Source organism: Micromonospora sp. C28ISP2-4 (genome assembly GCF_030519385.1).
GTDB classification, from domain to species: domain Bacteria; phylum Actinomycetota; class Actinomycetes; order Mycobacteriales; family Micromonosporaceae; genus Micromonospora; species Micromonospora tulbaghiae.
In genome coordinates this window covers 445,176-556,446 of sequence record NZ_JAUMKG010000004.1, presented here as the reverse complement: position 1 = coordinate 556,446, position 111,271 = coordinate 445,176, and the positions used below count along the sequence as shown (strand labels likewise).

Sequence of the window (111,271 nt, the reverse complement as noted above, 5' to 3'; positions counted from 1 at the left end):
GCGTGGACCATGACCGGCTACACGCTCGCGCTCGCCACGGTGATCCCGCTCAGCGGCTGGGCCGCCGACCGGTTCGGCACGAAACGCCTCTACATGGTGGCGTTGGCGCTGTTCACCATCGGCTCCGGCCTGTGCGCCACGGCCGACTCGATCGGCGAGCTGATCGCCTGGCGGGTCATCCAGGGCCTCGGCGGCGGCATGCTCATGCCCCTCGGCATGACGATCATGACCCGGGCCGCCGGCCCGCACCGCATCGGCCGCCTGATGGCGGTGCTCGGCATCCCGATGCTGCTCGGCCCGATCACCGGCCCGATCCTCGGCGGCTGGCTGATCGACGTCGCGAGCTGGCACTGGATCTTCCTGATCAACCTGCCGATCGGCCTGGTCGCACTGGTCTACGCCCAGCTGGCGCTGCCCAAGGACAACGCCGAGCCGTCCGAGTCGTTCGACTTCCTCGGCATGCTCATGCTCTCGCCGGGTCTCGCGCTGTTCCTCTACGGCATCTCCACGCTGCCCGAGACCGGCACCGTCGCCGACACCAAGGTCTGGCTGCCGATGCTCGTCGGCGGCGCGCTCGTGGTCGCCTTCGTGCTCTACTCGTTCCGGCCCCGGCACCCGCTGCTCGACCTGCGGCTGTTCCGCAACCGCAACCTGACCATCGCCACCGTGACCATGTTCGTGTTCATCATCGCGTTCATGGGCGCGGGCCTGCTGTTCCCGAGCTACTTCCTCCAGGTGCGCGGCGAGTCGACGCTGACCGCGGGCCTGCTGATCGCACCGCAGGGCATCGGCGCGATGCTGACCATGCCGATCGCCGGCATGCTCGCCGACCGCGTGCCGGTCGGCCGGACGGTGCCGTTCGCGCTGGTGCTCATCGCGGCTGGGTTCTTCACCTTCACCCAGCTCGGCACCGACACGTCGTACTGGCTGCTCTGCGGCTCGCTGTTCGTGATGGGCCTCGGCATGGGCGGCACGATGATGCCGATCATGACCTCGGCACTGAAGACGCTCAGCGCGGCGGAGGTGGCGCGCGGATCCACGCTCGTCAACATCCTCCAGCAGATCGGCGGTTCGGTGGGCGCCGCGGTCATGTCGGTCATCCTCACCAGCGAGCTGAACGGCTCGCGGCCGATCCCCGGCGTCACCGACCCGGCCACCGGCGCCCCGCTGACCGAGGCCCAGCTCGCCATCGCCTCGCAGCAGCAGCCCGAGCTGACCCAGCAGTTCCCGGTGCCGCCGTCGCTGATCGAACGCGGGCTCGACTTCGCGGCGAACTCCTTCTCCACCACGTTCTGGGTGGCCTTCGGTCTGGTGCTGCTGACCTTCATCCCCGCGGCGTTCCTGCCCCGCCGCCGGGAGCCCTCGCACCTGCTCGACGGCGACGCGGGCGACGACAAGCGTCAGGTGCCGGTCCCGATCCACTGACCGCCGCCGTGACCCGGGGCCGGACGCATGTGCGTCCGGCCCCGGCTTCTTGATCCGCCACCCTGGCGACGGCCTGCGCCTAGGATCGGAACCGGAACCGGAGGAAGGCGGGCCAGCGTGAGCGCAGACGACGACGCGCAGCGGTCGGCGCGACGGCGTAACCGGCTGCTGCTGGCGGGCCTGCTCGCCGTCGTCGGGCTGATCCTGCTGTTGCTCGGCCTCACCGTCGCCACCGGCACCGTCGCCGGCGTCGAGGTGGTGCTCGCGCTGTTGCTGCTGGTGACCAGCTACGCGATCCAGCGGGTGGCCCGCCGCGAGACCGTCTACCGCGACGAGCGGCGCTGACCGGTCCGACGCTCCGGCGGGGCTAGGCTGCCAGTGTGGATCACGAAGACCGGATTGCGCTGTTCCTCGACTACGAGAACCTGGCCCTGGGCGTACGGGACCATCACGGCGGCCGGCCGTTCGACTTCCGGCCGATCGCCGACGCGCTCGCCGAGCGGGGCCGCGTGGTGGTGCGCCGGGCGTACGCGGACTGGTCGTACTTCGACGAGGACCGGCGGATGCTCACCCGCTCACACGTCGAGCTGATCGAGATCCCGCAGCGGATGGGTGCCTCCCGCAAGAACGCGGCCGACATCAAGATGGCGGTGGACGCGGTCGAGCTGGCGTTCGAGCGCGGCTACATCTCCACGTTCGTGATCTGCACCGGGGACAGCGACTTCACCCCGCTGGTGCACAAGCTGCGCGAACTCAACAAGCGGGTGATCGGCGTCGGGGTGGAGAAGTCCACCTCCGCGCTGCTGCCGCCGGCCTGCGACGAGTTCCTCTACTACGACCGCCTCGAAGGCGTCGACGTACCGCCACCGGCCGCCCGCCGGTCGCGCCCGGCCCGGCCCTCACCGGTGGAGCCGGCGCCCGAGCCGGTGGTGGAGACCGCGACCGAGGACGAGTCGGCGCGGGACGTCGACACACTCGCCGTGCAGCTCGTGCAGACGGTCGCCGGCATGCAGGGCAGCTCCAGCGGCGACGTGACCGCCTCCGCGCTCAAGCGCGCGCTGCTCCGCAAGGACCCCACGTTCAGCGAGTCCGACTACGGCTTCCGTACCTTCGGGGAGCTGCTGCGCCACCTCGCGGCGCACAACGTGGTCGAGCTGGCCGCCGGGCCCGCCAAGGGCGACCCGGAGGTGTCACTGCCCGAGCAGGGCGACCGGGAGGTCGCGTTCGGGCTGCTCCGCTCCGTGGTCGTGGACCTCGCCGCGGACGGCGGCGCGGTGGCGCTGTCCGGCCTGAAGGACCAGCTTCGGCGCGCGCGGCCCGACTTCAGCGAGAAGAAGCTCGGCTACCGCAGCTTCCTCCAGTTCTGCAAGGCCGCCGCGACCGGCGGAGCGGTGGAGCTGCGCTGGAGCCCCGAAGACGGCGACTACCTCCTGACCCCCCAAACCCCCTGACGCCCGCCCCCGCCCCCAAGCCCTCGCGATCTTGCACTTTCGGACCTCTGGAAGCGGGACGAATCACCGCATTCCGGGGACAGCAAGTGCAAGATCAACGGTAGGTGCCGGGGCTCGGAGGGTGTCGCGAGGGTGGGAGCGGACGGCCAGGCCGAGCCGCAGGCCCACCAGGTCCAGGAGGGTCTGCGGCTCGGACGAGGCGGTCGGGCTCGGCTCGCCCGTGGGGCCTGGCTCTCCGGTCGGACCCGGGTCGCCCGTCGGGCTCACGGTCGGCGCCGGGGTCACCGGGTCGGCGGGCGGAGCGGACGGCTCGACGGGTGCCGGCGGGCGGTCGCCGGCGTGCGGCGGCGGCGACCCGGCGACAGGTGGTGCGGTGATGCGGACTCGCCCGCCCGACCGGGTGACCGGATCCGGGTGACGCTCCGGTCGTGGCACGGACCGGGTCGGCCGGGGAATCGGGGGCGACGACGGGCCGGCCGGGGTCGCCACGGGCGGCGCCGAAGGAGCGGTCCGCGCGGCCGTCGTGGCGGGAAACGCGGCCGGTCGGCGCGCCGGATCGGTCTGCCCGGCGGTGGCCGCCCAGGTGCCGGCGGAGGTGACGCCGAGCAGTACGGCCACCACCGCGACGCCCGCCGCGGCCAGCCGCTGGGGGAGCGCCCGTTCGGCCGGGGCGTCCCACGGGCCGAGCGGCCGGGGTGGCCGGGGCCGGGCGGCCCGGTGGGCGGACCGCAGCGCCTCGACGTCCTCGACGACCGCCTGCCGCGCGGCGGTGGCGTCGGCGTGGGCCAGGGCGAGGTAGAACCGCGCGTTTGCCGCGCCCGGGGCCGGCACGCGCAGGCCCGCCGGTGTGCCGCCGTCGGTGCCGTGCAGCAGGGTGACCGGACGGTCCGGGTGATGTCCGAGGCCGTGCAGATCCCGCAGTGGCCAGTCCCGCCGGCCGTCGCGGCCGGCGAAGGCCACCCGCCGGTCGGTCACCACTGCGGCGCCGCTGTCGAGCACGCGCAGTCCCGCCGGTAGCGGCCCGTCGGCCGGGTCGAGGCAGCCGGCGAGCGTACGCCCCGGCGCCGGCAGTCCGGGCAGATGCCGGGCCGTGGCCTCGACCAGGTCGACGGTGGGCAGGATGCGGTAGACGACCTCGTCGTCGTCCAGCGGCACCGGAAGCGCGGTGCCGGGCAGCGCACAGCCACGGAAGCCCGTTGCCTCCATCGACAGCCGGTCCAGGTGTTCGGCGCGGCGCCGCCAGATCCGGGCCGCGGCCTCGTACGCCTGACGCCGGCGCTCGTTCTCGCGCCGCGCCCAGGCCAGCCGCCGCTGCGGATGAGCGCCGATCGCATCGGGTCGCCTCGCCGTCACACCTGGTACAACGGCCTGTGGACAGCGCGGATACGTGAGCGCGGCTATCGTCCGGTTTGGCGGTGTTATGCCCGCGATTAGACTTCGGGCATGCCGCGGATCGTCCAGTTGCTGGCCTCGCCCGTGCACCGGTACGTGGGCCGCCCGGCGGACGGACCCGCCCCCGCGCCACCGGGTGAGCTGGTCGACCGGGTGGAGCTGCGCGCCGGGCTCGGCATCGTCGGTGACCGCTACTTCGGCCGCCCCGCGCACCGGCAGGCGAGCGTCACGCTGATCGCGCGGGAGTCGCTGCCACCCGGCGCCGACCTCACCCAGCTGCGGCGCAACGTGCTGACCGACGGCATCCCGGTGGACGAACTGGTCGGCCGCGTGCTCACGCTCGACTCCGGCGACGGCCCGGTCCGGCTGCGGGTGCACCGGGCCGCGCCACCCTGCGCCTGGCTCGACGTGGTGGTCGCCCCCGGCACCTGGAAGGCGATGCGCCGCCGCGGCGGCGTGCGGTGCGCCCCGCTCACCGACGGCGTCCTGCGGGTCGGGCCGGTCACCGTGTCCGTAGACGATTGACCCGGTTCGGGAACTTTCCCCACCCGGGGGCCGACCAACCGGGGGTGACCGGCACTCCGGCGCCGGCAGGAGGGACGCCAGGAATGAACCGAGCGGGGCGCGCATCCGTACCGTCCGGCATGAGCATGCCGGACCGGCGGGCCGGCCGCGGATGAACCCGGACGCCGACGACGAGCAGGTGACCGGGTGGGCGCGCCGCGCCGCCCGGGGAGACCAGCTGGCCGCGGCCGCGTTCGTCCGGGCGCTCCAGGCGCCGGTGTGGCGGTTCCTCGCCCACCTCGCCGGGCCCGCCGAGGCCGACGACCTCGCCCAGGAGACGTTCCTGCGCGCGCTGCGCAGCCTGCCCGGCTTCGCGGGCCGGTCGTCGGCGCGTACCTGGATCTTCACCATCGCCCGCCGGGTCGCGGTGGACCACGTGCGCGCGGCGGCCGCCCGGCCCCGGGTCGCGGCGCTACCTGACTGGCAGGCCGCCGCCGAGGCGGCCGGCGCGGTGACCGGCGGCGGGGACGACGGGGTCGTGCTGCGCGGCCTCATCGCCACGCTGGCGCCGGACCGGCGCGAGGCCTTCGTGGCCACCCAGGTGCTCGGCCTGTCCTACGCCGAGGCGGCCGAGGTGTGCGGCTGCCCGGTGGGCACCATCCGCTCCCGCGTGGCCCGCGCCCGGGAGGACCTGGTCGCCGCCTGGTCCGGCGACGCCCGGGACCGCCGGGCCCGCTGAGCCCGCGACCGCAGGGGGCCCGGCCGACCCGCGACCGCCGGGACCAGCCGGGACCGTGACCGCAGGGGTTCGAGCGGGAGCGTGGTCGCCGGGCACGGCGGGGGACCGGGAAGGCCGCGCGGGCCGTCAGGCGGCGCGCCGGTCGCGGGCCTGTGCTGGGTACGGGCCGGGCGGCACCAGCCGCAGTGCCGGCGCGGCCGGTTCCTCGGTCCGCAGCGCCCAGCGGGAGCCCTCCGACCGGCGCTGGCCGGGCGGGGTGTCGCCGGGGCGCCGGCTGAGGCGGGACAGCACCAGCATCACGGCCCAGCCGACCAGCAGGAAGCCGTGGCTGACCAGCCGGGTCATCGCCACCTGCCCGGTGATCAGGTCGTTGACCGACAGCAGCACGAGCGTGGCGACGAACGCGCTGAGCATCGGCAGCAGGCCGGACGGGGCGGACCGGCGCGCCGCCACGTAGAGGAACCCGGCGCCGACTGCCACGTTCCAGGCCGCCGACTCGTGCCACAGGTGCTGGCCGGAGGCGTGTGCGTGCGTGACGACCGCCTCCCGGCCGATCTGGGCCAGGCCGAGTACGAGCTGCACCGCGCCGAGCAGGCCGAGCGCCGCCCGCAGCCCGAGCGTGATCCGGTGGCGGCGGCTGGGCCGGGGCGGGGGAGCGGCGGCGAGGACCGCGTCGACCAGGTCGGGCACCCGCGGGGCGAGCTGCGTACGGGCCCGCCGGGTCACCGACGCGGCCGAGTCGAACCAGCCGCGGCAGCCGGCGCAACCGGTCAGGTGCGCCTCGGCCGCCTCGATCTCCGACTCGGACGCCTCACCGTCCAGCTGTGCCGACAGGATCTCCCGCCACTGCTCACACACCATGTAGGGATAGTCGTCGGGACACCCCGCCTGGTTCCCGGCGGGGTGCGGGTCACGTCCGCGCGGCCGGTGACCGTTCCGCCCACGCGTGCAGCGCGTCCCGGTCGCCGGCGGAGTCGAGGTTCAGCGCCGCCTCGACGAGCGCCAGATGGGTGAACGCCTGCGGGAAGTTGCCCAGGGCGGTGCCGTCGGGCGCGCGTTCCTCCGGGTGCAGGCCGAGCGGGCCGGCCCGGCCGGCGAGCCGGTCGAAGATCTCCCGCGCCTCGCCGTGCCGGCCGGCCAGCACCAGCGCGGAGACCAGCTCGAAGGAGCAGAGCAGGAACGCGCCTTCGGTGCCGGGTAGCCCGTCGTCGACCCGGTAGCGCCGGATCAGGTCGGGCGCGACGGCGAGGTCGGCGCGGATCCGCTCGACGGTGGCGACCATCCGCGGGTCGTCGCCGGGCAGGAACCCGACCAGCGGCATCCGCAGCAGCGACGCGTCCGGCTCGGTGGCGCCGTACGCCATGACGAAGCTGCCGGCGCGCTCGTCGTACCCGCGGTCGAGCACCTCGGCGTGCAGCGCGTCACGTTCCCGGCGCCACCGGTCCACCGGGGCGGTGCGGTCGCCCAGCAGCCCGGCGAGGCGGATGCCCCGGTCCAGGCAGACCCAGGTCATCACCTTCGAGTTGACGTAGTGGCGGCACGGGCCGCGGATCTCCCACACCCCGTGGTCCGGTTCCCGCCAGCGCTGCGCCATGGTCTCGACGTGTCGCCGTAGCAGCGCCCACTGCGGGCCGGTCAGCTCGCCGGTGAGCAGCTGGTAGGCCAGCGCCGCGTCGAGGATGTGCCCGTACGTGTCGAACTGGATCTGGTGGGCCGCCTCGTTGCCGATCCGCACCGGCGCCGAGCCGGCGTAGCCGGACAGGTGCGGCAGCTCGCACTCCTCGGTGGGGTGGCCGTGGATGCCGACGAGCGGGGCGAGCGGATGCTGCCGGGCGCAGATGCCGAGCAGGAAGTGCAGGTAGCGGCGGCCCTCCTCGGCGTGGCCCAGGCGGAACAGCGCGAGCAGCAGCAGCGCCGCGTCGCGGTGCCAGGTGAAGCGGTAGTCCCAGTTGCGTACCCCGCCGATCTCCTCGGGCAGCGACGTGGTCGGGGCGGCCAGCAGCGCGCCTGTCTCGTCGTAGGACAGGCCGCGCAGCACCAGCGCGCTGTGCCGGACCGCGTCGGCCGCGAAGCCGCTGTAGTCGCCGCGCGCCGACCACGCCCGCCAGGTGCCGGCGGTCCGCTCGGTCAGTTCGCTGGCGTCGGCGAGCGCGGGCACCGGGTCGGCGTACCCGAGCAGCAGCGTGGCGTCCTGCCCGGCGCGCAGCTCCGCCTCGGCGACGAGCGTGCCGCCCTCGACGGTGACCGGCAGGTCGGTGCGCAGCCGCAGCGGCGTGCCGTCGGCGTGCCAGCCGGTACCGTCGCGCCGCCAGCGCACCGGACGTGCCCCGTACCCGGGGCGGGGCGTCAGCTCGGCGCGGACCCGCAGCACACCGTCGGTGGCCCGCAGCCGGCGCACCAGCACCCGCTCGGCGTGGATCGGCCGGTCGGCGGCGCCGGGCCGGACCGCGAGCAGGTCCTCGCCGGCCGCCGTGCCGGACGGGCCGGCCCAGTCGTTCTCCAGCACCAGCGTGTCCGGCCGGTAGCGGCGTCGCGGCGCCGGGCAGCCGGCGACGGTGAGCGTGAACCGGCCGCCCGCGTCCCGGTCGAGCAGCCTGGCCGCGACCGCGTCGCCCGCCGCGTCCGGTACGCAGAACCACTCGACCGCCCCGTCCGGTGCGACGAGCGCCGTGGTGTGCGTGTCGGACAGGAACGCGTACGCGTCGACCGGCGGGAACGACAGCGGCGGCTCGGGCACGGCGGTGACTACCCGGAGCGGGCACGGGTAAGCGGGCCGGGGAGGGGCCGCTGTGACACGCGAGTTCGTGAACTGGTCCGGCAGCCTCCGCTTCACGCCGGCGGAGCGGGCCGAGCCCGCCGACGAGGCCGAGGTGTGCGCGCTGGTACGCCGTGCCCGGGAGAGCGGCGCCACCGTCCGGCCGGTCGGCTCCGGGCACTCGTCCAGCCCGCTGGTGCGCACCGACGGGATCCTGCTGAGCCTGGACCGGCTGTCCGGCGTGATCTCCGACGACGGGCGCCTCGCGACCGCGTGGGCCGGCACCAAGCTCAGGGCGCTCGGCGAAGGGCTCTACGACGCCGGGCTGGCCATGGACAACCTGGGTGACGTCGACTACCAGTCGATCGCCGGGGCGACCGCCACCGGCACCCACGGCACCGGTCTGGGCTTCGGGAACCTGAGCACGCAGGTCACCGGCGTACGCCTGGTCAGCGGCACCGGCGACGTGCTGGACGTGGACGCGCGGCGCAACCCGGAGCTGCTGCCGGCCGTCCGCCTCTCCCTCGGCGCGCTCGGCGTGGTCACCCGGGTCACGCTCGACGTGCAGCCCACGTACCAGCTGCACCGCCGCTCCTGGTGCGCGCACCTGGACTGGACCCTCGACCACCTCGCCGAGCTGCAGCACACCAACCGCAACATGGACTTCTACTGGTATCCGCGCAGCGACCGGACGCAGATCCGGGTGATCAACCGCACCGACACGGACGCCGCGCCGGAGCGGGCGCAGACCCGGCTGCCGGCCGGCGAGCCCCGGCAGAGCCAGGTCGGGCCGACCCACCGCACCATCCCCCGGCACCGGGAGCTGCGCTTCGAGGAGATCGAGTACATGCTGCCGTCGGAGGCGTTCGCGGCCTGCTTCGCCGAGGTACGCCGCCGGGTGCGCGACCGGCACCGCCGGGTGGCCGCCTGGCGGGTCCTCGTGCGCACCGTCGCCGCCGACGACATCTGGCTCAGCAACGCCTACGGCCGTCCCACCACCACGATCGCCTGCCTGCAGAACACCTCGCTGCCGTACGAGGACTACTTCCGGGACGTGGAGGCGGTGTTCCGCCACTACGGCGGACGCCCGCACTGGGGCAAGAAGCACTGGCTCGGCGCGCGGGAACTGCGTCCCCTCTATCCCCGCTGGGACGACTTCCAGGCGGTGCGCCGCCGGCTCGACCCGGACGGGGTGTTCCTCACCCCGGACCTGTCCCGGCTGCTGGAGGAGTCGTGAGCGGGCCGGTCGGCGCCCGGGTCTGGGTGGTGCCCGGCGGGCACGTGCCGTTCCCCGCGCACGGCCCGGAACCGGCGTTCACCGCCTTCGACCAGCTCTGCGTGCTCAACGCCGCCGACGAGGACGCCGAGATGGAGCTGGACTTCTACTACCAGGACGCCGAACCGGTCGGCCCGTACCGGATACGGGTCGGTGCCCGCCGCATCCGGCACGTGCGGGTGAACGACCTGATCGACCCGGAGGCGGTGCGGCTGGACCGCCCGTACGGCTGCGTGCTGCGCTCCCCGGTGCCGGTGGTGGTGCAGTTCCTGCGGCAGGACACCCGGCTGCCCGGAGTGGTGGCGCTGACCGGGACGATGGCGTACCCGGGTTGAGGTTCGAGCGGGCGACCGCGGGTACCCGGGCGCATGCGGGATGCCGTCGACCGGGTACGCGACGCCGGGCGGTCGAGCCGCCGGAGGCTGCGCACGTACTTCCTCGTGGCGGTACAGGCCGGCCTGGCCGCCGCGCTGGCCTGGACGGTGGCCCGCGAGGTGCTCGGCAACCCCGACCCGACGTTCGCGCCCGCCGCGGCGGTGAGCGTCATCGCCGCCTCGCTCGGCAACCGCACCCGGCGGACCGTGGAGCTGGTGGTCGGGGTGGTCCTCGGCATCGTCGTCGGCGACCTGCTGGTGCGTCTCTTCGGCACCGGCCCGTGGCAGACCGGCGTGATCGTGTTCCTAGCGGTCTCCGCGGCGGTGCTGGTCCGCGGCACCGGCGCGCTCGTCACCCAGGCCGGCGGTACGGCGGTACTGGTCGCCACGCTGACCCCGGTGTCGCCCGACCTGGAGCTGCCCCGGACCGTCAACGCGCTCGTCGGCGGCGTCGTCGGCCTGCTCGTGGTGCTGGTGATCGCGCCGCTGAACCCGCTGCGCGCGGTCCGCCGCGTCGCCGACCCGGCGCTCGACACGTTCGCGTGCGAGATGACCGCCTCGGCGGAGGCGCTGGCGCACGCCGACGTACGCGCGGCCGACGAGGTGCTGGCCCGGATGCGCGCCGCCGAGACGGAACTGGACCGGATCGACGAGATGGTCGGCGCCGCCGACGAGGTGGTCCGGTTCTCCCCGGTGCGCTGGCGGCGACGGCGGGCCCTGGCCGCGTACCGGCACGGCGCCGAGCACCTGGACCGGGCGTTCCGCAACAGCCGGGGCATGGTCCGCCGGATCGGCACCGCGTTGCGGGACCGGGAGCCCGTGCCGCCGGAGCTGCCCGCCGCGCTGGAGCACTTCAGCGAGGCGATCCGGCTGCTGCACCGGGCGTTCCTGGCCGCCGACGAACCGGCCGCCGCCCGGGAGCGGGTGCTGCGCGCGGTCCGCGACGCGGGCGAGGCGTGCCGGCAGGAGATCGGCTTCTCCGGCACCATAGTGGTGTCGCAGGTGCGGACCGTCGCCAACGACCTGCTGCGTGCCACCGGCGTGCCGGCGGACGAGGCACGCCGCCAGGTCCGCCGCGCGGCTGCGGCCCGCTGAAACGGGCCGCTCACACCTCGGTCAGGCGGGACTTCTGCACCTTGCCCATCGCGTTGCGGGGCAGCGCGCCGACCAGCCGCACCTGCCGGGGCCGCTTGTGCGCGGACAGGTGCCGCGCCACGAAGTCGATCAGTTCCGCCTCGGCCACGCCGTCGCCGACCACGTACGCGGTCACCTGCTGCCCCAGGTCGGGGTGGGGCGTGCCGACCACAGCCGCCTCCCGGACCCCCGGGTGGGCCAGCAGCGCGTCCTCCACCTCGCCGGCCCCGATCCGGTACCCGCCACTTTTGATCAGGTCGGTGGCGGCCCGGCCGACGATCCGGTGGGCGCCGTCCGGGTCGACAGTCGCGACGTCACCGGTGCGGAACCAGCCGTCCGCCGTGCGGGTGGCCGCGTCGGCGTCCGGCCGGTTGAGGTAGCCGTCGAACAGCGTGCCGCCGCGCACCTGGAGTTCGCCCATCGCGTCGGCGGGCAGCGGGTCGCCGTGCTCGTCCACCACCCGCGTGTGCACGCCGGGCAGCGGCACGCCCACGGTGCCGGGCCGCCGGGGGCCGTCCGTCCGGACGCTCACCGTGACGAGCGTCTCGGTCATCCCGTACCGCTCCAGCGGCCGGTGCCCGGTCAGCCCGGCCAGCGCCGTGAAGACCGGCTCGGGCAGCGCAGCGCTGCCGGACACCAGCAGCCGGGCGCCGCGCAGCGCCCGCGCCGCCGCGGGTTGCGCCGCGATCCGCGACCAGATCGTGGGTACGCCGAAGTACATCGAGGCGCCCGCCGCCGCGTACCGCTCGGGGTGGGGCCGGCCGACGTGGTGCAGCCGGCTGCCGGCGCGCAGTGGGCCGAGCACGCCGAGCACCAGTCCGTGCACGTGGAACAGCGGCAGGCCGTGTGCCAGCACGTCGTCCGGGGTCCAGGCCCACGCGTCGGCGAGCCCGTCCAGGCAGGCGGCGACCGCGCGGCGGGACAGCACCGCGCCCTTGGGCGCGCCGGTGGTGCCGGAGGTGTAGAGGATCAGCGCGGTGGCCGCCGGGTCGGGCTCGGGATACGTGGTGTCCGAGCGCCGGGCCAGGTCCAGCGGCACGACCGGCGGCGAGTCGGTGTGCGGCGTGCCCGGCGCCGCCAGCAGCAGCTCCGCGCCGGAGTCGCGCAGGATGTGGTCGCGTTCCATCGGGCCCGCGTCGGGCGGCACCGGTACCACCGCCGCACCGGCGAGCAGCCCGCCGACCACGCCGACCACCGTCTCCAAGCTCGCCGTGGCGGGCACCGCCACCCGGGCCGCGCCGCGCAGGTCGTCGGCGACGGCGGTGGCCGCCCGGCGCAGCTCCACCCAGGACAGCGACCGGTCGCCCACCCGGACCGCCCCGGGACGGTCGTCGGTGGTCTCGGCGAGCCGGCTCAGCAGCGACACGGCATCCCTTCCCGGTCGATGTTCCCGATGTACCGCGACCGTAGCCGGACCGGACACCCCTGCCGGCGCGCCGTCGGGAATGTGTCATCGTGGTCGGCGGCGAGGGAGGGTGGCATGTCGGGTCCGTTGCGCGGGGTGCTGGTCGCCGACTTCTCCCGGATCCTCGCCGGGCCGTACGCGACCATGCTGCTGGCCGACCTGGGCGCGGACGTGGTCAAGGTGGAGGCGCCCGGCGGCGACGACACCCGCGGCTGGCGGCCCCCGGTGCGCGACGACGTCTCCACCTACTACCTCGCGGTGAACCGCAACAAGCGTTCGCTGGTGCTCGACCTGACCGATCCCGGCGATCTGACGCTGGCACACCGGCTGGCCGACCGGGCCGACGTGCTGATCCAGAACTTCCGCCCGGGCGCGCTGCGCCGCTTCGGCCTCGACCACGACACGGTCACCGCCCGCAACGCCCGCCTGGTGTACGCCTCGATCAGCGGCTTCGGCGACGCCGGGGGCGCCGACCTGCCCGGGTACGACCTCATGGTGCAGGCCGCGGCCGGGCTGATGAGCCTCACCGGGGACGCCGACGGCCCGCCCTACAAGGCCGGGGTGGCGGTGTTCGACGTGATCGCCGGGCTGCACGCGGCGGTCGGGATCCTGGCCGCGCTGCGGCACCGCGATGAGACCGGGCGGGGGCAGCACGTCACAGTGGACCTGCTCTCCTCGGCGCTGTCCGGGCTGGTCAACCACACGAGCGCGCACGTCGCCGGGGGAGCGGAGCCGCACCGGATGGGCAACGCGCACCCGAGCATCGTGCCGTACGAGCCGCTGCCCACCGCCGACGGTGAGCTGGTGGTGATCGCCGGGAACGACGGCCAGTTCCGTACTCTCTGCCGGGTGCTCGGCGTGCCGGAGCTGGCCGACGACGCGCGGTTCCGCCGCAACGCCGACCGCACAGCGCACCGCGACGAGCTGCGCCCGCTGCTGGTGGCGGCGCTGTCGCGGCGCGGCAGCGCGGAGTGGTTCGCCGAGCTGCGCGCCGCGGGCGTGCCGTGCAGCCCGATCAACTCGGTCGCCGAGGGGGTGGCGCTGGCGCAGGGGCTCGGCCTGGAGCCGGTGGTGACGGCCGGCGGGGTGCCGGGCATCCGCAATCCGATCGGCCTGTCCGGCACCCCACCCCGGTACGAGCTGCCGCCGCCGGACCTGGACGAGCACGGTGCGGCGCTGCGCGCCTGGCTCGCCGCCGAATGAGCCCGGGCCGGCAACGCGTCAGAGCGTCTCGACCAGCCGGAAGCGTTGCAGCACGGCCGGGGTGTCGTCGTCCACTGTGAACCCGGGATCGCCGAGCCAGCCCCGGTAGTCGTCGCCGTGCCAGAACTCCTCGTGGCCGGTCCGCCAGGCGGCGACCGTGTCGAACCCCTCGCCCTCGTCGCGCGCGTGGTCGAGGTCGACGTCGCCGAGGCGGGCGACGCGGACCTCGACCAGCTCGATCATCGCCACCGGCCGGCCGGCGGAGTCGATCACCGCCGAGCGGGTGCCGACGGCGGGCAGCGGCTCACCGTCGATCTCGTAGTCCTGGAGCAGCCCGGTGGTGGTGGTCTTGCTCCCGTCGAGCACCGCGGCGACGATCTGGTCGCGCAGCGGGCCGGGGAAGGCGAACTCGAACGTGGGCAGCTCGGCGTCCATGCGCGGCAGCGTAGCCCGGCCACGCGGGGCGGTCGATCGCCTTCCGCCGCGCCCGGCCACCCAGCCCGGCCACTCAGCCCGGCGGTGGCAGCGTCCGATCGAGCCAGTCGAGGAGCACCCGCTCGTACTGCGGGCTGACGCCGTCCAGATCCTCGCGCTCGCCGAGCGTCGGGGCGTGGTCGCAACCGGCCAGCCGGGCCACCGTCAGCTCGGCGTCGCGGGCCGCCCGCCGCCACACCGCGAGGCTCTCCTCGATCGGGATCCACGCGTCCGTCTTGCCGTGACAGAGCAGCACCGGGCCGGTCAGCCGCGCCAGGACCGGCGCCGGGTTAGTCCATGTCGGTCCAGGTGCCGGGCGTCGCGGGCAGCTCCTCGGGCAGAAAAGCCAGCGGGAACCACTGGCACCGCGCCGCCGCGTCGATCGCCGCCTGCGCCACCGCGCGGGGCACGTCGCCGCGCAGGTAGTCCTCGGCGAGCGCGCGCAGCCGGATCAGCTCGGCCACCTCGGCCGGGCCGTACCCGTTCCGGCGCAACTGCTCGGCGGTGCCGTAGCGCATCTGCCTCGCCGGGCTCACGCCGCTGCACCCGACCAGGACCAGGAAATCGACCGGACAGCGGGTGGCGGTGAGCGCCGCCGCCCACGCGCCCTGGCTGAAACCCCAGAGCCCGACCGGGACCGCCCCGACGTGCCGGCGCAGCTCGGTCACCGCGGCCGACGCGTCCTCGGCCTGGTCGGCCAGCGGCACGTCGTGCCCGTCCACGCGCGGACGGCGGTCGTAGCGCAGCACCGCGATCCCGGCCGGAGGCAGCAGCCGGGCCAGGTGCGCGTAGAGGAAGTGGGAGCGTTGCCCGGCGTGCGAGCCGTGCAGCACCACCATGCCCCCGCGTACCGGCCCGGCCGGCAGGTCGAGGACCGCGGGCAGGCCCGCCGCACCGACTGCCGTCTCCATGGCGGGCAGTGAACCACGAACCGTCCGCCACCGCTGGTCCCGGCTGCCGTCCGGGACCCCCGCGTGCGTACGCTGACCAGGTACGTCGCCGCGACCGTGGAGAACCGCCATGACCAGCCCCGCACCCCGTGCCGTCCGGGTCGCCCGCCCCGAGGACGTGGCCGCCCTCGTCGACCTGATCGAGTCGGCGTACCGGGGTGAGCGCAGCCGCCAGGGCTGGACCCACGAGGCGGACCTGCTGGCCGGGCAGCGCACCGACCCGGAGATGGTGACCGCGGCGGTCACCGGCCCGGACGGCGTGGTGCTGGTCGCCGAGCAGGACGGCGCCCTGGTGGCCTGCTGCCAGCTCGAACGCCGCGACGACCACGTCTACTTCGGCATGTTCGCTGTCGCCCCGGGCCGGCAGGGCGGCGGCGTGGGCCGGGAGCTGCTAGCCGAGGCCGAGCGCTACGCGGCCGAGCAGTGGCACGCCGGCGAGATGCGGATGACAGTGATCGTCCAGCGCGACGACCTGATCGCCTGGTACGAGCGGCGCGGCTACGTGCGCACCGGCGAGCTGAGCCCGTTCCCGTACGGCGACGAGCGGTTCGGTGTGCCGCTGCGGCCGGACCTGGCGTTCGAGACGCTGCGCAAGAAGCTGGGCTGACTCAGCCGGGCCGGTCGACCAGCGCGACCAGCTTCTTCGGGGCCAGCACGCAGTAGCTCTCGGTGAGCAGCTCGGCGACCTCGGTCCAGTCGGTGTCGGCGTCCAGCCGCAGCCCGACCACGTCGGCGGCCCAGTCCGGCTTGAAGAAGTGCGGCCCGGCCGCGAGCAGCCCGGCGATCTCGTCGCCGGGGGAGCGGAACGTCATCACGCAGACCGGCTCGTCGGTCGCCGCGGCCCGCGCGTACGCCGCCTGGTGGTCCGGGTCGACGGTGAGCACGTGGGCGAACGTCCGGCCGCGGACGCGCCATCGGACGCCCACCCAGGCCGCTTCCTCGTAGGTCTCCGGCAGGCCGAGGCAGACCGGCCGCAGGCGGTCGAGGTGCTCGGGTGGGACGTCTCCAGGGCCGGTCATGCGCGCAGGCTAGCGGCAGCCCCCGACAATCCGGCCGCACCGGCGTGGCGGCCCCGCCGCCGCGCGTCCGAGACGGAAATGTCGTAGCCGGGGAGTACGACAGCGATGAGTTTCGGTGAGCCGCACGGTCATTGCGGGGAGAACCCCTCGGACGAGAGGACGAGACATGAGCGGCGTACGAGTACTTGTCGGCACGCGCAAGGGCGCGTTCATCCTGACCTCGGACGGCAGGCGCGACGACTGGACCGTCGACGGGCCGCACTTCGGCGGCTGGGAGATCTACCACCTGACCGGATCACCTGTCGAACCGGACCGGCTGTACGCGTCCCAGTCCGGCGGCTGGTTCGGGCAGCTGATCCAGCGCTCGGACGACGGCGGCCGGACCTGGACGACAGTCGGCAACGACTTCGCCTACAGCGGCGAGGTGGGGCAGCACCTCTGGTACGACGGCACCCCACGGCCGTGGGAGTTCAAGCGGATCTGGCACCTGGAGCCGTCCCGCCACGACCCCGACACCGTGTACGCGGGCGGCGAGGACGCCGCCCTCTACCTGTCCACCGACGGCGGTCAGAAGTGGTCCGAGCTGACCGCGCTGCGGCAGCACCCGACCGGCCCGTCCTGGCAGCCCGGCGCGGGCGGGATGTGCCTGCACACGATCATCCTCGACGCGGCCGACCGGGACCGGATCTACGTCGCGATCTCGGCGGCGGGCGCGTTCCGCAGTGACGACGGCGGCGCGAGCTGGCTGCCGATCAACAAGGGCCTGCGTTCCGGCGAGATCCCCGACACCGACTCCGAGGTCGGGCACTGCGTGCACCGTCTCGCCCAGCACCCGTCCCGGCCGGACACGCTGTTCATGCAGAAGCACTGGGACGTCATGCGCACCGACGACGCGGGCGCCAACTGGCGGGAGGTCAGCGGCGACCTGCCGACGGACTTCGGCTTCCCGATCGCGGTGCACGCGCACGAGCCGGAGACGATCTACGTGGTGCCGATCACCAGCGACTCGCTGCACTACCCGCCGGAGGGCAAGCTGCGCGTCTACCGCAGCCGTACCGGCGGCGAGCACTGGGAGCCGCTGACCGAAGGGCTGCCGCAGTCGCACTGCTACGTCAACGTGCTGCGCGACGCGATGGCCGTCGACACGCTCGACCCGTGCGGCATCTACTTCGGCACCACCGGCGGTCAGGTCTACCACTCGGCCGACGGCGGCGACACGTGGGCGCCGATCGTGCGGGACCTGCCGGGCGTGCTCTCGGTCGAGGTCCAGGTGCTGCCGTGATCCGGGTGGTGCTGCCGGCGCACCTGAAGAACCTGGCGCACGTCACCGGCGAGGTACGCGTCGAGGTGGCCGGGCCGCCCACCCAGCGGGAGGTGCTCGACGCGCTGGAGGCCGCGTACCCGATGCTGCTCGGCACGATCCGTGACCGGCACAGCGGCAAGCGCCGGCCGTTCGTCCGCTTCTACGCCTGCGAGCTGGATCTCTCCAACGAGTCCCCGGACGACCCGTTGCCGGAGGAGGTGGTCGCCGGCAAGGAGCCGTTCATCGTGCTCGGCGCGATGGCGGGCGGTTGAGCGCCACGGCCGGCGGTCGAGCGGCACGATCGGGAACCGCGTTCGCCACCGCCGCGTCTGACCGGCATGACCCGTCACGGATACCGGACGCTCGGATGCACGCTGACCGTCACGCTGGCTCTCGCCGGCTGCACCGCGTCACCGCCGGCCGCCGGCCCGCCACCCACCGGGCGGGTCGCACCGGCCGGCGGCCTGCGGCTGGTGGCGTTCGACAGTTGCGACGAGGCGCTGCGGCAGCTCCGCACGGCCGCGAAGGCGGCGGTCGGGCCGTGGGGTTTCGGCCCGGACGTCATCCGGCAGTTCAGCGCGGAACGGGCGGCGGTCGGCGACGTCGCCAAGGACGCGAGTGCGGCGTCCGCGCCGGACTTCTCCGGCACCAACGTGCACGAGGCCGGCGTGGACGAACCGGACCTGGTCAAGACCGACGGAAAGCGGATCGTCACGGTCACCCGGGGCGTGCTGTCAGTGGTCGACCCGGCGAGCCGTCGCGTGACCGGCCGGCTGGCGCTCGATCCCGACGCCGAGCGGTTCTCCGGCGGCGAGGCGAGCCTGCTGCTGCACGGCGACCGGGCGCTCGTGCTGCTGCGCGCCGGCCGGACCGTCAAGGGCCCCGTACCGGGCAGGCAGACGCGCCCGGGCACGACCCCGCAGGCCCGGCTGGTCCTGCTGGACCTGGCCGGGTCGCCCCGCGTGGTCGGGGAGTACCGGATCGACGGCCTCCTGGTCGACGCCCGGCAGTCCGGCGCGACCGCCCGCGTGGTGATCCGGTCCGCGCCACGGCTCGACTTCCCCTACCGGTCCGATGGCAAGACGGACGCCCAGCGGATCGCCGCCAACCGCGCGGTCATCGACAAGGCCACGCTCGACGACTGGCTGCCCCGCTACGAGATCCGCGACAGCGTGCGGACCGTCGGCACCGGACGGGTCGGCTGCGACCGGGTCAGCCGGCCGGCCGGCTTCTCCGGCACGTCGATGGTGACGGTGCTCAGCTTCGACCTGGGCGCGTCCTCGCTCGGCGCCGGCGACCCGGTCACAGTGGCCGCCGACGGCGACACCGTCTACAGCACCGGCCAACGCCTCTACGTCGCCAACGACCACCGCTGGCGGACGTGGCGTGGCGGGCCGTCCGCGGCGCGCGACACCAGCACCGAGATCTACCAGTTCGACACCGCGGCGGGCACGCCACGCTTCGTCGCCGCCGGGTCGGTGCCCGGCTGGCTGATCGACCAGCACGCGTTGTCCGAGTGGGACGGTCACCTGCGGGTGGCGACCACGACGGGTGACACCTGGGGCCGAGGGACCGCCTCGCAGTCCGGCGTCTACGTGCTTCGCGCCGACGGCGCCACCCTGAAGCGGGTCGGCGCGGTCACCGGCCTCGGCAAGGGCGAGCGGATCTTCGCGGTGCGGTTCGTCGGCGGCACCGGATACGTGGTCACGTTCCGGCAGACCGACCCGCTGTACGGCGTGGACCTGCGTGACCCGGCCGCGCCCCGGGTCACCGGCGAGTTGAAGATCAACGGGTATTCGTCGTACCTGCACCCGGCCGGCGACGGCCGCCTGATCGGGGTCGGGCAGGACGCGACCGACCAGGGGCGGGTGACGGGCACGCAGGTGTCGCTGTTCGACGTGGCCGATCCGGCCCGGCCGGCGAGGATCGCCCAGCACCACGTCGCGGGCGGCTGGTCCGAGGCGGAGAACGACCCGCACGCGTTCCTGTACTGGGCGCCGGAGCGCCTGGTGGTGATCCCGGTGCAGCGGCCGGGTGTGGTGACCGACCGGGCCGAGAGCGTCAAGGGCACGCCTTCCGGCGGTGTGCTGGCGCTGCGCATGGGCGACAAGGGCTTCACGGTCGCCGGCGCCGTAGACCATCCGGGCGCGCTCACCGACGGCGGCGAGTGGACCCCGATCCGCCGCTCGCTGATGATCGGCGGTGTGCTGTGGACGGTCTCCGACGCCGGCCTCAAGGCGACCGCCCTGTCCGGCATGACCACCCTGGCCTGGGTGCCGCTGACCTGACGCCGACCGAAGGAAGCCACTGGTCTGACGCCGGCCGGGAAACCCGTCGCGGCGGCGGGCGGCGTCCCGGATGATCGGGCCGTGCGGATCCGGCTGCGACGACTGTGCATCGACGGGCGCACCTTCACCTGGCGGGCGGAGATCCGGGAGGTGCGGGGCGACACCGACTGCCACCGCTGCGTCCGGCTTCGGATCTGGGGCGGCGGGAAGACGAGCCAGGCGCTCCAGGCGGATCTGCTGTCGACCACGTGGGGCACACCATGGCCGCCCTGTGCCGTCGACGACGCCTACCCGACCTCGGCCGACGTACACGCCGTCATCGAGTACGCCCTGCGGCACGGATGGCAGCCCGATCGGCGCGGAGGCACGTACCCGCTCACGGAGCGGGAGCACGCCGCCCGGTTCCGGTTGCCCGGCTTCCTGCTCACCGACCGGCTGCGCGGACCGGAGGGCGGCGACCCGACGCGGCGTGTCGAGTCGGCGTGGACCGCCACGAACGGCGGCTGACCGGGCCTCGCCGCGCCCACGAGTGCGCCGAGGCCCGGTTCCCTCACTGTTCCAGTGCCGCCTCGGCCGCCGCGACCTGCGGCCCCACCCGCAGCGCGTACGCGGCCACCCCGCCGAGGAGGAACGTCGCGGCGGTGACCGCGGCGATCCGGTTGGCCGGTTCCTGCGCCATCCACAGCGCGGCCTGCCGCCATTCCGGCCCGCCCGGTGCGGCCAGGAACGCGCCCAGCGCGGCCCAGGCGGTCGGCACCTGCCAGGCGGCCCGCGCACCGGCCAGCGCGGCGCCGAGGCCGACCAGCCCGATCAGTCCGGCCGTGTTGCGGGCCAGTACGGACAGCGGTCCGAAGTCGGCGCCGAGAACGCGGGCGGCGGCCAGCATTCCGACCACCGCCGCGCCGTACGCGAGCAGGTGCCCGGCCCGGCGCGGCGGCCAGGCCCACGCGGCGGTCCCCTCCAGCGCCGGGTCGGTGCCGGCGAGCGTCGGCCCGAGCGGCGCCACCGCCAGCGCGGTGGTGAGCACGGCGAGGCCGGCGGGCACCTCGGGGCGGTCGGTGAAGGCGGACCAGGCGACTGCCATCACGGCGACCGCGACCGCGGATCCGGCCAGGGCGGCGGGTAGCCGGCGGGACCGCACGTACAGCGGCAACCAGCGGCTCACGGTGCGGCCCGCCCGGTGAGCGCCGGCATCAGGTCCGGCTCGCAGCGCGCGGCCGCGTCCCGCAGCGCGGTGACCCGCCGCAGCTGCTCCGGCTCGGGGAGCGCGCGCAGTTGCCGCACGCCGGCCCGGATCTCCTCCTGCTGCTCGTCGGCGTACCGGTATCCGGTCCAGGAGTCCCACAGCCGTACGGTCTCGGTGTCCAGCAGCCAGGCCGCGACGATCGCCGGGGCTATGTCGTCGCCGCTGCGCCCGCAGCCGGACCACATGGTGCCGCCGCCCAGGGCGATGCGCTCGGCCACGTCCGCGGCCCGGCCGGTGTCCGGGTCGACCTCGAGGAGGAACTGCACTGTGCCGGGTACGGGCTTCGGCCGGTGCCACTGCTCGCTGTCGCTGCTGCCGATGGTGTCCAGCCGCAGTTCCACCGCGCGGGCCGGCGCGTCCGGCAGCTTCGCCAGGGCGCGCAGCCCTCGGCGGGCCTCGGTGGTGACCTCGGGCAGCAGGTGCGCGTTCACGGCGGTGACGCACACCTGCGGCGCGCCGTCGGCGCAGACGTACCGGCGCGCTCCCGCGTCGAGCTGCCAGATCCCCGCCGGGCCGGGCACGCCGATCAGCACGAGACCCGCGACGCCGCCGGCGAGGCCCGCGAGCGCGCCGGCCCGGGTCGGCCACGACCGACCCGCCGCCAGCAGCAGGCCGGCGAGCACCAGCCCGGCGCCCAGCGCCACCCGGCTCAGCAGCAGCCGGTCCGACAGCGTCTCCCACGGCGTGTCCGGCGGCCAGCTGATCATGAGGGACACGTTCGCCAGCCGACTTCCCGCCCCGGCGACCAGGGACGTGCCCTCCTGCGCCACCAGCGCGGCGGCGGCCAGCAGCGGGGGCAGCAGCGGTGAGGACCACAGGCGGCCGACGGCCGTGCCGCACCAGGCCGCGCCGACGAGCACCAGCACGTCGACCAGGGGACCGGCGAGTCCGCGTACGCCGAGGTAGGCGCCACCGGCGGCGAGCAGGACCGCGCCGGCGGCGATCACCAGCAGGTGCGCGGCCGCGACGGCGACGCCGAGCGCTGTCATCGCCGGCAGCGCGCGCTGCCAGCGGGGCCGGCCGGTGCTGCTCATCAGCTCGTGGGCGCGGGTGCGCCGGTCCCGGCGGCCCAGCACCGCGCCGCCGGCCAGCGCGAGCGGCGTCAGGAGGAACATGGCGGAGGTGTGCACGTAGCCGAGCCGCAGCCACTGCCCCTGCCAGAAGCTGTACATGCTCGCGACGCCGAGGATCCCGATGGCGAGGAGCAGCACCGCCACCGCAGGCGCGTTGGAGCGGCGCAGTTCGATACGGACCTGTCGGATCATCACGCCCTCCGGTGCTGCTTGAGGAGGTACGAGTAGCCGCGCTCGGCGGCGCTGTCGCCGACACCGCCGGTCTCGCCGTGGCGGACCAGGTCGGCGGGCAGGCCCTGGAACACACGGGTGCCGTGGTCCATCAGGATGACGTCGGAACAGGCCGCCACCACGTCCTCCACCAGGTGTGTGGAGACCAGCACGCAGGCGTCCGCGCCGAGTTCGCGGATCAGCTCGCGGAACTCGACCCGTTGCTCCGGGTCCAGGCCGACTGTCGGTTCGTCGAGGAGCAGCAGCTCCGGTTCGTTCACGATCGCCTGGGCGATGCCGGCCCGGCGCAGCATGCCGCCGGACAGCGACTTGAGCTTGGCGTCGGCCCGGTCGGTGAGGCGTACCCGGTCGATGGCCCGCTGGGCGGCGGCCGGCACGGCCGACGCGGGCATCTCCCGCAGCCAGGCCACGTACTCGACGTACTCCCGGACGGTGAACCGGGGGTAGTAGCCGAACTGCTGTGGCAGGTAGCCGAGCCGGCGGCGCACCGGGCGCAGCTCACGGGTCGTGGCGGCGTCCGCGCCGAGCAGGCGCAGCACACCGGCGTGTGGCTTGACCACAGTGGCGAGCGCGCGCATCAGCGTGCTCTTGCCGGCGCCGTTCGGGCCGAGCAGCCCGTGCACGCCGGTGCCGAGCGTCAGGCCGAGGTTGTCGACTGCGAGGTGCCGCCCGGCTTTCACCGACAGTCCCACCGCCTCGATCCGCCAGGCGTGCCGGGTCGGCGCCACCTCGTCGGCGCTCACTGCGCGTACCAATGTCGTCTCCTTCTCGGGGCAGGGTGGTCCGCGGCGCCGCCGGGGCGCCGTGGCGTGGTTCCGGGGCCGGCGTCAGCCGGCGGGCCGCCGCAGGTGTTCGGCACGCAGCGCGGTCAGCACTGTGAGCACGACGGCGGCCGTCGCCCAGGCGGGCATGGTGGCGGGCCGGAGCAGGGCCTCGGTCGCGGCGGCGGCGCGGGCCGCGTCGGCGTCGCCGGTGAACGACACGGCCGCGACCGCCGCGAGCCAGCCGCCGCCGAGGACGGCGGCGGCCAGCGGCACGCCGACGCGGCTGCCGAGCAGCAGCGTCGCCGCGGTGAACGTCAGGCAGGGCAGCAGCCACAGCGCGGGGTTGCGGCCGACCGACAGCCCGGCCACCGCGAGCACGGGTGCCACCAGGAGCAGAACCGCGAGGGTACGGCGCAGCAGTAGTTCCAGCCCGGCGCGGGCGGTGCCGGCGACCACCTCCCAGTTCGGGTTGGCGCGGCGGGACCAGGCCACCGCGAGCCCGGCGAGCGGCGCCACCGGTGCCAGCAGCAGCACCGCCGAGGGCTGGTCGGGGTAGTTGCGGTCGAGCAGCACCGCGGCGAGTACCGCCGTGCAGGTCATGGCCGCCCAGGCCAGCAGTGACCAGTCGGTCCAGCGCAGCCACCACTGCCGAAGCGGGCGCCGGCGCACCGGTCGCGGCCCGGTGCGGGCCTGTTCGAGGATCGCCTCCCGGGTGTCGCCGAGCAGCGCCCGCAGCGGCGGGGCGGCCAGCTCGCCGAGCCGGTCGCGGCACTCGGCGCAGCCTTCGAGGTGCACCTCGATGGTCCAGGTGGTGGCGTCGTCGGGGCTGCCCGCGGCGTACGCGGTCAGGGCCGAGGGGGGAACGTGTGCGGTCATGCCAGTGCCTCCCGTAGCGCGTTGCGGGCACGCCGCGCCCGGCTCTTCACGGTGCCCTCCGGCACCCCCAGCAGGACGGAGGTCTCCCGGACGGTCAGCCCGTCCAGGACCATGGCGGCCAGCACCGCCCGCAGCTCCGGTGCGAGGGCGTCCAGCGCGGCGCCCACCTCCGAGCCGAACGACCCGGCGAGCGCCTCGTCCTCGGCGGCCGGGGCGCTGCGTACCGGCAGCACGTCGGTCGGCACCTCCTGTACGCGGGCGCGGCGGCGCAGCGCGTCGACCAGGCGTCGGGCCGCGATGGTCCAGATCCAGCCGGCGGCCGAGCCACCGGGCGCGTCCGCGCCACCGGAGGGCCGGAGTCCGCTGAACGAGCCGGCGGCCCGCCACACCGTCAGGTACGTGTCCTGGAGGACCTCGGCGACGATGCCGTCGTCGGCGCACCGCCGCCGCAGCCGGATCGCGAGCCACGGCGACGTACGCCGGTACAGCTCGTCGAACGCGTCCAGGTCGGCGCGTGCGACCCGCCGCAGCAGCCGCTCCTCGTCCTGTTGGCTTCCTCCCACGCCTAGATGGTCGTTCACGGCCCCTCCGACGGATCACGGCGTGGCGTGACCTGGGTCACACCACGCCGTGGGAGGCGATCAGTCACTCCGATGCGGCGAACGGTCCCTTCGGCCCGAACGCCAGCGCGGCGAACCGCTCGCCGATGCGACGGTCGGCGGCCGGGTCGGGGTGCAGCTCGTCCGGCAGCGGCAGTTCGGCGTAGTCGGCCTCGCCGTACAGCTCCAGCCCGTCGAGGTAGTGCAGGTTCGGGTCCGCGCCGGCCCGGGACGCCACGATCCGGGCCAGCTCGGCCCGGATGACGCGCAGCGTGAGCCGGCCGGTGGCCACCTCGGCGGGGTCGCCGGTGGCCCGGAACCGCACCCGCCCGTCGACGAACTCGACAGCGCCCGGCCCGGGTGTGTCCTCCTGGATGGGGCACAGGATCGACGACACGACCAGCAGCGGGGTTTCCGGATGCCCCTCCCGGATGGTGTCCAGGAAGCCGTGCACGGCGGGGCCGAACGCGCGTAGCCGCATCAGGTCGCTGTTCACCACGTTGATGCCGATCTTGACGCTGATCAGGTCGGCCGGGGTGTCGCGCATCGCCCGGGCGGTGAACGGGTCGAGCAGCGCGCTGCCGCTGAACCCGAGGTTGACCAGCTCCACGCCGGCGAGCGTGGCGGCCACCGCCGGCCAGGTGCCGGTGGGGCTCTCCGCGTCCGAGCCGTGGCTGATCGAGCTGCCGTGGTGCAGCCACACCCGGCGGCCACCCGTGCCGGCCGGCTCGACCGGCGCGTCCGTGCGCAGCGCCACCAGCTCGGTGATCTCCCGGTGCGGCAGCCAGATCACCACCTCCTTGTCGGTGGCGGGCAGGTCGGTGAAGCGCACCGTGCCGACCGGCCCCGGCTCGATGCCGGACGTGCCGGTGGCCAGGTCGATGGTGAGCACCTTGCCGCCGCCGGCGGTGGCCTGACCGGCCGGGCGGCCGTCGACGACCAGGTCGTAGCGGCCGTCGGGGCGCGGCCCGGTGCCCCGGTAGACCATCTTCGTGGGCAGCACGTCCAGCTCGACGACGGTGGCGCGGGTACGGAAGACCAGCCGTACGCCCGAGGGCATGGCCTCCGCCGTCGCCAGCTGCGGGTCGGTGTTCTGCGCCCGGGCCCACGCGGGCAGCCGGTGCGGCAGCACCCCGTCCGCCGTGTGTTCCAGGTCGAGCGCGCCGCGCAGCAGGTCGGAGGTGATCGGAGTGGTGATGAGCGGTGATGCCATGATCCCGATCCTGCCCCCGGAGCCGGGGGAGCGGCCACCTGATTCATCCGACAGGCCGGACTCGTCACGCTGGGTCAGTCGGCGAGCACCCGATCCACGTACCGGGCGGTCATGGTGGCGAGGACCCGGTCCGGGTCGGTGGCCCACACCTCGGCGTTGAAGATCTCCACCTCGACGTCGCCTGAGTACCCGGCGGCCTCCACCGCGCGGCGCAGCGGCGGGAAGTCGATGTGCCCGTCGCCCATCATGCCGCGGCCGAGCAGCACGTCGGCCGGCAGCGGGGTGAGGAAGTCGCACACCTGGAAGCTCGCGATCCGCGTTCCGGCGCGGGCGATCTGCCGCCACACGTCCGGATCCCACCAGACGTGGAACGTGTCCACCACGACGCCGACCTGCTCGGCCGGGAACGCCTCGGCCAGGTCGAGCGCCTGCCCGAGCGTGGACAGCACCGCCCGGTCGGCGCAGTACATCGGGTGCAGCGGCTCCAGCGCGAGCCGTACCCCGCGCTCGGCGGCGTACGGCGCCAGTTCGGCCAGCGCGTCGGCGACCCGCAGCCTCGCACCGGCCAGGTCGCGGGAGCCGGGTGGCAGGCCGCCGACGACCAGTACCAGGCAGGCGGCGTCCAGCGCGGCGGCCTCGTCGATCGCGCGGCGGTTGTCGGCCAGGGCCTCGGCCCGTCCGGCGTCGTCGTCGGCGGTGAGGAACCCGCCCCGGCACAGCGACGACACCCGCAGCCCGGCGTCGGCGACGAGCCGCGCGGCCGCCGGTACGCCGATCTCGGCCACCGGTTCGCGCCACAGCCCGATCGCCGGAATGCCGGCGCGGACGCACCCGTCGACCACCTCCGCCACCGACCAGCGCTGCGTGGTGCGCTGGTTGAGCGACAGCTTCGCCAGCCGGGGGTCGGCGGTCATCCGGCCACGCCCGCGACGTCCAGGTACGCGCGCATCCGCCGCGCCGCCAGCTCCGGGTCGCGCAGCAGCCCGGCGGCGTCGGCCAGCCGGAACGCCTCGACCAGGTGCGGGACGCCGCGACCGCCGTGCAGGCCGCCGACCATGGTGAAGCCGGGCTGCCGCCCGTTCAGCCAGGACAGGAACGCGATGCCGGTCTTGTAGTACGGCGTGGGCGGGGCGAACAGGTGCCGGGACAGCGGCACCGTCGGGTCGAGGATCGCCCGGAACCCGGCCCTGTCGTCCGCGTCGAGTCGTCCCAGCGCGGCCGACGCGGCCGGGGCGATGGCCGCGAACGCGCCGAGCAGGGCGTGGCTGAACCGCTTCCCGTCGCCCTCGATCAGCTCCGGGTAGTGGTAGTCGTCGCCGGTGTAGACCTTCACCGCGGATGGCAGCAGTTCCCGGAGCCGCACCTCCCGGCCGGCGTCCAGCAGCGACACCTTCACCCCGTCGACCAGATCGGCGTGGGCGTGCACCAGCGCGGCGAACGTCGCGGTGGCCTCGTCCAGGTCGGTCGAGCCCCAGTAGCCGGACAGCGCCGGGTCGAACATGTCGCCGAGCCAGTGCAGCACCACCGGCGCGCCGGCCTCCCGCAGCACCCGCTCGTAGACGCGCAGGTAGTCGTCGGGGCCGGTGGCGAGCGCGGCGAGGTGCCGGCTGGCCATCAGCACCGGCGTGGCGCCGTACTCCTGGACCGCCGCGACCTGCTCGGCGTACGCGGCGACGACCTCGTCGAGCGTGCCGGGCGCGCCGGTGAGCTGGTCGGTGCCGGCCCCGGCGACGATGCGTCCGCCGCAGGCGGCGGCCTCGGCGGCGCTGCGCAGGATCAGTTCGCGGGTGGCCGCCCAGTCCAGCCCCATCCCGCGCTGCGCGGTGTCCATCGCCTCGGCCACGCCCAGGCCCCACGACCACAGGTCACGCCGCACCGCGAGCGTCGCGTCCCAGTCCAGGCGCGCCGGGCGGCCGGGGGAGTTGTCGGCGTACGGGTCGGCGACGACGTGCGCCGCCGCGTACGCGATCCGGGTCGCCGGTGGCCCGGCCGGCCGGTGCCAGGCGGGGGGTTCGCGCAGCGTCAGCCGCTCGGTGCCGCCGCCCGGAACGGGCAGCGTGATGCGTGCGCTCACCGGGGGATCTCCTCGATCGTCACCCGCCGCCCCTCGCGGGCCGAGCGCAGACCGGCCTCGGCCAGTTGCACGCCGCGGGCGCCGGCGAGGAAGTCCCAGGGGAACGGCTCGTCGTCGACGACGTGGCGCAGGAACGCCTCCCACTGCACCTTGAACGCGTTGTCGTGGTCGCCGTTGTCCGGCACCGTCTGCCACTGCGCGCGGAACGGCTCGGTGGCCGGAAGGTCGGGGTTCCACACCGGCATCGGGGTGGCGCCCCGGTGCTGGATGCGGCAGTCGCGCAGCCCGGCCACAGCGCTGCCGTGCGTGCCGTCGACCTGGAACTCGACCAGCTCGTCCCGGTGCACGCGGACCGCCCAGGAGGAGTTGATCTGCGCGACGACGCCGCCGGCCAGCTCGAAGATGCCGTACGCGGCGTCGTCGGCGGTGGCCCGGTAGCGGGCGCCGGTCTCGTCGACGCGCTCGGGGATGTGCGTGGCGGTGACGGCGGTGACGGCGGTGACCGGGGCGATGATCTGCTCCAGCACGTAGTGCCAGTGCGGGAACATGTCCAGCGTGATGCCGCCGCCGTCCTCGGCGCGGTAGTTCCAGCTCGGACGCTGCGCGGCCTGCCAGTCGCCCTCGAACACCCAGTAGCCGAACTCGCCGCGCACCGACAGGATCCGGCCGAAGAAGCCGCCGTCGACGAGCCGCTTGAGCTTGCGCAGGCCGGGCAGGAACAACTTGTCCTGCACGACGCCGTTGCGGACGCCCTTGGCGGCGGCGAGCCGGGCCAGCTCCAGCGAGGCGAGGAACCCCTCGGCGAGCGGCTTCTCCGTGTAGACGTGCTTGCCGGCCTCGATCGCCGCCCGGATCGCCTTCTCCCGCTGCGTGGTCACCTGCGCGTCGAAGTAGATCTGGTGGGCGTCGTCGGCGAGCGCCGCGTCCAGGTCGGTGGTGTACGCCGACAGCCCGTGCCGGGCGGCGATCTCGGCGAGCCGGTTCTCGTCGCGGCCCACGAGGGTCAGCTCGGGCCAGATGCGGCTGCCGTCGCGGGCCGGCACGCCGCCCTGCTCGCGGATGGCGAGCAGGGACCGGACGAGGTGCTGCCGGTAGCCCATCCGGCCGGTGACGCCGTTGAGGATGATGCCGACGGACGTGCGTTCCACTGGGGCCTCCCCGCAGGTGAATGCGCTTTCAGTAAGCGCTTTCAGGGTGCTACCGTAGCCACGCCGGAACACCGGGTCAAGACGTTCCGCAGGGAGACGCATCGATGTCGCACGTGACGCTGGAAGACGTGGCCAGGGCGGCCGACGTATCCCTGGCCACCGCCTCCCGGGCGCTCAACGGGCGGCGCGTCACCCCGCACCTGCACGACCGCGTCCTGGCCGCCGCCGCACGCCTCGCGTACACCCCGAACGCCCACGCCCGCGCGCTGGCCGGCGCGTCCCGCCGCAGCGTCGGCGTGGTCTGCCACGACGTCACCGACCCCTACTTCGCCGCCGTCGCCGGCGGCGTCATGCGCGTCGCCGCCGACAACGACCTGCTGGTCATGCTGGCCAGCACGTTCCGCGACCCGGAACGCGAGATCGCGTACGTGTCGATGCTGCGCGCCGAACGCGCACCGGCGATCCTGCTCATCGGCTCCGGCTTCGAGGACCCCCGCTGGGAGCGGGCCATGGCCGCCGAGCTGGCGCCCTACCTCGACGGCGGCGGCCGGGTCGCCGTGGTCAGCCGGCACCGCACCCTGAAGGTCGACAGCGTCCTGCCGGAGAACCGGGCCGGCGCCGCCGAACTGGCCCGCGCGCTGCTGGGCCTGGGGCACCGCCGCTTCGCGGTGCTCTCCGGCCCGCCCGAGCTGACCACCGTCGCCGACCGGCTCGGCGGGTTCCGCGACGAACTGGCCGCCGCCGGTGTGGCGCTCGACCCGGGCGCGGTGGCCGAGGCGGCGTTCACCCGCGACGGCGGCTACCGGGCGATGACCGAGCTGCTCGACCGCGGGCTCGACGCCACCTGCGTGTTCGCGTGCACCGACGTGATGGCCGTCGGCGCGTACGCGGCGTTGCGCGACCGCGGGCTGTCGGTGCCCGGCGACGTCTCGGTCGCCGGCTTCGACGACATCCCTGTCGTGCGTGACCTCACCCCGCCGCTGACCACTGTGGCGCTGCCGCTGCACCGGCTCGGCGAGGAGGCGATGAAGCTGGCCCTGACCGAGAACGCCGGTCGCCGCCGCCGGATCGTGCGCCTGCCCGGCGAGGTGGTGATGCGGGCCAGCACGGCCCCGGTCGCCTGAGCCCGGCCGGTAGGGTGCCGTCATGATCGAGGACACTCAGTGCCGCTGACGAACCCCTGGCTGACCGGTCCGACGCCGACGAGGAAGCTGGACCGGGACCGCCTGGAGGAACGCATCCTCAACCTGCTGTCGTCGCAGAACATGTGCGTGCTCGCCACAGCCGGGCCGGACGGGCCGCTTGCCACACCGGTGCGCTACTACCCGCTCGACTTCACGCTGATGTTCACCGCCGCGCCGCGCTCGCCGAAGATGCGCAACATCGCCGCCGATCCCCGGGTGTCGGTCGGCGTCTTCGCGCCGCTGGTCGGGCTGGCCAGCAGCCGCGGCGCGCAGGTGTTCGGCACCGCCCGGGTGCTCGGCCCGGACCACCCCGACCGGGCCCGCCACTGGGCCGCGTTCCGCTGGGAGAACGAGCACGCCGAGCGCGGCCGGTCGCTGTCCGAGCCGCCCGAGGACCCGCTCGTCGTGATCGAGGCCGACCGGATCGTCTACACCGAACACTGGCTGCGCCGCGAGGGCTACGCACCGCGCCAGCACTGGCGTCGCTGACGCCGCTCGCCGCTCGCCGCTCGCCGTTCGCCGTTAGCCGCTCGCCGCTTCCCGGCGGGTGGAACGCCATGGGTGTCTACGGCCCCGGATGACACCCATGGCGTTCCACCCAGGCGCGCTACGGACCGGAAGGGGAGCGGGTGGCGCGGAGCAGGTTCCCGGCCAGGCGCAGGTCTGCCTCGCCGACCTCGGCGTGCACGTCGATCGGCTCGACAGTGACGTGCGTCCAGAGCGGTGCGGGGAAGGCCGCGCGCAGCGTGTCCGCGTCCAGGCCCCAGCCCTCGCCCGCCTCCGGCGACACCGCCAGCACGAACACCGCACCGCCGGGCGCGGTCAGCCGTGGCAGCAGCGCCAGGTAGTCGCCTACCGCAGCGCCCCGCCGGTGAAGCGAGTGCAGCAGGCCGGAGTCGAACACCGAGTCGTACGGCACCGGCGGCACGGGGATCGCCGTCGCGTCGCACACCTCGAAGCGCACCGGCAGGCCCGCAGCGGCGGCCTTGGCCCGGGCCCGGTCGATCACCACCGGTGAGATGTCGACACCGGTCACGTCGTGGCCGCGGCGGGCCAGCGCGAGCGCCAGTTCCCCGGTGCCGCAGCCGACGTCGAGCACGCGCGGGCCGCGTACCGCGGTGTCGAGGACCGCGGCGAGCGCCGGCTGCGGGCCGCCGATCTCCCACGGCGGGCGCTCGGCACCGCGGTAGAGGCGGTCGTAGTGGACGTCGTCCGGCTCGTCGGTCATCGCGTACCCCCTCGGTCGGCGCGGCCCTCCCCGAGCGTGTCACGTCCGGCGGCGATCAGTGCCCCGCCAGGGTCAGAACCGCAGGCGGCGCAGGTAGCGGTAGCCGACGGCGGCGGTCTGCTGCGGCGTCACGTCAGGGGTGTCGTTCTCCACGATGTACTCCATCACCTGGTGCCCCCGGAAGATCCGCGCGAAGTCGATCATTCCGGTGCCCAGGTCGGCCATGTCGCCGGTGGCCGGGTCGCGGTCCTTGACGTGGTACTGCAACACCCGCTGCGGCGCCGAGCGGATCACGTCGAGCGTGAAGCCCTCCGGGTCGTCGACGCCCTCGCCGGAGTTGATGCCGCCGGTGACCGCCCAGTAGATGTCGATCTCCAGGTGCACCAGGCGCGGGTCGAGTTCCTCGGTCAGCACGTCCCACGGTCGCCGGCCGTTGCCGAAGTCGATGGTGAACTCGTGCGCGTGGTTGTGGTAGCCGTAGCGCAGGCCCGCCTTGCGCGCGGCGGCGGCCTCGACGTTCATCTGCTCCGCCCAGCGCTTCCAGTCGTCCTCGCGGTCGGAGTTCAGGTACGGCACCACCATGAACCGCTGGCCCAGCGTCCGGGCATTCGCGATCTTCTGCTCCAGCGCGGTGGCGTCGGCGGCGATGCCGTCGTGGCTGGAACTGGCCTTGATGCCGATACCGTCCAGGAACCGGCGCAGCTCCCGCGCGGTACGGCCGAAGTAGCCGAGCGCCAGCTCGATCCGCGGGTAGCCGATCCGGGCCAGGTGCGTCAGCGTCGCGTCGTAGCCGGGCGTGCCGTTGAGCGCGTCGCGGACGGTCCAGAGCTGGAGGCTGATCAGTTCCTTCGGCACCGGGCGCCGGCCGTGGTGGTGCGCCCCACCGGCCTCGGCGGCAGTCGCGCCGAGCCCGGTGGCGAGCCCGATCCCGGCCAGCGCTGCCAGGGAGCCGCGCAGCAGGCCACGCCGGTCCAGTGACTCTTGCAGCGCGGCGTGTCCGTCATGTCCGTAGCACATGGTCACACTCCTTCGTCGCCTGTGCGCCGACGCTACAAAAGGCATGTCCATATGTCTATGGCTTTCGGTGCCCCGAATCTAACTTTCGGTCGACATCGCAGAAAGTGGGGGACTGCGCGTCGCCGGTGCCGCGTGGCAGGCTCGGGGCGTGGCCGCATACGACGTCGCCCTCGTCCTGCTCGTCGACCCGACCGGCGCGATCCTCATGCAGCACCGCGACGGCAACGCGCCCGTGTCCCCGTACCAGTGGAGCCTGCCCGGCGGCAGCATCGAGCCCGGCGAGACGCCGGAGCAGGCCGCCCGGCGCGAGCTACGCGAGGAGACCGGCTTGACCGCCGGTGAGCTGCACCTGCTGTGGAGCGGCCCCCGTCCGCACGAGGACGGCTTTCCGCACACCGTCACCGTGTACGTCTTCCGCGGCGCCACCGACGCCCGCCAGGAGGACGTGGTGCTCGGCGAGGGACAGGCGATGGTGTTCGTGCCCCGCGACCAGGTGCTCGACCGTGACCTGGCGGTCAGCGCGGCGAAGGTGCTGCCGCTGCACCTCGCGGAGACCGCCTAGCGGCCGGTCAGCGCCCCGGCCAGCGCGCCGGCGAACCGGGGGAGCAGCTCGTCGTCGGGCAGATGGTCCGGGTTGATCTCGGTGACGGACAGCCCGGCGAACTTCGGGCTCGCCACCAGCTCCGCCAGCGTCGCCGCCGCCTCGCCGAGGCTGAGCCCGAACGGCTCCGGCACGTCCGCCAGCGGCGCGTCCACGAAACTCAGCACGTCCACGTCGAAGTGCACCACGAACCGTTCGGCCGCGCCCTCGGCCGCCGACCGGGCCCGGCGTGCCGCCGCCCGCGCGTCGGCGTGCACCTCGTCGGCCGGCACGTACGCGATCCCCAGCTCCGCCACCAGCTCACGCTCGTGGTCACCCCGGGGCAGCGAGTCCCCGTACACCACCACGCGCTCCGGTGACAGCAGCGGCACCGCCGGCCCGACACCGGCCACCTCGGGCAGCGTCCCCGGCAACCCGAGCATGTGCGCCAGCCCCATCGCGTCCAGGTTGCCGTTCGCGCGGGTCTCCGGCGTGTAGAGATCCGGCCCGCCGTCCACGTACACCAGCGCGGGCGACAGCCCGGCCCGCGCGCAACCGGCAACCAGGCCGACAGTCACCGTGCAGTCGCCGCCGAGCACCAGCGGCGCCCGCCCCCGGCGCACCGCCGCCGCGACCCGGTCGGCCACCGCCGAGGCGACGGCGGCCACCGCGCCCGCGTTCTGACCCCTCGGGTACGCCGGATCCGGCCGCCACCGGAAGCCCGGCACGTCACCGGCGTCCTCGACGTCGGCGCCCAGCAGGCCGAGCAGGCCCGCGGCGCGCAGGGCGGCGGGTGCGCGCTCGATGCCCGGCGTGTGGGCACCGGCGCTCGACGGCGCTCCGACGACCCTCCACTGACGATGATCCATCGCCCCACCCTAACCGCGTGTTTCAGCGCAGCACGAGCAGATCCAAGGCGTCGACGACCGGGCCGTCGACCGTCCTTGCTGCCTCCCGCAACCGCTCGACGCCGGCGGCGTACTCCGCGTCGGTGATGAGCTGAAGCGGCGTGTGCGCCTCCCGGCGCAGGCCGGCCGCCGCCTCCCGCAGCGAGGATGCGGTGACCTGCGGAACCACCTCGACCGCCGCGGTGGCGAAGCCGGCGGCGGCGAAGGCGGCCTCGACGTCGGCGATGCTCGGGTACGTGTCGAGGACGCGGATCGCCTCCGGGAAGTAGTCGAACAGCGTGATCGCCTCGTGCCGTCCGGCGAAGGCGGACCGGATGAGCACCGGGGCGCCTGGCCGCAGCACCCGGCGCAGCTCACGCGCCGTCGCGGCCAGGTCGGGGACGTGGTGGATGACCGTGGACAGCCACGCGCCGTCGACGCTGTCATCCGCGAGGGGGAGGTGCCCGGCGTCGCCTGCTACGAGCGGCACGAACGCACAGCGGGCGCGCATCGCCGCCGACGGTTCGACCGCGACCACCCCGATGTCGGGGAACCAGTCGGTGAACGCGCGCGCCCAGCTGCCGGTCCCCGCACCCAGGTCGAGCAGACGCATCCCCGGGCGCGGGGCGAGGTGCCGGGCGGCGGCGGCGCGCCAGGCCGTGAGACCGTCGTCGGTGAGGTGCCGGGTCGCGGCGAACGCCTCGGCGTCGGCGTCGCGGTACGCGATGCGGGCCATACGCGACAGCCAACTCCCCGGCGGGCGGCCGGGGCAAGCACTGTGACGCGTTACCTGCGGACCTCGGAGAGGGGTAGAGAGTGCGGTATCGGATCCACGTCGACGCCGAGTTGCCGGCGGACGCCCTCCGCCGGTTCCTGCTGACGGAGTACGGCGTCGCGCCAGAGGCCGTGTACGTCGGGCGGATCGAGGACCGGGCCGTCGACGATCCTCGGCCGGTGGCGATGCTCACCCCGCCCGACGAGGACGAGGGTTTCGGCTGGATCCTGACCGGCGACACCGAACTGGCCGACGCCACCGGTCTGCGCGAACATGACCTCGCGGTCACCCTCGCCCGCGCGTTCGGCGTACGGACGCTCGTCGACGACGGCGGCGTCCACCCCGACCGGTGGGTGCTGGTGAGCGCCGACGGCAGCAGCGGCCGGGTGCTCACCGACTCCGACGCCGCCGCGGACGGGGACCTGCGGATCGTGCACGCGCTCGAGCCGATCAGCGGGGAGCCGCAGCTCGCCGTCGTACCGCCACCGGACTGGGCCCGCGACTGGTGACCCGGCCGCGCTCCGAACCGGCAAACGTCGGGAGCTATGAACCGCCGCTCGGCTCGTAGACGGTCTCGAGACCGCGTTCCACGCGAATCAGCGAGTCGAGCCATGCCCGGGTCTCGGCATCAGTCGAGTACAGGATCGTGCCGCGCATGCCTCGCGTCATCAGCACCTTGTAGGTGTTGCGGATCAGACGGTCCGCCTCCGCGTCACTGAGCGTCTTCCGGCTGCGGAACGCGGGATCCTTCGACTCCGCGCGCTGCGTGACGAGCCGCCCGTTCCGCGCCACCAGGTCGGGCCCGAGGATGACGCCTGACCATTCGTACTCGAAGCCCTGTGCCGTGTAAACGCAGCCCACCTGGCCGAAACCGTGCGGGTCGGTGGCCCAGAACGCGCTGCCCGGCGCCTCACCGACGCTGCGGTCGCTCTTGACGTTCCAGGGCCGCGCCCAGCCGCCGATCCGCACGTCGGCGACCAGCGAATCGTCCGGTAGCGGGTCGCTCCACGGCCAGCAGTAACCGGCCGACAACCGCGCCGTCTCCCCGGCCGCCTGCTTCGCGGCCAGGAACGCCTCCATCTCCTCCGGCGAATCCGCCAGCCGCAGGTCGAAGCGTCCGTCTCCAGCCCATACCGACGGTTTGCCGCCGTCGAGGCCGAGCAGGTCGACGACCCACTCCTCGTACGCCGCACTGCCGCCGCACCGGAACTGGTCATGGAGCGACACCACCTCGACGTCCAGGTCGAGCTGCCTCGCGTGCGCCGAGATGACCTCGACGTTTCCCAGCTCACCCGGCTTGACCACCTGGTGCTCGTCGAGCAGGAAGACCGGCACCCGGGCCGCGGCGATGAGTTCGTCGATCTGCGGCCGGGCACGGTCCCGCTTCGCCTTCGGCGTGAACCGGTTGACCGACGTCTCCCGGATCCGGTGCGCCTCGTCGCAGATCAGCACGTCGAGGCCGTTGCGCTCAGCGGTCATGAAGCTGTTGAAGTAGCCGAACAGGTTCTTCAACCGGGTCGAGCCCTTGCCCGCGTAACGCCGCAGCGTCTGCGTGAACGACCGCGAACCCGTCGCGTGCATGACCGAGCGCTGCTGCCGGGCGAGCTCACCGAGCACCGAGAGTGCGATGACGCTCTTGCCGCTGCCCGGCCCGCCGGCAACCACCACAACCGACTTGCGGTCGGCGCCGCGTGCGCGCTCCACGGCATGCAAGACCAGCTCGTACGCCAGACGCTGTTCGTCGAGCAGCGTGAAGTGGGACCGGTCCTTCAGCTCCGCGGCGGCGTAGGACAGCAGGTGCTTGCTGGGGCGTACCGAACTGGTGAGGAAGCGGTCCGCGGCGGCCGCGCCGGAGGCCGGGGCCAGGTGGCTGCGGAGATAGTCGAGGAACCGGCCGCGGCGCTGCTTGGTGAAGATCCGGCTCTGTTCCGTCGGTCGCCGGCCGAAGAGGTCGTCGACGTCGCGGTCGACGGCGTTGTGCAGGTAGGCGGCCCCGACGATCGGGTTACGCGAATGGGCGAGCACGCCGAGGAAGTCCGCCAGGTACTGGCAGTAGTCCTCGACCTGCACCCCGGGATGCAGTCGAGGGGTGGAGGCGTGCTCGACCAGGACCAGGCTCTCGGATCCGTCGTACGACTCGGCCCGGGACCACTGCTTCAACTCCACCACGACGTAGGAGTCCTCGGCGGTCCTCGGATGCGTTCCGGCGAGGACGACGTCGATCCGTTTGCTGGTCAGCGGAAGCTGGTACTCCACCAGCATCTCGACCTGACCGAGGCCCGCGTCGGCGAGATCCTGGGCGAGCACCGGCAGGCTCCGCTCCCAGGACCGCCGTTCGGACGGGCTCACGTCGTGTCCGATGTGCTCCGCGATCCGGGCGGCGAGGGTGCCACCGGCCGCGAAGCGGAGCAGGCCATCGGCGGAGGTGCGAAAGGCTGACACGACTTGCCCCCGGGCAGCACGAAATGATCGTGCGCATGGGGGGCGTGTCCGGCGACGACCGGAAGCCCGTCGTTACGCGCTTGTACGGGTGGACTGTAGCGGAGAGATCATCCGCATGGCACGCCCTGCTACCGCTTGGCCGCGGAGCCCTTGACGTCTTCGGCGGGATAGCGGACGGCGACCTCGGCCAACTTGGCGAGGGCCGCCTCCTTCAGGTCGATGCCGAGAACGTCCGCCAGCCTCGTCAGGTAGATCATGACGTCGCCGATCTCCGCCTGCACACGAGCGCCCGCCTCGGGATCCGACATCACCGCACCGGCCTGCTCCGGGGTCAGCCACTGGAACTCGGCGACCAGTTCCCCGACCTCGCCGGCGAGTGCCATGGCCAGGTTCTTCGGCGTGTGGAACTGCTGCCAGTCACGTTCCTCCGCGAACGCCCGTACGCGGGCCGTCAAGTCGTCCACGACCGGCAGTCTGACACGCGCTCAGGTGACCAGGCCGGTGCGGTACGCGTACACCACCGCCTGTACCCGGTCCCGCAGGTCCAGCTTCGTGAGGATCCGCGACACGTACGTCTTGACCGTCTCCTGACTGATCACCAACCGCGCCGCGATCTCGCTGTTCGACAGCCCGTCGGCGATCAGCCGCAGCACCTCCAGCTCGCGCGGCGTCAGCCCCACGTCCGCAGGCGTGCCCTCGGCCGGGCGGATGCGCGCGGCGTACCGGCCGACGAGCTGCCGCGTCACCTCCGGCGCGAGCAGCGCGGCGCCGGAGGCGACGGTGCGGATGCCGTGCAGCAGCTGCGCCGGTGGGGCGTCCTTGAGCAGGAACCCGCTCGCGCCGGCGCGCAGCGCCTCGTAGACGTACTCGTCGAGGTTGAACGTCGTCACCACCAGCACCTTGACCGGGTGGGCGACGCCCGCGCCGGCCAGCAGGCGGGTCGCCTCGATGCCGTCGAGCACCGGCATGCGTACGTCCATCACCACCACGTCGGGCCGCAGCCGGCCGGCGAGGTCGACAGCGGTCCGGCCGTCGCCGCACTCACCCACCGCCTCCATGTCCGGCTGCGCGCCGATGATGGTGGCGAATCCGGTACGGATCAGGGCCTGGTCGTCGCAGACGAGCACCCGGATCGGCGCGGTCACGACGCGCTCCCGGTGGGGATGCGCGCCCGGACGACGAAGCCGTCGCCGGCCCGGCGCCCGGCGTCGAACTCGCCGCCGAGCACCGTGACGCGCTCGCGCAGCCCGGCGAGGCCGCGTCCGCTTCCGCCCGGACCCGCGGCGCCTGTGCCGGGGCCCTCCGTGCTGATCTCCACAGTGATCTCCCTGTCGCCATGGTGTACGTGGACGGCGGTGGGGCGGCCGTGGGCGTACTTGAGCGCGTTCGTCAGCGCCTCCTGCACCACCCGGTAGGCGGCCACCTCGGCGCCGCCGGTCACCTCCGCCGGGCTGCCGTCCTGTGTGAACTCCACCGGCTGCCCGGCCTGCCGGGTCTGCTCCACCAGGGTGTGCAGCTCGCCGACCGACGGCGTGCGTGGCTCCGTACCGTGGTCGGGGTTGAGCACGTCGAGCAGCACCCGCAGGTCGCCGATGGCCCGGCGGCCGGTGTCGGTGATGGCGGTCAGGGTGGTGTCGAGGCGCTCGGGGGCGGCGGTCAGGTAGCGGGCCGCCTCGGCCTGCACCACCATGGCCGTCACGTGGTGGGTCACGACGTCGTGCAGCTCCCCGGCGATGCGCGAGCGTTCGGCGGCGCGGGCGGCCTCGGCGACGTGCCGGCGGCGTTCGGCCTCGGCGGCGCGGTTCTGCCGCAACCATGACCCGGTGCCCCAGGCGAGCGCCAGCAGCAGGTAGAACGTGACAAAACCGACCGCACCCTCGGTCGATCCCTGCCGGTCGAGGGTGACTGCCAGTCCGACGTACGCGAGGGAGCCGACCAGAACGGCGGTACGGCGGCCACGGTCCAGGTGGGCGCCCGCGCTCAGCAGCGCGATGGCGAGCGCGCTGCCCGCGACCGTGTGGTAGACGCGCACCTGGTCGATCGCGAAACCGAGCGACACCAGGGCGAGGCACAGCGCCGGCCGGCTGCGGCGCAGCGCCAGCGGAAGGCACTCCAGGGCGATCGTCGCCACTGTGAGCGCGTCGTACGGCCGGGCGGGCAGGTCGCCGAGCTGCGTACCGAGTCCGCGCAGCGCCGGTATCACCGACGCGAGCGCGATCACCAGCGCGAGCGGGAGATCCCGGACCGTGACGGGCCAGCGCCGCCACGAGTCCAGGAACATCCGTCGGGTGATCATCAGGAGACCGTAACGCTCTCCGCCGGGGCCTCGACGACGCGGCGGCGCCGTTGCACGATGTGACCGCGGCGGTGGGCCAGCCAGAGGAAGACCACTGTCAGCGCCGCCCCGGCGGCCACCGTGTAGAGGCTGCCCTCCGGTCCGAAGTCGCCGCCGCTGAGCAGCGTCGAACCCGACGTGCTGGCGTCCAGCAGTCCCGTCGACTCGCCGTTGCCGGAGACGACGACGCTGAAGATGCCACCGGCGGCGAAGTTCCAGCCGAAGTGCAGGCCGATCGGCACCCACAGGTTGCGGGTAGCGGCGTAGCAGGCGGCCAGCATGAACCCCGCCTCGATCGCGATGGCGGTCGCGCCCCACAGGCTCGCGTCCGCGTTCAGCAGGTGCATCAGGCCGAACAGTACGCCGGTCAGCAGCAGCGAGAGCCACGTACCGAGTCGTTCCTCGACCAGGCGGAACAGCAGGCCACGGAACATCAGCTCCTCGGTCACCGCCGCGGCGGCCATGAACCCGAACATGCCCACCGCGCCGGACACCGACCCGATGCCGTGTACGTGGTAGCCACCCATGAGGGCGATGTTGACGATGACCGCCGCGAACATGGCGAAGCCGATCAGCACCCCGCGGTTGAGCCGGGCCGTCGCGCCGTCCCGGGCCAGCTCGGTGACCTCGCGGCGTTCGGTACGGCGCACCACCCACCCGTACACCATGATCGCGGCCGCGGCGGTCGCGACGCCGATGATCAGGCTGAGAAAGGCGTTGTCCTGTGCCGCGACGACCGCCTGGCTGCCGACGAGACTGACCGCGACGACGGCCAGGAACTGCTTCACCACACGCATGACGATTCCTTCGAGATCTCCGCGGCCGGAGCGCCGCGGGTCACCTGAAACGCTATGGATCCGCAGGCCGGGAATCGTCACCGCGCGGTGGACACTTGCGGGTAGCTCGCACGGGGGACAGGCGCGGCGGCCGGGGCGTCTGAGGCGTGCCCTGAGCAGAACTGCTGGCCGCCAAGCGGTCGCGGCGGGCAGGCTGCCGGTATGGCGACGGGCTTCGGCGGTGAGGTGGCGACCTACTACGCGCGGCATCGGCGCGGCTATCCGACCGAGGTGGTCGACGCCCTGGCGGCAGCCTTCGAGCTCGGCGCCGACGACACGGTGGTCGACCTCGGCTGCGGCACCGGTCAGTTGAGCCTGCCGCTCGCCGACCGGGTGGGCGCGGTCGTCGGCATGGATCCGGAGCCGGACATGCTGGCGATCGCCCGGCGAACCGCAGTGAACCAGGGGACCGCCAACGCCACGTGGGTGCTCGGCGGCGACGGCGACGTGCCCGCGTTGGCCCGGCTTCTCGGCGGACGGACGGTCGGTGCGCTGACGGTCGCCGTCGCCATTCACTTCATGGACCGCGACACCCTGTTCGCGGCGGCCCGGCCGTTGTTGCGCCCCGGCGGAGGCATCGCCGTCGTCACCAACGGCGAACCCCTGTGGATGCACGACACCGAATGGTCACGCGCGCTACGCGGATGCCTGGAACGGATGCTCGGCCACCCCGTCACTGCGAGATGCCAGACGGACGAAGAGGGGCGTCGGCGCAACCGGGAGGCACTCGTGGGTGCCGGTTACCGGTACGAGGAGACGTCGGTGCGGTACGACGCGCCGCTCACCGTCGACGACATGGTCGGCGGCGTCTTCTCCGCCATGTCCGCCGAACGGTTGCCTACCCTGCAACAACGCGCGGCGCTCGCCGCCGACGTGCGCGACGCTCTCGGCGGGGTGGACGTGGTGACCGAGCAGGTCATCGTCCGGTTGCAGTGCGGGATCGCCGGCTCATAGCCGATCGCCGGACGGGGTTTCAGCTACGTCACCAGGCGGTAGTTGGGGATACCTCTGGTGCGCTCCTCGATCGGTGCGGCGGTGGACAGGGCTGTCACTCCGGCGGGAACCGGAGCCCGCGAGACGTGGATGCCCTCCAGGCAGGTGTCGCACCAGAACGAGACGTAGCCGTACCCGGCGCCGGGCGGCGCGGTGAACACCATGCGCAGGGTCCGGTGACCGCAGTTCGGGCACTGGTGGTCGGACTCGGCCGGCAGCATGCGGTAGACGACCTCGTACGCGTCCAGCCACTCGTCGAATGAAGCCACCAGCTACTCCTCCGGTCTGACCGGGTGGTTTCCCCACCACTGGTCCTCGTGTGCATAGGCACGATCCTCGAATGCGATCGCTTCGTCACGGTTTCGGGGATACGGACGCCCTGCGCGGAGTTCCTCCACGTGGAACCGCTCATGCGCGAGCGTACGGGCGAGGTCCTCCTCGCTGTGGAAGGCGTTCCGGCAGAGCATGACCGACTGGTCAGCCCTGGTCACTCCGTGAATGCCCGACCGTCCCTTGTCGATCGCGAACCGGATGTCGGAGGTCTCGATGCCGTACTTCGCGGCGATCTGCTGCACCGATTCCATGGTCATCGGCATGCGGGGTCCGCGTCCTCTGCCTCGTACCCGATTCAGGTTTCCCGCTTCGGGCTCGGCCGCTCGCAAGCGGCGCAGCGCCTCCTTCAGCCTCTCGATCAGGTCGCCGAGCCGCCGCACTTCCGGCATCAGCCGCCGCAGACTCGCCAGCAACCCCCGCAACAACCGGGCGATCCGCGCCGCCCACGCCGCCACGGTCGTCGTCACCTGCTCCACCACCAGCGGCGTCGCCAGCCCGGCCGTGGCGACCAGTTCGGCCGCGTACACGATCAGGCGGGACACGCAGGCGGCGATGGCGTCGCGGACCAGCAGCCGCACGGCCGCGACCAGTCCGGCGGCGCCCTCGGTGATCGCTGCCATCGCCTCGGCGCCTTGCGCCAGCCCGGTGACGGCCTGCTGCTGCTCGCTGGCCCAGCGGCGGTAGCCGGTGGCGGCGGCGCCGGTCCAGCCGGTGACCTCGGTGCGTACGGCGTGGGCCAGCTCGGCGGCGTCGTCGCGCAGCGACGCGGCGACGTTGCGCCAGGTCTGCGCGTGCGCGGTGATCTCGGCGGGGTCGCCGGCGAGCCAGTCGAGAGCCTCGCTGAGCGGCTTGACGTGTTCGATGAGCCAGGCGATGCCGTACTGGAGGAGGACCCCGGCCGGGTCGGACACGAGGGCGAGCGCGTCGAGGCCGGCGCTGACGACGCCGAGGCTGCCGTCGATCCAGCTGCCGGTGCGTACGCCCTGTGCGATGAGTTCGATGTCCTCGCAGATCCACACGCCGGCCCAGGGGCTCGGTCCGGTGTCCGCCGCGGCGGCGACCAGCGGGTTCGTGGTCACCGCCGCTGCCGTACCCGGTCGAGCAGGTCCGCGGCGCGCGCGTCGGAGGCGCGGTAGCGCTCGGCGCTGGACCGCAGCTTCCCGGCGGTGTCCCGCACCGAGGCGGCGGCGGTGCCGATGCCGTCGGTCAGGGTCCGTTGGAGGCCGTCGAGCAGGACCGGCATGATCGCGCAGAGCTGCCCGTACGCGTCGGCGCTGAGCCGGACGTGCTGCCCGGCCTGCCGGGCGGTGTCGATGCTGTCGGCGCAGCGCCCGAGGTGGGCGGCGTGCGCGGTCAGGTCGTCCGGGTCGACCTGGAGGCCGTCACCGCCGGGCATCCGGCGTGCCCGGGTCGGGGCCGAGCCGTCGCTGGTGGGACTCCACGATCGCTCGCGCGGCCGGGTCGTCCACGCCGAGGGCGTCGGTGGTCGCCTCGGTGAGCCGCCGCAGCAGGTCGGTCCGCGCGTCCCGGGTAACCGTCAGGAGCTGCCGGGCGGTGTGTGCGGTGGAGTGCTGCCGGACGCGTTCGTCCAGCCACAGCCCGGTGAGCAGGCCGGACGCGTCGACGGTGACCTCGATCAACCCGTCGGCGGTGCGGGCGGTGCCGGTGAGCGCCTGTGTGCGGGCGGACAGGTCGCGAGCGCGTGCCGCCCGGTCGGCCAGCGACGACTCCCATTCGTCGAGCCGTCGTGCCGCCGCGTCCAACGCGGCCTCGTCCGCCCACATGACGTCCCTCCCCAGAGGACTGCGGTGACCGACACGGTAGCAACCAGTCGCGCTGCGTGTGGGCCCCGTGACGGCGCGGTGGTGACCGATCTCCCCTTGTGGAGGGACATCCGGGCGTGCCGGGCGTTGCTAGGGTCTGGTTGACCGTGACGGGGAGGCAACGGGATGACACAGGACGCCGCGGCCGACGACTACGCCATGCGCGTCTCCGGCTACCGTGAGGAACTGGCGGCCCTGCGCGCCGGCGGGCATCCCGCCGGCGACGTCACCGCCGAGGCGCAGGGCCGCGCCGCCGACGGCCAGGTCGAGGTGACGGCGGAGGACGGGCGGCTGCGTTCCGTCGAGCTGGCGGCGCCGTTGATGCGGCTGTCCGAGGACGAGCTGGGCCGCCTGGTCGAGCACGCGGTGAACGACGCGTTGACCGCGTCCCGCAGCAGCCTGGCGAGCGGCGAACCGGTGGCCGACCTGTCCGCGCTGACCGGGAGCCTCGGGGCGGTCCTCGCCGAGAGCGAGTCGGCGATGCGCCGTCTCCAGGGCGCGATCGCCGATGCCGTCGCCACGGCCGGTCCGGCGACCGGGCTCGGCGGGGAGATCCCGGCGAACGGGCCGGCGGATCTCCTTCACCAGGTCATGGACGTGCTGGGCACGGCAACCGGCGGGACGCTGTCCGGCGGCGGTGAGGACGAGCGGTGGAGCGGATCCGACGACGCCGGGACCGTACGCGCCGAGGTCGACCGCGACGCTCGGCTTACCCGGCTGGAGGTCGCCCGCCCACCCCGCCGGCTCAGCTCGGCGGAGCTCGGCGAGTCGGTGGTGGTCGCGGTCAACCGCGCGCTGGAGCAGATTCCCCGGGCCGCGGCGCCGCAGGGGATCGGCTCGGCCGCGCTCGACGGGCGGCTGCGCGAGTTGCAGGAGGCCAGCATCCGCCAGATGTCCGCGCTCACCGGCGCGCTGACCGGCGTGATGCAGTCCATCCGGGAGCCGGGACGATGACCGACGGAGGGGAGCGCTGATGGCTCGCGAGATCGAGATCGATCCCGAGTCGATCATCGGTGCGGGTGACGACATCGTCGCCTCGGCGCAGCGTATGCGTGCCGCACTGTCCGCGTTCGACGCCGAGCTGGCGGCCTTCGGCACGCCGTGGGGCAACGACGACCTGGGCTCGCTCATCGGCATGGTGTACGAGACGATCCGCGACCTGGCGCTGGAGAGCTACGACGCGAACCTCGTCGAGATCGAGGACATCGGGAAGCTGAGCCGGGTGATGGGCCTCAACTATCAGGAGACCGAACGCATGATCACCGAGAGTCTCGGCCGTTTCCGTGAGGTGCTCGGCTGACATGGGAATGACTCTGCCCGGAGAACTGGTGTCCCTGCTCGGCATGCTCGGCTACACCTGGCCGGAGGCCGACGAGACGAAGCTGCTGGAGATGGGCCAGGCGTGGCTCGCCTTCCCGGACCGGCTCCGGACTCCGGTGGCCGACGCCGACCGGTCGGCGCAGCAGATGTGGACCCAGAACCGCGACGACGCCATCGAACGTTTCCAGACGAGTTGGCAGGCGGCCGACTCGGCGAAGACCAACCTGGACGACGGGGCCTCCGCGGCGGCGCTGATCGGGACCGGGCTGATGGTGTGCGCCGGGATCGTCCTGGCGTTGAAGATCAACGTGATCGTGCAGCTGACGCTCCTGGCCATCCAGATCGCGCAGGCGGTCGCCACGGCGGTGGTCACCTTCGGTGCCTCACTGCTGGAGATCCCGATCTTCAAGCTCATCACCGGTGTCCTCATCGACCAGTTGCTGAACATGGCCACCGAAGCGGTGCTCGGTGGGTAGGCGGGGAAAGGCCGGTCTCTTCACGCCGGTGGAGAAGTGGCTCCGGGCCCGGATGCGGCACCGCCGCTACGCGCACATCTTCCGCGGTCACGTGAACACCAACGCCACTCCGCCCCGGGGCACCGGCTTCCACCACCGGTTCATGGGGGAGAACCCGCCGGGTGCCCGGGTCCGGGTCGACGCGGACGGCCGCGAGATGATCCTCGAACGGCACGCCGACGGCACGTACCGCGCCCGCGTCGACGTGCAGGACGACGGCGGTGTCTGGCGCCAGAAGCGCGGTTCGAGCACCTTCTTCCCGGACAACTGGACGCCGCAGCGGGTCGACGAGACGATCGAGGGCGCGTTCCGGTCCGGCGGCCCGCACCCGGACGACCCGAACAAATGGCAGGGGAGGGCGAACGGGCTGCTCGTCGAGGGCTTCTACAATCCCGGTGGCACGACGTGGTACTCGGCTTGGCCGGTGGGGGGACGCTAGCTGTGGGTGACATCCAGTTCGGGCGCAATCAGTTCGGCGCGCCCACCATGACCGGCGGTGACGCGCGTTTCCGCCCCTTCGCCTCCCAGCTCGTCAGCGACATCCAGACGTACGCCCCGGACTGCCTCGAACTGCTGCAGTGCATCGACGACGTGATGTCCGGGCGCTCGGACTACGAGGAGTACGAGGGCAACTCGGCCGTGGTGCGCTGCACGCCGACCGGCGTCCGCGTGGACAGCCTCGGACCGGTGCCGTCGGGGGCGTCGTACACGGTCGACGAGGCCCGCACGGTGATCCTCGCGTACTTCGACTTCCTCGCCCCCTCGCCCGAGGAGAAGAAGCGCCACCTCGCCACCTGGGAGCGGGAGCACGGCGGTCCGTTCCCCGGGCGGCAACTGCTGCGTCTGCCCGGCTGACGCCGCTCAGCGGACCAGCCGGGCGATCGCCGCCACGGACCGGTCCACGTCGGCTTCCGTGGTGGTCGCGTTCGACACCGAGATCCGCATCAGCCGCCGTCCCCGCCACGTCGTCCCACCGGCCCAGCACGTCCCGTCGGCCTGCACCGCCGCCACCACCCGGTCGGTGCGCGCGTCGTCGCCGAACCCGACCAGCACCTGGTTGAGCACCACGTCGTTCACCACCTCGAACCCGGCCGCGGCCAGCCCTTCGGCGAACCGCCGGGCCAGCGCGCAGCACCGCTCGACCAGCGCGCCGACGCCGTCGCGGCCCAGCTCCCGCAGGCCCGCCCAGACCGCGAAACCACGGGCGCGGCGGGAGGACTCCGCGGTCAGGTCCGCGCCCGCGGGCACCCCGCCGGAACCCACGAGGTACGCGGCCGTGTACGACATGGCCGCCGCGTGCACGTCGGGCCGGGCGCAGAACGCGAACGCGGTGTCGTACGGCAGGTTCAGCCACTTGTGCCCGTCGCAGGCCCACGAGTCGGCCGCCTCCAGCCCGTCCACCAGGTGCCGGGTGGCCGGACTGGCGGCCGCCCACAGCCCGAACGCGCCGTCCACGTGCGCCCAGCCGCCGTACCGGTGGACCAGGTCGCAGGCGCGGCGCAGGTCGTCGCACGCGCCGGTGTTCACGTTGCCCGCCTGCAGGCAGACGATCGTCGGTCCGGGACCGGCGTCGCGCAGCGCCGCTTCCAGCGCGTGCGGGTCGATGGCGCCCTGCGGGCCGGTCGGCACCGGGCGCAGCGCGTCGGTGCCGAGGCCGAGCAGGCGCAGCGACCTGTCGATGGTGGCGTGCCGTTCGGCGCCGGCGAACACGCGCACCGCCGGTGCGCCGGGCAGGCCGCGTCGTTCCACGTCCCAGCCGGCGTCGGCGAGCACCTGGTGGCGGGCGGCGGCGAGCCCCGCGGTGTTGGCGGCCTGCCCGCCGGTGACGAACCCGACGGATGCGGTGGCCGGGATGCGGAGCAGCTCCTTGAGCCAGGTGCCGGCGGCCGTCTCGGCGGCGACCGCGGCGGGGGAGGTGACGGCGTTGAACGCGTTCTGGTCCCACCCGGCGGCCAGCATGTCGGCGGCGGTGGCGGCGGGGGAGGCGCCGCCGATGACGAAGCCGAAGTAGCGCGGCCCGGCGGTGGCCACGAGTCCCGGTTCGGCAGCGGCCACCAGCTCCGCGAGCACCTGCTCGGGCGGGGTGGGCGCGTCCGGCAGCGGGCCGGCGAACGCCTTGTCCAGCGCGGCCTGGTCCACGGGTACGCCGACCGGCCGGTCCGGCAGCGACAGCCGGTAGTCGGCCGCGTGGTCGGCGGCGCGCCGGAACAGGTGCCTCAGCTCGTCCATCGCCGCACCCTAGCCGAGGGCGCGCGTCATCCGAGCCGCCCTCATGAACCGTCCCGCCCGCCGGTCACGCCGAGCGCGGTGTCGAGGCGGTCCAGGTGCGCGGCGACCGGCCCGACGGTGAGCAGGCCGCTACCGGCCCCGGCCAGCTCGTGCGCCGCCGGGGCGAGCGCGGACCGGGCCCGCAGCATCGCGTCCCGGTCGCCGAGCGCCACGGCGGCGTGGCCGGTCAGGCACCACAGGGCTTCCATGAGCAGGTCACGCGGCGGCGCCGGGGTGCGGCGCAACGCCTTGGCGGCCTCCTCGCGGCGGCCGTCGGCGAGCAGGAGCAGCGGGCGGGCCCAGGGCGCGTACGGGCCCCAGTCGGTGCCGACGGGGAAGACGGCGGGCCGGTCGTGCCACACCCGCAGGCAGAGCAGCGCCAGCGGCAGCAGCCCGCGTTCCACGCCCGGCATCCCACAGCCGGCCAGCGCGGTCGCCCAAGACAGGTACGCCGCCTCCGCCTCCGGGTACGCGGCACCGCTGGCGGCGGTCCGCATGGCCCGGTAGCCGCCGGTGAACACGCCGACGAGCGGGCTCTCGTGCCGGGCGGCGAGCCGGTCCGCCGCCTCGGCGTGCCCGTCGGCGGCGGTGAAGTCGGCCAGTGCGCTGCGCGCCTGCACCCGGATCAGGTGCCCGAGGATCTCGGCGGTGGCCAGGCCGTGCCGGGCCGCGAGCGCGACCAGTTCCGCGCCGATCGCGTCGCGTCGCGCGGCGAGCCCGGCCCGCTGGAACGTCTGCATGTACACGCCGTTGAGGGCCTGGGCCAGCAGCGCCGGGTCGGCCACCCGCCGGGCGATCGCCTCGGCCTCCCGAGCCGCCTCGGCGGGGCCGGGCGACGCCGTACCGCGGGACTCGATGGCGACGGTGGCCAGCAGCCGGGCGCGCGTCGCCTCCGGCGCCTCCGGGCCCAGCCCTGCGAGCGCCCGCTCCGCCGCCGCGACGACCCGGGCCGCCTGCGCCGGGTCGTCCGAGCGGGTCCAGATCGCGGGTACGTCGTACCCGCCGATCACCCGCGCGGTGAACTCCGGGTCGCCCAGATGCTCGGCCGCGGTGATGGCGGCCTCGCGCTGGTCACGGGCGGCCTCCAGTCCGCCCGGCCCGGTCACGGCGAGGCTGCGCAGCATCCCGACTGTCGACTCCAGCCGGGCCCGCGCCCCGGGCACCACGCTGCGTTCGTACGCCGCTGCGGTCTCCGCCCAGACCCGCGCCGGACCGGTCGGCTCGGGTTCGGCCTGGCGCAGCAGGTCGGTCTCCAGCCGCCGCAGCCGAGGTCCCGGGTCCAGGCCGAGCTGGTCGCGCAGCAGTTCCCGGGCCCGGCGCAGCACGGCGAGCGCGTCGGCCTGCCGCCCGGCCCGGTAGAGCGCCGACGCCAGCAGCGCCCACCCGTCCTCCCGCCACGGGTACGCCGCGACGTGCGCATCGAGATCCGGTACGGCGTCGGCGGCCCGGTCCAGCGCCAGCAGCGCCTCGGCCCGCCGCTCCACTGCGGTGAGCCGGATCTGGTCGAGCCGGGACCGTTCGGCGTGCGCCCACGGCTGGTCGAAGTCGGCGTACGCGGGCCCGCGCCACCAGCCCAGCGCCTCGTCGAGCCGGTCCAGCGCGGCGCGGGGCAGCACATCGGCGGTTGCGGTGACGGTGTCCTCGAACCGCCAGGCGTCGACGGTGTCCGGGTCGGCGCGCAGCGCGTACCCCGGTCCGTCGGTGACCAGCAGCCGGGCCGGCTCGCGTGGCGGACGGTGCGGTTCCAGGCGGCGGCGCAGCGCCGCGACGAACGTGCGGACCGCGCCCACCCCGCCGGCCGGCGGGTCGTCCCACAGGTCGTCGACGATCTGCCCGACCGGCACGGTCCGGCCCCGGGCGGCGACCAGCCGCGCCAGCACCGCGCGGTGCCGGGGGCCCTTCAGGTCGACCGGTTCACCCGCGTCGTCCCAGGCCGTGACCGGACCGAGCACACCGAAACCGACTGGCACCGACCCCTCCTCGACCCGGTGGTCACCGTATCGCGCTCATCGGTTGCTCATCCGGTGCCGCCACGCTGGACCGGTACGACGAGACGAAAGAGGGGTTCGAGATGAGCACCACCATCGCGGGATTCGACTACCAGCGCGTTCCGGTCGCCGAGGGCGTGACGCTGAACGTGGCAGTGGGTGGCTCCGGCAGCCCGGTCGTGCTGCTGCACGGCTTCCCGCAGACGCACCTGATGTGGCGGCACGTCGCCGCCGACCTGGCCGGCGAGCACACGGTGATCTGCCCCGACCTGCGCGGCTACGGCGCCAGCGACAAGCCGGCCGCCGCCACCGAGGACACGTACAGCAAGCGGACCATGGCCGCCGACGTGGTGGCGCTGGCCCGCGCGCTCGGGCACGAGCGGTTCGCGCTCGCCGGGCACGACCGCGGCGCCCTCGTGGCGGTCCGGGCCGGCCTGGACCACCCGGACGCGGTCACCCACCTGGCGTCGCTGGACGTGCTGCCCACCCTCGACATGTGGGACGTGCTGCACGGCGTGTCCGCGTCGGTGGCGTTCCACCTCTACCTGATGGCCCAGCCGCCCGGCCTGCCGGAGAAGATGATCGCGGGCAGCGCCGACGCGTTCTTCGGGCACTTCCTCGACGCCTGGGCCGGTGACCCGGCGGCCATGCCGGCCGAGGTGCGCGCCGAGTACCTGCGGGCCTCCCGGGAGGCGGTCGACTCGATCGTCGCCGACTACCGGGCTTCGGCCGGGATCGACGTGGCGCACGACCGGGCGGACCGGGACGCCGGGCGGCGGCTGGCCATGCCGGTCACCGTCATCCAGCAGGACTGGGGCTCGGCGCTCGGCTACGACGCGGCGGCGGTGTGGCGGGCCTGGGCCCCGGACCTGGAGCACCGCACCACCACGGCCGGGCACTTCATGGCCGAGGAGACGCCCGGCGAGATCAGCGGGGCGCTGCGCGCGCTGCTCAAGCGGTAGGCACAGCGGTCCGGGCGCGCGCCGCGCCCGGACCGTCCGCCTTCGTGGTGCCGATTCTCCTGGCGGACAACCTACCGTACGTTGTACGTTAGTGGCCGTCGTCAACGGAGGGGGCACAGTCGTGGAACACGCGATCCTCGCGGAGGGCCTGCGCAAGCGGTACGGGGACACCGCCGCGCTGGACGGATTCGACCTGGCGGTGCGACCGGGCACGGTCTGCGGGCTGCTCGGCCCGAACGGCGCGGGCAAGACCACAGCCGTACGCATCCTGGCCACGCTGCTGCGCTTCGACGCCGGGCGGGCCGAGGTCGCCGGCTTCGACGTGGCGGGGCAGGCCGACCGGGTGCGCCACAGCATCGGCCTGGTCGGGCAGCACCCGGCGGTGGACGAGGCACTGAGCGGCCGGGAGAACCTGGTCGTCTTCGGCCGCCTGTTCCACCTGGGCCGGGCCGGGGCGCGGCGGCGCGCCGACGAACTGCTCGACCGGTTCGGGCTCACCGACGCGGGCGGTCGGCCGGTACGGACGTACTCCGGTGGCATGCGCCGCCGCCTCGACCTGGCCGCCGGCATGATCCTCGCGCCGTCCGTGCTGTTCCTGGACGAGCCGACCACGGCGCTCGACCCGCGCGGGCGCAACGAGGTGTGGGAGGCCGTACGGGACCTGGTGCGCGCCGGCACCACGGTGCTGCTGACCACGCAGTACCTGGACGAGGCCGACCAGCTCGCCGACCGGGTCTGCGTGCTGGACGCCGGGCGGGTGATCGCCGAGGGCACCCCCGACGCGCTCAAGTCCCGCCTCGGCGGCGACCGGATCGACCTCGTCGTCCGCGACGCCGCCGACCTGGCCACTGCCGCCGGGCGGCTGCGCGCCGTCGCCGTGGCGGAGCCGGCTGTCGATCCGGACCGGCGGGCGGTCAGCGCGCAGGTCGGCGACCGGGCCGGCGCGCTGACCGAGGTGCTGCGCGCGCTGGACGCCGACGGCGTGACGGTGGCCGACGTGGCGCTGCGGCGACCCACACTCGACGAGGTGTTCCTCCAGCTCACCGGCGGGCCGTCCGCCGCCCGTTCCGGCGACACCCTGGAGGTGACCGCGTGACCGCGACAGTGACCCCTGCCCGGCGCCCGTCCCTGGCCGGTGACGGCCTGACGCTGACCGGGCGCGCGCTGGCGCACTGGCGGCGTGAGCCCGGCCCGCTGATCGGCTCGCTGGGCTTCGACATCCTGATGGTGCTGATGTTCGCGTACCTGTTCGGTGGCGCGCTGCAGGTGCCCGGCGGCGGCAGCTACCGCGAGTTCCTGATGCCCGGCATGTTCGCCATGACCATGGTCTTCGGCATCAGCATGACCACCATGGCGGTCTCGGCGGACCTGGACCGCGGCGTCACCGACCGGCTGCGGTCCATGCCGGTGTCCCGGCTGGCCCCGCTGCTCGGCCGCGCGGTCGCCGACCTGATGTTCGCGGTGGTGACGCTCGCCGTCATGCTGCTGGTCGGCCTTGCCGTCGGGTGGCGGGCGCGCGGCGACCTCGGAGACACGCTCGCCGCGCTCGGGCTGATCCTGCTGCTGCGGTTCGCGCTGGTCTGGGTGGGCGTCTTCCTCGGCCTGACGGTGAAGGGGCAGAGCGCGGTCACCGCCGTGCAGACGCTGGAGTTCCCGCTCGGATTCCTGTCCAGCGCGTTCGTGGCGCCGTCCACGATGCCCGCGTGGCTGGGCGCGGTAGCCGAGTGGAACCCGCTGTCCGCGACGGTCGGCGCCACCCGGGAGCTGTTCGGCAACCCCGGCTGGGGCGGCGACTCGTGGGTGGCGGCGCATCACCCGCTGCTGGCGGTGCTCTGGCCGCTGGTGCTGGTCGCGGTGTTCCTGCCGCTGTCGCTGCGCCGCTACCGGGCGCTGAGCCGCTGAGCCGGACCCCGGGGGCGGCCGTGCGCCGCCCCCGGGCACGGGTCACGGCCCGGTGAGCACGACCAGTTCGCCGGTGGCCCGGGTCATCGCGACGTACCGGTCCACCGCGCCGGAGATGCCGTCGCCGAACGACTCCGGGTCGACCAGCACCACCAGGTCGAACTCCAGCCCCTTCGCCAGCTCCGGGGTCAGCGAGCGGACCCGCTCCGAGGCCGGGAACGCCGGATCGCCGATGACGCACGCGACGCCCTCGTCGTGGGCGGCGAGCCAGCCGTCCACCACCGCGCGCAGTTCGGCGCGGACGCCGTACCGCACGGGGGCGCCGTCGCGGATGGACGTGGGCACGTTGGCGTCCGGGAGCACCGCCCGGATCACCGGCTCGGCCGCCGCCATCACCTGCGCCGGAGTGCGGTAGTTGACGGTCAGCGTCGCCACCTCGACGTGGTCGAACCCGGCCCGCGCCAGCCGCTGCGGCCACGACTCGGTGAACCCGTGCCGCGCCTGCGCCCGGTCACCGACCACAGTGAAGCTGCGCGACGGGCAGCGCGCCAGCAGCATCTGCCACTGCGCGTCGGTCAGCTCCTGCGCCTCGTCCACCACCACATGCGCGAACGGCCCGGCCAGCAGGTCCGGATCGGCTGCGCTCAGCGCGCTGGAGTCGACCAGGCTGGCCCGCATGTCCTCGCCGTACAGCATGGTCATCAGACCCTCGCCGTCGTCGTAGGCGTGCGACGCGATCAGCGCGTCGACCACTGTGTCCATCTCGGCGCGCTGCGCGGCCAGCACCGCCTCGTCGCGGCGCCGCCGCAGCGACGCCTCCGGATCGCCGACCCGCCGCCGGGCCGCGTCCAGCCACGGCAGGTCCGCCACCGTCCACGCCCGGGTGCCGGCCCGCCGCAGCGTACGGATCTCCTCGGCGCTCAGCCAGGGTGCGCACCGGCGCAGGTAGGCCGGCACCGACCACAGGTCGGCCACCACGTCGAGCGGGTCGAGCAGCGGCCACGCCCGGCCGAACGCGGTGACCAGTTCCCGGTCGCGCCCCAGCGCCCGGCGGACCTCCTCCTCCGGCTCGTCGCCGCGGTACTTCTCCACCAGGACCGTGAGGAGTTCCTCCCACACGTCGTCGCGGGCCTCGTTGTGCGGGACGCCCGGTCCGGCCGCCTCGAACGCCGTCGTCCAGTCGTCGGTGCTCAGCCGCAGCTCGGCGTCCCCGACACCGACAGTCATCCCGGCCGCGGGCGGCTCCTCGTAGAACCGGACCGCGGCGTCGACCACCTTCACCGGGTCCGCGGACGCCTTCAGCCGGGCCACCTCCGGGTCGGTCTCCGGTGCCGCGGCCGCGCCCTCGGGCACCAGGTCGGCGAGCGTGCAGATCTGCACGTCCTCCTCGCCCAGGCTGGGCAGCACGTCCGAGACGTAGTTCAGGTACGGCTGGTGCGGCCCGACCACGAGCACCCCGCCCCGGCGCTCACCCAGCCGCGGGTCGGCGTGCAGCAGGTACGCGGTGCGGTGCAACGCCACCACCGTCTTGCCGGTGCCGGGACCGCCGTCGACCACCAGCGCGCCCCGCGAACCGGCCCGGATGATCGCGTCCTGGTCGGCCTGGATGGTGCCGAGCACGTCGCGCATCCGCGCCGACCGGGTCGCGCCCAGGCTGGCGATGAACGCCGACTGGTCGTCCAGCGCGGCGTGCCCGGCCAGCCCGTCGGCGGTGAACACCTCGTCCCAGTAGTCGGTGATCCGCCCTCGGCTCCACCGGTACCGGCGGCGGCTGGCCAGACCCATCGGGTCGGCGTGGGTGGCGCCGAAGAACGGCTCGGCGGCGGGGGAGCGCCAGTCCAGCAGCAGCCGGCCGCCCGCGCCGTCGGTCAGGCCCAGCCGGCCCACGTACACCGGCTCGCCGCCGTCCGCGCCGACCATCCGGCCCAGGCACAGGTCCAGGCCGTACCGGCGCAGCGTACGAAGGCGCGCGCTCAGCCGCCGTACCTCCTGGTCCCGGTCGACCGCCTGCCGGCCCCGGCCGCCCGCGGCGCGGCGCGTCGCGTCGAGCCGGTCGGTCAGCTCGGCGATCGAGCGGTGCAGGCTGTCCGCGACGGCGGCGAAGTGCCGCTCGTCGGCGGCGATCAGGTGCGGGTCGGCCTTCGCCGACAGACGCTGGGGAAGATCGAAAACGCTCGTGGCAGGCAGGTTCAACTCGTCTCCGATCACGGGCACGGCCGAGCCTCCGCTCTTCGCGGCTCTTTCGAATGGCTCGGCAATGGGTTACGGCCGGCAATTGTGCGCCCTTGCCCGGGTCTTGCGGCAAGACCGGGGGTGCGCTATATGTTGGTAAGGGCGGGAGAACCCGCCATTCTTTTTGCCCGAACAATTCTCGGGCCGCCTTTTTCACGTCCCGCCGACGTCTGCCTACCGGCGCGGCCGGTAGGATGACGGCACCATGTCGAAGGAGCGCCGGCGCAAGGCCGATCCCGCCCGCAGCCTGGCCCTTCTGTGGCGTACCCGGGAACCGGCCAGCCGCGGCGCCGGCCCCGGTCTCAGCGTCGACCGGATCGTGCGCACCGCCATCGAGATCGCCGACGCCGAGGGCATCGACGCGCTCACCATGCGCCGGGTCAGCGAGGCGCTCGGTGTGGGCACCATGTCCGTCTACACGTACGTCCCGGGCAAGGCGGAACTGCTCGACGTCATGGTGGACACCGTCCTCGGTGACCTGCCGCGCCCGTCCGACGTGCCGGGTGGGTGGCGCGGCCGGCTGGAACGCATCGCCCGGGACAACCTCGCGCTCTACCGGGCCCACCCGTGGCTGCTGCGCGCCGAGACGACCCGGCCGGTGCTCGGCCCGAACGTGCTCGCCAAGTACGAGTACGAACTGCACGCGGTCGTGGACATCGGGCTCGACGACGTGGAGATGGACGCGGTTCTCACGCTCCTGCTGGGGCACGCGAAGAACGCGGCCCGGGGCGCACTGGACGTGGCCGAGCTGGAACGTGAGACCGGGATGACCGACGACCAGTGGTGGCAGACGCACGGGCCCTGGCTGGAGAAGTTCATGACCGCCGGCAGTTTCCCGCTCGCCGCGCGGGTCGGCACCGCGGCCGGGATGGCGCACGGCGGGGCGTACGGACCGGACCACGCCTTCGAGTTCGGTCTCCAGCGGGTGCTCGACGGCATCTCCGTGGTGGTGGCTGCCCGTGCCGCGGGTGAGTCGGAGCCCGGGAAGACCTTGTAATCCTACTAGTTAAGTAGGAAACTCTCCCCATCGATCGGCTCCGGCCGGTCGGTCACCCCTGGCCCCCGGCTGCCCTCCGTCGCCCGCGCGTACCCGTAGGAGCCCCTCATGAGCAATGCGCCCACGCCACCCGAACCGCCCACCGCAGGCACGTCCCGGCTCGCCTTCAGCGAGGACTGGGCCGCCACCGTCCTCGGCCTCGCGCTGCTGCTCCTGGTGCTGGCCGGCGCGATCCCCGCCGGGCTGGTGCCGTGATGGCCGGCGCCCCGGAACCCGCGGCCCACAGCACCGCCGGATCGGCCGGCGCCGGGCCGTCCGCAGCCTCCACCGCGCCTGCCCGGCCCGGCGCCGTTGACGCCCCGTCCACCGCCGCGCCCGCCTCGCCCGCCGCGACCTCAGTGGACCGGCCGGACGGTACGCCGTCGATCGCCCCGCCCCGGGCCGACCTGCGCTCCGGCGCGTTCTGGGCCTGGACCGGTCTGGGTCTGCTGGTGGTGCTCGGTCTCGCCGCGCTCACCCGGTACCTGGAACAGAACGTGCCGGTCTGGGCCGAGGGCAGCGCGGTCGAGGACGTGGCCGGCGCCGTCGAGTACCCGGTCTACGCGATCCTGCTCGGCCTGCTCGGCAACGTCGTGGTCACGGTGACCGGCCTGCGGGACCGGATCTCCGCCGCGTTCCGTACCGAGTTCTTCATCAAGACCGGCCTGGTGCTGCTCGGCGCCTCGATCAACCTCGCCGTCATCGGGAGCGCCGCCGGTCCCGCCATCGCCCAGGCGCTGCTGCTGATCAGCGGCGTGTTCCTGTTCACCTGGTGGCTGGCCGGGCGGTTCGGCCTGGACGAGAAGCTGCGGGCGCTGCTCGCCTCCGCGGTGTCGATCTGCGGAGTCAGCGCCGCGATCGCCGCCGCCGGCGCGGTCCGGGCACGCCGGGAACAGCTCGCGTACACGGCCAGCCTGGTCATCGCGTTCGCGCTGCCGTCGATCTTCCTGCTGCCCTGGCTGGCCGACGTGCTCGGCCTCTCCGACGCGGTCGCCGGCGCCTGGATCGGCGGCAACATCGACACCACCGCCGCCGTCACCGCGGCCGGCGCGCTCGCCGGTGAGGACGCGCTCCAGATCGCCAGCATCGTCAAGGTCACCCAGAACGCGCTGATGGGCGTGGTCGCGGTGGCGCTCACGGCGTACTTCGCGCTGCGGGTGGAGCGCCGCCCGGACGCCCCGCGCCCCGGGCTCGGTGAGCTGTGGCGCCGGTTCCCGAAGTTCGTCCTCGGCTTCGTCGCCGCCTCGGTGATCGCCACCTGGTACCTGGACGGGGCCGGCGCGGACGGCAAGGCCACCATGGCGATCGTGACCGACCTGCGCGTGTGGTTCCTCATCCTGGCCTTCGTCAGCATCGGCCTGGAGGTCCGCGTGTCGTCGCTGCGCGAGGCCGGCTGGCGGCCGGTGACCGTGTTCGCCGCCGCCACCGTGTTCAACCTGGTGCTGGCCCTCGGACTGGCGTCGGTGCTGTTCCACGGCTTCACGGTCTGACCGCCCCGCCCCCGTACACCTTGGAGGAACGCCGTGCCCGAGCCCGCCGACACCCCGGTCGACGCCGACGCCGACGCGCTGCGGACGCTGCTGCGGCACCAGGCCAGCACCGTCACGGTGGTCACCGCCGCCGGTCCGCCCGCGGCCGGGTTCACCGCCACCTCGTTCACCGCGGTGTCGCTGCGACCGCCGATCGTCTCGTTCTGCCTGGGCCTGGGCTCGTCGAGCTGGCCGGTGGTGTCCCGGGCCCGGCACGTCGGGGTGCACCTGCTCGGGCACGGCCAGCACGAGGTGGCCCGGAGGTTCGCCACCAGCGGGATCGACAGGTTCGCCGAGCCGACCCGCTGGCGGCCCGGCCCGGAAGGGGTGCCGGTCCTCGACGACACGCTGGCCTGGCTGCTGTGCCGGGTGGTGGACCGGGTGGTGGTCGGCGACCACGCCGTCGTGCTCGCCGAGCCGGAACTGCTGCGGCACGCCGACGTCGGGTCGCCGTTGCTCTACCACAGGGGGCGGTACGCGGGCCTCGCCGACACGACCGACCCCGGCGACCGCCGCTCCGCCGCCTGACACCCGGCCGGCGGCGACCGGACGGCGGGATACCGAAGGTCGGCGGCGCTACCGGGGGCCCGGCGCGTCCGGGTCTCCGGCAGCGGCGGCGTAGCGGCGGGCCAGGCGGGCGAACGCCTCCCGCAGCTCCGGCGGCCCGATCACCTCGATGTCGGCGTCGTAGCGGCCGAGCACGGCGGCCAGCCCGGGCCACGACCAGGCGCCCAGCACCAGCCGGCAGCGGTCCGGGCCCAGTTCCTCGACGATCCCGTCGCGGGTCCACCCCGACACCACGCGGGCGGGCAGGTCCAGGATCACCTCGCCGCGGCAGGGCCAGTCACCCGGCCCGGTGGCGCCCTTGAACCGGCCGGCGACGTACGCGGCCACGTCGCCGCCGGGCAGCTCGCGGGGCGTGAACCGGGGACCGGTGGGCGTACGCGGGCTGATCCGGTCGACCCGGAACGTGCGCCAGTCCTCGCGGTCGAGATCCCAGGCGACGAGGTACCAGCGCCCACCCCAGGTGACCAGGTGGTGCGGCTGCGCCCGGCGTGGCGGGGAGTTCGCGTCCGGTGGCGCGGCGGACACCGGCTCGTAGTCGAAGCGCAGCTCCTCGCGCGCGTGCACGGCGGCGCTCAACGTCATCAGCAGCGCCGGTTCCACCCGGTGCCGAGCGGGCGTGCCGGCGCGTTGCACGTCGACGACCCGCAGCGCGTCCACCCGGTGCCGCAGCCGCGCCGGCATCACCTGCCGCACCGTGGTCAGCGCCCGCGCGGCCGCCTCCTCGATGCCCGTCACGCCGCTGGCGGCGGTCTGCAACGCCACGGTGAGCGCTACCGCCTGCTCGTCGTCGAAGAGCAGCGGCGGCAGCGCGGAACCGGCGCCCAGCCGGTAGCCGCCGTCAGGCCCCTTGGCGCTCTCGATCGGGTAACCCAGCTCGCGCAGCCGGTCGACGTCGCGGCGCACGGTACGCGGGCTGACCCGCAGGCGTTCGGCGAGCAGCGATCCCGGCCAGTCCCGTCGCGCCTGCAACAGGGACAGCAGCGAGAGCAGTCGGGCGGAAGTCTTCGGCACGACACGCATTCTGCCGCGAGAAGAGGACACTTCCTGACCGCTGTGCCTGCGAGGGTGGACCCGTACCGATCAGGACTGGAAGGAACCGATGACGATGACCGGCACCACCACGACCCCCACCACTCTGGACGCCGAGCGGGCCGACCTGCTGGCCGAGCTGGCAGACGCCCGGAACATGCTGATCAACACGGTCCGCGGCCTGACCGACGAGCAGGCCGGGCAGAAGCCGACAGTCAGCGCGCTCTGCCTGGGTGGCCTGATCAAGCACGTCGCGTCCACCGAGGAGGCATGGCTGCGGTTCGTGGTCGAGGGCCCGTCGGCGATGTCCTTCGCCATGCCCGAGGGCGTCACCTGGGAGGACTTCATGTCCGGGCAGGCCCGCGAGCTGCCGCAGTGGGCGATCGAGCGGGAGCGGGACTTCCAGATGCTGCCCGAGGACACGCTGCCGGCGATCCTGGACCGGTACGCCCGCATCGCCGCGCGCACCGAGGAGATCGTCGCCGGCGTCGAGGACCTGTCGGCGACCTGGCCGGTGCCGGACGCGCCGTGGAGCGAGCCCGGTTCGGTCCGCAGCGTCCGGCGGGTGCTGATCCACGTCATCGCCGAGGCCACCCAGCACGCCGGGCACGCGGACATCCTGCGCGAGACCATCGACGGGCAGACCACCACCTGAGCGGGCTGGAGGCCACCGCGATGACAGTGCTCGACCAGCTGACGCTCAACCGGGCCACGCTCGCCCGGCAACTGCTGCTGGACCGCTCCGACCTGCCGGTGGCCGACGCCGTCACGCACCTGTGCGGGTTGCAGGCCCAGGAGCCGCAGGAGCCGTACGTCGGGCTCTGGTCACGGCTGCGGGCCTTCGACCCGGCGGTCCTGTCGGACCTGCTGGTGCGCCGCCGCGTGGTGCGTACCCACCTGATGCGCCGCACAGTGCACCTGCTCGCGGCCGGCGACGTGCTGGCCTGGCGGTCCCGGCACGACGCGATGCTGCGGCAGCGGGTGCTGGGCGTCTACCGCGGCGAGTTCGACGGGGTCGACCTCGGCGAACTCGCCGCGGCGGCCCGGGTGGTCATGGCCGACGGCGAGCCCCGCACGACCGCCGAGATCGTGGGGGCGCTCGCCGCGCGCTGGCCGGCGGCCGACCGGCGGGCGCTCGGCGAGATCGTGCTCGCGCTGGTCCCGGCCGTGCAGGCGCCGCCGCGCGGACTGTGGCGGACCGCCGCCGGCGTCCGTACCGTCGCTCTGGCCCGGTGGCTGGGCCGCGACGCCGACCCGCCCCGCGCGGACGGCGACGACCCGGCCGGGCGCGCGCTGGTGCGGCGCTACCTGGCCGCGTTCGGGCCGGCCGCGTCGGCCGACCTGCGCGCCTGGTGCGGCCTCGCCGGGCTGCCCGCGGCGGTGGCGGCGGTCCGCGACGACCTGGTGGCCTTCCGCGACGCGCGCGGCCGGACGCTGCTGGACCTGCCGGACGCGCCCCGGCCCGCCCCGGACACCCCCGCACCGGTGCGGTTCCTGCCCGCCTTCGACAACGCCGTGCTCGGCTACCACGACCGCAGCCGGATCATCGACGACGCCCACCGCAACCTCTCCGTGGCCGGGGCCCGGTTCGTGCTCGTCGACGGCCGGGTCGCCGCCACCTGGACGGTCGACGCGGGCGTCGTGGTGGTCAGCCCGCTGCGCGCGTTCACCCGCGCCGAGCGCACGGCCGCCGCCGAGGAGGGCGCCGCGCTGGCGTCGTTCCTGTCCGAGGGCGACGACCAGGGGGTACGCCTCGCCGCGAGCTGACCGTGGGCTGCCGGTCAGTCGCGTGCGGCGCGGCCCATCCGGGTGACCGCCTCGGTGAGCACGGCGGGGGAGGTGGCGAAGTTCAGCCGCACGAACCCGGTGCCACCGGTGCCGAAGACGTGCCCGGAGCTGAGCGCCACCCGCGCCCGGTCGAGGAACATCCGCGCCGGCCCGGCCAGGTCGCTCGCCACCCCCGGTCCGTCGCCCGCCTCGGTGGGTACGCCGAGACGCCGACAGTCCAGCCAGGCCAGGTACGTGCCCTCGGGCGGCCGCCACGACACAGTGGGCAGGTGTTCGCTCAGCAGCGACCCGAGCAGCGCCCGGTTCGCGTCCAGGCCGTCGAGCAGCCGGTCCAGCCACGGGCCGCCGGCCCGGAACGCGGCGGTGTGCGCGAGCACCCCGAGGTGACTGGGACCGTGGCTGACCTCCTCCGGCATCCGGGCCAGGTCGTCCGCCGCGTCCGGACCGGCGACCGCCAGCGCCGCCTTGAGCCCGGCCAGGTTCCACGCCTTCGACGCCGAGACCAGCGCGAACGCGTTCTGGGCGCCCGGCACCGTCAGGTACGGGGTGAACCGCGCGCCGGGCAGCGCCAGCGGCGAGTGGATCTCGTCGGCCACCACCCGTACGCCGTGCCGGGCGGCCAGCTCGGCGACGGTGGCCAGCTCGTCGGGCCGGTGCACCACACCGGTCGGGTTGTGCGGGTTGCAGAGCAGGAACGCCGGCCGGTCACCGGTCGCGCGGGCGCGCCGGAACGCCTCCTCCAGCGCGGCCGGGTCGAGTCGCAGGTCCGCGCCGAGCGGCGCCTCGATCACCTGCCGGTCGGCGTGCGTGACGAACGCGTAGAACGGCGGGTAGACCGGGGGAGTGACCACCACCGCGTCACCCGGGCCGGTGACCAGGCGCAGCACCTCGACCGTGCCCATCATCACGTCCGGCACCAGCGAGGTCCGGCCGACCGGGAAGTCGGCCCAGCCCCACCGCTGCGCGGCGAACCCGCCGACCGCCTCGGCGTACCCGGTGCCGTACGAGTAGCCGGTGTCGCCCAGCTCGACCGCCCGGCGCAGCGCCTCGGCCACCGGCGGCGCCAGCGGCACGTCCTGCTCGGCGACCCACAGCGGCAGCACGTCCGGCGGGTACAGCCGCCACTTCACGCTGGTGCGCTGCCGGAGCTGGTCGAGCGTGAGCCGGGTGAGCGGGTTGCCGTCGTCGGCGGAAACGACCATGCGCCCCACACTAGGTTCCCCTACCATCGCCCGGTGGCCCACCCCGCGTACCCGCTGCGCACGCCCCGGCTGCTGCTGCGCCCGGTCACCCTCGACGACCTCGACGACGTGCACGCCTGGCAGCGCCGCCCGGACGTGGTCCGCTGGATGGCCGGCGCCGCGCCGCGTACCCGGGCGGAGTCCCTGTCGTCGGTGACCGCGATGACCGGCGAGGACGCGCTGCGCGCGGAGGGCGACTGCCTGACGCTCGCCGTGGTGCGCGACGCGCGGGTGGTCGGCGCGGTCGAGCTGGTGTGGCGCAGCGCGGCGGACCGCACCGGGTGATCGCCCGATGCCACGCGGACAACGAGCCGTCGGCCCGCCTGATGGCCCGGCTCGGAATGCGTCGGGAGGCGCGGCACGTGCGCAGCTACCGGTTCCGGGACGGTTGGGCCGACCAGCTCGTCTACGCGGTCCTGGCCGACGAGTGGCGGCCCCGGGCGGTCACTGCGGGCTGACCACGCTCAGCCCGCGACGACCGGGTCGCCGACCCGGATCTCGCCAGTGGTCAGAGGGACCAGGCGGATGCCGAACCAGGTCTTCCCGTCGTGGCGCCGGTGCCGCGCCAGCGTGCGGATCGGCTCCTTCCCGCTGGCGAGGGTCTCCGGGTCGATCAGCGTCACCGAGCAGCGGTCGCAGCGTTCGGAGAACCGGAAGTCGACGGCGCCGATGCGCACACGCCTCCAGCCGTCCTCGGCGAACGGCTCCAGCGGCCCGTCCAGCACCACCGTCGGCCGGAATCGGGCCATCGCCAGCGGCTCCGGCGCGGGCTCGCCGCGTTCCAGCGCGCCCTCGACGATCCAGTCCCGCAGCCGTCGCAGCGACGGCACGGTGGCGACGAGCAGGGGTCCGGCGTCGGACAGGTTCAGCGGATCACCGGGCCCGCCGCCGTGCTCGGCCGACATCGGCCGGCGGCGCGGGTCGTCCAGCCAGGCCAGCCGCACGGGCCGGCCCAGCCGCGCGGAGAGCCAGTCGTGGGCCTCGGCGCCGGCGAGCCGGACCGTGTCCAGCCGGGACACGTCGGTGGCGACGGGCGGACCGTCGACCGGTTCGGCGACCGTGAGCGACGATCCGTCGCGGGCGGTGAGCGTGATCGATCCGGGACCGGGGGCGGCGGTCAGGCCGAGCAGCGCCGGCAGGGCGGTCGAGCCCAGTTTGCCGCCGTCGGGGCGCAGCACCAGCCAGCGGCGGTCGTGACGCAACCCCCACGGCTGGACGTCGGCCCGGTCGACGTCGACGCCGCCGAGGGACTTGACCGGGTACAGGTGGATCGAGGCGAGCCGCATCACCACATCCTCAGCCGATCTTCGGGGTGGCGCGGTCGATGATCGCGGCGAGGTCCAGCCCGCCCGGCAGCGTCCCGTACGCCTGGCCGTGGTCGCCGTCGAGCCGGGACGCGCAGAACGCGTCGGCGACCGCCGGGTGGCCGTGGCGCACCAGCAGCGCGCCCTGGAGCACCAGCGCCAGCCGCTCGACCACGCGCCGGGCGCGCAGCTCCAGGTCGGTGTGGTCGGCCAGCTCGTCGCGCACCCGGCGCACGGCGGCGTCCAGCCGGGCGTCCGCACCGGCCGCGGCGGCCACCTCCGCCTCGTACGCGGCGAGCACCTGCGGTTCCCGGGTGAGCGCGCGCAGCACGTCCAGCGCGGCGACGTTGCCGGAGCCCTCCCAGATCGAGTTCAGCGGCGACTCGCGGAACAGCCGGGGCATGCCGGACTCCTCGACGTAGCCGTTGCCGCCCAGGCACTCCAGCGCCTCGGCGGCGTGGCCGGGCCAGCGTTTGCACACCCAGTACTTGCCGACGGCCAGGGCGAGGCGCTTGAACGCGGTCTCGCCGTCGTCGCCGCGCGCCGACCGGTCGGTCGCGCCCGCGAGCCGGACCATCAGGACGGTGGCCGCCTCGGACTCGACGGCCAGGTCGGCCAGCACGTTGCGCATCAGCGGCTGGTCGGCCAGGTAGTCGCCGAACGCCCGCCGGTGGGTGGCGTGGTGCACGGCGGTGGTCACGCCGTGGCGCATCCCGGCCGCCGCGCCGATCACGCAGTCGAGCCGGGTCAGGTTGACCATGTCGATGATGGTGCGCACGCCCCGGCCCTCGTCGCCGACGCGCCAGGCCACCGCGTGCTCGTACTCGACCTCGGCGGAGGCGTTGGAGCGGTTGCCGAGCTTGTCCTTGAGCCGCATCAGCCGCATCGGGTTGCGGGTGCCGTCGGGCAGCACGCGGGGGACCAGGAAGCAGGTGAGGCCGCCGGGCGCCTGGGCGAGGGTGAGGAACAGGTCGCACATGGGCGCCGAGGTGAACCACTTGTGCCCGACGAGGCGGTAGCTGCCGTCCGGCTCGGGCTGGGCCGTGGTGGTGTTGGCGCGGACGTCCGAGCCGCCCTGCTTCTCGGTCATCGACATGCCGGCGAGCAGGCCGCGCTTGGTCTGCGGCGGGCGCAGCCCGAAGTCGTACTCGCGGGTGGCGAGCAGCGGCTCGTAGCGGGCGGCCAGGTTCGGGCTGTGCCGCAGCGCGGGCACCGCCGCGTAGGTCATCGAGATCGGGCAGCCGTGCCCGGCGTCGGGCCGCCACAGGTAGAAGCCGGCGGCGCGGGCCACGTGCGCGCCCGGCCGGTCGTCGGCCCACGGCGCGGCGTGCAGGCCGTGCCCGACGGCGGTACGCATCAGCTCGTGCCAGGACGGGTGGAACTCCACCTCGTCGATGCGGTGGCCGTACCGGTCGTGGGTGCGCAGCACCGGCGGGTGCTCGTTGGCGAGCCGCCCGTGTTCGGCGGCCTCCTCGCCACCGGCGAGCCGGCCCAGCTCGTGCAGCCCGGGCAGCGCCCAGCCCGCGCCCTCGCGGGTCACGCCGTCGCGCAGGGCCGGGTCGTCGGCGGTGTCGTGGCCGACCATCGGGGGTACCTGGTTGACGACATCGTGCGTGATCACGGCGGCAACTCCCAGGGCGGTGGCGGATCAGGTCGGGCCCGGATTGAACCACCGTTCACTCCGCACCGGCAAGCGGCGGCCGACCAGTCACTTTGGCGGCATTCGTTGACATCATCCCGCTCGGGGAGAAGACTCGCCGAAACTTTCTTTTGTCCGGGAAGTGGCTAGGGGGGCCCGTGTCCAGGAACAAGATCGGTGTGCTCGGCGCCGCGCTCGCACTGACCGTCGGCGTCCTGTCCGGATGCACCGGAGGCGAGGCGGTCGACGTCGGCGGCGGGGGGAACGCCGGCGGCGCCGGGGGAGTCCTCAACGCCGCGATCGGCGGTGAGCCCGACCAGCTCGACCCGCACAAGACCTCGGCCTACTACAGCTTCCAGGTGCTGGAGAACGTCTACGACACGCTCGTCGAGCCGGACGCCGACCTGAAGATGGTGCCGTCGCTGGCGACGAAGTGGACCACCAGCGACGACCAGCTGACCTGGACGTTCACGCTGCGCGAAGGCGTCAAGTTCTCCGACGGGTCGCCGCTGACCTCCGAGGACGTCGTCTACTCGTTCGAGCGGATCATCAAGGAGAAGCTGAACAACGCGTACAAGTTCGCCACCGTCAAGTCGGTCACCGGGCCCGACCCGGCCACCGTGGTGGTGACGCTGAGCGCGCCCACGCCGAACCTGCTGGCGAACCTCGGCGGGTTCAAGGGCGTGGCGATCGTGGAGAAGTCCAACGTGGAGTCCGGCACGGTGAAGACCGCCCCGGTCGGCAGCGGCCCGTTCAAGGTGGCCGGCTACACCTCCGGCGACAGCGTCAAGCTGGTGCGCAACGACTCCTACTGGGGCGAGAAGCCGAAGCTGGACGGCGTCACGTTCACCTTCGTCAAGGACCCCACTGTGGCGTTGCAGAACCTGCGCAGCGGCCAGGTCCAGTGGACCGACAACCTGCCGCCCCAGCAGGTCGGCTCGCTCAAGGACGACGGCGACATCACCGTGAAGTCGGCACCCTCGACCGACTACTGGTATGTGGCGCTCAACGAGGCTCGTAAGCCGTTCGACAACCCCGAGGTGCGGCGCGCCATCGGGTACGCGCTGGACCGCGAGGCGATCACCAAGGCGGCGAAGTTCGGGCTCGCCACCGTCAACCAGACCGCCATCCCGAAGGCCAGCGCCTTCTACTACGACTACGCGCCCTACAGCCACGACCCGGGCAAGGCGAAGCAGATGCTCGGCCAGGCCGGCGTGAGCAACCTGACCATGGACCTGATGGTCACCAGCGAGTACCCCGAGACGGTCACCGCCGCGCAGGTCATCGCCGCGCAGCTCAAGGACGTCGGCATCACCGTCAAGATCCGTACGCTGGACTTCGCCCAGTGGCTCGACGAGCAGGCCAAGGGCAACTTCGACGGGTTCATGCTCGGCTGGCTCGGCAACATCGACCCGGACGAGTTCTACTACGCCCAGCACCACAGCGGCGGCACGTTCAACTTCCACAAGTACAAGAACCCGGCCGTCGACAAGCTGCTCGACGACGCGCGCACCCAGACCGACCAGGGCGCTCGCAAGCAGGCGTACGAGCAGGCGGCGAAGCAGATCGTCGACGACGCCAGCTACCTCTACCTCTACAACCCGGACGTGGTGCAGGGCTGGTCGAAGAAGGTGTCCGGCTACGACGTGCGCACCGACCGGGCGATCCGGTTCCGGTCGGTCGCCCTGGCCAAGTGATGGCCCGCTTCGTCCTGCGGCGGGTACTCCAGTCGGCCGTCGTGCTGGTCGGCGTGACGCTCGTGGTGTTCCTGCTGCTGCAACTGGTGCCGGGTGATCCGGTCCGGGTGGCGCTCGGCACCCGGTTCGACCCGCAGACGTACGAGGCGCTGCGGGAACGCGCCGGCCTCGACCAGCCGCTGCCCGTGCAGTACGCCAGCTACCTCGGGCACGCGCTCACCGGTGACCTGGGGGTCAGCTTCCGCACCGGCCAGCCGGTGAGCGCGATCGTGCTGGAACGGCTGCCCGCCACGCTGTCGCTCGCCGTCACCGCCGTGGTGTTCGCGCTGCTCGTCGCGTTCCCGCTGGGCATCGTCGCGGCGGTACGCAGCGGCTCCGCCGTCGACCACGCGGCCCGCGTGTTCAGCCAGTTCGGCGTCTCCGTGCCGGACTTCTGGATGGGCATCATGGGCATCCTGCTGTTCGCCGGGGTGCTCGGCTGGCTGCCCCCGTCGGGTTACGTGGCGCTGACCGACGACCCCGGCCGGTGGGCCACCCACGTGGCGCTGCCGGCGGTCACCGTCGGCCTGGTCACCGCGTCGATCCTCACCCGGTTCATCCGCTCCTCCGTGCTGGAGGTGCTCTCCGCCGACTACGTGCGTACCGCCGAGGCGAAAGGGCTGCGCAACCGGGTGGTGATCGTGCGGCACGTGCTGCGCAACGCGCTGATCCCGGTGGTGACGGTGGTCGCCGTGCAACTGGCGAGCCTGCTCGGCGGCGTCATCGTGATCGAGGTGCTGTTCGCCTGGCCCGGCATCGGCCGGCTCACCTTCGACGCCGTGCAGGCCCGCGACTATCCCGTCCTGCAGGGTGCGGTGCTGCTCGTCGCGGCGCTGTTCCTGCTGGTCAACCTGCTGGTGGACATCCTCTACGCCCGCCTCGACCCGAGGATCACGGTCAAGTGAGCGCCACGACCGAGAGCACCGGACGCCGCGTCCTCGACGCGCTGCGCCGTGACCCGCTCGCCGTCGGCGGCACGATCGTGCTGGTGCTGCTCGTCGTGGTCGGCGTGGCCGGCCCGTGGCTGGCACCGGCCGGTGTCAACGACGTCGACGTGGACCAGATGCTGCGCCCGCCCAGCGGCGCGCACCCGTTCGGCACCGACGAGCTGGGCCGCGACGTGCTCAGCCGGGTGCTCGTCGCCGCCCGCGTGTCGCTGCAGGTCGGCGCCGTCAGCGTCGGCATCGCGCTCGTCGCGGGCGTGACGCTCGGGCTGTTCGCCGGCTACTACCGGGGCTGGCTGGACAGCGTGCTCATGCGCTGCATGGACGTGCTGTTCGCGTTCCCCGTGCTGCTGCTGGCGGTGGCCATCGTGGCGGTGCTCGGCCCCGGCCTGCTCACCGCTATGGTCGCCATCGGCGTGGTCTACACGCCCATCTTCGCCCGGATCACCCGCGCCGGCGTGCTGTCCGTACGCGAGCAGGTGTTCGTCCGGGCCGCCGTCTCCATCGGGGCGTCCGACCTGCGCATCATGCGCCGGCACGTACTGCCGAACATCGCCGCGCCGCTGATCGTGCAGACGTCCCTGTCGCTGGCGTTCGCGATCCTCTCCGAGGCCGCGCTGTCCTTCCTCGGCCTGGGCATCCAGCCGCCGGCCCCGGCCTGGGGACGGATGCTGTTCGACGGGCGCGGGTTCGTCACCGACGCGTGGTGGCTGGGCGTGTTCCCCGGCGCGGCGATCTTCCTCACCGTGCTGGCGTTCAACCTGGTCGGCGACGCGCTGCGGGACGTGCTCGACCCGCGCCAGCTGACCCTCGCCGAAGCACGCAGGAGCACCGCATGAGCGAGCGCACCGAGCGTATGCCGAGCCAACGCCGGCCCTCCGCGGCCGACTCGACCGTGCTGTCCGTGGACGACCTCACAGTCACCGTCGGCACCCGCCGCGGCCCGGTCCGTGCCGTCGCGGGGGTGTCCTGGCAGGTACGGCCGGGGGAGACGTTCGCCCTGGTCGGCGAGTCCGGCAGCGGCAAGAGCATGACACTGCTCGCCGCCACCGGCCTCGCCCCGCGCGCCGCCGCTGTGACCGGCCGGGTGCGGCTGCTCGACACCGAGCTGACCGCGCTGCCCGACGACCGCCGCCGCAAGGTACGCGGCCGGCACGTCGGGTTCGTCTTCCAGGATCCGATGACCTCGCTCAACCCGGTGCTGCCGGTGGGCCGGCAGGTCACCGAGGCGGCCGAGGAACACCTCGGACTGACCCGCCGCGCCGCCCGCGACCGGGCGGTGGAGCTGCTGGAACTGGTGGGCATCCCGTCGGCCGCGCGGCGCGTCGACGCGTACCCGCACCAGTTCTCCGGCGGCATGCGCCAGCGCGTCGCCATCGCCATGGCGCTCGCCTGCGAGCCGGACCTCCTGATCGCCGACGAGCCGACCACAGCGCTCGACGTCACCACCCAGGCGCAGATCATCGAGCTGGTCGCCGACCTCCAGGCGCGGCTGGGCACCGCCGTCGTGTGGGTCACCCACGACCTGGGCGTGGTCGCCGGCATCGCGGACACCGTGGCGGTCATGTACGGGGGACGCATCGTCGAGCAGGGCCCGGTCGACGCGGTGTTCGACACGCCCACGCACCCGTACACCCGGGCGCTGCTCGCGGCCCGGCCGGACCCGTCACGGCGGGGCGAGGACCTCGTGGCCATCCCCGGTTCGCCGCCGAGCCCGCTGGACCTGCCCCCGGGCTGCGCGTTCTGGCCGCGCTGCCCGGTACGCGCCGACCCCCGCTGCGAGCACGAGCTGCCCCCGCTGACGCCGGTCGGCGACGGGCACACGGTCCGTACCTTCTACCGTGGAGAGGCCGGATGAGCGCCGAGACCCCGGACCTGGTCGCCGAGCTGGACGACCTGAAGGTGCACTTCCCGACCCCGGCCGGAACGGTCCGCGCGGTGGACGGCGTCAGTCTCGCCGTCCGCCGGGGCGAGACGCTCGGCCTGGTCGGCGAGTCGGGCAGCGGCAAGTCCACGGCCGGTCTGGCGCTGCTGCGGCTGGTCGACCCGACCGCCGGGCGGGTCCGGGTGGCGGGCGAGGACGTGACCCGCTGGTCGCGCCGACGCCTGCGGGCGACGCGGCGCCACGTCGCGATGGTGTTCCAGGACCCGCAGGCGTCGCTGGATCCACGCCGGACGGTCGGTGACAGCATCGCCGAGCCGCTGGTCGTGCACCGGCTCGCCGCGTCCGCCGCCGCCCGGCGTACCCGGGTCGCGGAGCTGCTGGACCTGGTCGGCCTGCGCGCCGACACCGCCGGCCGCTATCCGCACGAGCTGTCCGGCGGCCAGCGCCAGCGCGTCGGCGTGGCCCGGGCGCTGGCCGGCGAGCCGGACCTGATCGTCCTGGACGAGCCGATCGCCTCGCTCGACCTGAGCGTCCAGGCGCAGATCATGAACCTGCTCCGGCACCTGCAACGCGACCTCGGGCTCACCTACCTGTTCATCGCGCACGACCTGGCCGCCGTCGAGCACATGAGCGACCGGATCGCGGTGATGTACCTGGGCCGCATCGTCGAGACCGGCCCACCCGAGCGGATCTACCGGCGCCCGGCGCACCCCTACACGGCCGCGCTGCTGTCCGCGGTGCCGGTCGCCGACCCGCGCGTCGAGCGGGAGCGCCGCCGGATCGTGCTCACCGGCGACATCCCCAGCCCGGTGGACCCGCCGAGTGGCTGCCGCTTCCGTACCCGATGCCCCCAGGCCCGCCCCGCGTGCGCCGAGACCGATCCGGCGCTCGCCGAGGTCGGGCCCGGCCACGACGCGGCGTGCCTGTTCCCGCTCGACGGCGAGCGCGACGGCGGCGTGGGGAACGACGCGGCGACGCGCGCCGCCGGCACCGTGTAGGAGCACCGCCGATGACGTTCACCACCCGGCCGACGCTGCGCGGCACGTTCGGCATGGTCTCCTCCACGCACTGGCTGGCCAGCCAGTCCGCGATGGGCGTGCTGGAACGCGGCGGCAACGCCTTCGACGCCGCTGTCGCCGCCGGGTTCGTGCTGCACGTCGTGGAGCCGCACCTCAACGGCCCGGCCGGCGAGGTGCCCGCGATCCTCGCCACCGCGACCGACAGCACCCCGCGCGTGCTGTGCGGTCAGGGACCGGCCCCGGCCGCCGCCACCGCGGCGCACTTCCGCTCGCTCGGCCTTGACCTCGCGCCCGGTGCCGGCCCGCTCGCCGCCGTGGTGCCGGGCGCTGTCGACGCCTGGCTCCTGCTGCTGCGCGACCACGGCACCCGCACGCTCGCCGAGGTGCTGGAACCGGCGATCGGCTACGCCGCCGCCGGCCACCCGCTCGTCGGTGCCGCCGGGCAGACCGTCGCGCGGGTCCGGTCGCTTTTCACCGACCACTGGCCGACCTCCGCGCGACTCTGGCTCCGCCACGGCCGCCCGCCCGCGCCGGGGGAGATGGTCACCAACCCGGCGTACGCGGACACGCTGCGCCGCCTCGTCGACGCCGGACGGGCCGCCGGTACGGACCGCGAGACGCAGATCGAGGCGGCCCGGCGCGCCTGGCGGGAGGGTTTCGTCGCCGAGGCGATCGACGCGTTCAGCCGGCTGCCGTTCCGCGACTCCAGCGGGCGCGCGCACGCCGGGCTGGTCACCGGTGACGACCTGGCCGGATGGTCGGCCACCTGGGAGGAACCGGTCACGCTGGACTGGCACGGGCACACGGTCGCCAAGACCGGCTTCTGGGGCCAGGGCCCGGTGCTGCTGCAGACCCTCTCCATTCTCGACGCGCTCGACGACCCGCGTGTCCACGACCCGTCCAGCCTGGACGGCGTCCATGCGCAGGCCGAGGCGCTGAAGCTGGCCTTCGCCGACCGCGAGGCGTGGTACGGCGACACCGACGTCCCGGGCTCCGCGCTGCTGTCGGCCGGCTACGCCCGCGCGCGGGCCGCGCTGGTCGGCGAGCGCGCCGACACGTCACTGCGCCCCGGCAGCCCGGCAGGCGCGCCACCCCGGCTGCCGTCGTACCTGCACACCCATGCCGCCGGCCGGCCCGTCCCGCAGGACCCGAGCACCGGCGAACCCACGGTACGGGCCGACGGCGTGACCCGCGGCGACACCTGCCACGTCGACGTGGTGGACCGGTGGGGCAACATCATCTCCGCCACGCCCAGCGGCGGCTGGCTGCAGAGTTCACCCACCATCCCGGAGCTGGGCTTCCCGCTCGGCAGCCGGTTGCAGATGTGCTGGCTGGAGGAGGGGCTCGCCTCGACGCTGCGGCCGGGCCGGCGCCCGCGTACCACGCTCAGCCCGACGCTCGTGCTGCGCGACGGCGAGCCGGTGCTGGCCTGCGGTACGCCCGGCGGTGACCAGCAGGACCAGTGGCAGCTGCTGTTCCTGCTGCGGCACCTGGCCGGCGGGCAGGAGTTGCAGGAGGCGATCGACGCCCCCACGTGGCACACGACGAGCTTCCCGGCCTCGTTCTACCCGCGCGAGGTCGAGCCCGGCGTGCTGGTGCTGGAGGACCGGATCGACGACGACGTGCTGGCGGGCCTGCGCGCCCGCGGCCACACCGTACGCCTGTCCGACCCGTGGAGCCTGGGCCGCATGTGCGCGGTGACCCGCGACCCGCGTACCGGAGTCCTGTCCGCCGCGGCCAACCCCCGAGGCGCCCAGGGCTACGCCACCGGCCGCTGACCCCACCCCGACGCTGCGTCGATCATGCACTCGCGGCCCCGGCATAGAGGTCATATCGGGCGCCGAACGGGCAGTAAGTGCAAGATCGACGGGGAGGGCGGGGTCAGGTGTCGATTCGGGTGATGTTGCGGATCTTGTTGGCGGCGTCGAGGGCGGCCACCTTGTACGCCTCCGCCAGCGTCGGGTAGTTGAAGACCGCGTCCAGCAGGTAGTCGACTGTGCCGCCGCAGCCCATCACGGCCTGCCCGATGTGGACGATCTCGGTCGCGCCGGTGCCGAACACGTGCACGCCGAGCAGCCGCCCGTCCTCGGGCGAGACCAGCAGCTTCAGCATCCCGTACGAGTCGCCGACGATCTGCCCCCGGGCCAGCTCCCGGTAGCGGGCGATGCCCACCTCGAACGGGACGGACGCCTCGGTCAGCTCCTCCTCGGTCTTACCGACGAAACTGATCTCCGGGATGGTGTAGATGCCGATCGGTTGCAGGTCCGACATGCCGCGTGCCGGCTCGCCGCAGGCGTGCTGGGCGGCCAGGCGGCCCTGTTCCATCGAGGTGGACGCCAGTGCGGGGAAGCCGATCACGTCACCGACGGCGTAGATGTTGTCGACGGCGGTGCGGTAGTCGGCGTCGACGGTGATCCGGCCCCGGTGGTCGGCGGTGAGCCCGGCCGCCTCCAGCGCGAGGTCGTCGGTCTGCCCCTGCCGGCCGGCGGAGTACATGACCGTGTCCGCGACGATCTTCTTGCCGCTGCGCAGGACGCAGAGCGCGGCGCTGCGGTGCTTCTCCACGGCGGCCACCTCCTCGCCGAAGCGGAAGGTCACCGACAGGTCCCGCAGGTGGTACTTCAGTGATTCGACGATCTCCTCGTCGCAGAAGTCGAGCATCCGCGGGCGGCGCTCGACCACTGTCACCTTGGTGCCGAGCGCGGCGAACAGGGACGCGTACTCCATGCCGATCACCCCGGCGCCGACCACGACCATGCTGCGCGGGACGGCCTGGAGGTTGATGACGCCGTCGGAGTCGACGATGGTCCGGTCGTCGAAGTCGACGCTGTCCGGGCGGGCCGGGCGGGTGCCGGCGGCGATGACCGCCTTGTCGAAGCTGACCCGGGTCTCCCGGCCGGAGCCGGCGTCCACCCAGACGGAGTGGGCGTCGGCGAACCGGCCGGTGCCGGTGATCAGCGAGACCTTGTTGCGGGCGAGCTGGTTGCGGATGACGTCGGTCTGCCGGGTGATCACGTGCTGGGTGCGGGCGGCCAGGTCGGCGACGGTGATGTCCTCCTTGACCCGGTAGCTGCTGCCGTAGAGGTCGCGCTGGCTCAGCCCGGTCAGGTAGAGCACTGCCTCGCGCAGCGTCTTCGACGGTACGGTGCCGGTGTTGATGCACACGCCGCCGAGCATGTCGCGGCGGTCCACGATCGCGACGCGCCGGCCCAGCTTGGCCGCGGCGATCGCCGCCTTCTGTCCACTCGGTCCGGAGCCCAGCACCAGCAGGTCGTAGTCATACACGAGCGCCAGCCTGGCAGGGTCTCGCAACCTGTGCCAGCCGAGACGCCCCCACGAAGGCCGATCGCTGCCGTAGGGTGCGCTGATGCGCCGCCCAGTAACCCTGATCATGGTCCTCGGACCGCTGCTCGTCGCCGGGTGCACCACCGCTCCCGCCGCCCCGGCCGCGACCCCCTCCGCCTCCACCTCGCCGAGCCCCTCCGCGCCCGCCGTCGACTACGCCGCCTGGCAGGCGGGGCGGTCGACGCCGGTGGCCGACCCGGTCTATCCGGCCCGGGGCACCGACGCCCTGGATGTCCTGCACTACGACCTCGCGCTGGAGTGGGCGCCGTCGACCACCACCCTCACCGGCACCGCCACGCTGCGGATCCGGCCGGTGAAGGACGCGCCGAACCTGGTCCTCGACTTCATGCCCTACCAGGTCGACAGCGTCACGCTGGACGGCGCGACGGTTCCCGGCGCGGTGGCGAAGGAGAAGCTGACGGTGTCCGCTCCGGTGGTGGCGGACCAGCCGGTGACCCTTGTGGTCGCCTACCACGGCCGGCCGAGGACGACCCCGATGCCGTCGCACCGCAAGGACACCGAGGCCCTGGGTCTCACAGTCACCAAGGAGGGCGGCCTCTGGACCATGCAGGAGCCGTTCGGGGCGTTCACCTGGTACCCGGCGAACGACCAGCCGTCGGACGAGGCGCTCTACGACATCCGGGTGACAGTGCCGGCGGGCTGGTCCGCGATCGCCGGCGGCACGCCCGCCGGTCAGTCCGGCACCACGTTCAGCTACCGCAGCACCGACCCGGTCGCGACCTACCTGACCACGCTCGCGGTGGGGAAGTACCAGAAGCTGACCGCGGCGGGGCCGCGCGGTATGCCGCTGACGTACTGGTACCGCAAGGGCGCGGACGACAAGCTGCTGCCGTACCTGAAGAAGTCCCCGCAGTACCTGACCTGGCTGGAGAAGAAGTTCGGCCCGTACCCGTTCCCCTCCGGCGGCGTCGTGGTGGTGGACTCGGCGTCGGGCATGGAGACCCAGCAGATGATCACGATGGGCCGGAAGATCGAGAACACCGCGGCCCGCCGGGACCGCTGGGGCAGCGACCTGCTGCACGAGTACGCCCACCAGTGGTTCGGCAACTCGGTCACGCCCACCACCTGGAGGGACCTGTGGCTGAACGAGGGCTGGGCGACGTACATCCAGGACCTGTACACCAAGGAGACGCAGAAGCTCAGCGAGGCCAGCCTGGACCGGTACCTGCGCGAGGGTGACGCCGTCCTGCGCAAGAAGCTGGGCCCGCCCGGACGGCCCGACCCGAAGCGGTTCGCCGAGGGCAACGTCTACCTGTGCCCGGCGGCGATGCTGCGCGAGATCCACCGGACGGTGGGCGACAAGGCGTTCTTCGCGCTGGCCCGCGCCTGGGTCCAGGAGCAGCGCAACACGCCGCAGGACCGGGCCTCGTTCATCGCCTTCGTCAACAAGCAGACCGGCCGGGACTTCACCGCGCTGATCAACGCCTGGCTGGACTCGCCGACCACGCCGAAGAAGATGACCGCGAAGAAGATCGCCTGACCCGGCGCGGGGCCCCGTCCGTCCGGCGGGGCCCCGCGGCGCGTCTCAGCGACCCTGGAGCGAGCGGACGTTGTCGCCGAACGTCCAGCCCTTCGACCCGTCCCAGTTGACCGACCAGGTCATCAGGCCCTTCAGGCGTCCCTGGTAGGTGTTCCACGCCTGGGCCACCAGTGCCGGGCTCATGTAGCCGCCGCCGGCGCCGACCTGCGCGGGCAGGCCGGGGACCTGCCGGTCGAGCGGTACGCGGATGGTGGTGCCCTGCACGACCAGGCCGGCGTCGAGGCAGTTGGTCTGCGCGACGAAACCGGCCACGGTGCCGGCCGGGTACGAGTCACCGGCGCAGCCGTACATCGAGCCGTTGTAGTACTGCATGTTCAGCCACCACAGCCGCCCGTTGTCGGCGTACTTCTTGACGATCGGCAGGTACGCGCCCCAGATCGAGCCGTAGGTGACGCTGCCACCGGTGACGTACGCGGTCTCCGGCGCCATGGTGAGCCCGAAGCCGGCCGGCATCTGGGCCAGCACCCCGTCGATGATGCGGATCAGGTTGGCCTGCGAGGGGGAGAGCTGGTTGATGTTCCCGCTGCCGGTCAGACCGGTCTCGATGTCGATGTCGATGCCGTCGAAGTTGTGCCGCTTGAGGATCGGCACGACAGTGGCGACGAACCGGTCGGCGACCGCGCTGGAGCTGAGGTCGATCCCGGCGGTGGCGCCGCCGATGGACAGCAGCACTGTGAGCCCGGCGGCCTTGGCCTGGCACACCTGCGCGGGGGTGGGCACCTTGACGCCGGCGTCCATGCCGTCCTCCCAGAGCACTGTGCCGTCGGCGCGGATGACCGGGAACGCGGCGGTGACCACGTTGTAGCCGTGCCCGGTGATCCGGGAGTCGGTGATCGGGATCCAGCCGAGCCCGGGGTGCACGCCGTTCGCGGCGCCGTCCCAGTTCTCCCAGTAGCCCTGGAGCACCTTGCCCGACGGCCGGGACCGCAGCGCGCAGGTGTCCCCACCGGGCGTGGTCGGGCTGGACGACACGGTCGGCGTGGGCGTAGGCGTCCGCGTGGGGGAAGCGGTCGGGGAGGCGGAAGGGGACGGGGACGGTGGCCGGGTGGTCGGGCTCGGCGGCGGCGTGCCGCCGGTGCAGGCGCCGAGGTCGGTCCAGAGCGCCGGTACGGCGGCCGGGGTCCAGCCCGCGCCGGCCGGCGGGGTGTGCGTGACGAGCGCCTGGTAGAGCCGGCCGGCAGAGGTGGCCCGGCTGCCGGCGGTCCAGGTGACGCCCTCGGCCCAGGCCGGCGCGTCGCAGGCGACGAGCGTGCCGACGGCGCCGGCCGGCGTGGCGGCGGTGGCGGGCAGGGCGGCGGCGGTGGCCGCGAGCAGCGCCACGCCACCGAGCAGAGCGGTCATCCCACGTCCGAGTCGCATGACATACCTCCTCATCGATGCGCCGGAGGTTATCAGTTAACTTTGTTAAGTGTAAATGCGGCGTACCCTGTCACCACCTCGTGCAGGGCGTGAAGCAGGAACGAAAGCCGCCAGCGGGCGGCCGGGAAGGACGGCGGCGGACGTGGACGCCAGACGCACCACGGTGCGCGACATGCGCCGGGCCAACCGCTCGGTCCTGCTGACCCGGATCTGGCTGGACGGCCCGCTCAGCCGGCACGAACTGGGCCAGTCCACAGCGCTCAGCCTGGCCAGCGTCAGCAACCTGGTCGGCGAGATGATCAACGAGGGCCTGGTCGAGGAGGCCGGTTCCGTCGAGTCCGACGGCGGCCGCCCCCGGGTGCTGCTGCGCGTCGCGCCCGGCTACGGCTACCTCGTCGGCGCCGACGTCGGCGAGACCCGCGTCCAGGTGGAGTTGTTCGACCTGAGCATGACCGCGCTGGCCAAGGCGGAGTACCCGATCGCCGCGGCCGATCCCGACCCCGAGCGGGTCGCCGCGCACCTGCGCCACGGCCTCGCCGCCGTCACCGAGCAGGCGGGCGTCGACCCGGCCGCGGTGCTCGGCGTCGGCGTCGCCGTCGCCGGCATCGTCGAGCGCACCGCCGACGCCGTGGTGCACGCCCAGACGCTCGGCTGGGACGGCGTCCCGCTCGGCGCGATGGTGCGCGCCGGCACCGACGTACCGGTGCACGTGGACAACGGCGCGAAGACGCTGGGCCAGGCCGAGATGTGGTTCGGCGCCGGCCGCGGCGTCCGGCACGCCGTGGTCGCCCTGGTCGGCTCCGGCGTCGGCGCGAGCGTGGTCGCCGACGGCGTCGGCTACCGCGGTGCGCACAGCAGCGCCGGGGAGTGGGGCCACACCACAATCGTGTACGGGGGCCGGCGCTGCCGCTGCGGCAACCTCGGCTGCCTGGAGGCGTACGTGGGGGCGGAGGCGGTGCTGGACCGGTTCCGGCAGGCCAACCGGGGCCGCCCGGCGCCGGGCGCGGACGAGGAGACCGCCTTCGGTGAGCTGCTGCGCTCCACCGGCCGCACCGCCGCGAAGGTGATCGACGAGACAGTCGGCTACCTGGGCGCCGGGGTGGCGAACCTGGTCAACCTGTTCAACCCGGAGCGGGTGGTGCTCGGCGGCTGGGCCGGGCTGGCCCTCGGCGAGCGGCACCTGCCCGCGATCCGCGAGGCGACCGCGCGGCACGCGCTGCGCCAGCCGTACGCGCAGACCTCGATCGAACTGTGCCGGCTCGGACCGGACGCGGTCGCGATGGGCGCGGCCACCCTGCCGATGACCCGGCTGCTGCGCGACGGCGGCGTGCCCCGCGACCCGGCCGCCCGCCCGGGCGCGGCGCTGCGAGTCGTAGTCGACCCGGACGATGCCGAACCGCTTGTCGTAGCCGTACGCCCACTCGAAGTTGTCCAGCAGCGACCAGGCGAAGTAGCCGCGCACGTCCGCGCCGGCGGCCCGGGCCCGGGCCACCGCCCGCAGGTGCTCGGTGAGGTAGCCGACCCGGTCGTCGTCGTTCACGAACCCGTCGGCGTCCGGCTTGTCGTCGAACGCGGCGCCGTTCTCGGTGATCACCATGGGCGTGCCCGGGTAATCCTCGTGCAGGCGCACCAGCAGGTCGGTGAAGGACTCCGGCACGATCTCCCAGTCCATCGCGGTACGCGGCAGGTCGCGGCGGACCACCCGGCGCACCGGCTTGCCGTCGTCGTCGCGGTCGCGCCCCTGCTCGTCCACGCCGGAGTGCAGCTGCCCGAAGTAGTAGTTCACACCGAGCACGTCGATCGGGGTGGCGATGACGTCCAGGTCCCCGTCCTGCACCGGGATCCGCACGCCCTCGGCGGCCAGGTCCGCGATCACGTCCTGCGGGTACTCCCCGCGCAGCACCGGGTCCAGGTAGAGCCGGTTGGCCAGCCCGTCGGCGGCCCGCGCCGCGTCCCGGTCCGCCGCGCTGCCGGTCTCCGGGTCGGCGGTGGACAGGTTCAGCGTCAGGCCCAGCTCGATCGGGGACCGGGCCGCCTCGCGCAGGCGCCGCGTCGCCAGCCCGTGTCCGAGCAGCAGGTGGTGCGCCGCGGCGATGCCGTCGCCCAGGTCCCGCCGGCCCGGTGCGTGGTCGCCGTAGGCGTACCCGAGCATCGCCGAGCACCACGGCTCGTTGAGCGTGGTCCAGGTGCGAACCCGGTCGCCGAGCGCGGCGAAGACCAGCTCCGCGTAGTCGGCGAACCGGTACGCGGTGTCCCGGTTCGGCCAGCCGCCCGCGTCCTCCAGTTCCTGCGGCAGGTCCCAGTGGTACAGCGTCACCCACGGCTCGACGCCCCGGCCGAGCAGCTCGTCCACCAGCCGGTCGTAGAACGCCAGCCCGGCCACGTTGGCCGGACCGCGACCGCCCGGCTGCACGCGGGGCCAGGCCACCGAGAACCGGTACGTGTCCAGCCCCAGGTCGGCGATGAGCGCGACGTCCTCCGGCATCCGGTGGTAGTGGTCGCACGCCACGTCACCGTTGTCGCCGTTGGCCACGGCGCCCGGCACCCGGCAGAACGTGTCCCAGATGGACGGCGTGCGGCCGTCCTCGGCCACCGCGCCCTCGATCTGGTACGACGACGTCGCCACCCCCCACCGGAAGGTCGGCGGCAGCGTGTCGATCGGGTCCGGACCGGCCACTGGTGACGGGCGGGTGAGGTCGGTGTCCATGGTTCTCCTCGCGGGTAGCGGGTGGTGGTGTCGGGCAGGTCAGCGGGACAGGGGCGCGACGGCGGGGTGCAGCCGGCACGCGACGGCCCGCGCCGGGTCGTCGACGCGCGGCACGCCGAGCACCGGCACCTGCTCGTCGCACCCGTCGAACGCCTTCGGGCAGCGGGGGTGGAACGCGCAGCCGGACGGCATGGCGCGCAGGTCCGGCGGGGATCCGGGGATGCCGGTCAGCTCGCGGCGCGGCCCGTGCAGCGCCGGGAAGGAGTGCAGCAGACCCTCGGTGTACGGGTGCAGCGGTTCCCGGTACAGCCGGGCGGCGGGGGCCTCCTCGACGATCCGGCCGCCGTACATGATCGCGATCCGGTCGGAGAACTCGACCAGCAGCGACAGGTCGTGGGTGATGAACAGCACCGCGAAGCCGAGGCGTTCGCGCAGCTCGGCGAGCTGGCCGAGGATCTGCCGCTGCATCACCACGTCCAGTGCGGTGGTCGGCTCGTCCATGATGACCACCTGTGGTTCCAGCGCCAGCGCCATCGCGATCATGACGCGTTGCCGCATGCCGCCGGAGAGCTGGTGCGGGTAGCTGTCCAGCCGGTCGGCGGAGATGCCGACCAGGCGCAGCAGATCCTTGGCCCGGGCCAGCCGGCTCGCCGCAGTGCTCTTCGGCTCGTGCGCCCGGATCACGTCGAGCAGCTGGGTGGAGACCTTGTGCACCGGGTTCAGCGAGTTCATCGCGCCCTGGAACACGATCGACGTCTCCGCCCAGCGGAACTCGCGCAGCTTCGCCGGGCTGAGCGTGAGCACGTCGACCGGCGGGCCGTCGGCCGGGTGGTAGATCACCTGGCCGCCGGCGACCACGCCGGGCGGGGGCAGCAGCCGGGTCAGTCCGTAGGCGAGGGTGGACTTGCCGCTGCCGCTCTCCCCGGCCAGGCCGAGCACCTCGCCGCGGTGCAGCGTCAGGTCGACGTCGCGGACCGCGCGGACGGCGTCCGCGCCGACGCCGTAGTCGACGCACAGCCCGCGGATCTCCAGCACCTGGTCGCTCATGAGGTCGCGTCCTCTCCGATGGGGTCGGCCGGCCGCTGCATGGGGACCGGCGCCGGGTTCGGCGCGAGCACCGGGGTGAACCCGACACGCATCGCGACGGTGCGGCCGTCGGCGGTACGGATCCGGGTCCGGCCGCCGGTGCGCAGCCGAGGGCTGACGAACTCGTCGATGCCGAAGTTGATCAGCGCCAGCGCGGTGCCGAGCAGCGCGATGGCCAGCCCGGCCGGGACGAACCACCACCAGGCGCCCTGCGCCAGGGCCTGCTGTCCCTGCGCCCAGAACAGGATCGTGCCCCAGTTCCACGACGTCATCGACGAGACGCCGATGAACGCCAGGGTGATCTCCGACATCACCGCGAAGATGACGGTGCCGACGAAGCCGGAGGCGATGATCGCGGTCAGGTTGGGCAGGATCTCGAAGCCGATGATCCGCCAGGTCCGCTCGCCGGTGGCGCGCGCGGCCTCGACGTAGTCGCGGCGGCGCAACGACAGCGTCTGGGCGCGCAGGACCCGGGCGCCCCACGCCCACGACGTGAGGCCGATGATGAGCGCCACGAGCGTGTCGCTGGCCTGCTCGACCAGGGACGTGACGATGATGATCAGCGGCAGCGCCGGGATCACCAGGAACACGTTCGACACCGCCGACAGGCCTTCGTCGGCCGCGCCGCCCAGGTAGCCGGCTGTCACGCCGATCAGGATGGACAGGATCGTGGCGAGCACGCCGGCGATCAGGCCCACCACCATCACGCTGCGCGCGCCGACCAGGATCTGGCTGAAGATGTCCTGCCCGAGGTGGGTGGTGCCGAACCAGTGCCGGGCCGAGGGCGCCTGGAGCACGTCGGCGCTGCGCGCGTCCGGGTCGTACGGCGCGATCCACGGCCCGATCACCGCCAGGAGCACGTACACCCCGAGGACTGCCAGGCCGGTCGCGGCCTTGGCGTTGGCGACGAAGCGGAACCGGCGGCGGCGCGCCCGGGCCGACGGCTGCGCCATCGCCCCCTGGCCGGGGATGACCTGCTCGATGCTGGACGGGGAGAGTGTCATCGCTCAGCTCTTTCGGGTCCGCGGGTCGAGGAGCAGGTACGCCACGTCGGCGAGCAGGTTCGCCACCAGCACCGAGATCGTGATGATCAGGAAGATGCCCTGCATCAGCGGGTAGTCCTTCGCGCCGACGGCCTGGAAGAGCTGGAACCCCAGGCCCGGGTAGGAGAAGACGATCTCCACGAGCAGCGTGCCGCCGACGATGAAGCCGAGCGACAGCGCGAACCCGGACACGTTGGGCAGCAGCGCGTTGCGGGCGGCGTAGCTGAGCGCCACCCGGCGCTCGGACAGCCCCTTGGCGTGCGCCACGGTGATGTAGTCCTCGCTGGCGACGGTGACCATCATGTTGCGCATGCTGAGGATCCAGCCGCTCATCGACGACACCAGGATGGTCGCGGCGGGCAGGATGCTGTGCTGGAGCGCGCTCGGGATGAAGTACGCGTCGAACGCCGGCACCAGCCCCGGCTCGTAGCCGCCGGAGGACGGGAAGAAGCTGCCCGGTCCGGCGAACAGCGCGATCGCGACCAGGCCCAGCCAGAAGTACGGGATCGAGGACAGGAACGTGGTGGCCGGCAGCAGCCCGTCGATCCACGAGCCGCGCCGCCAGCCCGCGCCCACGCCGAGCGCGGTGCCGAGCAGGAAGCTGACGACCGTGGTGACGCCGACCAGGCCGACCGTCCACGGCAGGCTGCTCCCGATCACCTCCGAGACCGGCGCGGGGAAGAACGTGAACGACAGCCCCAGGTCGCCGCGCAGCAGCTGCCCCCAGTAGGCGACGTACTGCTCCCACAGCGAGCGGTCGGAGTCCAACCCGAACAGCACCCGCAGCGACGCGACCGCGTCGGCGCTGATCCGGCCCTGGTTGCGGGAGATCAGCGACTGCACCGGGTCGCCCGGCACCATCCGCGGGATGAAGAAGTTGAGCGTGATCGCCGCCCAGGCGGTGAACAGGTAGAAGGCCACCCGTTGCAGCAGGAACCTCATCGGGCCGCCTCCGACCCGGCCTGCTCCGCCTGCCGGGCGACGGTGTCCGCGTCGAACAGCCAGCACGCCGCCCAATGCCCCGGCGCGTCGTCGACCGGGATCGGCGGCGGCAGGTCGGTGGCGCAGCGCGGCATCGCCGCCGGGCAGCGCGGGTGGAACCGGCAGCCGGCCGGCGGGCGGATCAGGCTGGGCGGCTCGCCGTGGCCCCGCTCGCCCGCCGCCGCGCCGTCGCCGCCCGCGCCGGTGATCCGCTCCGGGTCCGGCGCCGATTCGATCAGCAACCGGGTGTACGGGTGGGCCGGGCGCTGGGTGACGGTCTCGCTGTCGCCGCCCTCGACCATCCGCCCGGCGTACATGACGATCGTCTCGTCGGCGAAGTAGCGGGCCGAGGCGATGTCGTGGGTGATGTAGAGGATCGCCAGGTCGAGCCGGTCCTTGAGGTCCTGGAGCAGGTTGAGCACGCCGAGGCGGATCGACACGTCGAGCATGGACACCGGTTCGTCGGCGAGCAGCACCTCGGGGTCGGCGCCGAGCGCCCGCGCGATCGCCACCCGCTGGCGCTGCCCGCCGGACAGCTCGTGCGGGAACGCGTCGAGGTAGCGCTCCGGTGGGGTGAGCGCGACCCGGGTCAGCAGGTCGGCGAGCGCCTTCTCCAGGCCGTCCGGCCCGGTGCCGGCGTTGTCGTGGATGCGCAGCGACCGGGTCAGGTGGTAGCGGACCGTGTGCACCGGGTTCAGTGAGGCGAACGGGTCCTGGAGGATCAGCTGCACCCGGCGCACGTACGCCCGGAACCGGCGCCCGCCGCGTACCCGGGTGGACTCGCCGTGCAGCCGGATGTCGCCGCCGGTGCGCGGGTAGAGCTGGGCCAGCAGCCGGGCGACTGTGGACTTGCCCGAGCCGGACTCGCCGACGAGCGCTGTCACCCGGCCACGACGCAACGCGATCGATACGTCGTCGACGGCGTGCACCACCGCCGGGGTGCGGGAGAGGAGGTCACGCAGTCGCCGGCGGACGGGGAAGTGCTTGGTCAGGCCGACGGCCTCCAGCACCACCTCGTCGGCCGGCGCCGGTGCGCTCTCGGTCAACGTCATGCCGAATTCCTGTCTGGGGTTGCCGGTAGCGAGGGGCGGGCGCTGCCGGCCCGGCCGGGCGATCGTGGCCGGGCCGGCAGCGCCGGGTCAGCCGTTTGCCGGCTTGAGGTGCAGCACCACGTCCACCGCGTTGGGCTGGGTGGGCTGGAGCGCGCCGTACGGGTTCGAGTCGTCCGGCCAGCCGGTCCAGTTCTTCGTGCTGTACGCGCCGCCGATGTTGTCGGCGCCCACCGGGATCATCGGCATCTGCTCGACGAAGATCTTCTGCAGGGTGGCCAGCGCGGTGGTGCGGGTGGCGTCGTCGGTGGCGTTCGCGTACGACACCAGCGCGTCGGTCGCCTCCTTGCTCTGGAACCGGCCGAAGTTGCCCGCCGGGGAGGCGGTGCCGATCGGCTTGAGCACGCGGCCGTCCATGACGGTCCGGTAGATGTCGTACGGCGTGGCGCCGCTCTCGGTCCACCGGAACGTGGCCTCGAAGTTGCCCTGCTCGACGTTGCGGAACCAGGCGTCCTGGTTGGCCTTGTCGACGGTGGCCGCGATGCCGATCTTCGCCAGGTTGCCCTTCACGATCTCCAGGCTGGTCTGGTAGTCGGACCAGCCGGCCGGGTCGGTGAGCCGGATCGTGACCGGCTTGCCGCTGCGGTCCTTGAGCGTGTTGCCGTCGAGCTTGTAGCCGGCGCCGGTGAGCAGCGCCTTGGCGCCCTCGACGTCGACCTTGTGCTCCTGGCCCTTGTACTCGGGCGCGATGAACGAGTCACCCGCCGGGCTGGGCAGGCCGGTCACGCTCTTGACCTCGGGGTGGAAGTAGCCGGCCTCGGCGGTGGTGAAGATGTCCGCCCGGTCGATGACCATGTTCATCGCCTTGCGCAGCGTCGGGTCGTCGAACGGCTTCTTCGTGGTGTTCAGGTAGAGGCCGTGGATGCCCAGCACCGGCGGCGCCCACATCTTGTGGTTCTTCTGGTCCTTGGCCACGAACACGGTCTGGTAGTTCGGGATGAAGACGAAGCTCCACTCCGACTCGCCGTTCGCCAGGGCGGTGGTCTGCGCGCTGTTGTCGGTGTACGAGGTGTACCGCAGCTCCTTGACCTTCGGCGCGTCCTGCCAGTAGCCGCTGTCGCGTACCGCGAGCGTCATGCTCGCCGGGGTGAACGACTTCAGCGTGTACGGGCCGCTGCCGACTGGCTGCTTCACCGGGTCGCTCGCCGGATCGGCGATCTTCTCCCACAGGTGCTTGGGCACGATCGGCACGCGCCACAGCACCTTCTGCTGGTTGACGAACTGCGGGCTGGCCATCGAGATGGTGACCTCGTTGCCGTTCGCGGTCGCGTCGGTGTACGGCACGCCCTGGTCGTTGAGGGCCGGGAACTTCTTCACCAGGTTGTAGGTGAACGCGACGTCCTCGGCGGTGACCTTCTGCCCGTCCGACCAGGTCGCGTTGTCGCGGATGGTCACCTTCACCGTCTTGTAGTCCGACGACCACTCGGCCTTGGTGGCAAGCCACGGCTTGAACGGCTCGGCCGGCTTGACCGGGTTCCACATCATCAGCGGCTCGTAGATCTGCCACCGGTAGCCGAGCGACGCGGCGGCCGAGGTGGTGAGGAACGGGTTGTTGTTCTCCGCCTGCAGGCCGTTGGGCATGCCGACGTTCAGCACTGTGGCGGCCTGGCCGCTCTTCTTGTTCGCGTTGGGGCTGTCGCCGCAGGCGGCGGCGCCGGTGACCATCGCGCCGGCCAGCGCGAGGGCGAGGAGTTGCCGTCTTCTCATGGAGGTCTCCCTCGGTGGTCCCGCATTCCTCGGGCGGGATGTGGTGGATGGAGGGTGTGCGGTGGTGCCACCGGCGGGCGGGCCCGCCGGCGTGGTCGCCGGGTGCGGCGGGGTGGGTCAGGTGACGCGGGCGCCCGTCGGCTTCCGCGCGCCTGTCGAGTCCGGTGTCGTCGGGTCGCTCGTGTTCGTCGGGTCGCCCGCGCCCGTCGAGTCGCGGGCGGTGAAGCCGGTGGGGATGACGGTCGGGGTGTCCGGCAGCGGGGTGCCGGTGAGGTGGCCGATGAGCAGGCGGGCGGCGGCCGTACCCATCTCCCGCAGGGGCTGGCGCACGGAGCTCAGCGGCGGGTGGGTGTGCCCGGCCAGCGGGAGGTCGTCGAACCCGACCACCGCCACGTCCTGCGGGACGCGCCGCCCGGCGTCGCGCAGCGCCTGCAACGCGCCGGCGGCCGACAGGTCGTTGTGGGCGAAGACGGCGTCGAACGGTACGCCGTCGGCGAGCAGCCGCCGCACCGCCGCGCGCCCGCACTCGAAGGTGAAGTCGCCTTCCACCACCCGGTCCGGCTCGATCGGTGCGCCCGCGTCGGCGTAGGCGCCGGCGAACCCGGCGAGCCGTTCCCGGGTGCAGCCGAACTGGCGCAGGCCGGTGATGACGAGCGGCCGCCGCCGTCCGAGCGCCAGCAGGTGCGTGGCGGCGGCCCGCGCGCCCGCCTCGTTCGTGGTGCGCACCGACGGGAAGCCGGGCTGGTGGCCCCGGTCGTCGATGAGGATGACCGGCAGGCCGCGCCGGTGCAGCTCGGTGATGTAGTCCAGCGTCCCCTCGGGTTCGACCACGAGCAGGCCGTCGAACGACTTGGCCGAGACCTGGGAGGCGAACCGGCGCATCGACTCGTCGCCGTGGGTGCAGGTGAACAGCAGCATGCCGTAGCCGGCGGCCTCGACCACGTCGGCCGCGCCCTGGAGGACCTCGCCCATCCAGGGCCAGGTCAGCGCCGGGACCAGCATTCCGACCACCCGGGTACGCCCCCGGGCGAGGCCGACCGCGCGGGCGCTCGGCACGTACCCGAGGTCGCTGATCACGGCGCGGACCCGGTCGGCGGTGCGCACGTGCACCTCGCCCTTGCCGTTCAGCACCCGGGAGACCGTCGTCTTGCTCACCCCGGCGCGGGTGGCGACGTCGGCGATGGTGATCGGCACGTGACGCTCCCGGGTCGCAGGGATGAGCGGGGTGTTTCGGAACCGGTTGCGGAAGCGGTTCCGTGGCAGTCAACCCAAGTGGCGCGGCTCACGTCAATCACAGACGGATAACGATGCACTGCTAAGTTCGAGCTTTGAAAAAAGTGCCCGGGCTGGGACTCCGCCGATCACGGCGATGAGCAGGGTCGATGCGTTCCGGCCCGGTCGTCCTCTCTCCGAAATGGAGGTTCAGGGGCGGGCGTAAACGTCGCCGGAGTTGGCAGCGTCCGGCAGCGCGCCCAGGTACGCGGCGACCTCGGCGGCCGGGCGCCAGCCGGGCAGTGCGAACTCCATCTCGTCACCGATCGCCACGGTGAACCGGGTGAAGCCGAGCGCGGTGAGCCGGTCCAGGCAGCGCGCCGCCGCCACCCGGGCGATGGTGGTGAACTCGAACGACAACGCCGGGACCGGCCGGTTCAGCCCGGCCAGCACGGCGTCCTCGAACCCCTCCACGTCGATCTTGACGAACGCCGGCACGCCGTACGCGGCCACCAGCGCGTCCAGCGTCGTACCCGGCACCTCGATCTGCGCGTCCCACGTCTCGTCCGCCCAGCCGGGTGCGCCGTCGGCGGCGCGGACGAACCCGGGGGAGGCGGTGGAGACGGTCGGGTTGGCCGAGTTGACGTGCAGTCGCACCGGCCCGGCGGTACGCCCGCAGGCCGCCTCCACCACAGTCACCGCGTCGTCGCCCGCGTACATCTCGCGCAGCGCCCGGGCGCACAGCGGCTGCGGCTCGACCGCGACCACTGTCGCGCCGAGCCGGCGGAAGCTGCCCAGCCGGTCGCCCACGTGCGCGCCGACGTCGAAGACCAGGTCACCGGCGCGGACCAGCGGGGCGTAGAACGCGTCGAGGGCGGCGTCGCGCGCCGGGTCGCCGTGGTAGAACTCCAGCGACCGGCGCAGACCGGACATCGCCGGGTCCGCCTTCAGCGTCTCGATCACCCCGTCCCGCACCCCTCCGACGCTAGCCAGTGAGCCCACGGCGCGAGCCCTATTCGCATCCCTGAAACCGCCACCCCATCCTCCTAGGACGCTGTAGAGGTGGTGCGGTGTGCCGCGTCCCCTTCACGCGACGCGCGAGCCGGCGAAGAGGGTGCCTGCTCGCGGACGGACGGTGGCGGAATGCGTAGGCAGGGCCGAGATCCCGGGAAACGTCCGGCCCTCGGCGTTGCACGCGGTGGTCGCCTGGGGGAGTCGGTCGGCGACCTGCGGCTGACCAATCCGGCGCCGCCCCTCGGGGGCCCGCCAGATCTTGGTACGAAACGGCCCCTATAAGGGCCGTTCTGTACCAAGATCTCCCAGCATCCCGGTAGTCGGAACGCGGATCCCGCTCACTAGGAATTGCCCTCGTTGCCGGAGGTATCCCACCGTGGGTGGAACGTCATGGGTGTCAAACGAGGGCGGAGACACCCGTGACGTTCCACCCGCTGGGTCGTGGGGGCGGTTACGGGTTCTCGACGACCTCCTGGCCCAGCGGCCAGAGCGCCGCCGGGACCAGCTTGAAGTTGGCCACGCCGAACGGGATGCCGATGATCGTCACGCAGAGCGCGACGCCGGCGAGGATGTGCGACAGGGCCAGCCACCAGCCGGCCAGCACCACCCAGAGCACGTTGGCCAGGCCGGAGGGGAGGCCGGCGCCGGGCTTGCGCACGATGGTGCGCCCGAACGGCCACAGCGAGTACGAGGCGAGCCGCAGCGAGGCGACGCCGAAGGGGATGGTCACGACCAGGACGAAGCAGATCAGGGCAGCGATGCCGTAGCCGAGGGCCAGGACGAAGCCGCCACCGAAGACGAGCCAGAGCAGGTTCAGCAGAAAGCGGATCACCACTCCATGGTCGCCCGTGGCCGCAAGCGCGGGCATATCGCTGCGGGCGGCGGGTGGAGGAGGGCGTGATCGAGCCCGAGCCGTCGTGCCTGTGGCGCCCGGGCGGGCGGGTGGTGCCGTGACCCCCGTGACCCGAGCAGGCCGGCCGGGCCGGACGCCGGGCCTCGGCTTCTCGGGGACGGTCGTGGCGTCGCAGTTGTCGATCGTGGTGGGGGAGCTGTTGCAGGCGTCCGGGATGACGAAGGTCGAGGCGGACCGGATGTCGGGTGTGTGCGAGCATCAACCGGACTCCCGCGCTGGCCCAAACGACCGTTAAGCTTCGGCTGTGGGAACCGACGATCTGTACCCGGCCGGGCGACTCGCCGAGGCCCAGCGCGCCACCGCCGCGGCGGGCCTGGACGCGCTGGTGCTCACCCCGGGTTCCGACCTGCGCTACCTGACCGGCTACGACGCCCGCGAGGGGGAGCGGCTGACCTGCCTGGTCCTGCCCGCGGAGGGCGAGCCGACGCTGATCGTGCCGGTGCTGGAACGGCCGGACGCCGAGGCCGCGCCCGGCACCGGGTACCGGATCGTCGACCACGCCGACGGCACCGACCCGTGGCCGCTGGTGCGCGCGGCGCTCCCCGGCCCGGTCCGCGCCGTCGGGCTGGCCGACCGGATGTGGGCGCAGCAGGTCCTCGCGCTGCGCGACGCGCTGCCCGGCGCGGCCCAGCGGCTCGCCTCCGACGTGCTGCGGGAGATGCGGATCCGCAAGTCGCCGGCCGAGGTGGCGGCGCTGGCCGAGGCGGGCGCCGCGATCGACGCGGTGCACCTGCGGATGGGGGAGTGGCTGCGTCCCGGCCGTACCGAGCGGGAGGTCGCGGCCGACCTCGCCGCCGCGATCCGGGCCGCCGGGCACGCCGCTGTCGACTTCGTCATCGTCGCCGCCGGCCCGAACGGCGCGAGCCCGCACCACGGCACCTCGGACCGCCCGATCGGCATGGGCGAGCCGGTGGTGGTCGACATCGGCGGCACCATGCCGTCGGGCTACCGGTCCGACTGCACCCGCACGTACGTCGCCGGCGGTCCCGCCCCGGCCGAGTTCGTGGACTACTACGCGGTGCTGTGGGAGGCGCAGCGCGCCGCCGTGGCCGCCGTCGCGCCGGGCGTGACCGCCGAGGCCCTCGACGCGGTCGCCCGCGACGTCATCGGCGCCGCAGGGTTCGGCGACGCCTTCCTGCACCGCACCGGTCACGGCATCGGCCTCGACGGCCACGAGGAGCCGTACGTGGTGACGGGCAACCTCCGGCCGCTTCAGGCCGGCATGGCTTTCTCGGTCGAACCCGGCATCTACCTCGCCGGGCGGCACGGAGCCCGGATCGAGGACATCGTCGTCTGCACGACGGACGGCGGGCAACGGCTCAACACCACCCCCACGGAGCTCATCGCGCTATGAACGTCGACCGGATCCTGCCCACCGACGAGGCCCACGACCTGCTGGACCTCGCCACCGAACTCGCCGACCGGGAGCTGGCCCCGGCCGCCGCCGGTTTCGAGGCCCGCGCCGAGTTCCCCCGGGAGGTGCTGCGCACCCTGGGCCGGGCCGGCCTGCTCGGCCTGCCGTACGCGGAGGAGCACGGCGGGGCCGCCCAGCCGTACGAGGTGTACCTCCAGGTGCTGGAGATCCTCGCCAGCCGGTGGCTGGCAGTGGCCGAGGCGGTCAGCGTGCACACGCTGTCCTGCTACCCGGTGGCCCAGTTCGGCACCGACGAGCAGCGCAAACTCCTGCCGGACATGATCGGCGGGGAGCTGCTCGGGGCGTACTGCCTCTCCGAGCCGCAGGGTGGTTCGGACGCGGCGGCCCTGACCACGCGGGCGGTGCGCGACGGCGACGCGTACGTGGTCACCGGCACCAAGGCGTGGATCACGCACGCCCGGGTGGCCGACTTCTACAACATCTTCTGCCGCACCGGCGGTCCCGGCCCGAAGGGCATCTCCTGCCTGCTGGCCGACCGGTCCACGCCGGGCATCCACCCGCAGGCCGCCGAGCGCACCATGGGCCTGCACGCCTCGCCGATCGCGCAGATCGCCTTCGACGACGCCCGGGTGCCGGCGGACCGGCTGATCGGTGGCGAGGGCGCCGGGTTCACCATCGCGATGTCCGCGCTGGACTCCGGCCGCCTGGGCATCGCCGCGTGCGCTGTGGGCCTGGCCCAGGGCGCGCTGGACTACGCGGTCGGCTACGCCCGGGAGCGCCGCCAGTTCGGCCGGGCGATCATCGACTTCCAGGGGCTCGGGTTCAACCTGGCCGACGCCGCCACGCAGATCTCGGCCGCACGGGCGCTCACGCTCGCCGCCGCGCGGCTGCGCGACGCCGGACGCCCGTACTCGATCGAGGCGGCCAAGGCGAAGCTGTTCGCCACGGACGTGGCGATGCGGGTGACCACCGACGCGGTGCAGGTGCTCGGCGGCGCCGGGTACGTCGCCGACCACCCGGTCGAGCGGTACATGCGCGAGGCCAAGGTGCTCCAGATCGTCGAGGGCACCAACCAGATCCAGCGGCTGGTCATCTCCCGCGCGCTGGCGAAGGGCTAGCCTGTCGCGGTGACCTTCCCCCGGATCACCGTGGACCCCGACGTCATGGGGGGTGCGCCCTGCGTACGGCAGTCGCGCATCCCCGTGGCCACCCTGCTGGCCATGATGGCCGAGGGCATGTCCGTCACGGACATCCTCACCGACCTGCCGTTCCTGGACGAGGAGGACATGGCGGAGGTGCTGAACTTCGCCGCGGACGCGGTGCGCGACCGGACGGCGCGCTGAGCGTCACCGCGGCGGGCCGGGTGCGGCGTGGGAGCGCTTTTCCGGCTAGGGTGCAGCGCGTGGAGGAGATCGACCGTGCCATCGTCGCCGCGCTGACCGGGGACGGTCGGCTGTCGTACACGGATCTGGCCGAGCGGGTGGGCCTGTCGGTGTCGGCCGTGCACCAGCGGGTCCGCCGGCTGGAGCAGCGCGGGGTGATCAAGGGGTATGCCGCGCGGGTGTCGTTCGAGGCGCTGGACCTGCCGCTGACCGCGTTCGTGGCGATCCGGCCGTTCGACCCGTCGCAGCCGGACGACGCGCCGGAGCGGCTGGCGCACCTGTCCGAGATCGACTCGTGCTACTCGGTGGCGGGGGAGGACTTCTATCTCCTGCTGGTGCGGGTGGCCGGTCCGGCCGACCTGGAACGGGTGCTGCAGGAGATCCGTACCGCCGCGAACGTCACCACGCGTACCACTGTGGTGCTGTCCACGCCGTACGAGAACCGGCCGCCGAAGATCAGTGGCGAGCTGACCGGTCGGGGGCGTCCCCGCCCGTCGGCGGAGCCGGCAGGTTCCACCGCCTGATCACCCGCCGGCCGTGCTCGTGGCCGAGCACGCTGAGCGTGGCGGTGTCCAGCCGCAGCAGCGCGCCGGCCGAGGGCGGCAGCCCGATCCAGCGGGCCCCGAGCACCCGCAGGCTGTGCCCGTGCCCGACGAGCGCGACGTCGCCCTCCTCCAGCAGCGGCGCGACCCGGTCCAGGACGCGGTCCAGGCGGGCGCCCACCTGCTCCGGTGACTCCCCACCGGGCCCGCCGTCGGTCCAGATCGTCCAGCCGGCCCGTTCGGCCTGGATGTCCGCGGTGGTGCGGCCCTCGTACTCGCCGTAGTGCCACTCGGCCAGGTCGGGTTCGACGGCGTCGACGGTGAGCCCGGCCAGGGCGGCGGTGCGGGTGGCGCGCTGCCGAGGGCTGGACAGGACCCGGGCGAAGCGCCGGCCGGCCAGCAGGGGAGTCAGCGCCGCTGCCTGCCGCTCGCCGTCGGGGGTCAGCTCCAGGTCGGTGTACGAGGTGTGCCGGTGGGCGGCGCTCCACGTGGTCTCGCCGTGCCGGATCAGCAGGATCTCGTTCACCGGCCCAGTCAACCACGCCGGGGCCGGTCCGGCCCGTCGACGGTTCGTGCCGGCGCTACCGGGCCGCCGTCGCCGTTTCGGTGTCGCGTATCGGGCGGCCGGGCGCCCGCTCCGGGGCCCGTACGCCGCCGGCGCGCAGTTGCAGGACCGCGACGGAGGCCAGCACCAGCGCACCACCCGCGAGCTGTGCGGGGGTCAGGGCCTCACCGAGGGCGAGGGTGGCCAGCGCGGCGGTGACCACCGGTTCGAAGGTCGACAGGATGGCCGCGGTCGACGGACCGGTCCGCTTCAGGCCGGCGAAGAAGGCCAGCATCGCCACGACCGTGGAGACCACGGCGATGGCGGCCAGCCAGAACCATCCCCGCCACCCGAAGCTCAGGTCGACGCCGCCGGTGACCAGGGCGCGACCGCCGAGGGTGCCGGCGGCGCCGGTCATCACCAGCGCCGACAGCGCCACGGGTGCCAGCCGGTGCACGACGGTGTCGGAGACCAGGATGTAGACCGTGTAGGTGACGGCGGCGGCGAAGGCCAGCAGCGCCCCGAGCGGGTCGAAGCCCGCCCCACCGGCGCCGAGCAGCACCAGCAGCGTCCCACCCGAGGCGGCCACCAGCGCCGCGCCACGCCTCGGGCTGAGCCGGTCCCGGCCGAGCAGGACCGCCGCCACCGTCACCATGACCGGATACGTGTAGAGGATCAGCGCCAGCAGGGACGCGTCCATCAGCTCCAGCGCGGAGAAGTAGAGGCTCGCCTGCGTGGCGTACCCGACGGCGCCCAGTCCGAGGGCGACGGCCACCATCCGGCCGCGCCTCGTCGCCGGCCGCCCGCCGCCCAGCGTCGCGCGGCGCAGGCCGGGCCGCGTGAGCAGGAGGAGCCCGAGCAGTACGGCGGCCAGGCCGAAACGCACCAGCAGCAGGGCCGTCGGGGACACACCGGCGTCGTACGCGAGCTTGCCGAAGACGGCCATCGCGCCGAAACAGGCGGCGGACAGGAGACAGAGTGCGGCACCCACCCGCCAAGGATCACCGGGGTCGACTGTCCGGGTCCAGCGATGAATTCCGCAGGTGAATCATTAGGATTCCCGCATGATGCAGATGGACCTGCGGCGGTTGCGCTTCCTGCGGGAGTTCGAGGAACGCGGCACGATGGCCGCTGTCGCCGCGGCTCTGGGCTACAGCCCGTCGACTGTCTCGCAGCAGCTGGCCCTGCTGGAGAAGGAGGTGGGCGTCCGGTTGCTGGGCCGGGCGGGGCGCGGCGTACGGCTCACCGAGGCCGGGCATGTGCTCGCCCGGCACGCCCGGGTGCTGCTGTCGGCGGCGGAGGCGGCGGAGGCCGATCTGGCCGCCCTCGACCGTGACGTCCGGGGGAGCGTCCGGGCGGGCGGCCTGCAGTCGGCGGCGCGCCGCCTGCTCGTGCCGGCCGTGGCACGGATGAGAGCCGAGCACCCGCGGGTCCGGGTGGAGATCTTCGAGCTGGAACTGGAGCAGTCCCTGCCGGGCCTGCGTCTCGGCGCTGTCGACCTGGTCATCGGCGACGAGTACGACAGTCAGCCCCGCCCTCGCCCGGCGGGGCTTCGTTTCGTGCTCCTGCTCGAGGAGCCCTTGCGGCTCGTGCTTCCCGCCGCGCATCCCCTCGCCCGGCCCGGGGGACACGTCGCGGTCACCGACCTGCGGTCCGAGGTCTGGACCGCCTCCGCCGAGGGTACCGGGCACCACGCCATGGTGGTCGGGACGTGCCGCCGCCTCGGTGGCTACGAACCCGACCTGCGGCACCGTTCCAGCGACGCGGACGTGCAGCTCGAGCTGGTCCGGGCCGGGGCGGCGGTGGCCCTGATGCCGGCAATGACCCTGCCGGGGGACGACCCGGCGCTGGCGGTGCGGGGCATCGCCGAGACCGCCCTCCGGCGCCGCCTGGTCGCCGTCACCCGGGACACACCGCTCGCGCCGGCGGTGACCGCGTTTCTGGCCGCCGTCACGGACCGGGTGCGCGACCTCAGCCGGGAGGCGCCCACCTTCAACCTATTATCCTAGGACGCATTACGCGATGTGCGCCGGTCAACGGCGTTTCACCCGACAGTCACCGGGGACGCGACAAGGGCAAGGCGCAGCCGGACGAGGGAGGGCGACATGGGCTTCACCGACAAGGCGAAGAACAAGGCCCAGGAGATGAGCGGCATGGCCAAGGAGCGCATCGGCGACGTGACCGACAACGAGCGGTTGCGGGCCGAGGGCGCCTCCGAGCAGAGCACGGCGCGGGCCCGGCAGGCCGGGGAGCACGCCAAGCAGGCGGGCCGCGACGTCAAGGACGCCTTCAACAAGTGAGTACGCGAACGGCGGGCCACCTCAGCGCTGAGGTGGCCCGCCGTCGTGTGTCAGGGGTCAGTCGTCGCGGTGCGCGAGCCACCAGGCCTGGCCGGCCTCGGGCAGCGTGTCGATCGGGTCGTAGTAGGCGTAGCGCTTGTTCAACGCCTCCAGGTCGGCCGACTCGATCGAGGTGCGGTAGTTCTTCGTCCAGTAGGAGATGCCGCGCTCACGGTCGTAGTCGGTGAGCATGTGCACCCACCGCTTGCCGACGAACGGCACGTCGCAGACGATCCGCGGGGTGGCGTAGCCGGGCAGGTAGCCCATGATGTCGTGCTGGAGCTGCTGGGCGTGCCAGACCGGGACGCGCCAGTGCTCGGCGTTGGGGATCATGTCGCACATGTAGAAGTAGTACGGCAGGATGCCCGCCTCGCCCTGGAGCGCGAAGCAGAGGTCGAGCAGGTCGGCGCTGGTGGCGTTGACGCCGCGCATGAGCACGCCCTGGTTGCGGACGTCACGGACGCCGACGTCGAGCGCGGTCTGTGCGGCCTTGGCGACGAGCGGGGTCAGCGACTGGGCGTGGTTGACGTGGGTGTGGATGGCCAGGTTGACGCCGCGGCGGGCGGCGGTGCGGGCGACCCGTTCGAGGCCCTCGACCACGTCGGGCTGGAGCCAGTGCTGGGGCAGGCCCATGAGCGCCTTGGTGGCGAGCCGGATGTCGCGGATCGTCTCGATCTCCAGCAGGCGCATCAGGTACGACTCGAGGTTGCGCCACGGCACGTTGGCGACGTCGCCGCCGGAGACGACCACGTCGCGTACGCCCGGGTGGGCCTTGAGGTAGGTGATGTGGGCGTCGTAGCGGTCGACGGGCTTGAGGGTGAGCTTGAGCTTGTCGACGGCGGGGGTGGAGTTGCCGACGAGGTCCATGCGGGTGCAGTGCCCGCAGTACTGCGGGCAGGTGGAGAGCAGCTCGGCGAGGACCTTGGTGGGGTAGCGGTGGGTGAGGCCCTCGGCGACCCACATGTCGTGTTCGTGGAGGCTGTCGCGGCTGGCGTACGGGTGCGACGGCCAGTCGGTGCGCCGGTCGGAGGCGACCGGGATCATGTAGCGGCGGATCGGGTCGGCGAGCAGCGCCTCGGTGCTCATCGTCTGATGCGGCACCATGGTGTTGAGCATCTGCGGCGGCACCAGCATGGACATGGTGGCCAGGGCCTTCTGGTCGGCCTCCAGGTCGGCGTAGAAGGTCTCGTCGACCGTGTCGCCGAGGACGGCGCGCAGCTGCTTGATGTTCTTGACGCAGTTGACCCGCTGCCACTGGGCGCTCTCCCACTGGTCGCGGGTGACGTGGCGCCAGCCGGGGAAGCGGGTCCAGTCGGGTTCGACGAGGGGCGCGCGGCGGTATTCGTAGGGCTGTCCGGCGGCCGGGACGGTGGCCGGCGCGTGGCGGGGCGTCGGGATGGTCTCCACCGGTTGGGTCTGGGTCACGGCCCCTCCTCGTCAGCGTGCGGGTTGATCAACGGTTGCGAAGGCTACTGGAAAATCTGCGGTGAAGAAATTAGTCTGCCGGAAGTTTTCCCGCGACGCGACCCCTGGCCGGGGGTTCGGGCGGCTGGACATAGGGGGTCGGCGTGACGTCACCGGTGGGTCTGCACCGAGTCGTGGAACCGGCGGGAGTGCTCCCGCAGGCGGCCTGGCGGCTGGACCCGGACCCGCGGATCGCGGCGAACGAGGTGCGGATCCGGGTCGAGCGGCTGAACCTGGACGCGGCGAGCTTCCGGCAGCTGGCGGAGAAGCACGGCGGCGACGGGGGCAAGGTCCGCGCCGAGGTGCTGGAGATCGTGTCGACGCGGGGGAAGATGCAGAACCCGGTCACCGGCTCGGGCGGCATGCTGATCGGCACGGTGGAGGAGGCGGGCCGCCGGTCGCCGCTGGGGCTGAAGCCGGGCGACCGGGTGGCCACGCTCGTGTCGCTGACGCTGACGCCGCTGACCATCACCGACGGGCTGGCCCGCTGGGACGGGCGCAGCGAGCAGGTGCCGTGCGACGGGTACGCGATCCTGTTCGCCCGGTCGATCGCGGCGGTGCTGCCGCCGGACCTGCACCCCGAGTTGTCCCTGGCGGTGCTGGACGTGTGCGGGGCGCCGGCGTTGACGGCGCGGGTGGTGGCCGAGCAGGTGGCAAGGCGGTCCCGTGAGGGTGATCCGCGTCCGGTGTCGGTGGCGGTGATCGGCGGGGCCGGCAAGAGCGGCTCGCTGTCCCTCGCGGCGGCGCGGCGGGCGGGCGCCGCCCGTACCGTCGGGGTGGTTCCGGTGGCCTCGGAGCGGGACGCGCTGACGGCGGCCGGGCTGGCTGACGTGGTGGCGCTGGCTGACGCGCGGGATCCGGTGGGGCTGTCGACGGCGGTGACGACGGCGCTGGGTGTGCCGGCGGACGTGACTGTGGTGTGCGTGGACGTGCCGGGCTGTGAGCACGGGGCGGTGCTGGCCACGGCGGACGGCGGTACGGTGATCTTCTTCTCGATGGCGACGAGTTTCGCGGCGGCGGCGCTGGGCGCGGAGGGTCTGGCGGCGGACGTGACGATGCTGGTGGGCAACGGGTACGTGCCGGGGCACGCGGCGCTGGCGCTGGATCTGTTGCGGTCCGAGCCGGGGGTGCGCGGTCTGTTCGAGGCGCGCCTGGCGGCAGACTGACACCATGACGAACCCCTCGACGCTGTATCGCGGTGGAGTGCTGCACTGTCCGGCCGACCCGAGCGCGACGGCGCTGCTGGTGCGCGACGGGCGGATCGCCTGGTTGGGTACTGATGCGGAGGCACCGCGGGCGGACCGGGTGGTGGAGCTGGGCGGAGCGCTGGTGACGCCGGCGTTCGTGGACGCGCACGTGCACGCGACGGACACCGGGTTGGCGTTGTCGGGGCTGGATCTGTCGGCGGTGCGGTCGGCGGGTGAGCTGCTGGAGGCGGTGTCGGCGTTCGCGGCGGGCCTGCCGGGTGACGCGGTGGTGCTGGGGCACGGCTGGGACGAGTCGGCCTGGGCGGATCCGGCGTTGCCGGACGCCGCGGCGCTGGATCGGGCGGCCGGTGGGCGGCGGGCGTATCTGTCTCAGGCGTCGATCCATTCGGCGCTGGTGTCGGCGGCGTTGCTGGCGGCGTGCCCGGAGGTGGTGTCGGCGGCCGGGTACGCCGCGTCGGGGTGGTTGCGGCGCGACGCGCATCATGTGGTGCGGGCGGCGGCGTTCGCGTCGGTGACGCGGGCGCAGCGGGTGGCGGCGCAGCGGCGGGCCCTGGAACACGCGGCGTCGCTGGGTGTCGCGGCGGTGCACGAGTGTGGTGGTCCGGACATCTCCGACGAGGAGGACTTCACCGGGCTGCTGGCGGTCTCGGGTGCCGGGGTGCCGGAGGTGTACGGGTACTGGGGTGAGCTGCTGGGTGCGGCGAAGGCCCGGGAGTTGGGTGCGGTGGGCGCGGGCGGTGACCTTTTCGCCGACGGGGCGCTGGGGTCGCGGACGGCGCACGTGTCGGCGGCGTACCTGGACGGTGAGGCGGGGGCGTGCGGGCACGGGTACGTGTCGGCGGAGCAGGTGCGTGATCATCTGCTGGACTGCGCCGCGCACGGGATGCAGGGCGGGTTCCACGCGATCGGGGACGCGGCGATCGGGACGGTGCTTTCGGGGTTCGCGCTGGCGGCGCGGTCGCTGGGCGTGGACCGGTTGCGGGCGGCCCGGCACCGGGTGGAGCACGCGGAGATCATGAGTAAGGCGTTGATCGCCGGGTTCGTGGAGTACGGGATCGTGGCGTCGATGCAGCCCGCGTTCGACAGGTTGTGGGGCGGCGCGGGCCGGATGTACGAGTCGCGGCTGGGGTTGGCCCGTTCGTTGGAGTCGAATCCGATGGGCGCGATGCACGGGGTCGGTGTGGCGTTGGCGTTCGGGTCGGATTCGCCGGTGACGCCGCTTGATCCGTGGGGGTCGGTGCGGGCGGCGGCGGCGCATCACAACCCGGCGCAGCGGATGAGTGTGCGGGCGGCGTTCGCGGCGCACACGCGCGGCGGGTGGCGGGCGGTGCACCTGGACAACGAGGGTGTGCTGGCGTTGGGGGCGCCGGCGACGTTCGCGGTGTGGGACACCCCGGCGGGGGTGGAGCGGGGGCTGCCGGTGGTGCTGGCCGAGGATCCGGAGTTGCGGGGTGCGGACGATCCGACGCCGCTGCCGGTGTGCCGGGCCACTGTGTTGCGCGGTGACGTGATCTATCAGGAAGGGTCTTCGTGACAGGGAAGCTTGGGCTGGATCCGGCGCTGGTGGCGCGGGCGCGGGAGTTGGCGCGCCGGGCGGGGCAGCCGGTGGTGGATCTGGCGCGCAGTCACACCACGGTGTCGGTGGAGCGGGCGGTGCTGCGGCTGGCCGGGGTGACCGGCGCGGACCCGGACGGCATTCCGTGGGTGAACCGGCTCGTGGACGCGGTGGTCGCGGACGTGGGGCTGGGGCACGGGGTGGCGGCGCCGGTGTTCGACGCGCTGGCGCGTGAGGGCATCGCCGACGTGACGTTGCTGGCGCAGAAGGCGGCGGCCGGGTCGGTGCGGTTCGCGCAGCCGTCGGGGAAGGCGGCGACGGCGGCGCGGCGGGCGTCGCGCAAGGCGGTCGCGGCGGGGATCCGGGCGATCGACAGGCGGCGCGCGGAGCGGGACCGCCTGGTCAAGCGGTTCGGGGATCCGGAGCGGCGGCCGTGGATCTACCTGATCGTGGCGACCGGTGACATCTACGAGGACATCCCGCAGGCGCAGGCGGCGGCGCGGGCCGGCGCGGACGTGATCGCGGTGATCCGGTCGACGGGGCAGTCGCTGCTGGACTACGTGCCGGAGGGGGCGACCCGGGAGGGGTTCGCGGGCACGTACGCGACGCAGGAGAACTTCCGGCTGATGCGGGCGGCGCTGGACGAGTCGTCGCGGGAGCTGGGCCGGTACGTGCGGTTGACGAACTACGCGTCGGGTCTGTGCATGCCGGAGATGGCGACGCTGGCGGGGCTGGAGCGTCTGGACATGATGCTCAACGACTCGATGTACGGGATCCTGTTCCGCGACATCAACCCGATCCGCACGTTCGTGGACCAGCGGTTCTCGCGGCAGGTGCACGCGCGGGCGGGCATCATCATCAACACCGGTGAGGACAACTACCTGACCACCGCGGACGCGGTGGACGAGGCGCACACCGTGACGGTGTCGCAGCTGCTCAACGAGTTCTTCGCGCACGAGGCGGGGCTGGCGGACTGGCAGCTGGGGCTGGGGCACGCGTTCGAGATCAACCCGGATGTGCCGGAGTCGTTCCGGTTGGAGCTGGCGCACGCGTTGCTGGCGCGGGAGTTGTTCCCGGACGCGCCGTTGAAGTGGATGCCGCCGACGAAGCACATGACCGGTGACGTGTTCCGGGGCAACCTGCTGGACGGGTTCTTCAACCTGGTGGGCACGATGACCGGGCAGGGCATCCTGCTGGTCGGGATGATGACCGAGGCGGTGGTGACGCCGTGGCTGTCGGACCGGGACATCGCCCTGCAGAACGTGCGGTACGTGCTGGGCGCGGCGGGCGGCCTGCACGAGGACTTCGTGCCGGCGCCGGGCGGGTTCATCCAGGAGCGGGCGCACCGGGTGCTCGGTGAGGCGGTGGACCTGCTGGAGCGCATCGGGGACCAGTCGTTGCTGACGGCGATCGCCGAGGGCACGTTCGGGATCATGAAGCGGCCCGCGGACCGGGGCAAGGGCCTCGACGGGGTGGCGCGGCACGAGGCGGACTACTACAACCCGGCCACGGAGATCCTGGAGCAGCCCTCATGAGTGAGAAGACGGTTGTGCGGCCGTACGGGGACACCACCGGTGACGGCATGGTGCAGGTGTCGTTCACGTTGCCGGTGCCGCACGACAAGCGGGCCGAGGGCGCGGCGGTGCAGCTGGCGAACAAGATGGGCATGGACCCGGCGATGCTGGTGCACGCCAAGCCGATCGGTGACGGGTTCACGTTCTTCGTGGTGTACGGGCGGGTGAACCACCTGGTGGACCTGTCGAAGGTGCAGGTGGTGGAGCGCGACTATCCGCTGCTGTCGGCCAAGGAGGTCAACGCGGTGGTGAAGCGGCGGCTGCGCCGCAAGCTGTCGGTGGTCGGCGCGTGCATCGGCACCGACGCGCACACGGTGGGCATCGACGCGATCCTCAACGTCAAGGGCATCGCGGGGGAGAAGGGGCTGGAGTACTACCGGGAGCTGAAGGTCACGAACCTCGGCGCGCAGGTGAGCGTGCCGGAGCTGGTCGAGGCGGCCCGGCGGGAACGTGCCGACGCGGTGCTGGTGTCGCAGGTGGTGACGCAGCGCGACGCGCACCTGCACAACACGCGGGAGATGTCCGCGGCGTTCCGGGAGGCGATGCCGGCCGGGCGGCGGCCGCTGCTGATCGTCGGCGGGCCGCGGTTCGACGAGACGATGACCGGCGAGCTGGGCGTGGACCGGATCTTCGGCCGTGGCACCACTCCGGGTGAGGTCGCCAGCTACCTCGTCCACGCTTTGATCACCTCCAGGAAGGCGAACACCCCATGAACGATCCGCGTGTCGGTCTGACAGTCACCCACCGCCGGTACGTGCCGTACTCCCACGCCCACTACGCGGGCAACCTGGTCGACGGGGCGTACGCGCTGGGGTTGTTCGGTGACGTGGCCACCGAGGTGTGCATCCGTACCGACGGCGACGAGGGGTTGTTCGCCTCGTACGCCGATGTGCAGTTCCGGGCGCCGATGAAGGCCGGTGACGTGCTGGAGGTGACCGCGACGGTGACCCGGGTGGGCACCCGCAGCCGCACCATCGACTTCGCCGCCAGCGTGGTGTGCCGGGGCCGCCCGGACAAGGGCGAGTCGGCCGCCGAGGTGCTCGACGAGCCGATCGTGGCGGTCACCGCGACCGGCACTGTGGTCGTACCGCCGTCGCCGTGAGCGAGCCGATGTTGCGCGCCGTCGTCTGCGCCGACGTCGGGTCGACGTACACGAAGGCGGCGGTGGTGGACCTCGACGGCGGCCGGCTGGTCGCGGCGGCGTCCGCGCCCACCACCGTGGGCACCGACGTGCTGCACGGCCTGGACGCCGCGGTCGGCGCGGCCGTCGCGTCGGCCGGGGTCGCTGAGGTGCCCTGGTACGTGTGTTCGTCGGCCGGGGGTGGGCTGCGCCTGGCGGTGGTGGGTTACGAGCCGCTCGTGACCGCTCAGGCGGGCCGGCGGGTGGGTCTGTCGGCGGGCGCGAACGTGGTGCACGTGGCGGCGGGGCGGCTCGCCGGCGCGGACGTGGCGGCGTTGCGGGCGGCCCGCCCGGACGTGGTGCTGCTGGTGGGCGGCACCGACGGCGGCGACGCCGAGACGGTGACGCACAACGCGACGCGGCTGGCGAAGGCCCGGTTCCGGGTGCCGGTGGTCCTCGCGGGCAACGCCGACGTGCGCGAGGACCTGCGTGCGCTGCTGGCGGGCGCGGGGGTGCCGGTGACGGTGGCGGGCAACGTGCTGCCCCGCATCGGGGTGCTGGAGCCGGCGTCGGCGCGGGCGGCGATCCGGGAGGTGTTCCTGCGGCACGTCATCGGCGGGAAGAAGCTGTCCCGGGGTACCCGGTTCGCGCGGCTGGTCCGGGCGGCCACCCCGGATGCGGTGCTCACCGGTGTGGAGGTCCTGGCCGGCACGCTCGGCGGTGACCTGGCGGTGGTCGACGTCGGCGGGGCCACCACTGACGTGTACTCGGTGCTCACCCCCGACGAGCGCGACAGCGGCCCGAGTCAGGAGGTCGCCGGGACGCTGTGGCGGGCCCGTACCGTCGAGGGTGATCTGGGCATGCGGTGGAGCGCGCCGGGTGTGGTGCGCGCCGCGGCCGAGGAGCGGCTGCTCGACGCGGCCGAGGAGGCGCAGCTGGCGGCCGCGGCGGCGGTACGGGCCGCCGACCCGGGGTTCCTGCCCGCCGGTGACGGCGAGCGGGCCGTGGACCGGCGCATCGCGGCGCTCGCGGCGACTGTGGCGTTGCGGCGGCACGCGCGCGGGGCGGCGACGGGGGAGCGGGCCGGGCGGGACCTGCGGGAGGTGAAGCTGCTGGTCGGTTCCGGTGGGGTGCTGCGGCACGCCGATCCGGGTGACGCGGCGGCGGTGCTCGACGCGGTGCTGACCGACCACGCGGGCGGGTGGGCGTTGCCGCGCGCGGCGCGGCCGGTCGTCGACGTGGACTACGTGCTGGCCGCCGCGGGGCTGCTCGCCGCCGACCATCCGGGTGCGGCGGCGGCGATGCTGCGGCACCACCTCGCGCCTGACGCACGCCGCGGACAGGGCGCGGAAATCGAGACGCGCCGACGCGACACGCCGTGTCGCAACACACGACAGGCCCGGGTGGGTTGACAGCGGCGGGGGTCTACGCCGTACCGTCTTTGAGTCCTACCACGGGAAGCGGCTGTTGTTCGCTTCGTCCCTTCGTCCGCTGGCCGAGCGACCGGAAGGTTGCGGCGGCCAGGTCCAGCGGGCGGGGGTCGGCGGGGCGGCGCGAACCGGCCGCGGTTACCGGTGTACGGGCAGGGTGAGAGGCACGGCCAGTAGACAACGGCCAGGCGGGGGCAGCCAGTCCACGTCGGGTCGGTCCGAAGGTCGGCGCCGATCGTCTTCGCCCCACCGGCCGGGAAGGGCCTGGGAGCATCGGGGCGCGGCTTCGGCCGCGCCCCGATTTCATCCCCCCGATATTCCCCGTGTCAGCGGCACGGATTCTGTCAGCGGCCGAGCCGCCGGTAGCGGCGGACCGCCGCCGGGGCGGCCACCGCGATCAGCGCCAGCGGCCAGGCGATCGCCAGTTCCAGCGCGTGCCGGGCCGGCCACGAGTCGCCGCCCAGGCCCGGGTTGCCGAACAGGTCCCGGGCCGCCGCCACTGTCGCCGACAGCGGGTTCCAGGCGGCGATCGCGCCCAGCCAGTCCGGCATCAGCTCCGGCGCCACGAACACGTTGGACAGGGCGGTCAGCGGGAACGCCAGCGGGAACACCACCACCGCGACCGTGTCCGGGTTCGGCACGAGCAGCCCGAACAGGATGCCCACCCACGTCATCGCGACGCGCAGCAGCAGGATCAGCGCCACCGCCGCCAGCGCCGGGCCGACGCCCTCACGCCACTGCCAGCCCACCAGCAGCCCGCACACCACCAGCGTGGTCATCTCCAGGCACGCCCGTACCAGGTCGGCGCCGGCGCGGCCGGACAGCAGCGCCGAACGGGCCATCGGCAGCGACCGGAACCGGTCCACCACGCCCCGGCCGGCGTCCACCGCGATCGCCGACGCGGTCGCGCCGAGGCCGTAGAGCATCGTCATGACGAACACCCCGGGCAGCAGGAACTCCCGGTAGCTGCCGTCGCCCGGCACGGACATGCCGCTGCCGAACACGTAGCCGAACACCAGCACGAACATGATCGGCAGGCTGAAGTAGAGGATGATCTCCTCCGGGGCGCGTACCACGTGCCGCATGTTGCGCCCGGCCATCAGCCATCCGTCGGTCAGCGCCCTCACGACGCCACCCCCACCCGCTGCGCGTCGGCGTGACCGCCGGTGAGCCGCAGGAACGCCTCGTCGAGTGTGGGCCGGCGGACCAGGACGTCCTCCACCGCCACCCCGGCGTCGTCGAGGGCCCGCAGCACGGCGGTGAGCACGGCGATCCGGTCGGCCACCGGCGCGTCGACGCGCCGCAGCTCGGGGTCCACCGTCGCGGTCGCGCCGGTGGCGCGTTCCACGACGGTTGCCGCCGCGGGCAGGTCCGCCGCGTCGCGGACCACCAGTTCCAGCCGGTCGGCGCCGATGCGGGCCTTCAGCCGCTCCGGCGTGCCCTCGGCCACGACCCGGCCGGTGTCGATGACGCACACCCGGTCGGCGAGGTGGTCGGCCTCCTGCAGGTACTGGGTGGTCAGCAGCACGGTGGTGCCGTCGTCGACCAGTTCCCGCACCGCCGTCCACAGGCCGTTGCGGCTGCGCGGGTCCAGGCCGGTGGTCGGCTCGTCGAGGAACAGCACCCGCGGCGGCACGACCAGGCTGGCCGCCAGGTCCAGGCGGCGGCGCATCCCACCGGAGTAGCCGCCGGCCGACCGGTCCGCGGCCTCGGTCAGGCCGAACCGGTCCAGCAGTTCCTCGGCGCGGCGGCGGGCCCGGCGCGCGGACAGGCGGCGCAGCCGGCCGAACAGCACCAGGTTCTGCCGTCCGCTGAGCACCTCGTCGACCGCCGCGTACTGGCCGGTCAGGCTGATCGCGGCGCGGACCCGGTCCGGGTCGGAGGCGACGTCGTACCCGGCCACCCTGGCCCGGCCGGCGTCGAAGCGCAGCAGCGTGGTGAGGATCCGCACCGCAGTGGTCTTGCCCGCCCCGTTGGGGCCGAGCACCCCGTAGACGGTGCCGGCTGGTACGGCCAGGTCGAAGCCGTCCAGGGCGGTGGTGCGGCCGTACGTTTTTCGTATCCCGTCGGCCAGCACGGCCGTCGTGTCGTCGGTCATGGCGTCAGCGTCACCGGCGGCGCTGACCGGACGCGTACCGTGCGCGCACCGGGCGGCGTCGCGCCGGTCAGCGGCCGTCGAGCAGCGCCAGCGCCCGCTGCCGGGGCAGGTTCGCGCCGCGGGCGTACGCGGTGGCGAACGCCGCCTCACCCAGGCGTTCCCGCAGCGTGGCGGCGGTGGGTGTGCCGGCCGGGGCGTCGGCGGCGCCGGTGCCGGCCAGCAGCGCCGCCGCCGCGCCCAGCAGCCGGGCCGCCGACTCGGGGTCGCCGTCGCGCAGCAGCGGCCCGGCCAGCCCGTCGGCCGCCGCGGCCACCACCGGCGCGTCCCACACCCCGGCTCCGGCGGTGAGGACCTGCCGGTAGTGGGCGCGCGCGACCGCCGGGTCGCCGGCGGCGTCGGCGAGCTGCCCGAGCGTGACCAGCGCCGCCAGCCGCACCACCTCGGCGCCGAACCAGCCCGACGGGCACTGCGCGACCGCCAGTTCGCACAGCGCCCGCGCCCGCTGCGGGTCGCCGTCGCGGCGGGCGATCTCGCCGAGCCCCAGATGCGCGGCGGCGACCAGCTCCGGCGCGCCGGCCGGCCCGGCGATGCGCCGCACCCGCCGGTAGTCCTCGGCCGCGCCGGCGAGGTCACCGGCGACCAGCCGCCCGTCGGCGCGGGTACGCAGCAGCTCCGCCAGGTCCAGGGTGGAGCCGAGCTGCTCGGCCAGGTCCAGCGCCTCCGCCATCGGCGCGGCCGCCGACGCGACGTCGCCGGCGCGGTAGGCGGCCTCGGCGCGGGTGGACAGCGTCACGATCATGCCCCAGCGGTCTTCGAGGGCCCGGAAGCCGGCCAGCGCGGCGTCCAGCTCGGTGCGGGCCTGCTCGTGGCGGCCGTGCAGCAGGCTGACCATCGCCGTGCCCAGCAGGCCCAGCGCCCGGCTCCACGGGTCGGTGCCGAGCAGCCGGTCCCGGACGGCCTGCTCGTGCAGCGCCGCCGCGTCCTCCGGTGACGGGGGGCCGCTGGCCATGCCGGACAGGTACAGCAGGAACGGGTGCCGGGGCGGCCGCGCCGATGTCCACAGGATCCGCGAGGCGGCGTCCACCTCGCTGCGGTCGCCGCCGCCGGCCAGCGTGGCGACCAGCAGGCTGAGCGCGTACTCCTCGGCCAGGCCGTCGGGCGGGCCGTCGAGCCGGTCGACCAGCCGCCGGGCCAGCGCCGCGCCCTCCCCGCGCAGGCCCCGCAGCCACCAGTAGAACGCCAGCGCCGCGACCAGCCGCAACCCGGTGGGCGTGTCGGCGTGCCGCAGCGCGGCGTGCAGGTCGTCGCGCGCGGCGTCCAGGCGGCGCAGCCACCGGTCCTGGCCGCCGCCGCGCAGGCCCGCGTCGCCGGCCAGCGCCAGATCCAGGAAGTACGCGGCGTGCGCGTCCCGCACCCGCGCCGTCTCGCCGTGCTCGGCCAGCCGGGCGGAGGCGAACTCGCGGATCGTCTCCAGCATCCGGTAGCGCCCGCCGGTGGCCTCCACCAGCGACTTGTCCACCAGGCCGGTGAGCACGTCCAGGACGTCGCCGGTGTCCGGCGCGCAGACCGCCTGCACGGCGGCCAGGTCGGCGGCGCCGGCGAACACGCTCATCCGGGCGGCCAGCCGCCGCTCCGGCTCGTCGAGCAGGTCCCAGCTCCACCCGACGACCGCCTCCAGCGTGCGGTGCCGGGGCGCCGCGGTGCGGTCACCGCGGCGCAGCAGCCGGAACCGGTCGTCCAGACGCGCCGCGACCTGCGTCACCGGCAGGGCCCGCAGCCGCGCCGCGGCCAGCTCCAGGGCCAGCGGCAGCCCGTCGAGGGTACGGCAGATCCGCAGCACCGCCGGGGTGGTGGCGTCGTCGAGGGTGAACCCGGGCGACACGTCGGCGGCCCGGTCGGTGAACAGCCGCACCGCCGGGTACGCGGCTGCCGTCTGCGGCGCGGCCGGCCCGTCCGGGGCGGGCAGCCCGCCGACCGGGCACAGCGCCTCGCCGGTGAGGCCCAGCGGTTCCCGGCTGGTGGCGAGCACCCGCAGCGCGGGCGCGGCGGTGAGCAGCCGGCCGGTCAGCCGGGCCGCGTCGTCGATCACGTGTTCGCAGTTGTCCAGCACCAGCAGCAGCCGCCGGTCGGCAAGCGCCGCGACCAGCCGGTCGGTCAGGTCGGCCGGGCCGCCGGGTGTGCGCAGGCCGGCGTCGCGCAGGGCCAGCGCGGCCAGCACGGCCGGCGCGACCGGCGCCCCGGGTGTCACAGCGGCCAGCTCCACCAGGCACACCGGCCCGTCGTGGCCGGACGCGACTGTGGTGGCCAGTCGGGTCTTGCCGGCGCCGCCCGGCCCGTGCAGGGTCACCAGCCGCGCCGAGCCGAGCAGCTCGTGCACGCGCCGCAGCTCCGGTTCCCGGCCGACGAAACTGGTGAGCGGGCTGGGCAGCCGGGCGGGCGGCGCGGCGTCGTCGCGCAGCAGCGCGGTGTGCAGCGCGACCAGCTCCGCCGACGGGTCGGTGCCCAGTTCCTCGGCCAGTACCCGGCGGGCGTCGGCGTAGGCGGCGAGGGCCTCGGCGCGGCGGCCGGCGCTGTGCAGGGCACGCATCAGCAGCCCGTGCAGCCGTTCCCGTAGCGGATGCGCCGCCACCAGGTCTCGAAGCTCGGCGATCAGCGGCGCGCCGGCCGGCGCCAGCGCCAGCTCCGCCTCGACGCGGTCCTCGACAGCGGCCAGCCGGGCGTCCCGCAGCCGGGCCGCCTCGGCGTCGGCGAACGGCGCGCCGGTCACGTCCGCGAGGGGTTCGCCGCGCCACAGGCCGAGCGCGTCGCGCAGCAGCGCCGCCGCGCCGGCCGGATCACCGGCGGCGAGCGCCGCGCGGCCGGCCGCCGCCAGGGCGGTGAACCGGTGCACGTCGACGCGTTGCGGGTCGACGGCCAGCCGGTAGCCGGCCGGACCGAACTCGATCCGCGCGTCCGGCAGCAGCCGCCGCAGCCGCGACACCTGCGACTGCAGGGCGTTCGCGGCCTGCTCGGGTGGCCGGTCGCCGTACACGCCGTCGACGAGGCGCTGCGGCGCCACGGTGCGGCCGGCGTCGAGCAGCAGCAGCACCAGCAGCGCGCGCAGCCGCCCGCCGGCGACGGGCAGCACGCTGCCGTCGGCCGCGTACGCCTGGGTCGCGCCGAGCACACCGAACCGCATGCGCCGATTGTCGCCTGTCCCCGCCGCGCCGGTGGCACGCCCCACACCGGTTCGGCCGCCCGCCGGTACGGGCGGGTAGCCTTCGGCCCGTGATCGTGGGGAGAAGCCGGTGACGACGCTGGACCGGGAACAGCCGCGTGCCACCGACGGGGCACCCGGTGACGGCGGCGCGCGTCCCCTGCCGCTGACGCTGGCCGTGCCGGCCACCGTGCTCGCCGGGGTGGCGTTGCTGCTGGCGTTCCCGCCGTACGGGTGGTGGCCGCTGGCGCCGGTCGGTGTGGCGTTGCTGGCCGCCGCCGTGCACCGGCGGCGGCTGCGCGCCGGCGCCGGGCTGGGCTTCCTGACCGGGGTGGCGTTGTTCGCGCCGCTGCTGGAGTGGACGAACCTGCACACCGGCTACCTGCCGTGGGCGCTGCTGTCGCTGCTGCAGGCCGCCTATCTGGCGCTGCTGGGCGCCGCCACCGCCTGGGCGTCGCCGCTGGCGGACCGGCACCGGGCGGCGTGGCCGCTGCTCACCGGCGTGCTGTGGGTGGGGCAGGAGGCGCTGCGCGACCGCACCCCGTTCGGCGGGTTCCCGTGGGGGCGGCTGGCGTTCAGCCAGGACACCTCGCCGCTGCTGAAGCTGGCAGCGCTCGGCGGCGCCCCGCTGGTGACGTTCGCCGTCGCGGTCGCCGGCGGACTGCTGGTCACCGCCGCGTGGCGGGACTGGGGGCGTGCGCCCGGGCAGTGGCGGCCCGTCGCCGGGCTCACCGCCGCGCTGGTGGCGCTGCTCGCCGCCGGCACGGCCGTGCCGGCCGGGGTACGCGGCGCGGGCGACACCGTCACCGTCGCGATCGTGCAGGGCAACGTGCCGCGCCTCGGGCTGGACTTCAACGCCCAGCGGCAGGCGGTGCTGAACAACCACGTCGACGCGACGCTGGACCTGGCGCGGCGGGTCGCCGAGGGTGGGCAGGAGCGGCCCGACGTGGTGGTGTGGCCGGAGAACTCCAGCGACATCGACCCGCTGCGCAACCCGGGCGCGGGGGAGCGGATCTCCCAGGCCGCGGACGCGATCGGCGCGCCGATCCTGGTCGGCGCGGTGCTGGTCGGGCCCGGCCAGGGTGAGGTGCGCAACGCGGGGCTGCTGTGGCGGCCGGGCACCGGCCCGGACCTGGAGCAGGTGTACACGAAGCGGCATCCGGTGCCGTTCGCCGAGTACGTGCCGCTGCGGTCCGTCGCCCGCAAGGTCAGTTCCCAGGTCGACCGGGTCCGGTCCGATTTCGTACCCGGTGACCGTCCCGGCGTGTTGAACACCGGTCCGGCCGTGCTCGGCGACGTGATCTGCTTCGAGGTGGCGTACGACGGCATCGTCCGGGACACCGTCACCGGCGGCGCGCAGCTGCTGGTGGTGCAGACCAACAACGCCACGTTCGACGTGGCCGAGGCCCGCCAGCAGCTGGCCATGGTGCGACTGCGTGCCGTGGAGCACGGCCGGGCCGCGTTGATGGCCTCCACGGTCGGGGTGTCCGGGTTCGTTTCCCCGGACGGGCGGGTAGACGGTGCGACCGGGTTCAACACCGCCGCGGTGGTGGTGCGGCAGATGGAACTCGGCAACGGGCGTACCCCCGCGACCACGGCCGGGGTGTGGCCGGAGGTGGCGCTGACGGCGCTGGCGGTCGTGGCCCTGGCCGGCGCGGCTGTGCTGCGCCGCCGCCGGGAGGTCACTCCCGGCTGAGCCGACGAGAGGCGGTGCGACGGTGGGCGGGGCAGCCGACAGGCGGACGGGCGGCCATCCCGGGGTGGGGCGGGTCCTTGTGGTCATCCCCACCTACAACGAGGCCGACAACGTCGGGCGCATCGTCGCCCGGGTACGCGCGGCGGCGCCGGCGGTGGACGTCCTCGTCGCCGACGACAACAGCCCCGACGGCACCGGCGCGATCGCCGACACCCTCGCCGCGGGCGACCCGCGGGTGCACGTGCTGCACCGGGAGGGCAAGGAAGGGCTCGGCGCGGCCTACCTGGCCGGGTTCGCCTGGGCGCGCACCCGCGGCTACGACGCGGTGGTGGAGATGGACGCCGACGGCTCGCACGCCCCGGAGGACCTGCCGGCGCTGCTGCACGCCGCCCGCGACGCCGACGTGGTGATCGGCTCCCGGTGGACCCGGGGCGCGCGGGTGCTGAACTGGCCGTGGCGGCGGCTGCTGCTGTCCCGGGTGGGCAACCTGTACGCGCGGCTGGCGCTGGGCATGCCGGTCAGCGACGCCACCGGCGGGTACCGGGTGTACCGGTCGAGCGCGCTGGACGCCATCGATCTGGACTCGGTGCGGTCCCAGGGGTACGCGTTCCAGGTGGAGCTGTCGCGGCTGGCGCACCGCGCCGGGGTGCGGATCGTGGAGGTGCCGATCACGTTCGCCGAGCGGGAACACGGCGACAGCAAGATGAGCCCGCTGATCGTGGCGGAGGCGCTGTGGCGGGTCACCCGCTGGGGGGTGCGGGACCGCCTGGCGACCGCGTCCGCCCGCCCGGATGCGCTCGCGCGCTGGCCTTGAGCGAGGGCGTGTCATGCTTGAGGTGCGTGATGACCCCGGGCTGATGAGGTGAGATGCGCCGAGGACTGAAGTACGTACCACCGGCCCTGCTGCTGCTCGCGCTGCTGGAGCTGACCGTTTTCGTGCTGGTCGGCCGGGCGATCGGGTTCGGCGCGGCGGTGCTGCTGGTGTTCGGGGCGTCCCTGCTGGGCCTGGTGCTGCTGCGCCGCGAGGGGATGCGGGCGTGGCGGAGTTTCCGGGCCGCCGCCCAGGCGGGCCGCCCGCCGGGGCCGGAGGTGACCGACGGGCTGGTCGGGCTGCTGGGTGCGCTGCTGCTGGCGCTGCCGGGCCTGGTCAGCGGCGTGGCGGGCCTGCTGCTGCTGGTGCCGCCGCTGCGGCGGCTGGCCGGTGGCGGGGTGCGGCGGGCCACCGAGCGGCGGGTGTCGTCGATGGTCGCCGGTGACCTGTTCGGGCCGCGCCGGGTGCGCGTGTACCGGGGTGCGCCGCAGCCGGCCCCGGAGCCCACGCCCACGCCGTCGCCGCAGCCGGTCACCGACCCGGGCAAGGCCATCGAGGGCGAGATCGTCGACCGCTGAGCCGGCGGAGACAGCGAAACGCCCCCGGGTGATCCCGGGGGCGTTTCGGCGCGTTACGGACGGTCAGGC

111 protein-coding genes and 2 pseudogenes (2 of these 113 only partly in view) are annotated in these 111,271 nt (G+C 73.9%); 58 read left to right on the top strand and 55 right to left on the bottom strand.

Annotated features, from left to right (window positions below; all coding sequences use genetic code 11):
* The 3 genes from Q3W68_RS18870 to Q3W68_RS18860 all read left to right on the top strand — a co-directional run.
* On the top strand, window positions 1-1,425 hold the 3' portion of the coding sequence (locus tag Q3W68_RS18870) for a DHA2 family efflux MFS transporter permease subunit (RefSeq protein WP_302906677.1). The gene continues 165 nt to the left of window position 1, outside the view; 1,425 of the gene's 1,590 nt are visible here — the last part of the coding sequence; the start codon falls outside the window, past its left edge; its stop codon occupies window positions 1,423-1,425.
* A 117-nt stretch (window positions 1,426-1,542) separates the two neighbouring features.
* Complete coding sequence (locus Q3W68_RS18865; RefSeq protein WP_269706385.1) at window positions 1,543-1,770, top strand: hypothetical protein; 228 nt, start codon at window positions 1,543-1,545, stop codon at window positions 1,768-1,770.
* A gap of 35 nt (window positions 1,771-1,805) precedes the next feature.
* Window positions 1,806-2,876 (top strand): PIN domain-containing protein, encoded by a 1,071-nt coding sequence (locus Q3W68_RS18860; RefSeq protein WP_302906676.1) that lies wholly within the window; start codon window positions 1,806-1,808, stop codon window positions 2,874-2,876.
* A gap of 63 nt (window positions 2,877-2,939) precedes the next feature.
* Here Q3W68_RS18860 and Q3W68_RS18855 read toward each other — a convergent pair whose 3' ends face one another.
* A complete protein-coding gene (locus tag Q3W68_RS18855; RefSeq protein WP_302906675.1) occupies window positions 2,940-4,229 on the bottom strand; it encodes a hypothetical protein in 1,290 nt (429 codons plus the stop codon).
* Window positions 4,230-4,319: 90 nt separating this feature from the next.
* Between Q3W68_RS18855 and Q3W68_RS18850 the strand changes: the two genes are divergently transcribed.
* Together Q3W68_RS18850 and Q3W68_RS18845 are read left to right on the top strand one after the other, a co-directional pair.
* Window positions 4,320-4,793: a molybdenum cofactor biosysynthesis protein gene (locus Q3W68_RS18850; RefSeq protein WP_302906674.1), complete on the top strand. Its 474-nt coding sequence runs from the start codon at window positions 4,320-4,322 to the stop codon at window positions 4,791-4,793.
* Between the two features lie 151 nt (window positions 4,794-4,944).
* On the top strand, window positions 4,945-5,511 hold the full coding sequence (locus Q3W68_RS18845; protein ID WP_302906673.1) for a sigma-70 family RNA polymerase sigma factor: 567 nt from the start codon (window positions 4,945-4,947) through the stop codon (window positions 5,509-5,511).
* 126 nt (window positions 5,512-5,637) lie between these two features.
* On the opposite strand, the gene Q3W68_RS18840 is transcribed toward Q3W68_RS18845, so the two are convergent.
* Both Q3W68_RS18840 and Q3W68_RS18835 read right to left on the bottom strand, forming a co-directional pair.
* Window positions 5,638-6,372, bottom strand: a complete 735-nt coding sequence (locus Q3W68_RS18840; RefSeq protein ID WP_302906672.1) for a zf-HC2 domain-containing protein — start codon at window positions 6,370-6,372, stop codon at window positions 5,638-5,640.
* A gap of 49 nt (window positions 6,373-6,421) precedes the next feature.
* The gene (locus tag Q3W68_RS18835; RefSeq protein ID WP_302906671.1) at window positions 6,422-8,248 is read right to left on the bottom strand and encodes a glycoside hydrolase family 15 protein; all 1,827 of its coding nucleotides are present in this window, start codon (window positions 8,246-8,248) and stop codon (window positions 6,422-6,424) included.
* Between the two features lie 52 nt (window positions 8,249-8,300).
* Between Q3W68_RS18835 and Q3W68_RS18830 the strand changes: the two genes are divergently transcribed.
* Genes Q3W68_RS18830 through Q3W68_RS18820 form a run of 3 tightly spaced genes read left to right on the top strand, consistent with a single transcriptional unit; the run spans window position 8,301 to window position 11,011 of the window.
* On the top strand, window positions 8,301-9,503 hold the full coding sequence (locus tag Q3W68_RS18830; protein WP_302906670.1) for a D-arabinono-1,4-lactone oxidase: 1,203 nt from the start codon (window positions 8,301-8,303) through the stop codon (window positions 9,501-9,503).
* Window positions 9,500-9,877 (top strand): sensory rhodopsin transducer, encoded by a 378-nt coding sequence (locus Q3W68_RS18825; protein ID WP_302906669.1) that lies wholly within the window; start codon window positions 9,500-9,502, stop codon window positions 9,875-9,877. The genes Q3W68_RS18830 and Q3W68_RS18825 overlap by 4 nt, the downstream gene beginning before the upstream one ends.
* 33 nt (window positions 9,878-9,910) lie before the next feature.
* The gene (locus Q3W68_RS18820; RefSeq protein WP_302906668.1) at window positions 9,911-11,011 is read left to right on the top strand and encodes an FUSC family protein; all 1,101 of its coding nucleotides are present in this window, start codon (window positions 9,911-9,913) and stop codon (window positions 11,009-11,011) included.
* A 10-nt stretch (window positions 11,012-11,021) separates the two neighbouring features.
* Here Q3W68_RS18820 and Q3W68_RS18815 read toward each other — a convergent pair whose 3' ends face one another.
* On the bottom strand, window positions 11,022-12,416 hold the full coding sequence (locus Q3W68_RS18815) for an acyl-CoA synthetase (RefSeq protein ID WP_302906667.1): 1,395 nt from the start codon (window positions 12,414-12,416) through the stop codon (window positions 11,022-11,024).
* A 114-nt stretch (window positions 12,417-12,530) separates the two neighbouring features.
* On the opposite strand from Q3W68_RS18815, the gene Q3W68_RS18810 reads away from it, so the two are divergent.
* Window positions 12,531-13,658 carry a CaiB/BaiF CoA-transferase family protein gene (locus tag Q3W68_RS18810; protein WP_302906666.1) on the top strand — a complete coding sequence of 376 codons (1,128 nt, stop codon included), beginning with the start codon at window positions 12,531-12,533 and terminating at the stop codon, window positions 13,656-13,658.
* A gap of 18 nt (window positions 13,659-13,676) precedes the next feature.
* On the opposite strand, the gene Q3W68_RS18805 is transcribed toward Q3W68_RS18810, so the two are convergent.
* The 3 genes from Q3W68_RS18805 to Q3W68_RS18795 form a co-directional block, all read right to left on the bottom strand.
* The gene (locus Q3W68_RS18805) at window positions 13,677-14,093 is read right to left on the bottom strand and encodes an ASCH domain-containing protein (protein ID WP_302906665.1); all 417 of its coding nucleotides are present in this window, start codon (window positions 14,091-14,093) and stop codon (window positions 13,677-13,679) included.
* Between the two features lie 73 nt (window positions 14,094-14,166).
* Entirely contained in the window at window positions 14,167-14,388 is a 222-nt protein-coding gene (locus Q3W68_RS18800) for a S9 family peptidase (RefSeq protein ID WP_302906664.1), read from the bottom strand.
* Between the two features lie 34 nt (window positions 14,389-14,422).
* Entirely contained in the window at window positions 14,423-15,043 is a 621-nt protein-coding gene (locus Q3W68_RS18795; RefSeq protein ID WP_302906663.1) for an alpha/beta hydrolase, read from the bottom strand.
* Window positions 15,044-15,152: 109 nt separating this feature from the next.
* Here Q3W68_RS18795 and Q3W68_RS18790 point away from each other — a divergent pair, with 109 nt between their 5' ends.
* A complete protein-coding gene (locus Q3W68_RS18790) occupies window positions 15,153-15,689 on the top strand; it encodes a GNAT family N-acetyltransferase (RefSeq protein ID WP_302906662.1) in 537 nt (178 codons plus the stop codon).
* A gap of 1 nt (window position 15,690) precedes the next feature.
* On the opposite strand, the gene Q3W68_RS18785 is transcribed toward Q3W68_RS18790, so the two are convergent.
* Entirely contained in the window at window positions 15,691-16,101 is a 411-nt protein-coding gene (locus Q3W68_RS18785) for an MmcQ/YjbR family DNA-binding protein (RefSeq protein ID WP_302906661.1), read from the bottom strand.
* Window positions 16,102-16,267: 166 nt separating this feature from the next.
* On the opposite strand from Q3W68_RS18785, the gene Q3W68_RS18780 reads away from it, so the two are divergent.
* The 4 genes from Q3W68_RS18780 (at window position 16,268) to Q3W68_RS18765 (ending at window position 20,199) form a co-directional block, all read left to right on the top strand.
* Complete coding sequence (locus Q3W68_RS18780; protein WP_302906660.1) at window positions 16,268-17,383, top strand: exo-alpha-sialidase; 1,116 nt, start codon at window positions 16,268-16,270, stop codon at window positions 17,381-17,383.
* On the top strand, window positions 17,380-17,676 hold the full coding sequence (locus Q3W68_RS18775; protein ID WP_018784437.1) for a MoaD/ThiS family protein: 297 nt from the start codon (window positions 17,380-17,382) through the stop codon (window positions 17,674-17,676). Before Q3W68_RS18780 ends, Q3W68_RS18775 begins: the two co-directional genes overlap by 4 nt.
* A gap of 66 nt (window positions 17,677-17,742) precedes the next feature.
* Window positions 17,743-19,692 (top strand): beta-propeller domain-containing protein, encoded by a 1,950-nt coding sequence (locus Q3W68_RS18770; protein WP_302906659.1) that lies wholly within the window; start codon window positions 17,743-17,745, stop codon window positions 19,690-19,692.
* Between the two features lie 81 nt (window positions 19,693-19,773).
* On the top strand, window positions 19,774-20,199 hold the full coding sequence (locus tag Q3W68_RS18765; protein WP_302906658.1) for an integrase: 426 nt from the start codon (window positions 19,774-19,776) through the stop codon (window positions 20,197-20,199).
* Between the two features lie 43 nt (window positions 20,200-20,242).
* Here the strand turns inward: Q3W68_RS18765 and Q3W68_RS18760 are convergent, their stop codons facing one another.
* From Q3W68_RS18760 to Q3W68_RS18720, 9 genes are all read right to left on the bottom strand, one after another.
* Window positions 20,243-20,857, bottom strand: coding sequence for a hypothetical protein (locus Q3W68_RS18760; RefSeq protein ID WP_302906657.1), 615 nt, complete (start codon window positions 20,855-20,857; stop codon window positions 20,243-20,245).
* On the bottom strand, window positions 20,854-22,203 hold the full coding sequence (locus tag Q3W68_RS18755; RefSeq protein ID WP_302906656.1) for a hypothetical protein: 1,350 nt from the start codon (window positions 22,201-22,203) through the stop codon (window positions 20,854-20,856). Before Q3W68_RS18755 ends, Q3W68_RS18760 begins: the two co-directional genes overlap by 4 nt.
* Entirely contained in the window at window positions 22,203-22,997 is a 795-nt protein-coding gene (locus Q3W68_RS18750) for an ABC transporter ATP-binding protein (protein ID WP_302906655.1), read from the bottom strand. The genes Q3W68_RS18755 and Q3W68_RS18750 overlap by 1 nt, the downstream gene beginning before the upstream one ends.
* 72 nt (window positions 22,998-23,069) lie before the next feature.
* Window positions 23,070-23,882, bottom strand: a complete 813-nt coding sequence (locus tag Q3W68_RS18745) for a zf-HC2 domain-containing protein (protein ID WP_302906654.1) — start codon at window positions 23,880-23,882, stop codon at window positions 23,070-23,072.
* A complete protein-coding gene (locus Q3W68_RS18740) occupies window positions 23,879-24,463 on the bottom strand; it encodes an RNA polymerase sigma factor (RefSeq protein ID WP_128138979.1) in 585 nt (194 codons plus the stop codon). Before Q3W68_RS18740 ends, Q3W68_RS18745 begins: the two co-directional genes overlap by 4 nt.
* 64 nt (window positions 24,464-24,527) lie before the next feature.
* Complete coding sequence (locus Q3W68_RS18735; RefSeq protein WP_302906653.1) at window positions 24,528-25,694, bottom strand: SGNH/GDSL hydrolase family protein; 1,167 nt, start codon at window positions 25,692-25,694, stop codon at window positions 24,528-24,530.
* Between the two features lie 74 nt (window positions 25,695-25,768).
* Window positions 25,769-26,608 carry a sugar phosphate isomerase/epimerase gene (locus Q3W68_RS18730; RefSeq protein WP_302906652.1) on the bottom strand — a complete coding sequence of 280 codons (840 nt, stop codon included), beginning with the start codon at window positions 26,606-26,608 and terminating at the stop codon, window positions 25,769-25,771.
* Window positions 26,605-27,768: a dihydrodipicolinate synthase family protein gene (locus Q3W68_RS18725; protein ID WP_302906651.1), complete on the bottom strand. Its 1,164-nt coding sequence runs from the start codon at window positions 27,766-27,768 to the stop codon at window positions 26,605-26,607. Before Q3W68_RS18725 ends, Q3W68_RS18730 begins: the two co-directional genes overlap by 4 nt.
* Complete coding sequence (locus Q3W68_RS18720) at window positions 27,765-28,916, bottom strand: Gfo/Idh/MocA family protein (RefSeq protein WP_302906650.1); 1,152 nt, start codon at window positions 28,914-28,916, stop codon at window positions 27,765-27,767. Before Q3W68_RS18720 ends, Q3W68_RS18725 begins: the two co-directional genes overlap by 4 nt.
* Window positions 28,917-29,020: 104 nt before the next feature.
* Here Q3W68_RS18720 and Q3W68_RS18715 point away from each other — a divergent pair, with 104 nt between their 5' ends.
* Window positions 29,021-30,040 (top strand): LacI family DNA-binding transcriptional regulator, encoded by a 1,020-nt coding sequence (locus tag Q3W68_RS18715; RefSeq protein ID WP_184976545.1) that lies wholly within the window; start codon window positions 29,021-29,023, stop codon window positions 30,038-30,040.
* Between the two features lie 39 nt (window positions 30,041-30,079).
* Complete coding sequence (locus tag Q3W68_RS18710) at window positions 30,080-30,589, top strand: pyridoxamine 5'-phosphate oxidase family protein (RefSeq protein ID WP_030272429.1); 510 nt, start codon at window positions 30,080-30,082, stop codon at window positions 30,587-30,589.
* 118 nt (window positions 30,590-30,707) lie between these two features.
* Here Q3W68_RS18710 and Q3W68_RS18705 read toward each other — a convergent pair whose 3' ends face one another.
* The gene (locus tag Q3W68_RS18705) at window positions 30,708-31,328 is read right to left on the bottom strand and encodes a bifunctional 2-polyprenyl-6-hydroxyphenol methylase/3-demethylubiquinol 3-O-methyltransferase UbiG (protein WP_302906649.1); all 621 of its coding nucleotides are present in this window, start codon (window positions 31,326-31,328) and stop codon (window positions 30,708-30,710) included.
* Window positions 31,329-31,400: 72 nt separating this feature from the next.
* A complete protein-coding gene (locus Q3W68_RS18700) occupies window positions 31,401-32,345 on the bottom strand; it encodes a sugar phosphate isomerase/epimerase (protein ID WP_302906648.1) in 945 nt (314 codons plus the stop codon).
* Between the two features lie 148 nt (window positions 32,346-32,493).
* Here Q3W68_RS18700 and Q3W68_RS18695 point away from each other — a divergent pair, with 148 nt between their 5' ends.
* Window positions 32,494-32,907, top strand: a complete 414-nt coding sequence (locus Q3W68_RS18695; protein ID WP_302906647.1) for an NUDIX domain-containing protein — start codon at window positions 32,494-32,496, stop codon at window positions 32,905-32,907.
* On the opposite strand, the gene Q3W68_RS18690 is transcribed toward Q3W68_RS18695, so the two are convergent.
* Window positions 32,904-33,794 carry an arginase family protein gene (locus Q3W68_RS18690; RefSeq protein WP_302906646.1) on the bottom strand — a complete coding sequence of 297 codons (891 nt, stop codon included), beginning with the start codon at window positions 33,792-33,794 and terminating at the stop codon, window positions 32,904-32,906. The two genes, Q3W68_RS18695 and Q3W68_RS18690, sit on opposite strands and share 4 nt — an antisense overlap.
* A 22-nt stretch (window positions 33,795-33,816) precedes the next feature.
* The gene (locus tag Q3W68_RS18685; RefSeq protein ID WP_302906645.1) at window positions 33,817-34,548 is read right to left on the bottom strand and encodes a class I SAM-dependent methyltransferase; all 732 of its coding nucleotides are present in this window, start codon (window positions 34,546-34,548) and stop codon (window positions 33,817-33,819) included.
* Between the two features lie 80 nt (window positions 34,549-34,628).
* Between Q3W68_RS18685 and Q3W68_RS18680 the strand changes: the two genes are divergently transcribed.
* Entirely contained in the window at window positions 34,629-35,096 is a 468-nt protein-coding gene (locus Q3W68_RS18680) for a hypothetical protein (protein ID WP_302906644.1), read from the top strand.
* Window positions 35,097-35,130: 34 nt separating this feature from the next.
* Here the strand turns inward: Q3W68_RS18680 and Q3W68_RS18675 are convergent, their stop codons facing one another.
* From Q3W68_RS18675 to Q3W68_RS18655, 5 genes are all read right to left on the bottom strand, one after another.
* The gene (locus Q3W68_RS18675) at window positions 35,131-37,029 is read right to left on the bottom strand and encodes a DUF2075 domain-containing protein (RefSeq protein WP_302906643.1); all 1,899 of its coding nucleotides are present in this window, start codon (window positions 37,027-37,029) and stop codon (window positions 35,131-35,133) included.
* 128 nt (window positions 37,030-37,157) lie between these two features.
* A complete protein-coding gene (locus Q3W68_RS18670) occupies window positions 37,158-37,493 on the bottom strand; it encodes a nucleotide pyrophosphohydrolase (protein ID WP_302906642.1) in 336 nt (111 codons plus the stop codon).
* 21 nt (window positions 37,494-37,514) lie between these two features.
* Window positions 37,515-38,174: a response regulator transcription factor gene (locus Q3W68_RS18665; RefSeq protein ID WP_302906641.1), complete on the bottom strand. Its 660-nt coding sequence runs from the start codon at window positions 38,172-38,174 to the stop codon at window positions 37,515-37,517.
* Entirely contained in the window at window positions 38,171-39,325 is a 1,155-nt protein-coding gene (locus Q3W68_RS18660; protein WP_302906640.1) for a sensor histidine kinase, read from the bottom strand. Before Q3W68_RS18660 ends, Q3W68_RS18665 begins: the two co-directional genes overlap by 4 nt.
* Window positions 39,325-40,161: a CPBP family intramembrane glutamic endopeptidase gene (locus Q3W68_RS18655; protein WP_302906639.1), complete on the bottom strand. Its 837-nt coding sequence runs from the start codon at window positions 40,159-40,161 to the stop codon at window positions 39,325-39,327. Before Q3W68_RS18655 ends, Q3W68_RS18660 begins: the two co-directional genes overlap by 1 nt.
* Window positions 40,162-40,362: 201 nt before the next feature.
* Here Q3W68_RS18655 and Q3W68_RS18650 point away from each other — a divergent pair, with 201 nt between their 5' ends.
* On the top strand, window positions 40,363-41,154 hold the full coding sequence (locus Q3W68_RS18650) for a class I SAM-dependent methyltransferase (RefSeq protein ID WP_302906638.1): 792 nt from the start codon (window positions 40,363-40,365) through the stop codon (window positions 41,152-41,154).
* A gap of 23 nt (window positions 41,155-41,177) precedes the next feature.
* On the opposite strand, the gene Q3W68_RS18645 is transcribed toward Q3W68_RS18650, so the two are convergent.
* The 4 genes from Q3W68_RS18645 to Q3W68_RS18630 are packed head-to-tail and all read right to left on the bottom strand — an operon-like array spanning window position 41,178 to window position 43,310.
* The gene (locus Q3W68_RS18645; protein ID WP_302906637.1) at window positions 41,178-41,462 is read right to left on the bottom strand and encodes a hypothetical protein; all 285 of its coding nucleotides are present in this window, start codon (window positions 41,460-41,462) and stop codon (window positions 41,178-41,180) included.
* A 3-nt stretch (window positions 41,463-41,465) separates the two neighbouring features.
* Complete coding sequence (locus Q3W68_RS18640) at window positions 41,466-42,545, bottom strand: WXG100 family type VII secretion target (RefSeq protein WP_302906636.1); 1,080 nt, start codon at window positions 42,543-42,545, stop codon at window positions 41,466-41,468.
* Window positions 42,546-42,601: 56 nt separating this feature from the next.
* The gene (locus Q3W68_RS18635) at window positions 42,602-42,922 is read right to left on the bottom strand and encodes a type VII secretion target (protein WP_302906635.1); all 321 of its coding nucleotides are present in this window, start codon (window positions 42,920-42,922) and stop codon (window positions 42,602-42,604) included.
* Complete coding sequence (locus Q3W68_RS18630; RefSeq protein ID WP_302906634.1) at window positions 42,909-43,310, bottom strand: YbaB/EbfC family DNA-binding protein; 402 nt, start codon at window positions 43,308-43,310, stop codon at window positions 42,909-42,911. Before Q3W68_RS18630 ends, Q3W68_RS18635 begins: the two co-directional genes overlap by 14 nt.
* A 165-nt stretch (window positions 43,311-43,475) precedes the next feature.
* On the opposite strand from Q3W68_RS18630, the gene Q3W68_RS18625 reads away from it, so the two are divergent.
* From Q3W68_RS18625 to Q3W68_RS18605, 5 genes are read left to right on the top strand one after another with little or no spacing between them, the layout of a single operon-like run.
* Window positions 43,476-44,303: a hypothetical protein gene (locus Q3W68_RS18625; RefSeq protein WP_302906633.1), complete on the top strand. Its 828-nt coding sequence runs from the start codon at window positions 43,476-43,478 to the stop codon at window positions 44,301-44,303.
* Window positions 44,304-44,322: 19 nt separating this feature from the next.
* Complete coding sequence (locus Q3W68_RS18620; RefSeq protein WP_091427010.1) at window positions 44,323-44,649, top strand: hypothetical protein; 327 nt, start codon at window positions 44,323-44,325, stop codon at window positions 44,647-44,649.
* Window position 44,650: 1 nt separating this feature from the next.
* Window positions 44,651-45,145, top strand: coding sequence for a hypothetical protein (locus Q3W68_RS18615; RefSeq protein WP_194802461.1), 495 nt, complete (start codon window positions 44,651-44,653; stop codon window positions 45,143-45,145).
* Between the two features lie 28 nt (window positions 45,146-45,173).
* On the top strand, window positions 45,174-45,623 hold the full coding sequence (locus Q3W68_RS18610) for an EndoU domain-containing protein (RefSeq protein ID WP_139135500.1): 450 nt from the start codon (window positions 45,174-45,176) through the stop codon (window positions 45,621-45,623).
* A 2-nt stretch (window positions 45,624-45,625) separates the two neighbouring features.
* Entirely contained in the window at window positions 45,626-46,039 is a 414-nt protein-coding gene (locus Q3W68_RS18605) for a hypothetical protein (protein ID WP_302906632.1), read from the top strand.
* Window positions 46,040-46,045: 6 nt separating this feature from the next.
* Here Q3W68_RS18605 and Q3W68_RS18600 read toward each other — a convergent pair whose 3' ends face one another.
* Both Q3W68_RS18600 and Q3W68_RS18595 read right to left on the bottom strand, forming a co-directional pair.
* On the bottom strand, window positions 46,046-47,413 hold the full coding sequence (locus Q3W68_RS18600) for a pyridoxal-dependent decarboxylase (protein WP_302906631.1): 1,368 nt from the start codon (window positions 47,411-47,413) through the stop codon (window positions 46,046-46,048).
* Window positions 47,414-47,454: 41 nt separating this feature from the next.
* The gene (locus tag Q3W68_RS18595; protein ID WP_302906630.1) at window positions 47,455-49,422 is read right to left on the bottom strand and encodes a BTAD domain-containing putative transcriptional regulator; all 1,968 of its coding nucleotides are present in this window, start codon (window positions 49,420-49,422) and stop codon (window positions 47,455-47,457) included.
* 101 nt (window positions 49,423-49,523) lie between these two features.
* Here Q3W68_RS18595 and Q3W68_RS18590 point away from each other — a divergent pair, with 101 nt between their 5' ends.
* The 3 genes from Q3W68_RS18590 (at window position 49,524) to Q3W68_RS18580 (ending at window position 52,304) form a co-directional block, all read left to right on the top strand.
* The gene (locus Q3W68_RS18590; protein WP_302906629.1) at window positions 49,524-50,402 is read left to right on the top strand and encodes an alpha/beta fold hydrolase; all 879 of its coding nucleotides are present in this window, start codon (window positions 49,524-49,526) and stop codon (window positions 50,400-50,402) included.
* A 121-nt stretch (window positions 50,403-50,523) separates the two neighbouring features.
* Window positions 50,524-51,498, top strand: coding sequence for an ATP-binding cassette domain-containing protein (locus Q3W68_RS18585; RefSeq protein ID WP_302906628.1), 975 nt, complete (start codon window positions 50,524-50,526; stop codon window positions 51,496-51,498).
* Window positions 51,495-52,304 carry an ABC transporter permease gene (locus Q3W68_RS18580; RefSeq protein ID WP_302906627.1) on the top strand — a complete coding sequence of 270 codons (810 nt, stop codon included), beginning with the start codon at window positions 51,495-51,497 and terminating at the stop codon, window positions 52,302-52,304. The genes Q3W68_RS18585 and Q3W68_RS18580 overlap by 4 nt, the downstream gene beginning before the upstream one ends.
* A 42-nt stretch (window positions 52,305-52,346) precedes the next feature.
* Here Q3W68_RS18580 and helR read toward each other — a convergent pair whose 3' ends face one another.
* Window positions 52,347-54,518, bottom strand: a complete 2,172-nt coding sequence (helR, locus tag Q3W68_RS18575) for an RNA polymerase recycling motor ATPase HelR (RefSeq protein WP_302906626.1) — start codon at window positions 54,516-54,518, stop codon at window positions 52,347-52,349.
* Between the two features lie 223 nt (window positions 54,519-54,741).
* Here helR and Q3W68_RS18570 point away from each other — a divergent pair, with 223 nt between their 5' ends.
* The 4 genes from Q3W68_RS18570 to Q3W68_RS18555 all read left to right on the top strand — a co-directional run bounded on the left by Q3W68_RS18570 (window position 54,742) and on the right by Q3W68_RS18555 (window position 57,629).
* Complete coding sequence (locus Q3W68_RS18570; RefSeq protein ID WP_302906625.1) at window positions 54,742-55,533, top strand: TetR/AcrR family transcriptional regulator; 792 nt, start codon at window positions 54,742-54,744, stop codon at window positions 55,531-55,533.
* A gap of 108 nt (window positions 55,534-55,641) precedes the next feature.
* Window positions 55,642-55,788, top strand: coding sequence for a hypothetical protein (locus Q3W68_RS18565; protein WP_162959099.1), 147 nt, complete (start codon window positions 55,642-55,644; stop codon window positions 55,786-55,788).
* Window positions 55,788-57,062: a YeiH family protein gene (locus Q3W68_RS18560; protein ID WP_302906624.1), complete on the top strand. Its 1,275-nt coding sequence runs from the start codon at window positions 55,788-55,790 to the stop codon at window positions 57,060-57,062. Before Q3W68_RS18565 ends, Q3W68_RS18560 begins: the two co-directional genes overlap by 1 nt.
* Before the next feature lie 33 nt (window positions 57,063-57,095).
* Complete coding sequence (locus tag Q3W68_RS18555) at window positions 57,096-57,629, top strand: flavin reductase family protein (protein WP_302906623.1); 534 nt, start codon at window positions 57,096-57,098, stop codon at window positions 57,627-57,629.
* Window positions 57,630-57,677: 48 nt separating this feature from the next.
* Here the strand turns inward: Q3W68_RS18555 and Q3W68_RS18550 are convergent, their stop codons facing one another.
* Window positions 57,678-58,688 (bottom strand): YafY family protein, encoded by a 1,011-nt coding sequence (locus Q3W68_RS18550; protein ID WP_302906622.1) that lies wholly within the window; start codon window positions 58,686-58,688, stop codon window positions 57,678-57,680.
* An 85-nt stretch (window positions 58,689-58,773) separates the two neighbouring features.
* Between Q3W68_RS18550 and Q3W68_RS18545 the strand changes: the two genes are divergently transcribed.
* Window positions 58,774-59,352 carry a DinB family protein gene (locus Q3W68_RS18545; protein WP_302906621.1) on the top strand — a complete coding sequence of 193 codons (579 nt, stop codon included), beginning with the start codon at window positions 58,774-58,776 and terminating at the stop codon, window positions 59,350-59,352.
* Window positions 59,353-59,372: 20 nt separating this feature from the next.
* Window positions 59,373-60,464, top strand: coding sequence for a winged helix DNA-binding domain-containing protein (locus tag Q3W68_RS18540; RefSeq protein ID WP_302906620.1), 1,092 nt, complete (start codon window positions 59,373-59,375; stop codon window positions 60,462-60,464).
* Window positions 60,465-60,478: 14 nt separating this feature from the next.
* Here Q3W68_RS18540 and Q3W68_RS18535 read toward each other — a convergent pair whose 3' ends face one another.
* On the bottom strand, window positions 60,479-61,687 hold the full coding sequence (locus Q3W68_RS18535; RefSeq protein ID WP_302906619.1) for a MalY/PatB family protein: 1,209 nt from the start codon (window positions 61,685-61,687) through the stop codon (window positions 60,479-60,481).
* A 33-nt stretch (window positions 61,688-61,720) separates the two neighbouring features.
* On the opposite strand from Q3W68_RS18535, the gene Q3W68_RS18530 reads away from it, so the two are divergent.
* Together Q3W68_RS18530 and Q3W68_RS18525 are read left to right on the top strand one after the other, a co-directional pair.
* Entirely contained in the window at window positions 61,721-62,011 is a 291-nt protein-coding gene (locus Q3W68_RS18530) for a GNAT family N-acetyltransferase (RefSeq protein WP_302906618.1), read from the top strand.
* Entirely contained in the window at window positions 62,008-62,184 is a 177-nt protein-coding gene (locus Q3W68_RS18525; RefSeq protein ID WP_302906617.1) for a GNAT family N-acetyltransferase, read from the top strand. The genes Q3W68_RS18530 and Q3W68_RS18525 overlap by 4 nt, the downstream gene beginning before the upstream one ends.
* 6 nt (window positions 62,185-62,190) lie before the next feature.
* Here Q3W68_RS18525 and Q3W68_RS18520 read toward each other — a convergent pair whose 3' ends face one another.
* Together Q3W68_RS18520 and Q3W68_RS18515 are read right to left on the bottom strand one after the other, a co-directional pair.
* Window positions 62,191-63,012 (bottom strand): MOSC domain-containing protein, encoded by an 822-nt coding sequence (locus tag Q3W68_RS18520; protein WP_302906616.1) that lies wholly within the window; start codon window positions 63,010-63,012, stop codon window positions 62,191-62,193.
* Window positions 63,013-63,022: 10 nt separating this feature from the next.
* The gene (locus tag Q3W68_RS18515; protein WP_302906615.1) at window positions 63,023-64,651 is read right to left on the bottom strand and encodes an isovaleryl-CoA dehydrogenase; all 1,629 of its coding nucleotides are present in this window, start codon (window positions 64,649-64,651) and stop codon (window positions 63,023-63,025) included.
* Window positions 64,652-64,827: 176 nt separating this feature from the next.
* Between Q3W68_RS18515 and Q3W68_RS18510 the strand changes: the two genes are divergently transcribed.
* From Q3W68_RS18510 to Q3W68_RS18485, 6 genes are read left to right on the top strand one after another with little or no spacing between them, the layout of a single operon-like run.
* Window positions 64,828-66,366, top strand: coding sequence for an ABC transporter substrate-binding protein (locus Q3W68_RS18510; RefSeq protein ID WP_302906614.1), 1,539 nt, complete (start codon window positions 64,828-64,830; stop codon window positions 66,364-66,366).
* Window positions 66,366-67,310 (top strand): ABC transporter permease, encoded by a 945-nt coding sequence (locus Q3W68_RS18505; RefSeq protein WP_302906613.1) that lies wholly within the window; start codon window positions 66,366-66,368, stop codon window positions 67,308-67,310. The genes Q3W68_RS18510 and Q3W68_RS18505 overlap by 1 nt, the downstream gene beginning before the upstream one ends.
* A complete protein-coding gene (locus Q3W68_RS18500; RefSeq protein WP_210898921.1) occupies window positions 67,307-68,188 on the top strand; it encodes an ABC transporter permease in 882 nt (293 codons plus the stop codon). The genes Q3W68_RS18505 and Q3W68_RS18500 overlap by 4 nt, the downstream gene beginning before the upstream one ends.
* A complete protein-coding gene (locus Q3W68_RS18495) occupies window positions 68,185-69,207 on the top strand; it encodes an ABC transporter ATP-binding protein (RefSeq protein ID WP_302906612.1) in 1,023 nt (340 codons plus the stop codon). Before Q3W68_RS18500 ends, Q3W68_RS18495 begins: the two co-directional genes overlap by 4 nt.
* A complete protein-coding gene (locus Q3W68_RS18490; RefSeq protein WP_302906611.1) occupies window positions 69,204-70,232 on the top strand; it encodes an ABC transporter ATP-binding protein in 1,029 nt (342 codons plus the stop codon). Before Q3W68_RS18495 ends, Q3W68_RS18490 begins: the two co-directional genes overlap by 4 nt.
* Before the next feature lie 11 nt (window positions 70,233-70,243).
* The gene (locus Q3W68_RS18485; RefSeq protein ID WP_302906610.1) at window positions 70,244-72,031 is read left to right on the top strand and encodes a gamma-glutamyltransferase family protein; all 1,788 of its coding nucleotides are present in this window, start codon (window positions 70,244-70,246) and stop codon (window positions 72,029-72,031) included.
* Window positions 72,032-72,134: 103 nt separating this feature from the next.
* Here Q3W68_RS18485 and sthA read toward each other — a convergent pair whose 3' ends face one another.
* Entirely contained in the window at window positions 72,135-73,538 is a 1,404-nt protein-coding gene (gene sthA, locus Q3W68_RS18480; protein ID WP_302906609.1) for a Si-specific NAD(P)(+) transhydrogenase, read from the bottom strand.
* A gap of 82 nt (window positions 73,539-73,620) precedes the next feature.
* On the opposite strand from sthA, the gene Q3W68_RS18475 reads away from it, so the two are divergent.
* On the top strand, window positions 73,621-75,099 hold the full coding sequence (locus tag Q3W68_RS18475; protein WP_302906608.1) for a M1 family metallopeptidase: 1,479 nt from the start codon (window positions 73,621-73,623) through the stop codon (window positions 75,097-75,099).
* A 45-nt stretch (window positions 75,100-75,144) separates the two neighbouring features.
* Here the strand turns inward: Q3W68_RS18475 and Q3W68_RS18470 are convergent, their stop codons facing one another.
* A complete protein-coding gene (locus Q3W68_RS18470) occupies window positions 75,145-76,518 on the bottom strand; it encodes a glycosyl hydrolase family 18 protein (protein ID WP_302906607.1) in 1,374 nt (457 codons plus the stop codon).
* A 55-nt stretch (window positions 76,519-76,573) separates the two neighbouring features.
* Here Q3W68_RS18470 and Q3W68_RS18465 point away from each other — a divergent pair.
* Window positions 76,574-77,755: pseudogene (locus Q3W68_RS18465) on the top strand (ROK family protein); the annotation flags it as partial.
* Window positions 77,756-77,857: 102 nt separating this feature from the next.
* Here Q3W68_RS18465 and Q3W68_RS18460 read toward each other — a convergent pair.
* The 9 genes and pseudogenes from Q3W68_RS18460 to Q3W68_RS18420 all read right to left on the bottom strand — a co-directional run.
* Window positions 77,858-79,225 (bottom strand): annotated as a pseudogene (locus Q3W68_RS18460) (GH1 family beta-glucosidase); the annotation flags it as partial.
* A 39-nt stretch (window positions 79,226-79,264) separates the two neighbouring features.
* Entirely contained in the window at window positions 79,265-80,272 is a 1,008-nt protein-coding gene (locus Q3W68_RS18455; protein ID WP_302906606.1) for an ABC transporter ATP-binding protein, read from the bottom strand.
* Window positions 80,269-81,315 carry an ABC transporter permease gene (locus Q3W68_RS18450; protein ID WP_175438878.1) on the bottom strand — a complete coding sequence of 349 codons (1,047 nt, stop codon included), beginning with the start codon at window positions 81,313-81,315 and terminating at the stop codon, window positions 80,269-80,271. The genes Q3W68_RS18455 and Q3W68_RS18450 overlap by 4 nt, the downstream gene beginning before the upstream one ends.
* Before the next feature lie 3 nt (window positions 81,316-81,318).
* Window positions 81,319-82,296 carry an ABC transporter permease gene (locus tag Q3W68_RS18445; protein WP_302906605.1) on the bottom strand — a complete coding sequence of 326 codons (978 nt, stop codon included), beginning with the start codon at window positions 82,294-82,296 and terminating at the stop codon, window positions 81,319-81,321.
* Entirely contained in the window at window positions 82,293-83,387 is a 1,095-nt protein-coding gene (locus Q3W68_RS18440) for an ABC transporter ATP-binding protein (RefSeq protein ID WP_302906604.1), read from the bottom strand. Before Q3W68_RS18440 ends, Q3W68_RS18445 begins: the two co-directional genes overlap by 4 nt.
* A gap of 87 nt (window positions 83,388-83,474) precedes the next feature.
* Window positions 83,475-85,151, bottom strand: a complete 1,677-nt coding sequence (locus tag Q3W68_RS18435) for an ABC transporter substrate-binding protein (RefSeq protein WP_302906603.1) — start codon at window positions 85,149-85,151, stop codon at window positions 83,475-83,477.
* Window positions 85,152-85,268: 117 nt separating this feature from the next.
* Window positions 85,269-86,345 carry a LacI family DNA-binding transcriptional regulator gene (locus Q3W68_RS18430; protein WP_302906602.1) on the bottom strand — a complete coding sequence of 359 codons (1,077 nt, stop codon included), beginning with the start codon at window positions 86,343-86,345 and terminating at the stop codon, window positions 85,269-85,271.
* 228 nt (window positions 86,346-86,573) lie between these two features.
* Complete coding sequence (locus tag Q3W68_RS18425; protein WP_302906710.1) at window positions 86,574-87,296, bottom strand: FkbM family methyltransferase; 723 nt, start codon at window positions 87,294-87,296, stop codon at window positions 86,574-86,576.
* Between the two features lie 532 nt (window positions 87,297-87,828).
* The gene (locus Q3W68_RS18420) at window positions 87,829-88,209 is read right to left on the bottom strand and encodes a YccF domain-containing protein (protein ID WP_174534142.1); all 381 of its coding nucleotides are present in this window, start codon (window positions 88,207-88,209) and stop codon (window positions 87,829-87,831) included.
* A 325-nt stretch (window positions 88,210-88,534) separates the two neighbouring features.
* Here Q3W68_RS18420 and Q3W68_RS18415 point away from each other — a divergent pair, with 325 nt between their 5' ends.
* From Q3W68_RS18415 to Q3W68_RS18400, 4 genes are read left to right on the top strand one after another with little or no spacing between them, the layout of a single operon-like run.
* Window positions 88,535-89,644: a Xaa-Pro peptidase family protein gene (locus tag Q3W68_RS18415; protein WP_302906601.1), complete on the top strand. Its 1,110-nt coding sequence runs from the start codon at window positions 88,535-88,537 to the stop codon at window positions 89,642-89,644.
* Complete coding sequence (locus Q3W68_RS18410) at window positions 89,641-90,783, top strand: acyl-CoA dehydrogenase family protein (protein ID WP_120569949.1); 1,143 nt, start codon at window positions 89,641-89,643, stop codon at window positions 90,781-90,783. Before Q3W68_RS18415 ends, Q3W68_RS18410 begins: the two co-directional genes overlap by 4 nt.
* 9 nt (window positions 90,784-90,792) lie before the next feature.
* A complete protein-coding gene (locus tag Q3W68_RS18405) occupies window positions 90,793-91,008 on the top strand; it encodes a DUF433 domain-containing protein (RefSeq protein ID WP_091426971.1) in 216 nt (71 codons plus the stop codon).
* A gap of 59 nt (window positions 91,009-91,067) precedes the next feature.
* Window positions 91,068-91,571 carry an Lrp/AsnC family transcriptional regulator gene (locus Q3W68_RS18400; protein WP_135240114.1) on the top strand — a complete coding sequence of 168 codons (504 nt, stop codon included), beginning with the start codon at window positions 91,068-91,070 and terminating at the stop codon, window positions 91,569-91,571.
* Here Q3W68_RS18400 and Q3W68_RS18395 read toward each other — a convergent pair.
* Window positions 91,504-92,115 (bottom strand): histidine phosphatase family protein, encoded by a 612-nt coding sequence (locus tag Q3W68_RS18395; protein ID WP_302906600.1) that lies wholly within the window; start codon window positions 92,113-92,115, stop codon window positions 91,504-91,506. The two genes, Q3W68_RS18400 and Q3W68_RS18395, sit on opposite strands and share 68 nt — an antisense overlap.
* A 55-nt stretch (window positions 92,116-92,170) precedes the next feature.
* Window positions 92,171-93,124, bottom strand: a complete 954-nt coding sequence (locus Q3W68_RS18390) for a DMT family transporter (protein ID WP_302906599.1) — start codon at window positions 93,122-93,124, stop codon at window positions 92,171-92,173.
* Window positions 93,125-93,197: 73 nt separating this feature from the next.
* Between Q3W68_RS18390 and Q3W68_RS18385 the strand changes: the two genes are divergently transcribed.
* Together Q3W68_RS18385 and Q3W68_RS18380 are read left to right on the top strand one after the other, a co-directional pair.
* On the top strand, window positions 93,198-94,142 hold the full coding sequence (locus Q3W68_RS18385; RefSeq protein ID WP_302906598.1) for a LysR family transcriptional regulator: 945 nt from the start codon (window positions 93,198-93,200) through the stop codon (window positions 94,140-94,142).
* Between the two features lie 96 nt (window positions 94,143-94,238).
* Complete coding sequence (locus Q3W68_RS18380; RefSeq protein WP_302906597.1) at window positions 94,239-94,433, top strand: CsbD family protein; 195 nt, start codon at window positions 94,239-94,241, stop codon at window positions 94,431-94,433.
* A gap of 57 nt (window positions 94,434-94,490) precedes the next feature.
* Here Q3W68_RS18380 and Q3W68_RS18375 read toward each other — a convergent pair whose 3' ends face one another.
* The gene (locus Q3W68_RS18375; RefSeq protein ID WP_302906596.1) at window positions 94,491-95,897 is read right to left on the bottom strand and encodes a KamA family radical SAM protein; all 1,407 of its coding nucleotides are present in this window, start codon (window positions 95,895-95,897) and stop codon (window positions 94,491-94,493) included.
* A gap of 143 nt (window positions 95,898-96,040) precedes the next feature.
* On the opposite strand from Q3W68_RS18375, the gene Q3W68_RS18370 reads away from it, so the two are divergent.
* The 6 genes from Q3W68_RS18370 to Q3W68_RS18345 are packed head-to-tail and all read left to right on the top strand — an operon-like array spanning window position 96,041 to window position 102,805.
* The gene (locus tag Q3W68_RS18370; RefSeq protein ID WP_302906595.1) at window positions 96,041-97,102 is read left to right on the top strand and encodes a zinc-binding alcohol dehydrogenase; all 1,062 of its coding nucleotides are present in this window, start codon (window positions 96,041-96,043) and stop codon (window positions 97,100-97,102) included.
* A 4-nt stretch (window positions 97,103-97,106) separates the two neighbouring features.
* The gene (locus Q3W68_RS18365; protein WP_302906594.1) at window positions 97,107-98,678 is read left to right on the top strand and encodes an amidohydrolase; all 1,572 of its coding nucleotides are present in this window, start codon (window positions 97,107-97,109) and stop codon (window positions 98,676-98,678) included.
* Window positions 98,675-100,234 (top strand): lysine 5,6-aminomutase subunit alpha, encoded by a 1,560-nt coding sequence (locus Q3W68_RS18360; protein WP_302906593.1) that lies wholly within the window; start codon window positions 98,675-98,677, stop codon window positions 100,232-100,234. Before Q3W68_RS18365 ends, Q3W68_RS18360 begins: the two co-directional genes overlap by 4 nt.
* A complete protein-coding gene (locus tag Q3W68_RS18355; RefSeq protein WP_302906592.1) occupies window positions 100,231-100,986 on the top strand; it encodes an OAM dimerization domain-containing protein in 756 nt (251 codons plus the stop codon). The genes Q3W68_RS18360 and Q3W68_RS18355 overlap by 4 nt, the downstream gene beginning before the upstream one ends.
* On the top strand, window positions 100,983-101,375 hold the full coding sequence (locus Q3W68_RS18350) for a hotdog domain-containing protein (protein WP_302906591.1): 393 nt from the start codon (window positions 100,983-100,985) through the stop codon (window positions 101,373-101,375). Before Q3W68_RS18355 ends, Q3W68_RS18350 begins: the two co-directional genes overlap by 4 nt.
* 11 nt (window positions 101,376-101,386) lie before the next feature.
* Complete coding sequence (locus tag Q3W68_RS18345) at window positions 101,387-102,805, top strand: glutamate mutase L (protein ID WP_302906709.1); 1,419 nt, start codon at window positions 101,387-101,389, stop codon at window positions 102,803-102,805.
* 362 nt (window positions 102,806-103,167) lie between these two features.
* Here Q3W68_RS18345 and Q3W68_RS18340 read toward each other — a convergent pair whose 3' ends face one another.
* From Q3W68_RS18340 to Q3W68_RS18330, 3 genes are all read right to left on the bottom strand, one after another.
* Entirely contained in the window at window positions 103,168-103,950 is a 783-nt protein-coding gene (locus tag Q3W68_RS18340; RefSeq protein WP_302906590.1) for an ABC transporter permease, read from the bottom strand.
* Entirely contained in the window at window positions 103,947-104,921 is a 975-nt protein-coding gene (locus tag Q3W68_RS18335; protein WP_302906589.1) for an ATP-binding cassette domain-containing protein, read from the bottom strand. Before Q3W68_RS18335 ends, Q3W68_RS18340 begins: the two co-directional genes overlap by 4 nt.
* 67 nt (window positions 104,922-104,988) lie before the next feature.
* Window positions 104,989-108,099 (bottom strand): BTAD domain-containing putative transcriptional regulator, encoded by a 3,111-nt coding sequence (locus Q3W68_RS18330; RefSeq protein WP_302906588.1) that lies wholly within the window; start codon window positions 108,097-108,099, stop codon window positions 104,989-104,991.
* Between the two features lie 109 nt (window positions 108,100-108,208).
* Here Q3W68_RS18330 and lnt point away from each other — a divergent pair, with 109 nt between their 5' ends.
* Genes lnt through Q3W68_RS18315 form a run of 3 tightly spaced genes read left to right on the top strand, consistent with a single transcriptional unit; the run spans window position 108,209 to window position 111,202 of the window.
* Window positions 108,209-109,813, top strand: a complete 1,605-nt coding sequence (gene lnt / locus Q3W68_RS18325; RefSeq protein WP_302906587.1) for an apolipoprotein N-acyltransferase — start codon at window positions 108,209-108,211, stop codon at window positions 109,811-109,813.
* Between the two features lie 22 nt (window positions 109,814-109,835).
* Window positions 109,836-110,627 (top strand): polyprenol monophosphomannose synthase, encoded by a 792-nt coding sequence (locus Q3W68_RS18320; protein ID WP_302906586.1) that lies wholly within the window; start codon window positions 109,836-109,838, stop codon window positions 110,625-110,627.
* A gap of 53 nt (window positions 110,628-110,680) precedes the next feature.
* On the top strand, window positions 110,681-111,202 hold the full coding sequence (locus tag Q3W68_RS18315) for an FxsA family protein (protein WP_302906585.1): 522 nt from the start codon (window positions 110,681-110,683) through the stop codon (window positions 111,200-111,202).
* Window positions 111,203-111,265: 63 nt separating this feature from the next.
* Here the strand turns inward: Q3W68_RS18315 and Q3W68_RS18310 are convergent, their stop codons facing one another.
* On the bottom strand, window positions 111,266-111,271 hold the end of the coding sequence (locus tag Q3W68_RS18310) for an RNA polymerase-binding protein RbpA (RefSeq protein ID WP_007070998.1). 336 nt of this gene lie beyond the right edge of the window; the window shows 6 of its 342 coding nt (coding positions 337-342); the start codon falls outside the window, past its right edge; its stop codon occupies window positions 111,266-111,268.

Excerpts from the sequence above, each read along its gene's own strand:
- Q3W68_RS18850 (WP_302906674.1), top strand. The coding sequence starts at position 4,320 with ATGCCGCGGATCGTCCAGTTGCTGGCCTCGCCCGTGCACCGGTACGTG.
- Q3W68_RS18845 (WP_302906673.1), top strand. The coding sequence starts at position 4,945 with ATGAACCCGGACGCCGACGACGAGCAGGTGACCGGGTGGGCGCGCCGC.
- Q3W68_RS18840 (WP_302906672.1), bottom strand. The coding sequence starts at position 6,372 with ATGGTGTGTGAGCAGTGGCGGGAGATCCTGTCGGCACAGCTGGACGGT.
- Q3W68_RS18820 (WP_302906668.1), top strand. The coding sequence starts at position 9,911 with ATGCGGGATGCCGTCGACCGGGTACGCGACGCCGGGCGGTCGAGCCGC.
- Q3W68_RS18810 (WP_302906666.1), top strand. The coding sequence starts at position 12,531 with ATGTCGGGTCCGTTGCGCGGGGTGCTGGTCGCCGACTTCTCCCGGATC.
- Q3W68_RS18805 (WP_302906665.1), bottom strand. The coding sequence starts at position 14,093 with ATGGACGCCGAGCTGCCCACGTTCGAGTTCGCCTTCCCCGGCCCGCTG.
- Q3W68_RS18795 (WP_302906663.1), bottom strand. The coding sequence starts at position 15,043 with ATGGAGACGGCAGTCGGTGCGGCGGGCCTGCCCGCGGTCCTCGACCTG.
- Q3W68_RS18790 (WP_302906662.1), top strand. The coding sequence starts at position 15,153 with ATGACCAGCCCCGCACCCCGTGCCGTCCGGGTCGCCCGCCCCGAGGAC.
- Q3W68_RS18785 (WP_302906661.1), bottom strand. The coding sequence starts at position 16,101 with ATGACCGGCCCTGGAGACGTCCCACCCGAGCACCTCGACCGCCTGCGG.
- Q3W68_RS18780 (WP_302906660.1), top strand. The coding sequence starts at position 16,268 with ATGAGCGGCGTACGAGTACTTGTCGGCACGCGCAAGGGCGCGTTCATC.
- Q3W68_RS18770 (WP_302906659.1), top strand. The coding sequence starts at position 17,743 with ATGACCCGTCACGGATACCGGACGCTCGGATGCACGCTGACCGTCACG.
- Q3W68_RS18755 (WP_302906656.1), bottom strand. The coding sequence starts at position 22,203 with ATGATCCGACAGGTCCGTATCGAACTGCGCCGCTCCAACGCGCCTGCG.
- Q3W68_RS18745 (WP_302906654.1), bottom strand. The coding sequence starts at position 23,882 with ATGACCGCACACGTTCCCCCCTCGGCCCTGACCGCGTACGCCGCGGGC.
- Q3W68_RS18735 (WP_302906653.1), bottom strand. The coding sequence starts at position 25,694 with ATGGCATCACCGCTCATCACCACTCCGATCACCTCCGACCTGCTGCGC.
- Q3W68_RS18730 (WP_302906652.1), bottom strand. The coding sequence starts at position 26,608 with ATGACCGCCGACCCCCGGCTGGCGAAGCTGTCGCTCAACCAGCGCACC.
- Q3W68_RS18715 (WP_184976545.1), top strand. The coding sequence starts at position 29,021 with ATGTCGCACGTGACGCTGGAAGACGTGGCCAGGGCGGCCGACGTATCC.
- Q3W68_RS18705 (WP_302906649.1), bottom strand. The coding sequence starts at position 31,328 with ATGACCGACGAGCCGGACGACGTCCACTACGACCGCCTCTACCGCGGT.
- Q3W68_RS18700 (WP_302906648.1), bottom strand. The coding sequence starts at position 32,345 with ATGTGCTACGGACATGACGGACACGCCGCGCTGCAAGAGTCACTGGAC.
- Q3W68_RS18690 (WP_302906646.1), bottom strand. The coding sequence starts at position 33,794 with ATGGATCATCGTCAGTGGAGGGTCGTCGGAGCGCCGTCGAGCGCCGGT.
- Q3W68_RS18685 (WP_302906645.1), bottom strand. The coding sequence starts at position 34,548 with ATGGCCCGCATCGCGTACCGCGACGCCGACGCCGAGGCGTTCGCCGCG.
- Q3W68_RS18660 (WP_302906640.1), bottom strand. The coding sequence starts at position 39,325 with ATGATCACCCGACGGATGTTCCTGGACTCGTGGCGGCGCTGGCCCGTC.
- Q3W68_RS18655 (WP_302906639.1), bottom strand. The coding sequence starts at position 40,161 with ATGCGTGTGGTGAAGCAGTTCCTGGCCGTCGTCGCGGTCAGTCTCGTC.
- Q3W68_RS18650 (WP_302906638.1), top strand. The coding sequence starts at position 40,363 with ATGGCGACGGGCTTCGGCGGTGAGGTGGCGACCTACTACGCGCGGCAT.
- Q3W68_RS18635 (WP_302906635.1), bottom strand. The coding sequence starts at position 42,922 with ATGCCCGGCGGTGACGGCCTCCAGGTCGACCCGGACGACCTGACCGCG.
- Q3W68_RS18630 (WP_302906634.1), bottom strand. The coding sequence starts at position 43,310 with ATGTGGGCGGACGAGGCCGCGTTGGACGCGGCGGCACGACGGCTCGAC.
- Q3W68_RS18625 (WP_302906633.1), top strand. The coding sequence starts at position 43,476 with ATGACACAGGACGCCGCGGCCGACGACTACGCCATGCGCGTCTCCGGC.
- Q3W68_RS18620 (WP_091427010.1), top strand. The coding sequence starts at position 44,323 with ATGGCTCGCGAGATCGAGATCGATCCCGAGTCGATCATCGGTGCGGGT.
- Q3W68_RS18615 (WP_194802461.1), top strand. The coding sequence starts at position 44,651 with ATGGGAATGACTCTGCCCGGAGAACTGGTGTCCCTGCTCGGCATGCTC.
- Q3W68_RS18600 (WP_302906631.1), bottom strand. The coding sequence starts at position 47,413 with ATGGACGAGCTGAGGCACCTGTTCCGGCGCGCCGCCGACCACGCGGCC.
- Q3W68_RS18590 (WP_302906629.1), top strand. The coding sequence starts at position 49,524 with ATGAGCACCACCATCGCGGGATTCGACTACCAGCGCGTTCCGGTCGCC.
- Q3W68_RS18570 (WP_302906625.1), top strand. The coding sequence starts at position 54,742 with ATGTCGAAGGAGCGCCGGCGCAAGGCCGATCCCGCCCGCAGCCTGGCC.
- Q3W68_RS18565 (WP_162959099.1), top strand. The coding sequence starts at position 55,642 with ATGAGCAATGCGCCCACGCCACCCGAACCGCCCACCGCAGGCACGTCC.
- Q3W68_RS18560 (WP_302906624.1), top strand. The coding sequence starts at position 55,788 with ATGGCCGGCGCCCCGGAACCCGCGGCCCACAGCACCGCCGGATCGGCC.
- Q3W68_RS18550 (WP_302906622.1), bottom strand. The coding sequence starts at position 58,688 with ATGCGTGTCGTGCCGAAGACTTCCGCCCGACTGCTCTCGCTGCTGTCC.
- Q3W68_RS18545 (WP_302906621.1), top strand. The coding sequence starts at position 58,774 with ATGACCGGCACCACCACGACCCCCACCACTCTGGACGCCGAGCGGGCC.
- Q3W68_RS18540 (WP_302906620.1), top strand. The coding sequence starts at position 59,373 with ATGACAGTGCTCGACCAGCTGACGCTCAACCGGGCCACGCTCGCCCGG.
- Q3W68_RS18535 (WP_302906619.1), bottom strand. The coding sequence starts at position 61,687 with ATGGTCGTTTCCGCCGACGACGGCAACCCGCTCACCCGGCTCACGCTC.
- Q3W68_RS18520 (WP_302906616.1), bottom strand. The coding sequence starts at position 63,012 with ATGCGGCTCGCCTCGATCCACCTGTACCCGGTCAAGTCCCTCGGCGGC.
- Q3W68_RS18505 (WP_302906613.1), top strand. The coding sequence starts at position 66,366 with ATGGCCCGCTTCGTCCTGCGGCGGGTACTCCAGTCGGCCGTCGTGCTG.
- Q3W68_RS18495 (WP_302906612.1), top strand. The coding sequence starts at position 68,185 with ATGAGCGAGCGCACCGAGCGTATGCCGAGCCAACGCCGGCCCTCCGCG.
- Q3W68_RS18490 (WP_302906611.1), top strand. The coding sequence starts at position 69,204 with ATGAGCGCCGAGACCCCGGACCTGGTCGCCGAGCTGGACGACCTGAAG.
- Q3W68_RS18485 (WP_302906610.1), top strand. The coding sequence starts at position 70,244 with ATGACGTTCACCACCCGGCCGACGCTGCGCGGCACGTTCGGCATGGTC.
- Q3W68_RS18475 (WP_302906608.1), top strand. The coding sequence starts at position 73,621 with ATGCGCCGCCCAGTAACCCTGATCATGGTCCTCGGACCGCTGCTCGTC.
- Q3W68_RS18470 (WP_302906607.1), bottom strand. The coding sequence starts at position 76,518 with ATGCGACTCGGACGTGGGATGACCGCTCTGCTCGGTGGCGTGGCGCTG.
- Q3W68_RS18455 (WP_302906606.1), bottom strand. The coding sequence starts at position 80,272 with ATGAGCGACCAGGTGCTGGAGATCCGCGGGCTGTGCGTCGACTACGGC.
- Q3W68_RS18450 (WP_175438878.1), bottom strand. The coding sequence starts at position 81,315 with ATGACACTCTCCCCGTCCAGCATCGAGCAGGTCATCCCCGGCCAGGGG.
- Q3W68_RS18445 (WP_302906605.1), bottom strand. The coding sequence starts at position 82,296 with ATGAGGTTCCTGCTGCAACGGGTGGCCTTCTACCTGTTCACCGCCTGG.
- Q3W68_RS18440 (WP_302906604.1), bottom strand. The coding sequence starts at position 83,387 with ATGACGTTGACCGAGAGCGCACCGGCGCCGGCCGACGAGGTGGTGCTG.
- Q3W68_RS18435 (WP_302906603.1), bottom strand. The coding sequence starts at position 85,151 with ATGAGAAGACGGCAACTCCTCGCCCTCGCGCTGGCCGGCGCGATGGTC.
- Q3W68_RS18425 (WP_302906710.1), bottom strand. The coding sequence starts at position 87,296 with ATGTCCGGTCTGCGCCGGTCGCTGGAGTTCTACCACGGCGACCCGGCG.
- Q3W68_RS18410 (WP_120569949.1), top strand. The coding sequence starts at position 89,641 with ATGAACGTCGACCGGATCCTGCCCACCGACGAGGCCCACGACCTGCTG.
- Q3W68_RS18385 (WP_302906598.1), top strand. The coding sequence starts at position 93,198 with ATGATGCAGATGGACCTGCGGCGGTTGCGCTTCCTGCGGGAGTTCGAG.
- Q3W68_RS18380 (WP_302906597.1), top strand. The coding sequence starts at position 94,239 with ATGGGCTTCACCGACAAGGCGAAGAACAAGGCCCAGGAGATGAGCGGC.
- Q3W68_RS18365 (WP_302906594.1), top strand. The coding sequence starts at position 97,107 with ATGACGAACCCCTCGACGCTGTATCGCGGTGGAGTGCTGCACTGTCCG.
- Q3W68_RS18355 (WP_302906592.1), top strand. The coding sequence starts at position 100,231 with ATGAGTGAGAAGACGGTTGTGCGGCCGTACGGGGACACCACCGGTGAC.
- Q3W68_RS18350 (WP_302906591.1), top strand. The coding sequence starts at position 100,983 with ATGAACGATCCGCGTGTCGGTCTGACAGTCACCCACCGCCGGTACGTG.
- Q3W68_RS18335 (WP_302906589.1), bottom strand. The coding sequence starts at position 104,921 with ATGACCGACGACACGACGGCCGTGCTGGCCGACGGGATACGAAAAACG.
- Q3W68_RS18330 (WP_302906588.1), bottom strand. The coding sequence starts at position 108,099 with ATGCGGTTCGGTGTGCTCGGCGCGACCCAGGCGTACGCGGCCGACGGC.
- Q3W68_RS18315 (WP_302906585.1), top strand. The coding sequence starts at position 110,681 with ATGCGCCGAGGACTGAAGTACGTACCACCGGCCCTGCTGCTGCTCGCG.